86 protein-coding genes and 1 riboswitch are annotated in these 101,169 nt (G+C 71.1%); of the genes, 52 read left to right on the top strand and 34 right to left on the bottom strand.

The annotated features are described in order from the left end of the window. Positions 1–126 precede the first annotated feature (126 nt). A complete protein-coding gene (locus tag ADL01_RS03360) occupies positions 127–687 on the bottom strand; it encodes a hypothetical protein (protein WP_053740349.1) in 561 nt (186 codons plus the stop codon). A gap of 215 nt (positions 688–902) precedes the next feature. Here ADL01_RS03360 and fmt point away from each other — a divergent pair, with 215 nt between their 5' ends. Next, positions 903–1,835 (top strand): methionyl-tRNA formyltransferase, encoded by a 933-nt coding sequence (gene fmt, locus ADL01_RS03355; RefSeq protein ID WP_053740348.1) that lies wholly within the window; start codon positions 903–905, stop codon positions 1,833–1,835. A 108-nt stretch (positions 1,836–1,943) separates the two neighbouring features. Next, positions 1,944–3,362: an RsmB/NOP family class I SAM-dependent RNA methyltransferase gene (locus ADL01_RS03350; protein ID WP_053740347.1), complete on the top strand. Its 1,419-nt coding sequence runs from the start codon at positions 1,944–1,946 to the stop codon at positions 3,360–3,362. Here ADL01_RS03350 and ADL01_RS03345 read toward each other — a convergent pair. Continuing rightward, positions 3,343–5,484, bottom strand: coding sequence for an MMPL family transporter (locus ADL01_RS03345; protein ID WP_053740346.1), 2,142 nt, complete (start codon positions 5,482–5,484; stop codon positions 3,343–3,345). The two genes, ADL01_RS03350 and ADL01_RS03345, sit on opposite strands and share 20 nt — an antisense overlap. Before the next feature lie 134 nt (positions 5,485–5,618). On the opposite strand from ADL01_RS03345, the gene rpe reads away from it, so the two are divergent. After that, on the top strand, positions 5,619–6,305 hold the full coding sequence (gene rpe / locus ADL01_RS03340; RefSeq protein ID WP_053740345.1) for a ribulose-phosphate 3-epimerase: 687 nt from the start codon (positions 5,619–5,621) through the stop codon (positions 6,303–6,305). A gap of 93 nt (positions 6,306–6,398) precedes the next feature. Continuing rightward, a complete protein-coding gene (locus tag ADL01_RS03335; RefSeq protein ID WP_053740355.1) occupies positions 6,399–7,442 on the top strand; it encodes a sugar-binding transcriptional regulator in 1,044 nt (347 codons plus the stop codon). Positions 7,443–7,541: 99 nt separating this feature from the next. Here ADL01_RS03335 and ADL01_RS03330 read toward each other — a convergent pair whose 3' ends face one another. Further along, complete coding sequence (locus ADL01_RS03330; protein WP_053740344.1) at positions 7,542–9,815, bottom strand: MMPL family transporter; 2,274 nt, start codon at positions 9,813–9,815, stop codon at positions 7,542–7,544. A 174-nt stretch (positions 9,816–9,989) separates the two neighbouring features. Here ADL01_RS03330 and ADL01_RS03325 point away from each other — a divergent pair, with 174 nt between their 5' ends. The 3 genes from ADL01_RS03325 (at position 9,990) to ADL01_RS03315 (ending at position 12,513) form a co-directional block, all read left to right on the top strand. Continuing rightward, the gene (locus tag ADL01_RS03325; protein ID WP_053740343.1) at positions 9,990–10,406 is read left to right on the top strand and encodes a barstar family protein; all 417 of its coding nucleotides are present in this window, start codon (positions 9,990–9,992) and stop codon (positions 10,404–10,406) included. 204 nt (positions 10,407–10,610) lie between these two features. Next, positions 10,611–12,053 (top strand): GuaB1 family IMP dehydrogenase-related protein, encoded by a 1,443-nt coding sequence (locus ADL01_RS03320; protein ID WP_053740342.1) that lies wholly within the window; start codon positions 10,611–10,613, stop codon positions 12,051–12,053. Positions 12,054–12,060: 7 nt separating this feature from the next. Then, positions 12,061–12,513, top strand: a complete 453-nt coding sequence (locus ADL01_RS03315) for an Lrp/AsnC family transcriptional regulator (protein WP_053740341.1) — start codon at positions 12,061–12,063, stop codon at positions 12,511–12,513. Positions 12,514–12,643: 130 nt separating this feature from the next. On the opposite strand, the gene ADL01_RS03310 is transcribed toward ADL01_RS03315, so the two are convergent. Continuing rightward, positions 12,644–13,384 (bottom strand): GntR family transcriptional regulator, encoded by a 741-nt coding sequence (locus ADL01_RS03310; protein WP_053740340.1) that lies wholly within the window; start codon positions 13,382–13,384, stop codon positions 12,644–12,646. 211 nt (positions 13,385–13,595) lie between these two features. Here ADL01_RS03310 and ADL01_RS03305 point away from each other — a divergent pair, with 211 nt between their 5' ends. The 7 genes from ADL01_RS03305 (at position 13,596) to ADL01_RS03275 (ending at position 21,961) form a co-directional block, all read left to right on the top strand. Next, entirely contained in the window at positions 13,596–14,750 is a 1,155-nt protein-coding gene (locus tag ADL01_RS03305; RefSeq protein ID WP_053740339.1) for an ABC transporter substrate-binding protein, read from the top strand. Then, on the top strand, positions 14,747–15,643 hold the full coding sequence (locus tag ADL01_RS03300) for an ABC transporter permease (RefSeq protein ID WP_053740338.1): 897 nt from the start codon (positions 14,747–14,749) through the stop codon (positions 15,641–15,643). Before ADL01_RS03305 ends, ADL01_RS03300 begins: the two co-directional genes overlap by 4 nt. Beyond that, a complete protein-coding gene (locus tag ADL01_RS03295; protein WP_053740337.1) occupies positions 15,631–16,446 on the top strand; it encodes an ABC transporter permease in 816 nt (271 codons plus the stop codon). The genes ADL01_RS03300 and ADL01_RS03295 overlap by 13 nt, the downstream gene beginning before the upstream one ends. Positions 16,447–16,451: 5 nt before the next feature. Then, the gene (locus tag ADL01_RS03290) at positions 16,452–17,510 is read left to right on the top strand and encodes an ABC transporter ATP-binding protein (RefSeq protein WP_053740336.1); all 1,059 of its coding nucleotides are present in this window, start codon (positions 16,452–16,454) and stop codon (positions 17,508–17,510) included. Between the two features lie 76 nt (positions 17,511–17,586). Continuing rightward, the gene (locus ADL01_RS03285) at positions 17,587–19,065 is read left to right on the top strand and encodes an HAD-IA family hydrolase (protein ID WP_053740354.1); all 1,479 of its coding nucleotides are present in this window, start codon (positions 17,587–17,589) and stop codon (positions 19,063–19,065) included. A gap of 350 nt (positions 19,066–19,415) precedes the next feature. Next, on the top strand, positions 19,416–20,204 hold the full coding sequence (locus ADL01_RS03280; protein WP_053740335.1) for a carbon-nitrogen hydrolase family protein: 789 nt from the start codon (positions 19,416–19,418) through the stop codon (positions 20,202–20,204). A gap of 59 nt (positions 20,205–20,263) precedes the next feature. Continuing rightward, positions 20,264–21,961: a flavin monoamine oxidase family protein gene (locus tag ADL01_RS03275; protein WP_053740334.1), complete on the top strand. Its 1,698-nt coding sequence runs from the start codon at positions 20,264–20,266 to the stop codon at positions 21,959–21,961. A gap of 16 nt (positions 21,962–21,977) precedes the next feature. Here the strand turns inward: ADL01_RS03275 and ADL01_RS03270 are convergent, their stop codons facing one another. Then, positions 21,978–22,907, bottom strand: a complete 930-nt coding sequence (locus ADL01_RS03270; RefSeq protein ID WP_053740333.1) for an LLM class F420-dependent oxidoreductase — start codon at positions 22,905–22,907, stop codon at positions 21,978–21,980. Between the two features lie 88 nt (positions 22,908–22,995). Next, positions 22,996–23,670: a DUF5995 family protein gene (locus ADL01_RS03265; RefSeq protein ID WP_053740332.1), complete on the bottom strand. Its 675-nt coding sequence runs from the start codon at positions 23,668–23,670 to the stop codon at positions 22,996–22,998. Positions 23,671–23,845: 175 nt separating this feature from the next. Here ADL01_RS03265 and ADL01_RS03260 point away from each other — a divergent pair, with 175 nt between their 5' ends. Both ADL01_RS03260 and ADL01_RS03255 read left to right on the top strand, forming a co-directional pair. Further along, a complete protein-coding gene (locus ADL01_RS03260) occupies positions 23,846–25,021 on the top strand; it encodes a glycoside hydrolase family 6 protein (RefSeq protein WP_053740353.1) in 1,176 nt (391 codons plus the stop codon). A gap of 182 nt (positions 25,022–25,203) precedes the next feature. Then, positions 25,204–25,617 carry an acyl-CoA thioesterase gene (locus tag ADL01_RS03255; protein WP_053740352.1) on the top strand — a complete coding sequence of 138 codons (414 nt, stop codon included), beginning with the start codon at positions 25,204–25,206 and terminating at the stop codon, positions 25,615–25,617. Here the strand turns inward: ADL01_RS03255 and ADL01_RS03250 are convergent. Beyond that, positions 25,577–26,788: an MFS transporter gene (locus ADL01_RS03250; protein WP_053740331.1), complete on the bottom strand. Its 1,212-nt coding sequence runs from the start codon at positions 26,786–26,788 to the stop codon at positions 25,577–25,579. The genes ADL01_RS03255 and ADL01_RS03250 overlap by 41 nt on opposite strands. Before the next feature lie 149 nt (positions 26,789–26,937). On the opposite strand from ADL01_RS03250, the gene ADL01_RS03245 reads away from it, so the two are divergent. The 10 genes from ADL01_RS03245 to ADL01_RS03200 all read left to right on the top strand — a co-directional run bounded on the left by ADL01_RS03245 (position 26,938) and on the right by ADL01_RS03200 (position 36,185). Then, positions 26,938–28,128 (top strand): ROK family transcriptional regulator, encoded by a 1,191-nt coding sequence (locus tag ADL01_RS03245; protein WP_053740330.1) that lies wholly within the window; start codon positions 26,938–26,940, stop codon positions 28,126–28,128. Positions 28,129–28,300: 172 nt separating this feature from the next. Further along, a riboswitch (FMN riboswitch) is annotated at positions 28,301–28,436 on the top strand. A 147-nt stretch (positions 28,437–28,583) separates the two neighbouring features. Then, positions 28,584–29,222, top strand: coding sequence for a riboflavin synthase (locus tag ADL01_RS03240; protein WP_053740329.1), 639 nt, complete (start codon positions 28,584–28,586; stop codon positions 29,220–29,222). Beyond that, positions 29,219–29,860 carry a nicotinamide riboside transporter PnuC gene (gene pnuC / locus ADL01_RS03235; RefSeq protein WP_053740328.1) on the top strand — a complete coding sequence of 214 codons (642 nt, stop codon included), beginning with the start codon at positions 29,219–29,221 and terminating at the stop codon, positions 29,858–29,860. The genes ADL01_RS03240 and pnuC overlap by 4 nt, the downstream gene beginning before the upstream one ends. After that, positions 29,857–31,158 carry a bifunctional 3,4-dihydroxy-2-butanone-4-phosphate synthase/GTP cyclohydrolase II gene (locus ADL01_RS03230; RefSeq protein WP_053740327.1) on the top strand — a complete coding sequence of 434 codons (1,302 nt, stop codon included), beginning with the start codon at positions 29,857–29,859 and terminating at the stop codon, positions 31,156–31,158. Before pnuC ends, ADL01_RS03230 begins: the two co-directional genes overlap by 4 nt. Before the next feature lie 66 nt (positions 31,159–31,224). Then, on the top strand, positions 31,225–31,710 hold the full coding sequence (gene ribH, locus ADL01_RS03225; RefSeq protein ID WP_053740326.1) for a 6,7-dimethyl-8-ribityllumazine synthase: 486 nt from the start codon (positions 31,225–31,227) through the stop codon (positions 31,708–31,710). Positions 31,711–31,744: 34 nt separating this feature from the next. Beyond that, positions 31,745–32,017 (top strand): phosphoribosyl-ATP diphosphatase, encoded by a 273-nt coding sequence (locus tag ADL01_RS03220; RefSeq protein WP_006378313.1) that lies wholly within the window; start codon positions 31,745–31,747, stop codon positions 32,015–32,017. An 83-nt stretch (positions 32,018–32,100) separates the two neighbouring features. Further along, on the top strand, positions 32,101–32,958 hold the full coding sequence (gene hisG, locus ADL01_RS03215) for an ATP phosphoribosyltransferase (protein WP_053740325.1): 858 nt from the start codon (positions 32,101–32,103) through the stop codon (positions 32,956–32,958). A 46-nt stretch (positions 32,959–33,004) separates the two neighbouring features. Continuing rightward, positions 33,005–33,487 carry a PH domain-containing protein gene (locus ADL01_RS03210; protein ID WP_053740324.1) on the top strand — a complete coding sequence of 161 codons (483 nt, stop codon included), beginning with the start codon at positions 33,005–33,007 and terminating at the stop codon, positions 33,485–33,487. 200 nt (positions 33,488–33,687) lie between these two features. Then, positions 33,688–35,103, top strand: a complete 1,416-nt coding sequence (locus ADL01_RS03205) for a hemolysin family protein (protein ID WP_053740323.1) — start codon at positions 33,688–33,690, stop codon at positions 35,101–35,103. Continuing rightward, complete coding sequence (locus tag ADL01_RS03200; protein ID WP_053740322.1) at positions 35,100–36,185, top strand: hemolysin family protein; 1,086 nt, start codon at positions 35,100–35,102, stop codon at positions 36,183–36,185. The genes ADL01_RS03205 and ADL01_RS03200 overlap by 4 nt, the downstream gene beginning before the upstream one ends. A 58-nt stretch (positions 36,186–36,243) precedes the next feature. Here the strand turns inward: ADL01_RS03200 and ADL01_RS03195 are convergent, their stop codons facing one another. Both ADL01_RS03195 and ADL01_RS03190 read right to left on the bottom strand, forming a co-directional pair. Next, positions 36,244–38,109 carry an AAA family ATPase gene (locus ADL01_RS03195; RefSeq protein ID WP_053740321.1) on the bottom strand — a complete coding sequence of 622 codons (1,866 nt, stop codon included), beginning with the start codon at positions 38,107–38,109 and terminating at the stop codon, positions 36,244–36,246. 429 nt (positions 38,110–38,538) lie between these two features. Then, positions 38,539–39,159: a uridine kinase family protein gene (locus ADL01_RS03190; RefSeq protein ID WP_078960293.1), complete on the bottom strand. Its 621-nt coding sequence runs from the start codon at positions 39,157–39,159 to the stop codon at positions 38,539–38,541. Between the two features lie 227 nt (positions 39,160–39,386). On the opposite strand from ADL01_RS03190, the gene ADL01_RS03185 reads away from it, so the two are divergent. The 3 genes from ADL01_RS03185 (at position 39,387) to ADL01_RS03180 (ending at position 41,849) form a co-directional block, all read left to right on the top strand. After that, a complete protein-coding gene (locus tag ADL01_RS03185) occupies positions 39,387–40,751 on the top strand; it encodes a peptidase C39 family protein (protein ID WP_053740319.1) in 1,365 nt (454 codons plus the stop codon). Between the two features lie 176 nt (positions 40,752–40,927). Continuing rightward, positions 40,928–41,071, top strand: a complete 144-nt coding sequence (locus tag ADL01_RS43405; protein ID WP_107090789.1) for an SCO1431 family membrane protein — start codon at positions 40,928–40,930, stop codon at positions 41,069–41,071. Positions 41,072–41,189: 118 nt separating this feature from the next. Continuing rightward, positions 41,190–41,849, top strand: coding sequence for a TetR/AcrR family transcriptional regulator (locus ADL01_RS03180; protein WP_053740318.1), 660 nt, complete (start codon positions 41,190–41,192; stop codon positions 41,847–41,849). A gap of 53 nt (positions 41,850–41,902) precedes the next feature. Here the strand turns inward: ADL01_RS03180 and ADL01_RS03175 are convergent, their stop codons facing one another. Continuing rightward, positions 41,903–43,159, bottom strand: a complete 1,257-nt coding sequence (locus tag ADL01_RS03175; protein ID WP_053740317.1) for a glycoside hydrolase family 18 protein — start codon at positions 43,157–43,159, stop codon at positions 41,903–41,905. 322 nt (positions 43,160–43,481) lie between these two features. On the opposite strand from ADL01_RS03175, the gene ADL01_RS03170 reads away from it, so the two are divergent. Then, a complete protein-coding gene (locus ADL01_RS03170) occupies positions 43,482–44,654 on the top strand; it encodes an acyl-CoA dehydrogenase family protein (RefSeq protein ID WP_053740316.1) in 1,173 nt (390 codons plus the stop codon). Here ADL01_RS03170 and ADL01_RS45715 read toward each other — a convergent pair. Together ADL01_RS45715 and ADL01_RS03160 are read right to left on the bottom strand one after the other, a co-directional pair. Continuing rightward, on the bottom strand, positions 44,617–44,907 hold the full coding sequence (locus ADL01_RS45715; protein ID WP_234354479.1) for a hypothetical protein: 291 nt from the start codon (positions 44,905–44,907) through the stop codon (positions 44,617–44,619). The two genes, ADL01_RS03170 and ADL01_RS45715, sit on opposite strands and share 38 nt — an antisense overlap. 147 nt (positions 44,908–45,054) lie before the next feature. After that, positions 45,055–45,492: a hypothetical protein gene (locus ADL01_RS03160; protein ID WP_053740314.1), complete on the bottom strand. Its 438-nt coding sequence runs from the start codon at positions 45,490–45,492 to the stop codon at positions 45,055–45,057. A gap of 267 nt (positions 45,493–45,759) precedes the next feature. Here ADL01_RS03160 and ADL01_RS03155 point away from each other — a divergent pair, with 267 nt between their 5' ends. From ADL01_RS03155 to fxsA, 4 genes are all read left to right on the top strand, one after another. Then, the gene (locus ADL01_RS03155; RefSeq protein ID WP_053740313.1) at positions 45,760–46,200 is read left to right on the top strand and encodes an Lrp/AsnC family transcriptional regulator; all 441 of its coding nucleotides are present in this window, start codon (positions 45,760–45,762) and stop codon (positions 46,198–46,200) included. A 93-nt stretch (positions 46,201–46,293) separates the two neighbouring features. Then, positions 46,294–47,910, top strand: coding sequence for an amidohydrolase (locus ADL01_RS03150; RefSeq protein WP_053740312.1), 1,617 nt, complete (start codon positions 46,294–46,296; stop codon positions 47,908–47,910). Between the two features lie 536 nt (positions 47,911–48,446). Further along, entirely contained in the window at positions 48,447–49,241 is a 795-nt protein-coding gene (locus tag ADL01_RS03145; RefSeq protein ID WP_053740311.1) for a polyprenol monophosphomannose synthase, read from the top strand. A gap of 60 nt (positions 49,242–49,301) precedes the next feature. Continuing rightward, positions 49,302–49,853, top strand: coding sequence for an FxsA family membrane protein (fxsA, locus tag ADL01_RS03140; RefSeq protein ID WP_053740310.1), 552 nt, complete (start codon positions 49,302–49,304; stop codon positions 49,851–49,853). A 182-nt stretch (positions 49,854–50,035) separates the two neighbouring features. On the opposite strand, the gene ADL01_RS03135 is transcribed toward fxsA, so the two are convergent. From ADL01_RS03135 to ADL01_RS03120, 4 genes are all read right to left on the bottom strand, one after another. After that, positions 50,036–50,410 carry an RNA polymerase-binding protein RbpA gene (locus ADL01_RS03135; protein ID WP_003977404.1) on the bottom strand — a complete coding sequence of 125 codons (375 nt, stop codon included), beginning with the start codon at positions 50,408–50,410 and terminating at the stop codon, positions 50,036–50,038. A gap of 267 nt (positions 50,411–50,677) precedes the next feature. Further along, on the bottom strand, positions 50,678–52,036 hold the full coding sequence (locus tag ADL01_RS03130; RefSeq protein WP_053740309.1) for an MFS transporter: 1,359 nt from the start codon (positions 52,034–52,036) through the stop codon (positions 50,678–50,680). 43 nt (positions 52,037–52,079) lie between these two features. After that, positions 52,080–52,847: a glycerophosphodiester phosphodiesterase gene (locus ADL01_RS03125; RefSeq protein ID WP_053740308.1), complete on the bottom strand. Its 768-nt coding sequence runs from the start codon at positions 52,845–52,847 to the stop codon at positions 52,080–52,082. Further along, complete coding sequence (locus ADL01_RS03120; protein ID WP_053740307.1) at positions 52,844–53,497, bottom strand: YczE/YyaS/YitT family protein; 654 nt, start codon at positions 53,495–53,497, stop codon at positions 52,844–52,846. The genes ADL01_RS03125 and ADL01_RS03120 overlap by 4 nt, the downstream gene beginning before the upstream one ends. Positions 53,498–53,605: 108 nt before the next feature. Between ADL01_RS03120 and ADL01_RS03115 the strand changes: the two genes are divergently transcribed. Next, on the top strand, positions 53,606–55,105 hold the full coding sequence (locus ADL01_RS03115; RefSeq protein ID WP_053740306.1) for a PLP-dependent aminotransferase family protein: 1,500 nt from the start codon (positions 53,606–53,608) through the stop codon (positions 55,103–55,105). A gap of 3 nt (positions 55,106–55,108) precedes the next feature. Here ADL01_RS03115 and ADL01_RS03110 read toward each other — a convergent pair whose 3' ends face one another. Both ADL01_RS03110 and ADL01_RS03105 read right to left on the bottom strand, forming a co-directional pair. Next, positions 55,109–56,656 (bottom strand): ATP-binding protein, encoded by a 1,548-nt coding sequence (locus ADL01_RS03110; RefSeq protein WP_053740305.1) that lies wholly within the window; start codon positions 56,654–56,656, stop codon positions 55,109–55,111. Between the two features lie 37 nt (positions 56,657–56,693). Beyond that, positions 56,694–56,888 carry a hypothetical protein gene (locus tag ADL01_RS03105; RefSeq protein ID WP_006377407.1) on the bottom strand — a complete coding sequence of 65 codons (195 nt, stop codon included), beginning with the start codon at positions 56,886–56,888 and terminating at the stop codon, positions 56,694–56,696. Positions 56,889–57,134: 246 nt separating this feature from the next. Between ADL01_RS03105 and ADL01_RS47645 the strand changes: the two genes are divergently transcribed. The 5 genes from ADL01_RS47645 to ADL01_RS03080 all read left to right on the top strand — a co-directional run bounded on the left by ADL01_RS47645 (position 57,135) and on the right by ADL01_RS03080 (position 62,570). Next, entirely contained in the window at positions 57,135–57,527 is a 393-nt protein-coding gene (locus ADL01_RS47645) for an ankyrin repeat domain-containing protein (protein WP_053740304.1), read from the top strand. A gap of 301 nt (positions 57,528–57,828) precedes the next feature. Beyond that, entirely contained in the window at positions 57,829–59,247 is a 1,419-nt protein-coding gene (locus ADL01_RS03095) for a HEAT repeat domain-containing protein (RefSeq protein WP_053740303.1), read from the top strand. Between the two features lie 139 nt (positions 59,248–59,386). Beyond that, a complete protein-coding gene (locus tag ADL01_RS03090) occupies positions 59,387–60,517 on the top strand; it encodes a glycosyltransferase family 4 protein (RefSeq protein ID WP_053740302.1) in 1,131 nt (376 codons plus the stop codon). Next, the gene (locus ADL01_RS03085; RefSeq protein ID WP_053740301.1) at positions 60,514–61,716 is read left to right on the top strand and encodes a glycosyltransferase; all 1,203 of its coding nucleotides are present in this window, start codon (positions 60,514–60,516) and stop codon (positions 61,714–61,716) included. Before ADL01_RS03090 ends, ADL01_RS03085 begins: the two co-directional genes overlap by 4 nt. Beyond that, positions 61,713–62,570, top strand: a complete 858-nt coding sequence (locus ADL01_RS03080; RefSeq protein ID WP_053740300.1) for an SGNH/GDSL hydrolase family protein — start codon at positions 61,713–61,715, stop codon at positions 62,568–62,570. The genes ADL01_RS03085 and ADL01_RS03080 overlap by 4 nt, the downstream gene beginning before the upstream one ends. Before the next feature lie 99 nt (positions 62,571–62,669). Here ADL01_RS03080 and ADL01_RS03075 read toward each other — a convergent pair whose 3' ends face one another. The 5 genes from ADL01_RS03075 to ADL01_RS03055 are packed head-to-tail and all read right to left on the bottom strand — an operon-like array spanning position 62,670 to position 67,104. Then, positions 62,670–63,539 (bottom strand): biotin-dependent carboxyltransferase family protein, encoded by an 870-nt coding sequence (locus tag ADL01_RS03075; RefSeq protein WP_053740299.1) that lies wholly within the window; start codon positions 63,537–63,539, stop codon positions 62,670–62,672. After that, the gene (gene pxpB, locus ADL01_RS03070; protein ID WP_053740298.1) at positions 63,536–64,153 is read right to left on the bottom strand and encodes a 5-oxoprolinase subunit PxpB; all 618 of its coding nucleotides are present in this window, start codon (positions 64,151–64,153) and stop codon (positions 63,536–63,538) included. The genes ADL01_RS03075 and pxpB overlap by 4 nt, the downstream gene beginning before the upstream one ends. Positions 64,154–64,188: 35 nt before the next feature. Then, a complete protein-coding gene (locus tag ADL01_RS03065) occupies positions 64,189–64,941 on the bottom strand; it encodes a LamB/YcsF family protein (protein ID WP_053740297.1) in 753 nt (250 codons plus the stop codon). Between the two features lie 25 nt (positions 64,942–64,966). Then, positions 64,967–65,788 (bottom strand): putative hydro-lyase, encoded by an 822-nt coding sequence (locus tag ADL01_RS03060; RefSeq protein ID WP_053740296.1) that lies wholly within the window; start codon positions 65,786–65,788, stop codon positions 64,967–64,969. After that, positions 65,785–67,104: an MFS transporter gene (locus tag ADL01_RS03055; protein ID WP_053740295.1), complete on the bottom strand. Its 1,320-nt coding sequence runs from the start codon at positions 67,102–67,104 to the stop codon at positions 65,785–65,787. The genes ADL01_RS03060 and ADL01_RS03055 overlap by 4 nt, the downstream gene beginning before the upstream one ends. A 166-nt stretch (positions 67,105–67,270) precedes the next feature. On the opposite strand from ADL01_RS03055, the gene ADL01_RS03050 reads away from it, so the two are divergent. From ADL01_RS03050 to ADL01_RS03035, 4 genes are all read left to right on the top strand, one after another. Continuing rightward, positions 67,271–67,966: a GntR family transcriptional regulator gene (locus tag ADL01_RS03050; protein ID WP_053740294.1), complete on the top strand. Its 696-nt coding sequence runs from the start codon at positions 67,271–67,273 to the stop codon at positions 67,964–67,966. A gap of 123 nt (positions 67,967–68,089) precedes the next feature. Beyond that, positions 68,090–69,616 (top strand): hypothetical protein, encoded by a 1,527-nt coding sequence (locus tag ADL01_RS03045; protein WP_053740293.1) that lies wholly within the window; start codon positions 68,090–68,092, stop codon positions 69,614–69,616. Positions 69,617–69,758: 142 nt separating this feature from the next. Continuing rightward, entirely contained in the window at positions 69,759–70,643 is an 885-nt protein-coding gene (locus ADL01_RS03040) for a hypothetical protein (RefSeq protein ID WP_053740292.1), read from the top strand. A 74-nt stretch (positions 70,644–70,717) separates the two neighbouring features. Next, on the top strand, positions 70,718–75,451 hold the full coding sequence (locus tag ADL01_RS03035) for a hypothetical protein (protein WP_053740291.1): 4,734 nt from the start codon (positions 70,718–70,720) through the stop codon (positions 75,449–75,451). Positions 75,452–75,482: 31 nt separating this feature from the next. On the opposite strand, the gene ADL01_RS03030 is transcribed toward ADL01_RS03035, so the two are convergent. The 4 genes from ADL01_RS03030 to ADL01_RS03015 form a co-directional block, all read right to left on the bottom strand. Further along, complete coding sequence (locus tag ADL01_RS03030; RefSeq protein ID WP_234354478.1) at positions 75,483–77,078, bottom strand: GMC family oxidoreductase; 1,596 nt, start codon at positions 77,076–77,078, stop codon at positions 75,483–75,485. A 15-nt stretch (positions 77,079–77,093) separates the two neighbouring features. Further along, on the bottom strand, positions 77,094–78,665 hold the full coding sequence (locus tag ADL01_RS03025) for an APC family permease (RefSeq protein WP_053740290.1): 1,572 nt from the start codon (positions 78,663–78,665) through the stop codon (positions 77,094–77,096). 173 nt (positions 78,666–78,838) lie between these two features. Further along, the gene (locus tag ADL01_RS03020) at positions 78,839–80,299 is read right to left on the bottom strand and encodes an aldehyde dehydrogenase family protein (protein ID WP_053740289.1); all 1,461 of its coding nucleotides are present in this window, start codon (positions 80,297–80,299) and stop codon (positions 78,839–78,841) included. Between the two features lie 230 nt (positions 80,300–80,529). Then, complete coding sequence (locus ADL01_RS03015) at positions 80,530–81,099, bottom strand: hypothetical protein (RefSeq protein WP_053740288.1); 570 nt, start codon at positions 81,097–81,099, stop codon at positions 80,530–80,532. A gap of 420 nt (positions 81,100–81,519) precedes the next feature. On the opposite strand from ADL01_RS03015, the gene ADL01_RS03010 reads away from it, so the two are divergent. The 4 genes from ADL01_RS03010 to ADL01_RS02995 all read left to right on the top strand — a co-directional run bounded on the left by ADL01_RS03010 (position 81,520) and on the right by ADL01_RS02995 (position 86,085). Continuing rightward, positions 81,520–84,570 (top strand): nitrate- and nitrite sensing domain-containing protein, encoded by a 3,051-nt coding sequence (locus ADL01_RS03010; RefSeq protein ID WP_053740287.1) that lies wholly within the window; start codon positions 81,520–81,522, stop codon positions 84,568–84,570. Beyond that, the gene (locus ADL01_RS03005; RefSeq protein WP_053740286.1) at positions 84,567–85,007 is read left to right on the top strand and encodes a roadblock/LC7 domain-containing protein; all 441 of its coding nucleotides are present in this window, start codon (positions 84,567–84,569) and stop codon (positions 85,005–85,007) included. The genes ADL01_RS03010 and ADL01_RS03005 overlap by 4 nt, the downstream gene beginning before the upstream one ends. A 9-nt stretch (positions 85,008–85,016) precedes the next feature. Continuing rightward, entirely contained in the window at positions 85,017–85,412 is a 396-nt protein-coding gene (locus ADL01_RS03000; RefSeq protein ID WP_053740285.1) for a DUF742 domain-containing protein, read from the top strand. Positions 85,413–85,479: 67 nt separating this feature from the next. Next, on the top strand, positions 85,480–86,085 hold the full coding sequence (locus tag ADL01_RS02995; protein WP_053740284.1) for a GTP-binding protein: 606 nt from the start codon (positions 85,480–85,482) through the stop codon (positions 86,083–86,085). A 103-nt stretch (positions 86,086–86,188) separates the two neighbouring features. On the opposite strand, the gene glpK is transcribed toward ADL01_RS02995, so the two are convergent. From glpK to ADL01_RS02980, 3 genes are all read right to left on the bottom strand, one after another. Beyond that, positions 86,189–87,697, bottom strand: a complete 1,509-nt coding sequence (gene glpK, locus ADL01_RS02990) for a glycerol kinase GlpK (RefSeq protein ID WP_053740283.1) — start codon at positions 87,695–87,697, stop codon at positions 86,189–86,191. Between the two features lie 240 nt (positions 87,698–87,937). Beyond that, positions 87,938–89,128 (bottom strand): lipid-transfer protein, encoded by a 1,191-nt coding sequence (locus ADL01_RS02985; protein WP_053740282.1) that lies wholly within the window; start codon positions 89,126–89,128, stop codon positions 87,938–87,940. Next, on the bottom strand, positions 89,125–89,550 hold the full coding sequence (locus tag ADL01_RS02980) for a Zn-ribbon domain-containing OB-fold protein (protein WP_053740350.1): 426 nt from the start codon (positions 89,548–89,550) through the stop codon (positions 89,125–89,127). The genes ADL01_RS02985 and ADL01_RS02980 overlap by 4 nt, the downstream gene beginning before the upstream one ends. 250 nt (positions 89,551–89,800) lie before the next feature. Here ADL01_RS02980 and ADL01_RS02975 point away from each other — a divergent pair, with 250 nt between their 5' ends. Continuing rightward, complete coding sequence (locus tag ADL01_RS02975) at positions 89,801–90,334, top strand: NUDIX domain-containing protein (protein ID WP_053740281.1); 534 nt, start codon at positions 89,801–89,803, stop codon at positions 90,332–90,334. Between the two features lie 6 nt (positions 90,335–90,340). On the opposite strand, the gene ADL01_RS02970 is transcribed toward ADL01_RS02975, so the two are convergent. Then, on the bottom strand, positions 90,341–92,707 hold the full coding sequence (locus ADL01_RS02970) for a glycoside hydrolase family 31 protein (protein ID WP_053740280.1): 2,367 nt from the start codon (positions 92,705–92,707) through the stop codon (positions 90,341–90,343). Positions 92,708–92,889: 182 nt separating this feature from the next. On the opposite strand from ADL01_RS02970, the gene ADL01_RS02965 reads away from it, so the two are divergent. Then, entirely contained in the window at positions 92,890–94,866 is a 1,977-nt protein-coding gene (locus tag ADL01_RS02965) for an acetoacetate--CoA ligase (protein ID WP_053740279.1), read from the top strand. A 19-nt stretch (positions 94,867–94,885) separates the two neighbouring features. Here the strand turns inward: ADL01_RS02965 and ADL01_RS02960 are convergent, their stop codons facing one another. Further along, positions 94,886–96,205, bottom strand: a complete 1,320-nt coding sequence (locus ADL01_RS02960) for an aminotransferase class I/II-fold pyridoxal phosphate-dependent enzyme (protein ID WP_053740278.1) — start codon at positions 96,203–96,205, stop codon at positions 94,886–94,888. A 62-nt stretch (positions 96,206–96,267) separates the two neighbouring features. Between ADL01_RS02960 and ADL01_RS02955 the strand changes: the two genes are divergently transcribed. Continuing rightward, entirely contained in the window at positions 96,268–97,542 is a 1,275-nt protein-coding gene (locus ADL01_RS02955; protein WP_324614560.1) for an MFS transporter, read from the top strand. A gap of 22 nt (positions 97,543–97,564) precedes the next feature. After that, complete coding sequence (locus ADL01_RS02950; protein ID WP_053740276.1) at positions 97,565–98,458, top strand: hypothetical protein; 894 nt, start codon at positions 97,565–97,567, stop codon at positions 98,456–98,458. A 71-nt stretch (positions 98,459–98,529) separates the two neighbouring features. On the opposite strand, the gene ptsP is transcribed toward ADL01_RS02950, so the two are convergent. Both ptsP and ADL01_RS02940 read right to left on the bottom strand, forming a co-directional pair. After that, positions 98,530–100,200: a phosphoenolpyruvate--protein phosphotransferase gene (gene ptsP / locus ADL01_RS02945; RefSeq protein ID WP_053740275.1), complete on the bottom strand. Its 1,671-nt coding sequence runs from the start codon at positions 100,198–100,200 to the stop codon at positions 98,530–98,532. A 78-nt stretch (positions 100,201–100,278) separates the two neighbouring features. After that, entirely contained in the window at positions 100,279–100,728 is a 450-nt protein-coding gene (locus ADL01_RS02940; RefSeq protein ID WP_053740274.1) for a PTS sugar transporter subunit IIA, read from the bottom strand. Positions 100,729–101,169 lie beyond the last annotated feature (441 nt).

The following is a 101,169-nucleotide window of genomic DNA, read 5'->3' as shown; positions in this document are numbered from 1 at the left end:
CGGGTGTGGGCCGGCGCCAGGTGGTGGCCGTGTGCGCGCTGACCAGTCGGTCGTGGGGCTCCGCACGCCTCTGCCCTCCCGCGGGTGAAGCGGGAGGGCAGAGGGTGGGGGTGGGCGGTGGTTCTGTCAGCCGTTGCGGGGGCCGGGGAAAGCCGTGGGCCTCACCTCGTCGCGCAGCGTCGGGCTGCCCGCCGTCGGCTGGGTCGGCATGGAGCGGGCCGCCGGGACCGTCGGCACCGTGGGGAGGCCAGTGCCGAGGCCGCTGACGGTGCCCACGCCGACCGTGCGGGTGGTCGCGGTCTCCGTGGCGCGCTCGGCGTCGGCCGCGGCCTGGGCGGCGGCGCGACGGGCCCCGTAACGGCGGTGGGCGGCCTGGTTTGTGACCCCGAGCGCGGAGCCCACCGCGTCCCACGAGAAGCCGAGTGAGCGGTCGAAGTCCACGGCGGCGGTGACCAGGGTTTCGACGCTGTCCCGCAGTTCCTGGGCGAGGCGGACGGTCGGGGCGGGGGCCCGGCCGTAGACGACGAAGCCCGTGGAGGGGCCGGAGCGGCGCGGGCGGTAGACGTTGCCCAACTGGGCGGTGAGGGTGCGCAGTGCGTCCACCTGCCGGCGGACCCGCTCGATGTCCCGCACCAGCAAGTGCAGGCTGGCCCGAGCCTGGGCGTCGTGGGTTGCGTGGTCGGCCATGAACAAGCCTCTCGAACCGGCGTTGAAAAGGATCGGGCCGCGCGAAGTGCGGCCCTTCTGGTCAACCCTTGTGGTCAACTCTTTCTTGACCAACGCGTTTTCGCGTGAGTGGTCACGGTGCGGGGGCGTAGGGACATATGCGTACGCCCCCTGGAGGGCGGTCATAGACTGGTGCGCTGCCCGCAGAATCCCGTCCGAGAGGCCCCCGCCCACCCATGAGGCTTGTCTTCGCTGGTACCCCTGAGGTCGCCGTTCCCGCTCTGGATGCCCTGATCGGGGCGGAACGGCATGAAGTGGTCGCCGTCGTCACGCGGCCCGACGCGCCCGCCGGGCGGGGACGCAGGCTGGTCGCCAGTCCCGTGGCCCAGCGGGCCGAGGAGGCCGGGATCGAGGTGCTGAAGCCCGCCAAGCCCAGGGACGAGGAATTCCTCGCGCGTCTCAGGGAGATCGGGCCCGACTGCTGTCCCGTGGTCGCGTACGGGGCCCTGCTGCCCCGCGTCGCCCTCGACATCCCCGTCCACGGCTGGGTCAACCTGCACTTCTCGCTGCTGCCCGCCTGGCGTGGCGCCGCGCCCGTGCAGCACTCGATCATGGCGGGCGACGAGATCACCGGGGCCTCCACCTTCCTCATCGAGGAGGGCCTCGACTCCGGCCCCGTCTACGGCACGGTGACCGAGATGGTCCGGCCCAGCGACACCAGCGGCGACCTGCTGACCCGGCTCGCCTTCGCCGGCTCCGGGCTGCTGGCCGCGACCATGGACGGCATCGAGGACGGCACCCTGAAGGCCGTACCGCAGCCCGCCGACGGCATCACCCTCGCGCCGAAGATCACCGTGGAGGACGCCCACGTCGACTGGTCCGTGCCCGCACTCCGGGCCGACCGGATCGTGCGCGGGTGCACTCCCGCGCCCGGTGCCTGGACGGTGTTCCGGGGGGAGCGGCTCAAGCTCATCCACGTCACACCCGTGCCCGACCGCACCGATCTCGCGCCCGGCGTGCTCTCCGTGGGCAAGAACAACGTGTACGTCGGTACCGGGTCCCACGCCGTCGAGCTGCTGTGGGTGCAGGCGCAGGGGAAGAAGCCGATGCGGGCGGCCGACTGGGCCCGGGGCGTGCGGATCGCCGACGGCGAGGTCCTCGGGGCCTGAGCCGTTCGCATGGCCCGCACCAGTGGCGCACCGCGCTGGTTCGGGCCGGTCTGCCACGACGTACGCTGGAAACCGCACCCCCTTTCCCATATCCGGAGCACCTTTTTCGTGAGCGAGCAGCCCCGTCGGCCCCAGAAGTCCGGCAAGCCCTACCGTCGGCCCCAGAAGGACCCCGTCCGCATCCTCGCCTTCGAGGCCTTGCGGGCCGTGGACGAGCGGGACGCGTACGCCAACCTGGTGCTGCCGCCGCTCCTTCGGGCGGCCAGGGCGAAGGGCGACTTCGACGGGCGGGACGCGGCTCTCGCGACCGAGCTGGTGTACGGGACGCTGCGCAGGCAGGGGACGTACGACGCGGTCATCGGTAAGTGTGTCGACCGGCCCCTGCGCGAGGTCGATCCGCCGGTGCTCGATGTGCTGAGCCTCGGTGTGCACCAGCTGCTCGGGACGCGGATCCCCACCCACGCCGCCGTGTCCGCCTCCGTCGAGCTGGCCCGGGTCGTGCTCGGCGACGGGCGGGCCAAGTTCGTCAACGCCGTGCTGCGCAAGGTCGCCCAGCACGATCTCGACGGCTGGATCGAGCAGGTCGCGCCGCCCTACGACGAGGATCCCGAGGACCACCTCGCCGTCGTGCACTCGCACCCCCGGTGGGTCGTCTCCGCCCTGTGGGACTCCCTGGGCGGTGGCCGCGCCGGCATCGAGGAGCTGCTCGCCGCCGACAACGAGCGGCCGGAGGTCACCCTGGTCGCCCGGCCCGGACGGTCCACCACCGAGGAGCTGCTCCGCGAGGAGGCGGCCGTGCCGGGGCGCTGGTCGCCGTACGCCGTGCGGCTCGCCGAAGGCGGGGAACCCGGGGCCATCGACGCCGTACGGGACGGACGGGCGGGCGTGCAGGACGAGGGCAGCCAGCTCGTCGCGCTCGCCCTGGCCAACGCTCCGATCGAGGGGCCCGACAAGGCCTGGCTCGACGGGTGTGCCGGGCCCGGCGGCAAGGCCGCGCTGCTCGCCGCCCTGGCCGCCGAGCGGGGCGCGCTGCTGCTCGCTTCCGAGAAGCAGCCGCACCGGGCCGGGCTGGTCGCGAAGACGCTGGCCGGCAATCCGGGGCCGTATCAGGTCGTCGTCGGGGACGGGACCCGGCCGCCGTGGCGGGCCGGCAGTTTCGACCGGGTGCTGATGGACGTGCCGTGCACCGGGCTCGGGGCGCTGCGCAGGCGGCCCGAGGCACGCTGGCGGCGGCGGCCCGAGGACCTGGACGGTTTCGCGCCGCTTCAGCGCGCGCTGCTGACCACCGCGCTGGAGTCGGTCCGCGTCGGCGGGATCGTCGGCTACGCCACCTGCTCGCCGCACCTCGCGGAGACCAGGGCAGTCGTCAGCGACCTGCTCAAGCAGCACCCGAACACCGAACTCGTCGACGCCCGCCCGCTCCTTGAGGGTGTGAGCGACCTCGGCGACGGTCCCGACGTACAGCTGTGGCCGCATCTGCACGGGACCGACGCCATGTATCTGGCCCTCATCCGCCGGACCGGCTGACCTTCGCGGGGGGCTCCGGGGCCCTGGCCCCGCCGTCCTCCCGGGCCAGCCGGTGCGGCCACCAGATCTTCGGGCCCACGTCCAGGAACAGGGCCGGGACCAGCACCGACCGGACCACCAGGGTGTCCAGAACCACGCCCAGGGCCACCGCGAAGCCGATCTCGGCGAACGCCACCATGGGCAGCGTGCCCAGGGCCGCGAACGTGCCGGCCAGGACCAGGCCCGCCGAGGTGATGACCGCGCCCGTCGCCGCCAGGCCCGTCACCACACCCTTGCGGGTGCCGAGGCGGGCTGTCTCTTCGCGGATACGGGTGGTCAGGAAGATGTTGTAGTCGATTCCCAGTGCCACCAGGAACACGAAGACGAACAGCGGGAAGTCCGTCGACTCACCCGCGTAGTCGAACAGGTGGCGGAAGGCCAGGGCGCTGATGCCCAGGGCCGCCGCGAAGGACAGCACCACCGTGCCGATCAGCAGCAGCGGGGCGATCAGGGCGCGCAGCAGGGCGCTGAGGATCAGCAGGACCACTGCCAGGACCAGCGGGATGATCAGCAGGTTGTCGTGCGTCGTCGCCCGGTCCATGTCCAGCAGAGCCGCCGTACCGCCGCCCACCTGGGCGTCCGCCTCCGGCACCGCGTGCACGGCGTCCCGGACCCGGTCCACGGTCCGTTTCGCGGCCTCGCTGTCCGCGGGGGCGGTCATCGTGGCCTCGAACAGCACCCTGCCCTCGAAGGACGGCTTCGTGCCCGGCGGCAGGCCGAGGGACGTCGGCTCCACCCCGCGGGTTCCGGCGACCGCCCGGCCGACCTGCTGGGCCTGCGCCTCGTTGCTGACGATGACGAGCGGATCGCCGCTGCCCGCCGGGAAGTACCGTGCGGACACCTGCTGGCCGACGATCGAGTCCGGTTTGTCGGTGAAGGCATCGGCATTGCTCAGCCCCTCGGCGCGGAGCTGCATCAGGCCGAACGAACACGCGACCAGGGCTGCCGCCGTGACGCCCCAGACCATGCGGGGGCGGACGGCGATACCCCGGCCCACACGGGCCAGCAGGCCGTGCTCGGTCGGGTCGGCCGAGCCGTTGCGCGGGATCACCGGCCAGAAGATCCACCGGCCGCAGATCACCAGCACGGCGGGGAACAGCGTCATCATGGCCAGCAGGGCCACCGCCACCCCGATCGCCGCCACCGGGCCCAGGCCGCGCGTCGAGTTCATCTCGGCGGCCAGCAGCACCAGCATGCTGAGCACGACGGTCGCGCCGGACGCGATGACGGCCGGGCCGGCGCGGTGCAGGGCCAGCGCCATCGCCTCATGGCGGTCCTCGTGCCGGCGCAGCTCCTCCCGGTAACGGGCGACCAGGAGCAGGGCGTAGTCCGTCCCCGCTCCGAACACCAGCACGGTGAGAATGCCGGCGCTCTGGCCGTTCACCGTCAGGCCCGCGTGTCGGGCGAGGAGGTAGATCAGCGCCTGGGCGGTGAGCAGGGCCGCGACCACCCCCAGCAAGGGTGCCATCAGCAGGGTGGGGCTCCGATAGGTGAGCAGCAGCATGACGACGACCACGCCCATCGCGGCGAGCAGGAGCGTCGAGTCGATGCCCTCGAAAGCCTTCGAGAAGTCGGCGGACGTACCGCCGGGGCCCGTGATGTGCACGCTCAGCCCGGCCGCACCGGGAGCGGCGGCGCGGATAGAGTCGACGGCGGGCGCGATCCGCTGCCAGCCCTTCTCGTCCATCGTGATGGGTACGAGGATCTGCGCGGCCCGGGGGTCAAAGGCGCGGTCGTACACCGGGCCCCGGGTCTCCGCGCCCCGGATGCCGTGGTCCCGCAGCTTCCTGATCTGCGCCGCGTTCTTCGTGATCAGCGCCCGGTCCGCCGTCGTGAGGCCGCCCTCGCGCGCGTAGACGACGATCGCGGGGATCTGCTCCGGCCTGAAGTCCTCGGAGAGACGCAGCACCTGGGTGGACTCCGCGGACCCCGGCAGCCAGGACGCGGCGTCGTTGTCCTGGGCATCGGTGAGTTTCTGGGCGAAGGGTGCGGCCAGAAACAGCAACACCAGCCACAGGACCAACACCAGCCACTTGGCCCGCCGCCCACAGACCAGGTAGGCGACCCCACGGTTCCTGTTCATGCCGACCTCGCCCGGTCCCACCCAGGGGCGCGGGGACCTGCGCGAGCAACCACGATGGACCCGCAGGCCACACACCGCCCCTGCCACGACGGACCCGCCCGCACAACCCCCGGAGGGCATGGCAGTCTTGGGGTATGGCCGTGCAGATCAACCCCAGTATCCTGTCCGCGGACTTCGCCCGACTCGCCGAGGAGGCGAAGGCGGTCGAGGGCGCCGACTGGCTTCATGTCGACGTGATGGACAACCATTTCGTACCGAACCTCACCCTCGGTGTGCCGGTGGTGGAGTCCCTGGCACGGGCGACGGACACCCCGCTGGACTGTCACCTGATGATCGAGAACCCCGATCGCTGGGCGCCGCAGTACGTGGAAGCGGGTGCCGGGTCCGTCACCTTCCATGTGGAGGCCGCCGCCGCTCCGGTGCGGCTCGCCCGTGAGATCCGGGCGAAGGGCGCGCGGGCCTCCATGGCCCTCAGGCCCGCGACCCCGATCGAGCCGTACGAGGATCTGCTGCCCGAACTCGACATGTTGCTGATCATGACGGTCGAGCCCGGTTTCGGCGGCCAGGCGTTTCTCGACATCATGCTCCCCAAGATTCGCCGCACCCGCGAGTTGATCAGCAAGCACGGCCTCGAGCTGTGGCTCCAGATCGACGGAGGCGTCTCCGCGGCCACGATCGAGCGTTGCGCCGAGGCCGGCGCCGACGTCTTCGTCGCCGGATCGGCGGTCTACGACGCCGCGGACCCGGCCGAGGCGGTACGCGCGCTGCGCGCCCAGGCGGAGTCGGCGACCGCGGGCGCGAGCTGGGCGTGCGACCACTGAGCCAAGGGAACGTGAACGACGTACTTCTGGGCAGATCGAGTACGCGGGATCTGACAGGATGAACGGCGGATCCAGAATGTGAACAGCAGCGATGTGAAGAGCAGTGAGGAGATCGCCGTGTCGGGTATGTCGGCGGGCCGGTCAGCCATGCGGATGGGACCCGCTGAGCTGGTGCAGGCGGCGGCCATGGCCCGCCGCTTCTACCTCGAGGGCAAGTCCAAGATCCAGATCGCCGAGGAGTTCGGCGTCAGCCGCTTCAAGGTGGCCCGGGTCCTGGAGACCGCTCTCGAACGGGATCTGGTGCGGATCGAGATCCGTGTCCCGGCCGAACTGGATGCCGAGCGCTCGGACGCGCTGCGTGCCCGGTACGGCCTCCGGCACGCGGTCGTGGTCGAGTCCCCGGCCGAGGCACAGGAGTCGCCCGATCCCGAGAACCTCGGTGAGGTTGCCGCCGATCTGCTCGGCGAACTGGTGAACGAAGGTGACGTACTGGGCCTCGCCTGGGGCCGCTCCACCATCCACATGGCGGCCGCGCTCGATCGGCTGCCCCCCTGCACGGTGGTCCAGCTGACGGGCGTGTACGACGCCGGAACCGCCGAGCGCGGCTCCGTCGAGGCGGTCCGGCGCGCCGCCCAGGTGTCCGGCGGCGACGCCCACCCGATCTACGCCCCGATGCTGCTGCCCGACGCGGCGACCGCCGCCGCGCTGCGCAACCAGACCGGGATCGCGCGGGCCTTCGAGTACTTCGACAAGGTCACGGTCGCCTGCGTCTCGATCGGTTCCTGGGAGGCCGGCATCTCGACGGTGCACGACATGCTCAGCGACGAGGAACGCGGCCACTACGCGTCCCTCGGGGTCGCCGCCGAGATGTCCGCGCACCTCTTCGACGCGGACGGGCGCCGGGTCGGCCGGGACCTCGGGGAGCGGTGCATCACCGTCAAGACGGACCAGCTCCGCCGGGTCCCCGAGGTCGTCGCGATCGCGGGCGGGCAGCGCAAGGCGGCGGCGATCGACGCGGTGCTGCGGTCCGGGCTGGTCACCAGCCTGGTGACGGACACCTCGGCTGCGGACTATCTGCTGACGGCGGGTCCGACGCCGAAGCCGGCGCTCCACAGGGCGGACCCCGACGGGATCTGACCGGATCTGATGAGATCCGACGGGATGTGAAGGTGTTGCGGGCGATGCCCGGGTGCGCTTCAGGGCCCGGGCACCGCTCTGTTCAGCGGGCCGCCGTCCTCAGTCGTCCGCGCCGCCCTCCGCTTCCACGTGCGGCAGAATCCGGTCGAGCCAGCGGGGCGTCCACCAGGCACGAGCGCCCAGCAGCGTCATGACCGCCGGCACCAGCAGCAGTCGTACGACCGTCGCGTCGATGAGCACGCTCACGGCGAGCCCCAGGCCGAGCATCTTCACCACCACGTTGTCGCTCACGACGAACGCGGCGAAGACGCTCACCATGATGAGGGCCGCGCAGGTGATCACCCGAGCGGTGATCTCCAGGGCGTGGGCCACCGACGCCCGCGCGTCGCCCGTACGCAGCCAGGCCTCGTGGACGCGCGAGAGCAGGAAGATCTCGTAGTCCATGCTGAGCCCGAAGATGATCGCGAACATCATCATCGGCACATAGCTCTCGATGGGCACCTTGCCGTTCACCCCCAGCGCGGGCCCGCCCCAGCCCCATTGGAAGACGGCCACGACGACGCCGTACGAGGCCGCGATCGACAGGACGTTGAGCACGGCCGCCTTCAGCGCCACCAGCAGGCCCCGGAAGACCGCCAGGATGATCAGGAAGGCGAGCGCGACGACCACGCCGATGATCAGCGGGAGACGGCTCGCGACGATGTCACGGAAGTCGACCTGGGCGGCGGTCGTGCCGGTCACATAGCCGTGCGCCGCCGTCCCGGAGACGGCGTCGGGCAGGGTGTCGTCGACCAGGCGGTTCGTCAGGTCGGTGGTCGTCCCGCTCTGCGGCGCGGCCTTGGAGTAGACCGTACCGACCAGCACGTCCCCGTCCTTCGTCGCGGTGAGCGGGGTGACGGTGGCGGCGCCCGGTACGTCCGTCAGCGCCTTGGACGCCTTCGAGGCGAGCGCGGAGCGCTGGTCGGCGGGCACCTTCGTCTGGTCGATGACGACGGTCAGCGGGCCGTTGGAGCCGGGCCCGAACGACTGCGCCATGATGTCGTACGCCCGCCGGTCGGTGAACGACGTCGGATCGGCGCCGTCCCCGATGTGGCCGAGCTGGATGAACAGCACCGGGATCGCCAGCACCAGCACGACCACGATCCCGCCGGCCAGGAACCACCAGGGGCGCCGCTCGACGCGCTGCGCGTAGCGGTGCCAGGTGCCGTCTCCGTCCGAACTGGCATCCGCATCGGTATCGGAATCCGTGTCGTCGGCGCCGGCCTCGGCGACCGGGCGGCGCACCCGGTAACGGTCGATACGGCGGCCGATGAGCCCCAGCAGCGCCGGGACCAGGGTGAGGGCGCCCACGACCGCCGAGACCACTGTGACGGCGGCGGCCACGCCCAGCTTGCCGATGAAGCCGACCCCGGAGACGAACAGCCCGGCCAGCGCGACGATCACCGTGCACCCGGAGACCAGGACGGCGCGCCCACTGGTGGCGGCGGCGCGGCCGGCCGCGTCTACCGGATCGTCGCCGTCCATCAGGTTCTGCCGGTGCCGGGTGATCAGGAACAGCGCGTAGTCGATGCCCACGCCGAGGCCGATCATGGTGGCCAGGGTGGGGGAGACCGTGGCGAAGGTGAAGGCCGCCGCGAGCAGCCCGAGGCAGGCCAGTCCGCCGATCACGCTGATCAGCGCCGTCAGCAGGGGGATGCCGGCGGCGAGGACACTGCCGAAGCCGACCAGCAGGACGACGATCGCCACGGCGAACCCGATCAACTCGCTGATCCGGTCGTCCGCGGCGGGCCGGGCCAGCTCGCCCAGCGGTCCGCCGTACTCGACCTGTACCCCGGCCGACCGCAGCGGTTTCACCGAGTCGTCGACGCCGTGGAGGTAGTCGTCGCCGAGGGTGGACGGCTGGACGTCGAAGCGGACGGTGATGTAGCCGGTCTTCGCGTCGCTGGACAGCGGGCCGACGGTCTGCTTGCCGGAGGGCTGGGACCCGGGCGGCGGCAGCGGGTTCTGGACGGACAGGACGTGGGGGAGTTTCTGCAGGTCGGTGACCGTCTGGGACATCTGGGTGGACACGGAGGTCAGCGGCTTGGCCGAGTCCCGCAGGACGATCTGGCTGGCGTAACCGCCGGCTGCCGGATCGTGCTTCTTGAGGACGTCGAGGCCCTGCTGCGACTGGACTCCGGGCAGGGAGAAGTTGTCGGAGTACTCGCCGCCGAAGGACCGGTTGAGCACCTGGAGCGCGACGAGCGCGATCAGCCAGGCCACGATGACGACCACGAAGTGCCGGGCACACCACTCGCCCAGCCGGCGCAGTCGCCCACGCGGGTCCTTCCGTCCACCTGATGCTGGTGCTGGCGTTGCTGTCTGCGATGACATGCGCGGCTCCCGCCGGAGACTGGCCGATCTTCTTCATTGGCCGATCTTCCTCATTGAACGACTCGCCGATCACCGTGTCCTGTCGGGAGTCCTTCGTTGTCATGAGGCGGGCGGTGGGATCTACTACAGCGATGATCACTTCAACCCTTCGCGCATCCACCCGGCGGTACTGAGATGACCGACCACCCGCTCGCCCCCGTGTTCGCGGGCAGCACGCCCGCCGGTGTCCTGTCCTGGCCCGCCGCCCTGCCGGCCGAGCGCGCCCTCGAAGCCGCCCGCGAGGCCGGCTGGGAAGCCGCAGACCTCGACCTCACCAACGTGTCGGACAAGGCCGGGCTGATGACGGCCTGCGCCACCGCGATGCGGTTCCCGGACTACTTCGGCGCGAACTGGGACGCACTCGCGGACTGTCTCAGCGATCTGGCGGGATGGCCCGCGAGCCGTGGCCGGCTCCTCCTCGTCCGCAACTGGCAGGCGTACGCGGCGGCCCGGCCCGAGGAGTGGAACACGCTGCAGGAGATCTTCGCCGACGCCGCCGCGCACTGGCGGGAGACGGAGACGGGCCTCGCGGTGGTGATGGTGCTCGCCTGAACACCGCCACCATCGCTATCACCGCTACGGCGATCCGTCACCGTCCGGCATCGTTGTCGGAGGATTGCACGATCCGGCCGGGGATCCGTCCGGACGATCCGACCAGGCGGTTTCAGGTCACCGGCATGGGACAATGAGGTACGTGCTCTTCCCCCTGGCTGTCCTGTCCGGGGGCAACCTCTGATCGACCGGGATGTGCAGCACGTGCGTTTCCTCAACGACATCCAGCCCCCGTACGACCTGACGTACGACGACGTCTTCATGGTCCCCAGCCGTTCCTCCGTCGGCTCCCGGCAGGGCGTGGACCTCAGCTCCCCGGACGGCTCGGGTACGACGATCCCCCTGGTCGTCGCCAACATGACCGCCATCGCGGGCCGCCGGATGGCCGAGACGGTCGCGCGGCGCGGCGGGCTCGTCGTGATCCCGCAGGACATCCCGATCGAGGTCGTCACCGATGTCGTCTCCTGGGTGAAGAGCCGTCACCTCGTCCTCGACACGCCGATCGTGCTCGCACCCCACCAGACCGTCGCCGACGCCCTGGCCCTGCTGCCCAAGCGGGCGCACAACGCGGGTGTCGTCGTCGACGCCGAGCGGCGGCCGGTCGGTGTGGTCACCGACGCCGACCTGTCCGGTGTGGACCGCTTCACCCAGCTCTCCGAGGTCATGTCGAAGGACCTCCTGCTCCTCGACGCCGACATCGACCCGCGCGAGGCCTTCAACCGTCTCGACAGCGCCAACCGCCGGTACGCGCCCGCCGTCGACGCCGACGGCAAGCTCGCCGGCATCCTCACCCGCAAGGGCGCGCTGCGTGCCACGCTCTACACGCCGGCCACGGATGTGAACGGCCGGCTGCGGATCGCCGCCGCCGTGGGCATCAACGGTGATGTGGCCGGAAAGGCGCAGCAACTGCTCGACGCGGGCGTCGACACGCTCGTCATCGACACCGCGCACGGCCACCAGGAGTCGATGCTCAGCGCCATCAAGCTGGTCCGCGACCTCGACCCGCACGTCCCGATCGCCGCCGGCAACATCGTCGCCGCCGAGGGCGTCCAGGACCTGATCGAGGCAGGCGCCGACATCATCAAGGTGGGCGTCGGACCGGGCGCCATGTGCACCACGCGCATGATGACGGGCGTGGGCCGGCCGCAGTTCTCGGCGGTCCTGGAGTGCGCGGCCGAGGCGAAGAAGTACGGCAAGCACGTGTGGGCGGACGGCGGGGTACGCCACCCCCGCGACGTCGCGATGGCGCTGGCCGCCGGTGCGTCCAACGTCATGGTGGGCTCCTGGTTCGCGGGGACGTACGAGTCCCCGGGCGACCTCCAGCAGGACGCCGCCGGGCACCTCTACAAGGAGTCGTTCGGCATGGCGTCGGCGCGTGCGGTGCGCAACCGTACGTCGGAGGAGTCGGGGTACGACCGGGCCCGCAAGGCGCTGTTCGAGGAGGGCATCTCGACGTCCCGGATGTTCCTCGACCCGGCCCGTCCGGGCGTCGAGGACCTGATCGACTCGATCATCGCGGGCGTCCGCTCCTCCTGCACCTACGCGGGCGCCAACTCCCTCGAGGAGTTCGCCGAGAAGGCCATCGTCGGCATCCAGAGCGCCGCCGGGTACGCGGAGGGCAAGCCGCTCCACGCCAGCTGGAGCTGACGCGGACGTGCTGAACGATCTCGACGAACGCATCGTGCACGCCCTCGCCGAGGACGCGCGTCGTTCCTACGCGGACATCGGGCAGTTGGTCGGACTGTCCGCGCCCGCCGTGAAGCGGCGCGTGGACCGGCTGCGGGAGAGCGGGGCGATCACCGGGTTCACCGTGCGGGTGGATCCGGCGGCGCTGGGCTGGGAGACGGAGGGGTTCGTCGAGATCTACTGCCGGCGGAACACCTCGCCGGAGACGATTCGGCGGGGGCTGGAGCGGTATCAGGAGGTGGTGGCCGCGTCCACGGTGACGGGGGAGGCGGATGCGGTGGTGCAGGTTTTCGCCTCTGACATGCGGCACTTCGAGCGGGTGCTCGAGCGTATTGCCGGGGAGCCGTTTGTTGAGCGGACCAAGTCCGTGTTGGTGCTGTCGCCTTTGCTGCGGAGGTTTTCTTCGGGGTCGCCTACGTAGGGGGGCGCTGGGGTTTGGTGGCGGGTGCGGGTTCGTTGTGGCTTGTCGCGCCCACGCGGCGGAGCCGCAGACGTCACAGCCCCGCGCCCCTTGGGCCCGGCAACTCCGCAGCGCTCCTTTGGGGTTGCCGTTAGTCGGCTGGTTTTCTTGCCAGGGCGTTGTTCGCGATCGAGTTGTGGATGCTGAAGCTGACGGCGTCGCCCCGGTAGCGGTCGTCCGACCATTCGACAGGGCGGCCCTCCCGCGTAGTTGTCACTCTGCGGACCCTCAGGAGAGGGCTCGTGCGGCGGATGTCCAGGAGGTCGGCGTCCTGGGCGCCGGCCGCCACCGCGTCGATGACGTGTTCGCCGTATGCGAAGACCAACCCCGTGTCCTCGAAGAGGCGTTGGGTGACCGAGGGGCAGTCCGGTTCGATGATCTCCACGGACGGGGCGATCCAGTCGGCGTAGACCGTGCGTTCCAGAAGGACCGGGTCGCCGTCCAGGCCGCGTACCCGCAGGACGTGCAACACCCTTGTCTTCTCGCGGAGTTGGAGGCGGATCGCGTCCTCCGTCGTGGCCGGGCGGTACTCCTGGTGCACCACCTGGCCCGTGGCCTCGCGGCCCATCGCGCGGGCCCACTGGGCGAAGCTGCGCAGTTCCTCGAAGGTCTGGCTGCGGCGGCTGGCCAGCACCACCCGGCGGGCGCCCTGGCGGGAGCCGATGAGGCCCTCGGCCGTCAGGGCCGCGACGGCCTGGCGGACCGTGCCGCGGGCGACGCCGTAGTGGGCGGCGAGTTCCGTTTCCGCGGGAAGACGGCTGCCGACCGTGTACTGCTCGCGGTCGATCGCCCGGCGCAGTTCGTCGGCGATCTCCTCGTGTCGCGCCGTCATGCTTCCCCTCCGGGTTCGTCGCTGTGCACAGCGTGACCAGCCTAATCGACATCCGAGACCGGTTCACGGGCAGCGAGACTGTGCAGGAAATCGGTGGCCAGGGTTTCGCCAGTGTTCACGAGGGCGATACCACCGGAAGGCGTACTGAAGTCAACTTGTTCAGACAAGTTCTCCGCACTACCTCACCCTCGTGCGTACCCCTGGAGAGACAGTGACCCCCTCCCTGCCGAGAACCGCCGTCCGCGGCGCCGCTCTCGCCGCCGTAGCAGCCCTCGCCCTGAGCGCCTGCGGCGCCGCCCCCGAAGAGTCGACCACCGCGAACGGCAAGAGCGCCACCACCGCGACCTCCGCGGCCGATCTCGGCGGCATGGACGCGCTGGTGAAGGCGGCCAAGAAGGAAGGCAAGCTCAACGCCATAGCCCTGCCGCGGGACTGGGCGAACTACGGCGCGCTGATCGACGGCTTCAAGAAGAAGTACGGCATCCAGATCGCGGTGGAGAGCCCCGACGGCGCGAGCCAGGACGAGATCAACGCCGTCACTTCGCGCAAGGGCCAGGACCGCGCCCCGGACGTTCTCGACCTGGGCAGCTCCTTCGCGGTCAGCGCCGCACAGCAGGGGCTGCTCGCGCCGTACAAGGTGACCTCGTTCGGCGACATTCCCTCGGGCCAGAAGGACGCACAGGCCCGCTGGTACAACGACTACGGCGGCTACATCTCCATCGGCTGCGACGCCAAGCGCGTGAAGACCTGCCCGAAGACCTTCGCCGACCTGCTCAAGCCGCAGTACAAGGGCCAGGTCGCGCTCAACGGCAACCCGACCAAGTCGGGTTCGGCGTTCGCCGGAGTGTGGGCGGCCTCGCTGGCGAACGGCGGTTCGTTCGACGACATCCAGCCCGGCCTCGACTTCTTCGCCAAGCTGAGGAAGAACGGCAACTACACGCCCGTCGAGTCGACCCCGGCCACCGTGGAGAAGGGCGAGACGCCGATCAGCATCGACTGGGACTACCTCAACGCGGGATACGCCGAGGAGTTCAAGGCGAAGGGGCTCGACTGGCAGGTGGCGGTGCCCGGCGACGGCAAGTTCTCCCAGTACTACTCCCAGGCCATCAACAAGGACGCCCCGCACCCGGCGGTCGCCCGGCTGTGGCAGGAGTACCTCTACAGCGCCGAGGGCCAGAACCTCTGGCTCAAGGGCTTCGCCCGGCCGGTCCTCATGACCGCCATGGAGAAGGCCGGCACCCTCGACAAGACCGCCGCCGCCGCGCTCCCGCCGGTCGAGGGCACGCCCTCCTTCCCGACCGAGGCCCAGCAGGACAAGGCCAAGACCGGGCTGGCCGAGGGCTGGGGCAAGGCCGTCTCCGGATGACCGCCACCCTCACCCGGGTCGACGTGACGCCCGCCGCTGCCCCGAAGCGGCGGCGTCGCGCCCCCGGCTGGCTCGCCGTACTGCCGCTGCTCGCCTTCGTCGTGGTCGCCTTCGGGGTGCCCGCCCTGGCCATGCTGAACGGCGCCTTCACCGTCAAGGACCAGGCCACCGGCGCCACTTCGTACACCACGGCCAATCTGACCGGCTCCCTCCAGGGCGCGTATCTCACCGCCCTGCTCGGCAGCGTCAAGCTGTCCGCCGTGTCGGCGCTCATCGCGACCGTCCTCGGACTGCTGCTCGCCCAGGCCGTGGTCTCCTCCCGCTTCCGGGCGCTGCGCGAGGCGGTGCTCACCGCCTCCGGGGTGCTCGCCAACTTCGGCGGGGTGCCGCTGGCCTTCGCCTTCGTCGCCACCCTCGGCAACTCCGGTGTGCTGACACGGCACCTGGGTCTGACGGACAAGGGCTGGAGTCTGTACAGCTTCTGGGGCCTGGTGATCGTCTACCTCTACTTCCTGATTCCGCTGATGGTCCTCACGATCACACCCGCGCTCGACGGCCTGCGGTCCCAGTGGCGCGAGGCCGCCCTGAACAACGGTGCCACCAACGCCCAGTACTGGCGGCACGTCGCCCTGCCCGTGCTGCTGCCCTCGCTGCTCGGCGGGTTCGTGCTCCTCTTCGGCAGCGCCTTCGCCGCGTACGCCACCGCCGCAGCCATGGTGGGCAGTTCGATCCCGCTGGTCACCCTCCAGATCGCCGACGCCATCTCCGGCAACGTGCTCGTCGGCCAGGAGAACGTGGCACTCGCCCTCAGCCTCGACATGGTCCTGATCGCCGGCCTCGTCATGGCCGTGTACCTGCCCCTGCAACGGAGGAGCGCGCGATGGCTCGCCTGAACCTGTGGCGCTGGGTGGTCCTGACCGGCGCCGGGGTGTACTTCCTCGTCCCGCTCGCCGCCTCCGTGATCTTCACCGTGGATGTACCGGGCGAGGGCGTCACCTTCGCCGCGTACGGCCAGATCCTCGGCGCCGACGGCTTCCTGTCCGGCCTGGTGCTCTCCCTCGAACTGGCCGCCGCCACCATCGCCGTGGTCCTGCTGCTCATGGTGCCCGCGATGGTCGCCCTGCGGCTCGGCGCACCCCGGCTGCGGCCGGTCGTCGAGGTGATCTGCTCGCTGCCGCTGGTGGTACCGCCGATCGCGTTCGTCGCCGGGATCTCGACCGTCCTCAAGTGGGGCCCCGAACACCTCTCCCGGACGCCCCTGTTCCAGACCTTCGTCGCCATCCAGAACCCTGACTTCCCCGTCGTCCTGGTCCTCGCGTACGTCGTGATGGCGCTGCCCTTCGTCCACCGGGCGCTGGACGCGGGGCTGCGCGCGGTCGACGTCCGCACCCTGGTGGAGGCCGCCCGCAGCTGCGGCGCGAGCCCGGTACAGGCGCTGGTGACGGCCGTACTGCCCAACCTGCGCGGGGCGCTGCTCAACGCCTCCTTCCTCACTCTGGCCTTGGTGCTGGGCGAGTTCACGGTGGCCAGGCTGCTCGGCTTCCAGCCGTTCGCCGTGTGGATCTACAACATCGGTGGCTCGCAGGCCCAGCTCTCCGTCGCCGTCTCCGTGCTCAGCCTGCTCGTCACCTGGGCCCTCCTCCTCGCGCTCGCTGGGCTCGGCGGGCGTTCCCGAACCGCCGCCGCCAAGGGATGAACCACATGACGCTCGACAAGGCCGCCACCGTCGAATTCCGGGGACTGCGCCGGGAGTTCGGCCCGACCGTCGCCCTCGACGGACTTGACCTCGACGTGCGGCCGGGGGAGCTGCTCGCGCTGCTCGGCCCGTCCGGCTGCGGCAAGACCACCGCGCTGCGCATGCTCGCCGGGTTCGAACACCCCGACTCCGGTGAGGTGTTGGTCGACGGAGCGGACGTCACCCAGGTGCCGGCCCACCGCCGGGACGCCGGGATGGTCTTCCAGTCGTACAGCCTCTTCCCGCACCTCAGCGCCCTCGACAACGTGGCCTTCGGACTGCGGATGCGCAAGGTGCGTACGTCCGAACGGCGCGCCCGCGCAGCCGAGTTGCTGGAACTCGTGGGCCTCGCCGACAAGGGCGAGCGGTTTCCGCACCAGCTCTCCGGCGGCCAGCAGCAGCGCGTCGCACTGGCCCGCGCACTCGCCCTGCGTCCACGCGTACTGCTCCTGGACGAACCGCTGTCGGCGCTCGACGCCAAGGTACGGCTGACGCTCCGCGAGGAGATACGCCGGTTGCAGCAGGAACTCGGCATCACCACCCTGTTCGTGACGCACGATCAGGAGGAAGCCCTGTCCATGTCCGACCGGGTCGCCGTGATGCGGTCCGGGCGACTCGAACAGTGCGCTGCCCCCGCCGAGTTGTACGGCAGGCCCGCCACCGCGTTCGTCGCCGAGTTCGTCGGCACGATGAGCCGGATCCCGGGGCGCCTGTCCGGCGGCTCGGTCGAGGTGCTCGGGCAGCGGCTCCCGGTCGACGGCGAGGCGCCCGCTGCCACCGAGGTCGACGTGTTGGTCCGGCCCGAGGCGGTCCGGGTCGGCGCCGACGCGGCGGGTGGCGCGCGCGTCGTGGCCACGGCGTTCCTCGGCGCGGTCACCCGGATCAGCGTACGGCTGGGCGACGGCACCGAGGTGAAGGCCGACCTGCCCGCGCACGAGGCGGCCACACTGGGCGCGGGTGCCGCCGTGCGCGTGTCGCTGCCGGATCGGCCGGTGCTGGTGGCCGAGCGCGCGAACCGTTCGTGAATCCCTGAGAGAGAGAATCGTGTCCCCCCACGTCCCCAACACCCGCCACGACTCCGACACTCCCCACCCTCCCCGTATATCCCAACTCCCTCTGCAAGCAGTTCTGTTCGACATGGACGGCACGCTCGTCGACACCGAGTGGCTGTGGTGGGAGGCGGTGGAGCAGGTCGCCGGACGGCCGCTGACCGAGGCGGACCAGCCGGAGGTGCTCGGCAGGCCCGTCGAGCACACCGCCGACTGGCTGGCCACCGCCACGGGAGCGGACAGCGGACGGCTCGCCGCCGAACTGCACCAGGAGTTCGCGGCCCGCGTCCGCACCGGCATCGTGCCCCGCCCCGGCGCCCTTGAGCTGCTCGACGCGCTCGCCGAGGCCGGCGTACCCACCGCCCTGGTGACCGCCTCTCCCCGGGCCGTCGCCGACACCGTGCTCGAAGCGCTCGGCGCCTCCCGTTTCGCGGTCTCCGTCACCGCCGACGACACCGAGCACACCAAGCCCGCCCCCGATCCCTACCTCGCCGCCTGCCACGCGTTGGGCGTCGACCCGGACGCCTGCGTGGCCGTCGAGGACACCCTGACCGGCGTCACCTCGGCCGAGGCCGCGGGCTGCGCGGTCCTCGCCGTGCCGTCGCTCGCCCCGATCGAGGCGGCGCCCGGCCGGACGGTCCTGCCCAGCCTGGCCGGGGTCACCGTGGCGGGGCTCGGAGCCATGGTCACCCCTGAACTCCGGCTCCGGGTGATGAGCTGGAACCTGTGGCTGGGCGGCACGAAGGTCGACGACCACCGTGCGAAGCAGCTCAAGGTGATCGCCGAGACGGGCGCCGACGTCGTCGGCCTCCAGGAGACCGACGGCACCTCCGCCCGGGAACTGGCCGAGGCGCTCGGCTGGCACCACCACCAGGCGGGCCCGAACCTGGGCGTCATCAGCCGGTACCCGATCACCGCCCGCCTCGGTGACCCGGACGTCGGCTTCTACGGGGCGACCGGGGTACGGATCCGGCTGGACGCGGGGCCGCAGGTCGACGTCTGGAGTGCCCACCTCGACTGCGCGCCGTACGGGCCCTACGAGGTCCACTTCGACGGGCTTCCGGTCGCCGAGGTGATCGCCAAGGAGGGCGGGCGGCTGGAGCAGATGCGGGAGGTCCTGCGGCGCGTTGCGGATTCCGCCGCCGCCGCCGCCACCGCTGCCGACTCCGCGCCCGTCGTGCTCGTCGGGGACTTCAACACGCCGTCGCATCTGGACTGGCCGGGGGTGGAGTGGCCGGTGACGAAGGCTGCGGAGGAGGCCGGGCTGCGGGACTCGTACCGGCAGGCGCATCCGGATCCGGTCCGTGAGCCCGGTCATACCTGGTCGCCGGTTCATGCCGAGCACGAGGACGGGAGCGGGCGGGCGGAGCCGCAGGACCGGATCGACTTCGTGCTGTATGGGGGGAGGGGGCTGAGGGTGCTGGATTCACGCACGGTGGTGAGTGGTGGGGGGCGGATGTGGCCCTCGGTGGCGGGGAACGCCTGGCCTTCGGACCATGCGGCGGTACTGACGACGTTCGGGCTGAGCTAGTTCTTCCTCGCCCCCGCCGCCCTTACCTGTCCCATCCCTGGGGGCTGCGCCCCCCAGCCCCCCTTCGCGCTGAACGCGCTCGTCCTCAAACGCCGGAGGGGCTGAAATTCAGCCCCTCCGGCATTTGAGGAGCGGGGGTTCGGGGGCAGCGCCCCCGAGGACGGGACGGGACGGGACGGGAAGGGACGGGAAGGGGCGGCGGGGGCGAGAACAATGAATCGTCGGCCGGACCCCGGTTCACGCAACGAATCGTTCACCCGCGCGCAACGGCTCCTCCTTGTCCGGCGCGGCCACCGCCCGTACCGTCTATCTGGCTCCCACCCCCTCTTCAGCCCCCGCGAGGACCCCGCATGCGCACCGCCCTGCTCCAGAGCTCCGGCCTCCCCGGCTCGCTCGCCGGGAACCTCAAGGCGCTCGACGAGGCAGCGGACCGCGCCGCCGCCGCGGGCGCCGGGCTGCTGGTCGCGCCGGAGATGTTCCTCACGGGGTACGCGATCGGTGACGGCGTCCGCCGCCTCGCCGATCCCGCCGACGGCGCCTGCGCCGACGCGGTCGCCGAGATCGCCACCCGGCACGGCCTCGCTGTCGCCTACGGCTACCCCGAGCGGGCCGGCGACCAGGTCTTCAACTCCGCGCAGATCGTCTCGGCCGACGGCGACCGCCTCGCCAACTACCGCAAGACCCACCTCTTCGGCGACTTCGAGCGCGACCACTTCACACCGGGCGAGCAGCAGGTCGTACAGGCCGAACTGGGCGGCCTGCGGGTCGGCCTGATGATCTGTTACGACGTCGAGTTCCCGGAGAACGTCCGCGCCCACGCCCTCGCCGGCACCGACCTCCTGCTGGTCCCGACGGCGCAGATGCACCCTTTCCAGTTCGTGGCCGAATCCGTCGTACCGGTGCGGGCCTTCGAGAACCAGCTGTACGTCGCCTACGTCAACCGGGTAGGCCAGGAAGGGGAGTTCGACTTCGTCGGGCTCTCCACGCTCGCCGGACCCGACGGAGTCGCCCGCTCCCGGGCCGGCCGCGGTACGGAACTCCTCCTCGCCGATGTCGACCCCGTGCTCCTCGCCGCCTCCCGCGAGGCCAACCCGTATCTCCAGGACCGCCGTCCCGGCCTGTACGGCTCCCTCGTCTGACGCACCCCTGAGATCCGTACCCCCTTCACCTGCATCACCCCGCAAGGAGTCCGTACCCCATGACGTCCACGGTGCCCACCGCCGTCCAGCACGCCGACGCGCAGCAGCCGCCGATCACCATGTTCGGGCCGGACTTCCCCTACGCCTACGACGACTTCCTCGCCCACCCGGCCGGCCTCGGGCAGGTTCCCGCGACCGAGCACGGCACCGAGGTCGCCGTCATCGGCGGCGGGCTGTCGGGGATCGTCGCCGCGTACGAGCTGATGAAGATGGGCCTCAAGCCGGTCGTGTACGAGGCCGATCAGATCGGCGGGCGGCTGCGGACCGTCGGGTTCGACGGCTGCGACCCCGCCCTCACCGCCGAGATGGGCGCGATGCGCTTCCCGCCCTCCTCCACCGCGCTCCAGCACTACATCGACCTGGTGGACCTGGAGACCCGGCCGTTCCCCAACCCCCTTGCCCAGTGCACCCCTTCGACCGTCGTCGACCTCAAGGGCGAGTCGCACTACGCGGAGACGGTCGACGACCTGCCGCAGGTCTACCGGGATGTCGCCCAGGCCTGGAACACCTGCCTCGAAGAGGGCGCCGACTTCTCCGACATGAACCGGGCCCTGCGCGAGCGCGACGTCCCGCGCATCCGCGAGACCTGGGCCCGGCTCGTCGAGAAGCTCGACAACCAGACCTTCTACGGCTTCCTCTGCGACTCCGACGCGTTCAAGTCGTTCCGGCACCGCGAGATCTTCGGCCAGGTCGGCTTCGGGACGGGCGGCTGGGACACCGACTTCCCCAACTCGATCCTGGAGATCCTGCGGGTCGTCTACACCGAGGCCGACGACCATCACCGGGGCATCGTGGGCGGCAGCCAGCAACTGCCGCTACGGCTCTGGGAACGCGAGCCCGGCAAGATCGTCCACTGGCCGTACGGGACCTCCCTCGCCGCCCTCCACGTGAACGGCGTACCTCGCCCTGCCGTGACGCGTCTGCACCGGACGGCCGGCAACCGGATCACCGTCACCGACGCGGGCGGCGACATCCGTACGTACCCGGCGGCGGTCTTCACCGCCCAGTCCTGGATGCTGCTCTCGAAGATCGACTGCGGCGACTCGCTCTTCCCGATCGACCACTGGACCGCCATCGAGCGCACCCACTACATGGAGTCCAGCAAGCTCTTCGTGCCCGTCGACCGGCCGTTCTGGCTCGACAAGGACGAGAGCACCGGTCGGGACGTCATGTCGATGACCCTCACCGACCGTATGACGCGCGGGACTTACCTCCTCGACGACGGTCCGGACAAGCCCGCCGTCATCTGTCTCTCGTACACCTGGTGCGACGACAGCCTCAAATGGCTGCCGCTGTCCGCGAACGAGCGGATGGAGGTCATGCTGAAGTCGCTCGGCGAGATCTATCCGAAGGTCGACATCCGTCAACACGTCATCGGCAGCCCGGTCACCGTGTCCTGGGAGAACGAGCCCTACTTCATGGGGGCGTTCAAGGCCAACCTGCCCGGTCACTACCGCTACCAGCGGCGCCTGTTCACGCACTTCATGCAGGACCGGCTGCCCGCTGACAAGCGGGGCCTGTTCCTCGCAGGCGACGACATCTCCTGGACGGCGGGCTGGGCCGAGGGCGCCGTCCAGACCGCGCTGAACGCGGTCTGGGGTGTCATGCACCAGTTCGGCGGAACCACCGACCCGACCAACCCCGGCCCCGGTGACGTGTACGACGAGATCGCGCCCGTCGAACTCCCCGAGGACTAGGGTCTGTTGCGGGTGGTCAGACGCCGGCCGCCCGCGCCGCCGTGTACAACTCGGCTGCCAAGTCCTTGAGTTCGGCGGCGTCCCGCGGGGCGTCGCCGAAGTCGAGGAAGAACTCGTCGAGGCCGAGCTCGGCGTGGGCGGCGAGGTCCGTCACGATCTGGTCGATGCTGCCCTGGAAGGGCTGGCGGTCGGAGCCGTCGTAGGCCTTCGCCGTGTACGTGAGGTTCGTCCGCACCACCGTCTCGAGCGGCCTCGTGCGGCCCTTCTCGGCGGCGAGGTCCTTCACCTGCTGCCACTGTGCGGCGAGTTGCTCGACGCCCATGGCGATCGGGTGCCAGCCGTCACCGCGTTCGATCAGACGGGTCATGGACTTCTTGCTGTTGGCGGGCAGGAGGATCGGGATCGGCCGGGCGGGCTTGGGACCGACTACGGCCGACGTGATCTTCGTCAGACGGCCCTCGTACCGGACCGGGTCCGGGCCCCAGACCGCCCGGCACACGTCGAGGATCTCGTCCATGACCTGGCCGCGCTCCGCGAACGGGGCCACCCCGGCGGCGGCGTACTCGTCGAGGGCCCAGCCGGTGCCGAGGCCCGCCACCACCCGGCCGCCGCTCGCCGCGTCCAATGTGCCCAGCGTGCGGGCCAGTTGGAAGGGGCCGTGCAGCGGCGCGACCAGCACGCTGGTGCCGAGGCGGGCGCGTGAGGTGGCGGCGGCGGCCAGCGTCAGCGTCACCAGCGGCTCGGCGAGTCCGCGGTACGAGTCGGGCCAGGGGACGCCCTCCATGCCGTACAGACCCTGGGTCGCCGGCTCGGGGAACAGGGCGCGTTCCAACACCCACAGACTCTCGTAGCCGATCTCCTCGGCCGCGCGCGCCACGTCCGGCACGTCCCGCCCGATGTCGTACTGGTGTGATTGAGGAAGACTCAGCCCCAGGCGGATCGCCATGCTCGTGCTCCTTCGCAAGAGATGCTTTGGCCCCGAACGTACAACGTTCACACAGCTATGCCGGGAGCCCCGCGCGGGAGTGGCCGAATCAGTCCGGCAGCGGAGTGAGGAGCATGCGACTCGCGAAGCCGACCGCCGCGTCGAGGCGGTCGGTGAACTCCTCGGCGAGCTCGGGCAGTCGGCGCAGCGCCCACAGCGCACGGGCCGCCGACCAGGTGGCGGCCCTGGCCCGCTCCATGCTCCACGCGCCGAGCAGATGAGTGAGCGGATCGGCGATCTGGAGCAGGTCGGGGCCCGGCATCAGCTCTTCGCGGATGCGCTCCTCCAGCGAGACGAGTAGATCGCCTACGCGCTCGAACTCGTCCTCCAGATCGGCTGGTTCGCAGCCGAGCGTACGACAGGAGTCCACGACGGCCAGCGCCAGATCGTGCCCGATGTGCGCATTGATGCCCGCGAGCGCGAACTGCAGCGGCCGTACGCCCGGATGGCGCCGGAACTGCAGCAGAGGGCGCCAGCAGGCGGGCGCGTGGTCGTCCTCGGCGACCCGCAGATACAGCTCGGCGAACCGCACGTCCAGGGTGATCGCCGCCTCCGCGTCCGGGAACGCCCCGGCCTCCAGATGCCGGTCGAAAGCCTCCGTCACGGCGAGGTAGACGCGGTTGAAGACCGCCAGTCCGTCACGCGGCGGCAGTTGGGCCTCCAGCGCGCGCATCCGGGAGACGACGTGGTCGACGGGAGTGGTGAACTGTTCCAATTGCACCATGAGGGCAGGGTCCCAGTCCTAGGCTGGCGCACGTGCCGCCGGGCCGGACGCTTCCCCAGAACGGGGGAACGCGCCCGCCGTGGCAGAGGAGGGGGAACTCCACGTGTCAGGCTCGCGCGCCCAGCGCCTGGCCGCGCGCCGGGCCGAACGCAGGCGCGCCGCCCGGCGTTCCGTGATGGTCGCCGCAGCCTCGGTGGTGGTCGCCGTGGGCACCGCCACCGGACTGCTCTCCGCGCTCGACGACGGCGGCGGTAGCGGCTCGGACGAGGCCAGGCCCGCGGTGACCAGCTCACCGCTGCTCGCCCCGCTGCCGGCGAGGTCGTCGGCAACGCCCACACAGAGCGCGTCGAAGTCGCCGTCCCCGGCTCCGTCCGTCCGTACGACGACGGAGACGAGAAAGCCCAGCCGCACACCCTCGCCGTCGCTCTCTCCCTCGGCCACGAAGACGGAGCCCGAGCCGGAGTCGAGGCGGGCCCCGATCCCCGTCTCCCCGCGCCTCTACCGCAACCCCGACTCCAAGGTTCTCGACTGGGTCCGGGACCATCCCGACGATCCGCGCCGCCCTGTCATCGAGGCGGAGATCGCCGACCGTCCGGCGGCGGTCTGGTTCGCCGACTACTCGCCCTCGACGATCGCCTCCCGGGTCCGCGCGGTCACCGCCGGCGCGGCGGGCACCGGCCGGGTCCCGGTCCTCGTGCCGTACGCCGTGCCGGACCGCGACTGCGGCGGTGCCTCCCAGGGCGGCGCGCCCGACCTCGGCGCGTACGACGGCTGGATCGACGCGTTCGCGGCGGGCCTGGGCTCCGACGAGGTCATCGTCATCCTGGAACCGGACTCGGTCGCCCTGTCCGACTGCCTCTCCGCAGACCGGCGCACCGCCCGCTTCGCCTCCCTGGCCCGCGCCGGCCGCGTCCTCAAGGCCGCCAACCCCCGCGCCCGCGTGTACTACGACGCGGGCCACTCCGGCTGGAACGCCCCCGGCAAGCAGGCGGCCCTGCTCCGCCAGGCGGGCGCCGCCTCGGCCGCCTCCTCCGACGGCGTCTTCAGCAACGTCTCCAACTTCCACCGCACCGGCGACGAGGTCGCGTACGACCGACGGGTCCTCGACGCCCTCGGCGGCCCCGTGAGCCTCGGCGCCGTGATCGACACGAGCCGCAACGGCAACGGCGCCCCGGCCGACGGCGAGTGGTGCGACCCGGACGGCCGGAAACTCGGCCGGGCACCGACCACGAACACCGGCGAGGCGCGCATCGACGCCTATCTCTGGGTCAAGCTGCCGGGGGAGTCGGACGGCTGCAAGGGCGCCCCGGGCACGTTCACCCCGTCGTACGCCTACGACCTGGCGCGCTGAGCCGGCAGGGGAAGCATTCTGAGCGTCCGCTTAGGATGGGGCGCGCGGATACCTGCATCCGCCACTCATCCCGTACGCGCCCAGGAGCCCCGCCCGTGACCGTCGAAGCCGAAGCCGAAGCCGAAGTCCCAGCACCGAGATCCGTCGCCGATGTCCAGGGAAGGGACGGCTCGTACGGGCGGCTGATACCTGTCACCGTCCACTTCGACGACCTCGACTCCCTCGGCATGCTCCACAACGCCCGCTACCCGCTGCTGGTGGAGCGGGCCTGGAACGAGCTGTGGCAGGAGTACGGCCTCACCTTCGACGGCGACTGGGCGGCGGCCGGGGACTTCTGTAACGTGGTCAGGGAACTGCTCATCAGCTACGAGGCACCGGTCGACCGGCCCGGCGCCTACGCCGCGCACCTGTGGCTGGAACGCCTCGGCAACACCGGCCTCACCTACGGTTTCCGGCTCTGCTCGGCCGACGGCGAGGTGACGTACGCCCGAGGCACCCGGGTGCTGGTCCGACTCGACGCCGAAACCCTGCGGCCCACCCGGTGGAGCGACCGGTTCAGGGCCTGCGCTCGGGAACTGCTGCGCTCGGCGGACTGATCCTCGGGCGGTCCTTCTCGCCGGCGCGCAGCACCCCCGCGAACCCGGCGAGCCCGCCCGCCAGCACCGTGACCAGCCCGAACGACATCACCAGACTGGTCGCCTGGGCCAGCGTCCCGATCGCGCTCGGCGCGACCAGGCCCGAGGTGTACGTGATGGTGGCGACGCCCGCGATGGCCTGACTGGGGTTGGGGCCACTGCGACCCGCCGCCGCAAAGCACAGCGGGACGACCACGGCGATGCCCAGCCCGAGCAGGCCGAAGCCGGTCATCGCCACGGCGGGCTGCTGCGCGACCACGACGAGCACACCGCCGAGCACGGCGAGCACACCGCCCGCGCGGACCGTGCGCACCGCGCCGAAACGGTTCACGACCGCGTCCCCGACGAGCCGGGCCGCCGCCATCGTCAGCATGAAGCCGGTCGTGGAAGCCGCCGCCAGCCCGTCCGAGGTGCCCAGCTCGTCCCGCAGATACACCGCCGACCAGTCCAGGCTCGCACCCTCCGCGAACACCGCGCAGAACCCGATCGCGCCGATCAGCAGCGCTGACCTGGGCGGAAGCGCGAACCTCGGGGGCGGCTCCTCGTCCTCGGTGGGGCGCAGATCGAGCACCCAGCGGCAGGCGGCCACGCCGAGCACGGTGAGGATCCCGGCCGCGAGTACGTGATGCAGGCGCGCGTCCGACCTCAGGTGCGCGGCGAGAGTGCCGCCCGCCGCACCGACCAGGGCGCCCGCACTCCACATGCCGTGCAGCCCGGACATGATCGACTTGCCCAGCCGGTTCTCGATCTCCACGCCCAGCGCGTTCATCCCGACGTCCGCCATACCGGCCGTGGCGCCGTAGACGAACAGGGCGAGGCAGAGGGTGGGCAGATTCGGGGCCAGGGCCGGCAGGGTCAGCGCCAGGGTCCACCCCGCGATCAGACAGCGCAGCGCCGTACGGGCGCCCAGGCGGTGGCTGACGCGCCCCGCGAGGGGCATCGCGAGGGACGCGCCGAGCGCGGGGAACGCCAGCGCCAGCCCCAACTGGCCCGCGCTGACCGAGGCATGGTCCTGGATCCACGGCACCCGGGTGGCGAACGAGCCGGTGACGGCGCCGTGCACGGCGAAGACCGCCGCCAGGGCGTACCGGGCGCGCTTCACCTCGTCTTGTTCGTACAGCACGGCACTCATTGTGCGGCCCTCCCCGGATCGGCTCCTGGCAGCGCGGCGAAGCCTGCCCCGCGCGCTGCCGTAAACTATCAGGAAGCCTGCCTGATAGATAGCGGATTACCGGCCGTCCCGCGTCGGGGGCGACCCCGCCGATCTGGAAGGATCTCGCCATGCCCGCATCCCCGAGCACCGCCCGGGCCATCAACGACCGGCTCGCCCTCCGTCTGCTCCAGCAGGAGGGCCCGTTGGCGGCCGGGCAGTTGAAGCAGCTCACCGGCCTGTCCCGCCCGACGGTCGCCGACCTCGTCGAACGCCTCACCGCCGCCGGACTGATCGCGGTCGTGGGGGAGTCGGGGGAACAGCGACGGGGACCGAACGCGAAGGTGTACGGGATCGTCGCGGACCTCGCCCATCTGGCCGCCCTCGACGTCCGCACCGAAGGCGTCGGGGTCGTCGTCACCGACGTGGTGGGCGAGGTGCTGGCTGAGGCGTCCGTGCCCATCGGCGGCGACACCGGCACCGGTCCCGCCGTGGAACAGGCGGTCGCCCTCGTCGAGCGCGTCGCCAAGGAGGCCGGGGCCGAACAACTGCACACCGTCGGGATCGGCGCCCCCGGGCTGATCGACCCGGCGACCGGCGAGCTCCGCGACTCCGGCGGCCTGCCCGTGTGGCACCGCAGTCTGGTCGCCGCGCTGCAGGAACGGCTTCCCGAGGCCCGGGTGATCGTCGAGAACGAGACCAACCTCGCCGCCCTCGCCGAACAGCGCGACGGCGCCGCCCGCGACCGGGACACCTTCGTGCTGCTGTGGCTCGGCCACGGCACCGGAGCGGCCGTGGTCCTCGACGGCGCCCTGCGCCGGGGGGCCTCCGGCGGCACCGGCGAGATCGGTTTCCTGCCGGTGCCGGGGACGGGGCAGCTCCCCTCGGCCACGGACTGCGCAGGTGGCTTCCACTCCCTGGCCGCGGCGCCGGCGATCGTCCAACTGGCGGGCGCCCAGGGCTTGGTGGCCGACATCGACGCCCACGAGCCCTACGCGGCAACCCTGGTCAGGGTGGCCGTGGCCGCCCCCGACGTCCCGGCCCACGCCCGCTTCCTCGACATCCTCGCCGACCGCGTCAGCATCGGCGCCGCGTCCGTCGTCGCCGTCCTCGACCCGGGGTGCGTGGTGCTGGGCGGTGAGGTCGGCCGGGCCGGCGGTGCCGTGCTCGCCGCCCGTGTGGAGGAACGGCTCGCCCGTATGTCCCCGCTTCCGGCGGAGGTGCGCGCGAGCGCGCTGGGCGGTGGAGGGGTGCTGCGCGGTGCGTTGCTGACGGCCCGGGAGAGTGCCCAGGAGGTGCTGTTCGGGGCCTCGGCCGGGTAGGTGGAAGCGGGCCGATCGCGTGGGGGCCGGATCGCTCATGCCTCGCGTGCCGCTCGTTGGCCACTGGTCCGCCACTCGCTTTCCGGCTGTCCGTCCGGTTCCTGTGAGCCAGTCCACACAACTCACCCGCATGGAGTACGACCCGGCGTGGCACACTGGCCTGTAACAGAAGCAGCGCACTCCGGGGTCGGTGAAAGTCCGAACCGGCGGTTATAGTCCGCGACCCGTCCGCTTGTATTTCGGCGGCCGGTTGACCAGGTGGAATTCCTGGACCGACGGTTAAAGTCCGGATGGGAGGCAGTGCGCGGCGGGCGGGCATTCGTGCGCGCCGCCGTACCGCTCGGCCATGGTCCGAGCTCCGTCCGGCGTCGCTCCCGGTATTCCTGCCCGTTCACAGCTGTCGTCATCGACAGGCCCCGGAGTCCGTGCCCGAAGAGGCAGGGAGGACCCGGGAAGTGTTCACCGGAATCGTCGAAGAGCTGGGCGAAGTCACGGCCGTCGAAGAGCTGGGCGATGCCTCCCGCTTCCGGCTGCGTGGCCCCGTAGTCACCGAGGGCGCCCGCCACGGCGACTCCATCGCCGTCAACGGCGTGTGTCTCACGGTCGTCGAACACGAGGGCGACGAGTTCACCGCCGATGTCATGGCGGAGACCCTCGACCGCTCCAGCCTGGGCGTCCTCGCCGTCGGCTCCCGCGTCAACCTCGAACGCCCCATGGCCCTCGGTGCCCGCCTCGGCGGCCACATCGTGCAGGGCCACGTCGACGGCACGGGCGCGGTTCTCGAACGCAAGCCGTCCGAGAACTGGGAGATCGTCAAGGTCTCGCTCCCCGCCGACCTCACCCGCTATGTCGTCGAGAAGGGTTCCATCACCGTCGACGGCATCAGCCTCACCGTCGTCGACGCGGGCCCCGACTACTTCACCGTCAGCCTCATCCCCACCACCCTCGAACTGACCACGCTCGGCCGCAAGCAGCCCGGCGACCCGGTCAACCTCGAGGTCGACGTCATCGCCAAGTACGTCGAGCGGCTGCTCGGCCCGCAGGCGACACAGGGCACGCAGGGCACGCACGGAACCTCGGAGGCGGCGAAGTGAACTGGCTGAACACGGAGGCGTTCACGCTCCTCGACCAGCACATCCTCTGGTCGGACATGATCGGCAACATCCTCGGCCTGATCGCCCTCGCCCTCGGCTGGCGGCGCTCCATCCTGAGCTGGCCCGTGCAGTTCCTGTCCGGCCTCGTCCTCTTCGGCGCCTTCTACGGCCACCTCACCGGCAGCGCCGGCAAGCAGGTTGTCGTCATGCTCGTCGCCGGCTATGGCTGGTGGCAGTGGAACCGCAGCCGGAGCCAGGGTTCGGACGGCCACATCACCCCGCGGTTCGCCACCTGGCGCGAACGCGCGGCCATGATCGGCGCTGCCGCCGCCGGCACGGTCGCCGTGGCGCTGCTCTTCAAGGCCTACCCGACCCTGTCCTGGGACCCCTGGCCGGACGCCTACATCTTCGTCGGCACCATCGTCGCCATGTACGCCCAGGCGCGCGGCATGGTCGAGTTCTGGTTCGCGTGGCTCCTCGTCGACGTCGTCGGCGTCCCCCTCAACTTCGCCAACGGCTACGCCTTCTCCGGCTTCGTCTACGTCATCTACGGCGCGCTCGTCCTGTGGGGCATGCGCGACTGGTGGCTGCGCTCCCGCAAGGGGACACAGCCTGTCCTGGAAGGAGCGCCCGCATGACCACCACCACGGCCCCGATCCTCTACAGCACCGACAACATCGAGGACTGGTCACTCGACCCGATCGAGCGGGCCATCGCGGACATCGCGGCCGGCCGGCCGGTCGTGGTCGTCGACGACGAGGACCGGGAGAACGAGGGCGACCTCGTCATCGCCGCCGAGAAGGCGACCCCCGAGATCATCGCCTTCATGATGAGCGAGTGCCGTGGGCTGATCTGCGCCCCCATGGAGGGCGACGAGCTCGACAGGCTCCGGCTGCCCCAGATGGTCGACGACAACACCGAGTCGATGAAAACCGCGTTCACCGTGTCGGTCGACGCCTCGGCCGTTCACGGGGTAAGCACCGGTATCTCCGCCTCCGACCGTGCCATCACGCTTCAGCTCCTCGCGGGCGGCGAAGCGAGCGCCGACGACTTCGTCCGCCCCGGCCACATCTTCCCGCTGCGCGCCAAGCCGGGCGGTGTGCTGGCCCGCAACGGCCACACCGAAGCGGCCGTCGACCTCGCCCGCCTCGCGGGGCTGCGCCCGGCCGGCGCCATCGTGGAGATCGCCGGTGAGGACGGCCGTATGCTGCGCCTGCCCGAGCTGATCCCCTTCGCCCGCAAGCACGGCCTCACGATCATCTCCATCGAGGACCTGATCGCCTACCGCAGGAGCGCCGAACCCACCGTCCGGCGTGAGGCCGAGACCCGACTCCCCACCGCTTTCGGCACGTTCACGGCGTACGGCTACCGCTCCATCGTCGACGGCGTCGAGCATGTCGCCCTCGTCCACGGTGACATCGGCGCCGACGACGGCGAAGACGTCCTGGTCCGCGTCCACTCCGAGTGCCTCACCGGTGACGTCTTCCACTCCCTGCGCTGCGACTGCGGCCCCCAGCTGGAGACCTCGCTCGAACGCATCCGGGACGAGGGCAGGGGAGTGGTGGTCTACCTGCGCGGCCACGAGGGTCGCGGCATCGGACTGCTGTCCAAGCTCCGGGCGTACGAGCTCCAGGAGCAGGGCCACGACACCCTCGACGCCAACCTGGAGCTCGGCCTGCCCGCCGACGCCCGGGACTACGGCGCGGGCGCGCAGATACTCCAGGACCTCGGCGTCCGCAGCGTGCGCCTGATGACGAACAACCCCGACAAGACCGACGCGCTCGTCCGCCACGGCCTCAGGGTCACCGGCCGCGAGCCGATGCCCGTACAGGCGGGAGAGCACAACCTCACCTACCTGCGCACCAAGCGGGACCGGATGGGACACGACCTGCCCTGGCTGGACCCGGCCCCCGTGTCCCCCTGCGGCAACCAGTAGACATCGCGGAAGACGCAGTAGACGCAGCAGACATCGCAGTAAAGATCGCCAAGGAGAGACGAGAACGTGAGCGGCAAGGGTGCACCCGAACTGTCCGTACGCAACTGCGGTGACCTGCGCGTCGCCGTCATCGCGGCCCAGTGGCACGAGAAGGTGATGGACGGTCTGGTGGACGGCGCCCTGCGCGCCCTGCACGACCTGGGCATTGACGAGCCGACCCTGCTGAGGGTCCCCGGCAGCTGGGAACTCCCGGTCGTCGCCAAGGTCCTGGCCGGACGGGGCTACGACGCGATCGTCGCGCTCGGCGTCGTCATCCGGGGCGGCACGCCCCACTTCGAGTACGTGTGCCAGGGCGTCACCCAGGGCCTCACCCAGGTCTCGGTCGACACCGGAGTCCCCATCGGCATGGGCGTGCTGACCTGCGACACCGAGGAACAGGCCCTCGACCGCGCGGGTATCGAGGGCTCCAACGAGGACAAGGGGCACGAGGCGGTGACGGCGGCCGTGGCGACGGCGGCCACCCTCCGCTCAGTATCTGAACCATGGAGGTGACCACACCGGTATGTGAAATAGGGTGGGCGCCATCATGTCCAATAAGACGTTCGAGGAGCTGTTCACCGAGCTCCAGCACAAGGCCGCCACGGGCGATCCCGCCACTTCCCGCACCGCTGAGCTGGTCGGCAAGGGCGTCCACGCCATCGGCAAGAAGGTCGTGGAAGAGGCCGCCGAAGTCTGGATGGCCGCCGAGTACGAGGGAAAGGAAGCAGCCGCCGAGGAGATCTCGCAGCTGCTCTACCACGTTCAGGTGATGATGGTCGCCCGCGGAATCTCGCTGGACGACGTGTACGCCCACCTGTAAGCCCTGCCCGCCCGGCACCCACCACCGTCACCATCCACGCATCTCACGCACCTCACGCACCTCACACAAAGGAAGCCGACCTCATGCTGCGCATCGCCGTCCCCAACAAGGGTTCCCTGTCAGGCCCCGCGTCGGCGATGCTGCATGAGGCCGGCTACCAGCAGCGCCGCGAGTCCAAGGAGCTGCGGATCGTCGACCCGGAGAACGAGGTCGAGTTCTTCTACCTCCGCCCCCGCGACATCGCGATCTACGTCTCCTCCGGCCGCCTCGACATCGGCATCACCGGCCGCGACCTGCTCATCGACTCCGGCGCCAACGCGGAGGAGATCCTCCCGCTCGGCTTCGCCCGCTCCACCTTCCGCTTCGCCGGCAAGCCCGGCGCGGCAACCCGCATCGAGGACCTGGCGGGCATGACCGTCGCCACCTCGTACGAGGGCATCGTCGCCAAGCACCTCGCCGACCACGGCGTCGACGCCTCCGTCGTCCACCTCGACGGCGCTGTCGAGACCGCCATCGAACTCGGCGTCGCCGAGGTCGTCGCGGACGTGGTCGAGACCGGCACCTCACTGCGCAACGCGGGCCTCGAAGTGTTCGGCGAGCCCATCACGAAGTCCGAGGCGATCGTCATCCGCCGGGTCGGAGCCGAGGTCGAGGAGAGCGCCGAGTCGAAGGTCCAGCAGTTCCTGCGCCGACTCCAGGGCGTCCTGGTGGCCCGGACGTACGTGATGATGGACTACGACTGCCGCGTCGAGCAGCTGGAGCGGGCCGTCGCCCTGACCCCCGGTCTGGAGTCGCCGACCGTCTCGCCGCTGCACAACGAGGGCTGGGTCGCCGTCCGCGCGATGGTCCCCTCCAAGGAGGCCCAGCGGATCATGGACGATCTGTACGACCTCGGGGCGCGCGCCATCCTGACCACGGCCATCCACGCCTGCCGCCTCTGAGACACGGGAAGCGACCGACACCGTGAGCGACAGGGACCGTACACCGATGCAGGATCCGCCCACCGCACCCGTTCCGCCGGCGCTGCCCGCGCTGCCCGTCACATTCCGGCCGGGCCGTACCCGGGCCGTGCTCGCCACGGCGAGTGCCGTGATCTTCGTCGTCATCACGACGATCGCGCTGCTCCTGGAGTCGGTCAGCCCCGGGGAGCGCGTCAGCTTCGTCTTCACCGCCGCGCTGCTGTCGTCCGTGCTCCTGCTGCTGTCCCGGCCGAAGGTGGTCGCCGACGAGGCCGGAGTCACCGTCGTGAACATCGCCAGCAAGCGGCGCCTGGACTGGGCGGAGATCCTCCGGGTGAACCTCCGTCCGGGCGATCCCTGGGTGTTCCTCGACCTCAGCGACGGTACGAGTCTGCCGGCGCTCGGCATCCAGCCCGGCATCGCCAGAGCGCGCGCCATCGAGGACGCGCGCACCCTGCGGGCGCTCACCGAAGCGCGCTCCGTGGGCGACCCCGAGCAAGATCAGGGCTGACTCAGGGCGTCCACCCTGCCGCACAGGGCCCTGTCTTGATTAATCTGTTGGCGGAGGCGTTTTCACGCGCCTCCGCCACTGATGCTCTCCCCGAGCTTCAGAGGCCCCCTGCTACCCGAGGAGTGACTCCCTCCAGCGATGGACGGATCGTCCGGCAGTACCTGCGCCGCCCCCTCTCGACATATCGAGGCGGCGGCATCATGACCACCCCCTTGCTGCTCCTCGGAGCGGCATTCCTGCTGATTCTGGCCAACGGATTCTTCGTCGCCGCCGAGTTCGGCCTCGTCACGGTCGAGCGTCCCGACGCCGAGAAGGCCGCAGCCGAGGGAGACCGACGAGCTCGTACGGTCGTCGACTCCCTCAAGGAGCTGTCCTTCCAGCTCTCCGGCACCCAGCTCGGGATCACCATCACCTCCCTCGTCGTCGGCATGCTCGCCGAGCCGGCGCTCGCGGAGCTGCTGCGCGGCCCGTTCACCGCGATCGGCGTCCCGGAAGGCGCCGCGTCCGGTGTCGCCGTGGTCGTCGGCATGCTGCTGGCGGCCGCCGTGCAGATGGTGATCGGCGAACTCGTGCCCAAGAACTGGGCGGTCTCCAGGCCGTTGCAGGTCGCCCGTTTCGTGGCCGGCCCGCAGCACGCCTTCTCCCGGCTGTTCCGTCCGGTGATCGCCGGACTGAACGCCGTGGCCAACCGGCTGGTCCGCGCCCTCGGCGTGGAACCCGCCGTGGAACTGGCCTCGGCCCGTACCCCCGGCGAGCTGGTCTCCCTGGCCCGGCACTCGGCGCAGGCCGGGGCGCTGGAACAGGACACCGCTGACCTCTTCGTACGGACGCTGTCGCTGGGCGAGCTGACCGCGCAGCACATCATGACCCCGCGTGTGCGGGTCAGTTCGCTGCAGTCGTCGGCCACCGCCGAGGACGTCGTCAACCTGACCCGGGCCACCGGCCTGTCCCGCTTCCCCGTCTACCGGGAGCGGATCGACGAGATCGTCGGCATGGTCCACCTCAAGGACGCCCTCGCGGTGCCCGCGGGCGACCGGCTGCGCACACCGGCCGGCCGGATCGCCAAGCCGCCGCTGCTGGTCCCGGAGACGCTCCCCGTGCAGCCGCTCCTCGAACTGCTGCGCAGCCAGCAGCCCATCGCCGTCGTCGTCGACGAGTACGGCGGTACGGCGGGTGTGGTCACCCTGGAGGACATCGTCGAGGAACTCGTCGGCGAGGTCCATGACGAGCACGACGACGTGCTCAACGAACCGAAGGAACTCGCCGCCGCCCCGCCCGAGGACGGCCGCCCCACCTGGGACGCCGACGGCAGCTGCCGGGTCGACATCCTCCAGCGCATAGGCCTCGACGTGCCCGAGGGCCCGTACGAGACGGTCGCGGGCCTCGTCGCCGACCTGCTGGGCCGCATCCCGGTCCCCGGCGACCGGGCGGAACTGCCGGGCTGGCGCCTCTCCGTCCGCCAGGTCGGCCACTACCGGGCCGAGCGGGTACGACTGATCAGGACCCCCGACAACGCAGACAGCCCAGACAGCACGGACGAGAAAGACAGCACGGACGGCGTGTCCGGCGTGTCCGGCGCGAAGACGGCGGATCTCGCGGCGGAGGCGGCCCGATGAGCGTGCTCCAACTCCTCTTCGCCCTCCTCCTCGTGCTCGCCAACGGCTTCTTCGTGGGCGCCGAGTTCGCCCTCGTCTCCGTCCGCCGAAGCCAGATCGAACCGCTCGGCACGGCGCGGGCCCGCCAGGTGCTGTATGGCCTGGAACGGCTGCCGCAGATGATGGCCGCCGCCCAGTTCGGCATCACCGTCTGTTCGCTGACCCTGGGCGCGGTCGCCGAACCGACCGTGGCCCACCTGCTGGAACCGGTCTTCGAGGCGGCCCACCTCCCCGAGGGCATGATCCACCCGCTGGGTTACGTCATCGCGCTCGCCGTCGTGGTCTTCCTCCATCTCGTCGTCGGGGAGATGCTCCCGAAGAACCTGGCGATGGCGGCGCCCGAGAAAACGGCGCTGTGGCTGAGCCCGGGACTGGTGGCCTTCGCCCGCTTGTGCGGGCCGGTCACGGTGGGGCTGGGCGCCTGTGCGCGACTCGTCCTGAAACTCTTCCACGTCGAGCCCAAGGACGAGGTCGAGGCGGTCTTCACCAGCGAACAGCTCAACCGCCTGGTGGAGGACGCCGGCCAGGCCGGACTGCTCGACCCCGGCGAGCAGGAACGCCTGGAGGACGCGCTGGAACTGGGCTCCCGCCCGGTCACCGATGTCCTCCTGGCCCGCGAGTCCCTGGTGACGGTGGGCCCGTCGGTCACCCCGGGTCAGGTCGTCGCCCTCACCGCCCGCACCGGCTACTCCCGGTTTCCGGTGGTGGCGGACAACGGCGCCTTCATGGGCTACCTGCACGTGAAGGACGTACTGGACCTGGAGGACTCGCAGCGGGCGGTGCCGCAGCACCTCTGGCGCTCGATGACGACGCTGCGCTCCGAACTCCCGCTGGACGACGCGCTGACGGTGATGCGCCGGGCGGCGACGCACCTGGCCCAGGTGGCGGACGCTTCGGGCCGGGTGATCGGCCTGGTCGCCATGGAGGACGTACTGGAACTCCTGGTGGGCGAGGTACGGGACCCGGCCCACCGCCAGACACCCCCGGTCCCGAAGGTGACGGAGCCCAGGGCGGAGGCTCAGAAGGAGGCGCTGGCGAGCTGAGCCGGTGACCGGCGCCGGACCATGGCCGGGTGGGCGCAGCAGCCTCACCCGGCCACGCTCACCTCGCCGACGGATCCTGGGGCCCCCGCCCCGAGAGGACCTCCCCGTACGCCTGCATCAGATCCGGCAGCCGCAAAGTCGACAAGTCGTCCCGCGTCAGTGTCCCCGGGTACACCGACAGCCGCAGATCCCGGTACGCGCAGCTCTTCTCGTACAACGTCCGCAGAAACCGCCCGTTGCCCAGCTCGTCGATCCACCCCTGGTCCACCACATGCCCGGCGATCGAGCGCAGCTCGTCCAGCGCCTCCTCGTCCCACCCGTCTCCGTTCTCGGCGGCCAGCACCTCGCCGATGGAGGTGAGTTCGAGCGGACGGTACGAGGGAAAGTCGACGCGCGTCGTGAAGCGGGACGACAGCCCCGGGTTGGCGGCGAGGAGCCGGTCCATGCCCTCCGGATAGCCGGCCAGGATCACCACCAGATGGTCCCGGTTGTCCTCGGCCCGCTTCAGCAGCACCTGCAGGGCCTCGTCGCCGTACGCGTCGCCCTTGCCGTAACCGGAGTTGGAGAGCGAGTACGCCTCGTCCACGAACAGGACGCCCCCGATCGCGGAGTCGATCAGCTCGTTGGCCTTCACCGCGGTCTGGCCCAGATACTCGCCGACCAGGTCGGCCCGCTGAGCCTCGACCAGATGGTCTCCGCCGAGCAGCCCGAGGGCGTAGAACACCCGGCCGAGGATGCGTGCCACCGTGGTCTTGCCGGTTCCCGACGGGCCAGAGAAGACGAAGTGCCGCTTCGGCGGCTGGACCGGCAGTCCCTGCCCCGCACGCAGCCGCGCCATGTTCAACTGGGCGGAGAGCGCCTTCACTTGGCGCTTCACCGGTTCCAGGCCCACCATGCGCTCCAGCTCGGCCAGCGCTTCGTCCAGCAGCTCGGGATCGGTCGGGCCGGTCGGCAGCGGCTGTACCGGGAGCGCGGCCTTGTGGCGCACCGAGTCGGTCGCGGACGGCAAGGGGCCGCCGGTGGACGGGGGTTCGGGCTCCGAGAGCTTCAGATCGCGTCCCTCGCCGCCGAACAGGGGGTCGAAGCCGTCCGGGCTCTCCAGCAGCTCCTGTCCGATCCCGGAGAGGGCGATCGCCGCGAGGTCGGCCGCCTCGTCGTACCCGTCGCCCTCGGAGATCGCGGCGAGCCGCGCCGAGGTGTCCATGAACGCGGCGTCCACGCGATGCACGGCCCGGTACAGCGGGAGGGCCGCCGCCGAGCGACCCGTGCCCTCATGAGCCCGCGCCAGCCAGTACCGCAGCTCCTTGCGCTGCGGCTGCTCGCTGCGACAGCGCATCAGCGCCGCCGACAGCAACGGCTCGGCCTGCCCGTACATCTCCAGGCGCACCCGGGCCATGCCGCCGAACAGACCTGCCTCGATGCCCAGCATCGTGTCGTTGATCAACGGGTCGGTGTTGCGGACCAGTTGCTCCCAGTCCTTGACGAGATAGGCGCGGCACGCGTGCAGGAAACGGACCTGCGGGTCCGTGTCCACCGGCGGCAGACCGGCCAACGCCCGGTCCAGTTCCGGCACATGGCGGCCGTCCAGCCAGTGCGAGGCGTGCGCGAGCAGCAGATCGCGCGGGCTTTCGAGCACGGGCTGCACCCACCAGCCCAGCCAGTACCAGGAGTTGAGGGTCCTGCGATGGCGGGCGCGCTGCTCCCCGAAGCGCTCCCGGTGCCGGAACATCCGTAGCAGCGCGGTCGTCGTGTCGACGCGCAGCGCATGCAGTCCGAGCCAGCCGTCGGCCATCCCGGGATCCATCCGCACCGCGGTGCGGAACTCCTCCTCCGCCTGCGGATAGGCGCCCATCGTGTAGGCGTCCACACCTCGCAGCCAGGCGAGGTCGGCCGGGGCCTCGGGGCCCTGCGTGCCGAAGTCCATCACGTCCCCCACAAACCGTGCCCCCGATGCCTTTCCGACGGGCCGGTGCCCGTCGGCAGCTTGGTCGAACCGCTGTGCCGCGGACGGGAGTTGCAACGGTGCGCAGAGCAGCCGTCCGAGTCGCACCGAGGGCATCGTACCTGCGCCGGAGGTGCCCGCAGCAGGGTGCCGCACAGGACGTTTGACGAGGTGGGAGCAGATGGGGCGCACACAGCGCGGTCACCCAGGGTGAACAAAAAGGGCCTCGGGGCGACCGAAAATCGGGTGCGGGCAGAACGAAGCCCCCGATCACGGGGGAACAACCGGGGGCTTCGCGACTGCGGGGCGGCTTCGAACGGCCGCGCATTGAGAACGTAAGTCCTGTACGGCTCGATGGTCAAGCCGAGTTGAAGGACTCGGGCAAGTTCTGTGACGAGGTTCTTCACAAGTTCAGCACACAGCGGATGGCCCGTCACCGTGAGTGAGATTCTGGTCTGATCCAACCGTCCCGGCAGGCCCGGGCAGCACCTCGTACCCCGTGCCGCACTGCCGTACCAGCAGGTCGGCGAACGGACGCGAGGGGTCCGCGGCGAAGTGCCGCCGTTCCGCGCGGACCCACCCGGCCCAGAACTCGCTCTGTTCCGTCCCGTCCCGCGACCGGCCCCGCGCCCAGGCCTCCTCGTCGGTCAGCTCCATCCACAACAGTCGCGCCAGGTACGGCCGTATCGCCCGTCGCCCGGCCCCGACTCCCTCCACGAGCACCACGGGGGCGGTCGGCAGCGTCCGGGGCGCTCCGAAGTGCCGGGAGGTCCAGTCGTAGGGGGCGTAGGAGGCGTTCTCGCCCTGCCGCAGCGGCTCGAGCACCTGGCCGACCAGGCGTCGCGTCCACGCGAACAGTTCGTCGTGGCTGGCGATGTCGTCGAGGTGCAGTACGGGTGCCCCGTCGAGAGCGGCGGCCAGCCGCCCGGCGAACGTGGTCTTCCCGGACCCCGCGTGTCCGTCGACGGCGATCAGACGGACCGGGCCGCAGGACGGCGGCAGCCGGCGCAGGGTGCGTGCGAGCTCGTGGATGACGGTTCCCAGAGGCGATGGAATTCGGACATATTGCCGAAGGTCATTCTAGGGACCGCTGACGCGTGCCGCTGTCGCCCGGACACCAGGTCACGCCAATGGTTGAGACCAATATTCCTGGGCGCGGCGCGGCCCGAATTGCTGGCATGGGCCGGTCACCGGCGGCCATAGTTGGCGAGCATCCGTGCACCGTCCCACTCACCCAGGAGACCGGGGGTCATCCGCACATGAACAGAGTCGAGCAACCGTCCCGCAGAACCGTCCTCGCCGCGGCGGTCGCCGCCGCCGTCGCGGGCAGCGCCGGCCCGGCCACGGCAGACACCCCGGTGCCGACCGGCCGCAAGGTCGCCGCCGACCCGGCCCGCCCGGTCGACAACCGCGCGTGGTTCTCGTACGCGGACTGGTGCGCCGGCACGGCCAAGGGCGCCCGGGCCGTCGCCGGCGCGCGGCCCGGCCTGGAGATCGGCGCTCCGGCCGGCACGGTCGACTACACCGATCCGCACACCGGAACGACGGCGGCCTGGGAGTACGCGACCTGGACTTCCCCCACGCATCCGCTCACGGTGCCCTCCACCGAGGTCATCGCCTCCTGGAACGCGCGCACCCCGGCCGGGACCTGGCTCCAGGTCGAGCTGACCGGCACGTACTCCGACGGCACCGCCGCCCCCTGGTACGTGATGGGCCGCTGGGCCTCCGGCGACCAGGACATCAAGCGGACCTCCGTCGACGACCAGACCGACCACAAGAGCACGGTCTGGACCGACACCTTCGCCATCGACGACCCGGCCACGGGCCTGCGCCTGGTCTCGTACCGGCTGCGGCTGACCCTCTACCGCAAGCCCGGCACCAAGGCCACCCCCAAGGTCTGGCGGCTCGGTGCGATGGGCTCCGACGTCCCGGACCGCTTCACCGTCCCCGCCTCGGCGCCCGGCGCGGCCGGGGAACTGGCCGTCCCGCGGTACTCGCAGGAGATCCACATCGGCCAGTACCCCGAGTACGACAACGGCGGCGAGGCCTGGTGCAGCCCCACCTCCTCGCAGATGATCATCGAGTACTGGGGGCGGAAGCCCACGGCGGAGCAACTGGCCTGGGTCGACCCGGCCTTCGCCGATCCGCAGGTCTGCCACGCGGCCCGCCACACCTACGACTTCCAGTACGCCGGCTGCGGCAACTGGCCCTTCAACGCGGCCTACGCGGCGACCTACAAGGATCTCCAGGGCGTGGTCACCCGACTCGGCTCGCTCACCGACCTGGAGACGCTGATCGCGGCCGGCATCCCGGCCATAACGTCCCAGTCGTTCCTCAAGACCGAACTGACAGGTGCCGGTTACGGCACCCCCGGCCATCTGATGACCGTGATCGGCTTCACCGCTGACGGCGACGTGATCGCCAACGACCCGTTCTCGGCGACCGACGCGGCCGTGCGACGGGTCTACGCGCGGCGCGAGTTCGAGAACATCTGGCTGCGGACCAAGCGGTACAACGCCACCGGCAAGGTCGTGTCCGGCACCGGCGGCGTCTGCTATCTGTACTTCCCGGCGCGGCCGACCGCCGCCCAGTGCGCGGCCCTCGCGGCCGTGGGCGTGCGCTGAGCCGAAGAGGACGCGTGATGTGCGAGCGGCCCCCGGGAGACCGGGGGCCGTCCGCGTTCCGGGGGATGTGGTTCAGGGGGATGTGACCAACGTCTCCGGCACGAAAGCCCCGATGAATGGCAAGGTGGACACAACGGTGGGGGGAGTCCATCGCACACCGACCTCAGTGAGATGCCATGACCGCGAGCACTGCCGCAGCCCCCGCCCGCACCCGCACAGGCGGTCCCCAGGAGGACGGCCCGAAGATCTTCGAGCACGTCATGGGCTGGACGTTCGTGGTTGTGGTCGCCATGTTCGTCGTCCAGCTGGGCCTGATCTGAGCCGGTGGGATCGGCAGCGAACCGGGCGACGGCCCGTCGATCAGAGTCGAACGTCCAGGTGGCTCCGGTCTGCCATACTTCGGACGTCCCGCCCGCAGTTGGAGACCAGGGCCCCGAATTGAACAGTAGTCAACAGCCTGCCGCCGAACGTCCGAGAGTGCGCGGCACCGACCGCTCCGTAGCGCGTCGCGCCGAACTCATCGCCATCGGACGGAAGTTGTTCGCCGACAGGTCGTACGACGCACTGTCGATGGACGACATCGCACGTCAGGCGCAGGTCGCCAAGGGGCTGATCTACTACTACTTCCAGTCGAAGCGCGGCTACTACCTCGCCATCGTCGAGGACTCGGTCGCCGACCTGGTCACCTTCGCGTCCAGTGGTCTCGACCACGCCCCCGTGGACCGTGTGCACCGCACCATCGACTGCTACCTGCGCTTCGCCGAGCACAACCAGGCCGCCTACCGCACGATCGTCAGCGGCGGCGTCGGCTTCGACGCCGAGGTGCACGCCATCCGGGACGGGGTGCGCGAGGCGATCGTCGCGACCATCGCCGAAGGCGCGTACGGCAGAGAGGATGTCGCCCCGCTGGCCCGCATGGGCCTGTTCGGCTGGGTGTGCAGCGTGGAGGGCGCCACCCTCGACTGGATCGACCGCCCCGAGCTCTCCCGGGACATCATGCGCGAACTCCTCGTGAAGATGCTGGGCGGCGCCCTGCGCGCCATCGAGGAACTCGACCCGACGTATGTGACACCGGAGCCGGCCCGCCGGGACAACTGACGGCACAGGGGCGAAGGTTCATGACCTCCGCCCCAACCGCCCTGCCGATGCGCCTACTTGATCGCCCTGATCAGCTCACCGTTCTTGGTGTCGCCGCTCAGTTCCCAGAAGAACGTGCCGCCCAGTCCCTGCTGGTTCTCGTACGCCATCTTCGTGCCGATGGTCGCCGGGGTGTCGTAACTCCACCAGTCGCTCCCGCACTTGGCGTACGCCGTCCCGCCGACGGTGCCGGTCGCGGGGCACTTGGACTTCAGCACCTTGTAGTCCTCGATGCCCGCCTCGTAGGTGCCCGCGGCCGGACCGGTCGCCGTGCCGCCGGGCGCCGCCTGTGTGACGCCGGTCCAGCCGCGCCCGTAGAAGCCGATACCGAGCAGCAGCTTCGAGGCCGGTACGCCGAGCCCCCTGAGCTTCGAGATGGTCGCCGAGGTGTAGTTGCCGGCCTGCGGGATGCCGGGGTATGAGTTCAGCGCCGAGTGCGGCGCCGTCGGACCGGTCGCCGCCCACGCGCCGAAGTAGTCGTACGTCATCGGGTTGTACCAGTCGACGTACCTGGCGGCGCCCGCGTAGTCCGCCGCGTCGATCTTGCCGCCGGAGGTGGCGTCAGCGGTGATCGCCGCCGTGACCAGGTTGCCGGAGCCGAACTTCGCCCGCAGCGCCGCCATCACGTTCCTGAAGGCCGCCCTGCCGCTGGTGTCGCAGGTGTTGCCGCAGGCGTTCGGGTACTCCCAGTCGATGTCGATGCCGTCGAAGACATCGGCCCACCGGGAGTTCTCCACCAGGTCGTAGCAGGACTTGGCGAACGCGGCCGGGTTCTGCGCGGCCTCGCCGAACCCGCTCGACCAGGTCCAGCCGCCGAACGACCAGAGGACCTTGAGCTTCGGGTGCTTCTTCTTCAGCTCGCGCAGCTGGTTGAAGTTGCCCCGCAGGGGCTGGCTCGCGGTGTCGGCGACCCCGTCCACCGACTCGGCCGCCGTGTACGCGCGCCCGGTCGCCGCATCGGCGTCGCCCATCACGCACTTGCCTCCGGTGACGTTGCCGAAGGCGTAGTTGACGTGGGTCAGCCGGGCGGCCGACCCGGAGGTCTCGATGTTCTTGACGTAGTACTTGCGGTCGTAGGTGCCCCAGTCGGTGAAGTAACCGACGACCTTGGAGTCGGCGGCCTTCGGGACGGGCCGCACGGCGGCCTGTGAGGCTGTCTGGGCGGCGGTCGCGGTATGCGCGCCGGCCAGCAGCCCGGCGCCGAGAACGGCACAACAGGCGGCAGAGACAAGCGTTTTGAGGCGGACACGGGGGAGATGCGGTCGGTGCATGGGGCTGTCTCCTCGGAAGGGAGGGAAACACGGGGGAGGTGGTGCCGGGAACTGCGGGCACAGTAAGTGGACTAGACCACTACGGTCAATGGTTCGGACCAATTCACCGGCGAGCGCGGTGCCCCGGGATGTGATCGAATAAACGCTCGTTAACCGGTGACGTCATGCCGCCGATCGGGCATACTCGCAGCTCCACAGCCGTTCACCGGCCCCGTCCGTGACCCGGAAGGGCCAGCATCGGCCGTGACCAGTGAGACCGGCGGACGCCACCCGACTCAGGCGCGCGTGTGCCGTCGCGCCCGACAGGGAGGAGAGCGTCGACATGCCCGAACACGCCCCGCAGCCGGTGGACCGGCAACTGCCCACGGACGAGGCCCGGGACCTGATCTCGCTCGTCCGTGACATCGCCGAGCGTGAGATCGCCCCGAAGGCAGCCGAGGAGGAGGACGCCGGACGCTTCCCGCGCGAAGTCTTCGCCCTGCTCTCGGAGTCGGGGCTGCTGGGCCTGCCGTACTCCTCCGACTACGGCGGCGGCGACCAGCCGTACGAGGTCTATCTCCAGGTCATCGAGGAGCTCGCCGCGGCCCGCCTCACCGTCGGACTCGGCGCCAGCGTGCACACGCTGTCCTGCCACGCCCTCGCCAACTACGGCACCAAGGAACAACAGGCCGAACACCTGCCCGCGATGCTCGGCGGCGGCCTCCTCGGCGCGTACTGCCTCTCCGAACCCGCCGCCGGCTCCGACGCCGCCTCCCTGCGCACCAAAGCCGTCCGGGACGGCGACGACTGGGTGCTCACCGGCACCAAGGCCTGGATCACGCACGGCGGTATCGCCGACTTCTACACGGTCATGGCGCGCACCGGCGAGGACGGCCCGCGCGGCATCACCGCGTTCCTGGCACCCGCCGACGTGCAGGGGCTGGAGGCCGCGGCGCCGGAACGGAAGATGGGCCTCAAGGGCTCACCCACCGCGCAGATCAACTTCGACGGGGTCCGGCTGGACGGCAATCGGCGCATCGGCGAGGAGGGGCAGGGCTTCGCGATCGCACTGGCCGCACTCGACTCCGGGCGCCTCGGCATCGCGGCCTGCGCGATCGGCCTGGCCCAGGCGGCACTTGACGAGGCGGTGTCCTATGCCACCGGGCGCCGGCAGTTCGGGCGGCCGATCTCCGACTTCCAGGGGCTGCGCTTCCTCCTCGCCGACATGGCCACCCAGATCGAGGCGGGCCGCGCGCTGTATCTCGCGGCGGCCCGGCTGCGCGACGCCGGCCGGCCGTTCGCCAAGCAGGCCGCCATGGCCAAACTCCTGTGCACCGACACGGCGATGAAGGTCACCACGGACGCCGTACAGGTACTCGGCGGCTACGGCTACACCGCGGACTTCCCCGTCGAGCGCTATATGCGCGAGGCCAAGGTCCTGCAGATCGTCGAGGGCACCAACCAGATCCAGCGCATGGTCATCGCCCGTCATCTGGCGGGCCCGGAGACGCGCTGAACGGGTCGATCACGATCCCGAGCCCGACCGGCGGCGCCGCGAGCCGGACCCACTCCGGGTCGTAGCGCCCCGGCAGAGTGCGCCCACGCTCGGTCCAACTGCGCAGCAGGGCACGGTAGATGGGCGGGTCGGGCGGCGGCACCGGCGGGTTCGGCCGGCCCTGGTTGAGTGGTCTCTGCGGAACCGATTCTGTCGGGTCGCCGTCGGAGAACTGGCGCGGACGTCCCGGCGTGGCGTACATGGGGGTCGTCATGCCAGGGCAACGCGGTGACCGTCGGTCAGGTCACCGCGTGCCGGATTCGGCTCTGCGTTCGCGACGGCACACGCGCGCACCGGACCCGCACCACGGCAGCCATGCGGACCATGGTGAGGGGCGGTCGGAGTGGGCGAGCGGACGCGCTCAGGCGGCGTGGCGCCGCATGACGGGGACCCGCATCGGGCGTGAGCCCGGGCCGCCGACGTGCGAGAAGGGCTGGGTCCGCCAGTCGAGCCCCTGAGGGAGCGTCAACAGCAGGGCGGTGTGCTGCTCCTGGAGTTCCGCGGTCTCGTCGGCGGACCGGGCCTCGGCTGCCGCGCGGCCCGTACCGGCGCAGACCGTTAGCCCGAACGGGTTCCACGGTGACGCGCACAGCGCGTGCTCCGGCAGGATCTCCTCGTCCGCGAGCAGCGCGATGGGCTGCGCGCAGTCCGGGCAGATCACCCGGAACATCTCGAAGGTGTCGTAGTCGTCGAGTTCCTCGCCGTCGAACGCGTCGGGTTCGACGCCCTCCGGCTCGGGTTCGGTGACCAACTGGGGCCTCTTGGGCGCGGTGCGACCAGGGCGCTTAAGACTCTGCATGGGTTACTCCCCCTCGGGCTGGGCCGACAAGGCAACTGCGGCCTCGGCCACAGCAAGCACTTCCCGCCCGGTCTCGGCGGTAATCACGAGACCATCACGGAGCATGTTCGAGAGCTGTGGCGTTGGTCACATGCCGTCCGCAGGTGCCCGTGGCGATGCTTTTGTCCCTCGTCCGGCGCGCAGGGCATCCGGGCCACATCACGAACAGGGCATGACCTGCACCGCTCAGGTATCGGAGGAGATCAACGGCACTGTAGGTTCTCCGCCATGGAGGAGCTGGACCGACAGATCGTGCAGCTGCTCGTCAAGGACGGGCGGATGAGTTACACCGACCTGGGCAAGGCCACGGGCCTGTCCACGTCCGCAGTGCACCAGCGGGTGCGCCGGCTGGAACAGCGTGGCGTCATCCGCGGCTACGCGGCGGTCGTCGACCCGGAGGCCGTGGGGTTGCCCATGACGGCCTTCATCTCGGTGAAACCCTTCGACCCCAGCGCCCCGGACGACATCGCGGAACGCCTCCGGGACGTCCCGGAGCTCGAGGCGTGCCACAGCGTGGCGGGGGAGGAGAACTACATCCTCAAGGTCCGTGTCGCAACCCCGCACGAGCTGGAGGAACTGCTCGCCAGGGTGCGCACCCTCGCCGGTGTCTCGACCCGCACCACGGTGGTCCTGTCGACCCCGTACGAGGCGAGACCACCGAAGATCTGAGCAGCGGGCCCAACCGCCCGGCCGACGGCGTGGGGCGCCCCGGCGACCCGCCCCACGTACAGCTCAGGTGCGGGCGCGCGGGAAACTGTCCCCATGAGTGAACGCCCGGTACCCCACGACACCGTCCTTCTCCGAGGCGGCGAAGTCCACAGCCCCGCCGACCCCTTCGCGACGGCGATGCTCGTCGAGCGCGGCCATATCGCCTGGGTCGGCTCGGAGGGCGCCGCGGACGCCGTCGCGGGCGCGGCGGACGAGGTGATCGACCTCGACGGCGCCCTTGTCACGCCGGCGTTCACCGACGCACACGTGCACACCACCGCCACGGGGCTCGCGCTCACCGGCCTCGACCTGTCCGACGCCCCCTCCCTGGACGCGGCCCTCACCCGCGTACGCGCGTTCGCCGCCGCCCGTCCCGCCGACCGTGTCCTGCTCGGTCACGGCTGGGACGCCGCCCGCTGGCCGGGCGGGCGCCCGCCGACCCGCGCCGAGCTGGACGAGGCCACCGGCGGACGCGCGCTGTACCTCAGCCGTATCGACGTCCACTCGGCGGTCGTGACGACGGCACTGCTCGACCTGGTACGAGGCGACACCGGCCGCTCGGACGCCCCGCTGACCGGCGACGCCCACCACGCCGTCCGGGCCGCCGCCCTCGGCGCGGTGACTCCGGCGCAGCGCACCGAGGCCCAGCGCGCCGCCCTCGCGCGCGCCGCCTCGCTCGGTATCGGCTCCGTCCACGAGTGCGGGGGGCCGGAGATCTCCTCGGAGGACGACTTCACGGGGCTGCTCCGCCTCGCCGCCGAGGAGCCGGGCCCCCGGGTGGTCGGCTACTGGGCCGAACAGGGCGAAGAGGGCGTCGACAAGGCCCGCGCCCTGGGTGCGGCCGGCGCCGCCGGCGACCTGTTCGTCGACGGTGCCCTCGGCTCGCACACCGCCTGCCTGCACGAGCCGTACAGCGATCGGACCGGTCACAGCGGCACCGCCTACCTGGACGCCGCCGCCGTCGCCGCCCATGTGGTCGCCTGCACCGAGGCGGGCCTCCAGGCGGGCTTCCACGCCATCGGGGACGCCGCCGTGACCTCCGTGGTCGAGGGCGTGCGCGCCGCCGCCGAGAAGGTCGGCCTGGCCCGTGTCCGTGCCGCCCGGCACCGCGTCGAGCACGCCGAGATGCTCACCCCCGAGACCATCGCCGCCTTCGCCGAACTGGGCCTCACCGCCTCCGTGCAGCCCGCCTTCGACGCCCTGTGGGGCGGCGACGACGGCATGTACGCCGGGCGCCTGGGCGCCGACCGGGCCCGCTCCCTGAACCCCTTCGCCGCCCTCCTGAAGGCCGGCGTCCCGCTCGCCCTGGGATCCGACAGCCCCGTCACCCCGCTCGACCCCTGGGGCACGGTCCGCGCAGCCGCCTTCCACCGCACCCCGGAGCACCGCATCTCGGTCCGCGCGGCGTTCACGGCCCACACCCGGGGCGGCTGGCGGGCCGTCGGGCGCGACGACGCGGGCGTCCTGGTGCCGGGCGCGCCTGCGGACTACGCCCTGTGGCGCACCGACGCCCTGGTGGTCCAGGCGCCCGACGACCGGGTCGCCCGCTGGTCCACCGACCCCCGCTCCGGCACGCCGGGGCTGCCCGATCTCACTCCGGGCGCCGACCTCCCCGTCTGCCTGCGCACGGTGGTCGGCGGCCGGACGGTGTTCGTAGGGCCGGGCGAGTGATCTCCCCGGGCGGCGGGGTACGGATCGACGGCGGCACGCCGTCGCGCGACCTGCGTCTCCTCGGCGCTGACCAGGCCATTGGGAAAAGAACCGCAGGTCAAGCCGCTGTTGACAGCTGACGTCAGTCGGCCGGTAGGTTCTGCCGGGTCCACCACCGGACGCCCGACCGGGGAACCTCCGCGCAGTCGCCGCAGCGCCGCTGGGTCAGGGACCGTGTGCCGCACCGGCGCACCGTCACTGGCAGCCAGGCTCAGCGCCCGAGCCACGGCGGCGGAACGTTCCACCGGGTCGGCAAGGTGCGACCCGGGTGGGGCCCGGACGTCCAGTAGACAACGGCTCTCGGTCGACCCGCAGCCAGCGGGTCCCAGGTCGGCCCGAAGGGCACCGGGCCCCGATCCGCAGCGTCCACGGGTGGCGAAGCGGACCCCCTTACCCGCCTCTTGCCGAATCGACACCCCCGTACGAACGTGCCGAGCCGTCGGCGCAGGCTGAGGCCACTATGGTGGACTTCTCCGTACGGACTTGAAGGGGCAGCAGTGAACGACGGCGACGGGACCCTCGCGGCAGAGGCCCAGCAGCGGCGGTTCGGCCCGCTCGGCACGGCTCTGGTGATCATTCCGACCTACAACGAGGCGGAGAACATCAAGAAGATCGTCGGCCGGGTGCGCGAGGCGGTCCCCGATGCCCATGTTCTGGTGGCGGACGACAACAGCCCCGACGGCACCGGCAAGCTCGCCGACGAGCTGGCCGCCGAGGACGACCAGGTCCAGGTGCTGCACCGCAAGGGCAAGGAGGGCCTCGGCGCCGCCTACCTCGCGGGCTTCGAGTGGGGCATGGAGAACGGCTTCGGCGTCCTGATCGAGATGGACGCCGACGGCTCCCACCAGCCCGAGGAACTGCCCCGTCTGCTGACCGCCCTCAAGGGCGCCGACCTGGTCCTCGGCTCCCGCTGGGTGCCCGGCGGCCGGGTGGTCAACTGGCCCAAGTCCCGCGAGTTCATCTCGCGAGGCGGCAGCCTCTACTCACGCGTCCTGCTCGACGTCCCCCTCCGGGACGTCACCGGCGGCTACCGGGCTTTCCGTCGCGAGACCCTCGAAGGCCTGGGCCTCGACGAGGTCGCCTCCCAGGGCTACTGCTTCCAGGTCGACCTGGCCCGCCGCGCGATCAGGGCCGGCTATCACGTGGTCGAGGTGCCCATCACCTTCGTCGAGCGCGAGCACGGCGATTCCAAGATGAGCCGCGACATCCTGGTCGAGGCGCTGTGGCGGGTCACGACCTGGGGCGTGGTGGAGCGAGTGAACAAGGCCCGCGGCAGGACCATGAAGCCATAGCAGCGCCCTGTTGATCATCCTCTTATCCTGTGCTGAGCCTGGCCCAGGCACACTGGACGCATGACGACTGGCGCACCGACCCCTACGTACCCCGCCCGGCCGCGGCGTTCCCGGCTGCGCACGTTCCTGCCGCTGGGCGTCGCCGCCTGGCTGGTGCTGGAGATCTGGCTGCTGACCATGGTCGCCGGCGCGGCGAGCGGCTTCCTGGTCTTCCTGCTCCTGGTCGCCGGGTTCGTGCTCGGCTCGGTGGTCATCAAGCGGGCCGGCCGTCGAGCCTTCCGCAATCTCACCGAGACGCTGCAACAGCAGCAGAGCGACATGCCCGCGGTGGGCACGGCCCGCCCCGGTGGCAGTGAGGGCAACGGCCTGCTGATGCTCGGCGGTCTGCTGCTGATGCTGCCGGGCCTGATCTCGGACGCCGTGGGCCTGCTCCTGCTGATCCCCCCGCTGCAGAAGGCGATCAGCCGCTACGCGGAACGCACCTTCGAACGCAAACTGCGCGAGGCGACCCCCGGCACCCTGGGCGACGCCTTCCAGCAGGCGAGGATCCGCCGCCCGGACGGCAAGGTGGTCCAGGGCGAGGTCGTCAGGGATGAGGGCACCAGCAATTAGCCCGTCCGGCGTTTGAGGACGAGCCCGTGAGGGCGATGGGGGGTCTGGCGGCGCTGCCCCCAGGTACCGCAACCCGCACTCACCGCCCGGAAAACGCAAAACCGCAAGCACCGTACGCAGACCTCACGTACGGCACCCGCGGTGTCACGCGTGCGTTGTATGCCGCCCAGCCCTGTGAAGGACTACGCGGACTTGCGGCTGTCCCTCGGATGTACCGCGATGTTCATCGCTCCGGAGCGGAGTACGGCCAGTCGCTCCTCGAGGACCTCTTCGAGTTCCTCTCGGGTGCGCCGCTCCATCAGCATGTCCCAATGCGTACGCGCGGGCTTGGCCTTCTTCTCCTCAGGGCCGTCGCCGTCCACGAGAAGCGCCTGGGCCCCACAGACCTTGCACTCCCACTCCGGCGGAATTTCGGCCTCCACCGAGAAGGGCATCTCAAACCGATGCCCCTTCTCGCATGCGTACTCCACGGCCTGGCGCGGAGCCAGGTCGATGCCGCGGTCCGTCTCATAGCTGGTCACTACGAGGCGTGTGCCGCGAAGAGCTCGCTCACTCATGAATCGTGCCTCCCGGGCTTGTCGCCCACAGGACAGGTGTCGCTGTCGTCGTCATCCGGTCAACGTCCGGTCGGCGGTAAAGATTCCCGTCCCGTGTCCCGTTTCGGGTCATGCGTCGCCGTCGTAGCCGCCCCTTGTTGTACCCACCAGCGCCCGTTTTGTCACATCTGCAAGCAGATATCACCCAGCGATTCGTCATCTTTGACGCGCAGTAACGGTCCGCCTGGCAGGCCAACGGCGTACACTACCGCTCTTTGGCCACGGATGCTAAATCTTTTCGGGAACGGGATTGCCCGCGTCGCGAATCGCCCGCTCCACCGGGACCCTCGCCAGCAGCGCGAACCCGATGACGAAGAAGGCCACGAGCGAGATGATCGCGTCCCGGTAGCTTCCGGTCAGCTGGTAGGTGATCCCGAACAGAAGCGGGCCGAGCCAGCTCATGCCGCGGTCGCTCATCTCGTACGCCGAGAAGTATTCGGCCTCTTTGCCGGGCGGCACCAGATGGGAGAACAGGGACCGGGACAGAGCCTGGCTGCCGCCGAGGACCAGGCCGATCCCGGAGGCCAGGACGAAGAACCAGACGGGCGCGCCGGCCGGCAGGAAATACCCCGCCGCCAGTGTCACCGTCCACGCCACCAGCGATCCGAGAATCGTCCGCTTGGCCCCGTACGAGCGGGCCAGCCGGCCCATCCCCAGTGCGCCCGCCACCGCCAGCACCTGCACCAGCAGAATCGCCCCGATGAGGGTGGACTGGCCGAGCCCGAGCTCCTCCGAGCCGTACACCGACGCCTGGGAGATCACGGTCTGGATGCCGTCGTTGTAGACGAGGTAGGCGAGCAGGAAGGCGAGAGTGAGCGGATGGCGGCGCATGTCGCGGACCGTCGCCGCGAGCTGCCTGAGGCCCGGGGAGGTGGCCTCCCGCACGCCCTCCTCGGCGGTGGCCCGGCGGTCGCGGAGCCTGCGCAGCGGTACGAGGGTGAAGGCGCCCCACCACAGGCCCGCCGAGGAAAGACAGATGCGGACGGCCATGCCCTCCGAGAGGCCGAAGGAGTCGTGGGCCGTGTACAGCACCAGATTGGCGACGAGGACCAGGGAGCCCGCCGCGTAACCGAACGCCCAGCCGCGCGAGGAGACCGCGTCGCGCTCCTCGACCGTGGCGATGTGGGGGAGATAGGAGTTGTAGAGCATCATCGACACGGACTGGGCCGCGTTCGCGACGACCAGCAGCAGCCCGCCGAGCAGATAGCGGTCGCCGTCCAGGAAGAACATGCCCGTCGTCGCGGCGGCGCCCACGTAGGCGGCGGTTGCCAGGAGGTGCTTCTTGCGGCCGGTGCGGTCGGCGGCGGCGCCCACCAGGGGCATGACCAGCACGGCCACGATGACCGACAAGGACACCGAGTACGCGAAGAACGAACCGGCGCGGACCGGTATGCCCAGCGGATGCACGTACCCGTCCGGGTCGGCCGCCGCCTTGGCGACCGACGTCAGATAGGGGCCCAAGAACACGCTGAGCACGCTCGTCGAGTAGACGGAGCAGGCCCAGTCGTAGAAGTACCAGCCGCGCTGCTCGCGGCGGCGCCCGGCGGTCTCGTCGGCCGTCTCGCCGCGCACGGTGTCGGTGCCCACGCGTGCCCCTCGCTTTCCCCGTGGAGGTGGTGCGCGCGGGGAGTCAGGACCAGGTGCCCCGGTCCTGCAGAACCTTGCGCAACGTGTCGATGTGATCGGTCATGATGCCATCGACTCCCAGGTCCAGAAGCCGGTGCATCCGGTCGGGATCGTTGACCGTCCACACATGCACGTGCAGCCCGCGCGCGTGGGCGGCGCGCAGGAAGCTCCGGTCGACCACGGGGATGCCCGACTGGGACTCCGGAACCTGTGCGGCGACCGCGGATCCGCGTACCCCCGCCGGCAGGCCCCATGAGCGCAGCCGCAGGGCGAGGATGCCCCGGGCGCCGTACGAGGTCGCCAGCCGCGGGCCGGCCAGCCGCTGGGCGCGCACCACCCGTCCCTCGTCGAAGGAACCGACACAGACCCGGTCCCAGCAGTCGTTGCGCTCGATCAGGTCCAGCACCGGGAGCAGTGCGGAGTCGGACTTGAGTTCGATGTTCCAGCGCGCCTCGGGGAGGGCCTCGAGCAGGTCCTCAAACAGGGGCACCGGCTCGCTGCCCCGCACGCGCGCTTGCCGCACGTCGGACCACGGGAGGTCCGCGATCCGGCCGCTGGCGTCCGTCACCCGGTCCAGCGTCGAGTCGTGGAAGGTGACGAGTTTTCCGTCCGCCGTGCACTGCACGTCGGCCTCCATGTAGCGGTAGCCCGCGTCGGAGGCCTGCTGGAACTGGAGCATCGTGTTCTCGAGCCCGGTCGCGGCTCCGCCCCGGTGGGCGAAGGGGATCGGGCCGGGATGGTCGAGGTAGGGATGACGTATCCGCGTGGTCACGGTCGCAGTATGGCTTCTTCCGGTTGACCGGTGGCAACGGCCGTGCTGCCGTCCGATGCCGCCGGGGCGGCGAACACCCGAAGGAACAGCTGGGCCAGTGGTCCGATGGCCACCGCGTACAGCACCGTGCCGATCCCCACCGTGCCGCCCAGGGCGAAGCCCGTCGCGACCACCGCCAGCTCGATCGCGGTACGGACGAGCCGGATCGAGCGGCCGGTGCGCCGGTGCAGGCCCGTCATCAGGCCGTCGCGCGGGCCCGGGCCGAAGCTCGCCGCGATGTACAGGCCGGTGGCCACGCCGTTGAGGACGATGCCCGCCACCAGGAGCGCGACGCGGGCCGTGAGGCCGTGTGTGCCGGGGACCAGGGCGAGCGTGCCGTCCATGGCGAGACCGACGACGAAGACGTTCGAGACCGTGCCGAGACCCGGGCGCTGGCGCAGCGGGATCCACAGAAGCAGCACGGCGGCGCCCACGAAGATCGACACGACGCCGATCGTCAGGCCGGTCAGTTCGGCCAGCCCCTGGTGCAGCACGTTCCAGGGCTCCAGGCCGAGGCCCGACTCGACGAGCAGGGCCGAGCTGGCGCCGTACAGGGCGAGACCGGTGTAGAGCTGGACCAACCGTCTGCCGAGACGATCCGGCGCTGACAACGAACTCACGAGCTGCCCCCTGTGGTGGTAGTGGCCTGGCACATGACACCCTGTGGCTCGGGATCGGATCGCATCCATGGCCAATTCGGGGAAGGTGGACTGATCTGCATGGTGCAGTGGACTTCGGCGGTGGGTACCGCGCAGCTCGCCCGGCTGCTCACCTCCCAGCAGGACCGCCCCGCGGGGCCCGGCACCCGCCGCCCGCCCGCCTACCGTTCACTCGCCGACGGCATTCGGCTGCTGGTGCTGGAGGGCAGGGTGCCGGTCGCCGCCCGGCTGCCCGCCGAACGCGAACTTGCCCTCTCCCTCTCCGTCAGCCGCACCACGGTCGCCGCCGCCTACGAGGCATTGCGCGCCGAAGGCTTCCTGGAGTCCCGGCGCGGCGCGGGCAGCTGGACCGCCGTACCCGCGGGTAACCCACTTCCCGCGCGCGGGCTCGAACCCCTGCCCCCCGAGGCCCTCGGCTCGGTGATCGACCTCGGTACGGCGGCCCTGCCCGCGCCCGAGCCGTGGCTCACCCGTGCCGTCCAGGGCGCCCTGGAGGAACTGCCCCCGTACGCGCACACGCACGGCGACTACCCGGCCGGTCTGCCCGCGCTGCGCGCGATGATCGCCGAGCGGTACACCGCGCGCGGGATCCCCACCATGCCCGAACAGATCATGGTGACCACCGGCGCCATGGGCGCCATCGACGCGATCTGTCATCTGTTCGCCGGCCGGGGCGAGCGCATCGCCGTGGAGTCGCCCTCGTACGCCAACATCCTGCAGCTCATGCGGGAGGCGGGCGCCCGGCTCGTGCCCGTCGCGATGGCCGAGGGGCTCGCCGGCTGGGACCTGGACCGCTGGCGCCAGGTGCTGCGTGAGGCCGCGCCCCGGATCGCGTACGTCGTCGCCGACTTCCACAACCCCACCGGCGCGCTCGCCGACGAGGACCAGCGCAGGCAACTCGTGGACGCGGCCCGGTCGGCGGGCACGGTGCTCGTCGCCGACGAGACGATGACCGAACTGTGGCTGGAGCCGGAGGTCGAGATGCCCCGCCCGGTGTGCGGTTTCGACCCCGCCGGGTCGACGGTCATCACCGTGGGTTCGGCCAGCAAGGCCTTCTGGGCGGGGATGCGCATCGGCTGGGTGCGGGCGGCTCCCGACGTGATCCGCAGCCTCGTCGCCGCGCGCGCCTACGCGGACCTCGGCACGCCCGTACTCGAACAACTGGCGATCAACTGGTTGCTGAGCACGGGTGGCTGGGAAGAGGCGGTCGCGATGCGGCGGGAACAGGCCCGGGACAACCGGGACGCGCTGGTCGCGGCGGTACGACGGGAGCTGCCGGACTGGGAGTTCACGGTGCCCAGGGGCGGGCTCACGCTGTGGGTCCGTACGGGTGGGCTGTCGGGTTCACGGCTCGCCGAGGTGGGGGAACGGGTGGGGGTGCGGGTGCCGTCGGGGCCGCGGTTCGGGGTCGACGGCGCGTTCGAGGGGTATGTGCGGTTGCCGTTCACGGTCGGGGGAGCGGTGGCCGACGAGGCGGCCGCCCGGTTGGCCGCCGCCGCGCGGATCGTGGCGAGCGGGGGGTCGGGGGGCGCCGAGTCCCCCCGTACGTTCGTGGCCTGATCGTCAGGCCACCGGTTCCTGTTCCTGCTTCACCAGTACCTGGGCCGACCTCGGCGGCAGCAACTCCAGAACCGCCTGGCGCTGCGCGTCGCTCGTCGCGTCGTCGTGGGGGTCCGGGGTGGCCGGGACCTGGAGGCGGAGGACCGGGCCGGTGCCCAGCCGGGCGTAGCCGCGGCCCGGGGGCATGAGCGGCACCGGTGTCGTGTGCGGCGGCGCGCCCAGGACCGCTTCCAGCTGGGTGCGGGAAGCGGGCCCGAGGACGACACGCGCGCGTGTGTGCTGCCGTACGGCGTCGCTCAGGGTGTCCGCGCTGTCGAACTGTTCCGCGATCACGACCGTGACGTTCGCCGCCCGGCCGTGCCGCAGGGGGACCTGGAGCGCGGACTGGGGGTCGGGGCGGCCGTCGGCGGCGGCCAGGTGGGCGAGGGCGCCGGGGCGGTCGAGGAGGAGCCAGAGCGGGCGTCGGGTGTCGTCGGGGAGCGGCTGACCGGCCTGGCGGGCCCGGTTGGCCGCGATCAGCCGCCGTTCCGTTTCGTGGGCGGCCCATTCGAGGCTCGCCAGGGCTCCGGCCGGGGCGCACTCGATGGCCAGTACGCCGTCCCGGCCGGTCAGGCACGCGTACTCGCCGGTGCCGTTGCCGTCGACGATCACGACATCGCCGTACTGGAGGGCCTGGAGGGCGATCGAGCGCAGGAGTGTCGTGGTGCCGGTGCCGGGCTCGCCCATCACCAGGAGGTGCGGTTCGGTGGAGCGGGGGCCGGTGCGCCAGACGACCGGCGGGACGTCGCGCCGCTCCTCGCCATGGCTGAGGGGGAGCGTGCGCTGTACCTCGGTGGGGTCGGTGAAGCCGAGCACCGTCTCGCCGGGGGACGTGACGAAGCGCTGCGCGGCGATGTCGGTCGGGAGGGGCGGCAGGACGGTGACCGAGAGCTCGTTGCCCTCCTCGTCCCACGCGAAGTGGTACTCCCGGCCACGGCCCGACTTGGCGTGCAGCAGCTGCTCGATCCGTGCGCGGGAGGCGGCCTCGCCGTCGGTGAAGTACGCCGGGTAGCGCACCGTCAGGTGCGAGACGCGGCCGGTGCCGTCGAACTCGTATGCGGGAAAGGTCTTCTCCCAGTCGCCGCCGTGGGCGTAGAGGGGGTCGGGGTCGTCGGGGCTCGCGAAATAGGGCACCAGTGCCTCGTACAGGGACTTGAGGCGTTCGGTCTGGGTCTCGTCGGGGCCTTCCGGCTCCGCCGGGGCGCGGTCCCGGCCGTGCCAGGCCGCTGCCGCCATCACCGAGATGACGGCGAGCAGCGGGCCGTACGGCACGAGGGCCACGACCAGGATCATCGAGGCCACCATGAACAGCAGTGGCCCGCGGTTGTCCTTGGGCGTGTCCGCCCATCTGCGCCGCCCGGCCGAGGCCAGTCGGCGCAGACCCCGGCTGATCGTGATCAGCGGGTGGAGGACGTCGGTGGCGCTGTCGGCCGCGGTCCGGGCCAGATCCCGGCTCCGGGCGATCTGTGCGCTGCCGTTGCTCAGGATGCGGGGGAGGGGGCGCCGGGCCACTGCTGTCTCCTGGGGTGTGCGTGCGGGCGGGAGGACGTCAGAACTTGATTCCGCCTAGGAGGCTCGCCAGGCTCTCGCCGCCGGCCTTGATGCTCGGCGCGATGGCGGTGCTCGCGAGGTAGAAGCCGAACAGCGCGGCGACGAAGGCGTGCGACCCCTTGAGGCCGTCCTTCTTGAAGAAGAGGAAGACGATGATGCCGAGCAGAACGACGCCTGACATGGAGAGGATCATGAGGATCTCCTGGTGTGGTGGGGACAGTCACCGTGAGTTCTTCCAGGATCACCGCATGTATCTATACGATAAAAGGTGCAATCGGGTGTATTTCGGCATATTTCACTCGGTCGGCGGAGTTGTTTGGTGTCATTCGTTGCCGTTCGGGCGTGCTGATCTTTGCCGCGGAGACGTCGGGTCATGTGCCCGCCGAGCCAGTACGCTGACGATTCACCCGTACGGTTGTAACGAGAGGTGGTCCGGCCGATGAGCGAAGCCCCCGACCCCGAGGTCGTGGAGCTGGCGACCAAGATCTTCGATCTGGCCCGGCAGGGGCAGACCGAGGCGCTCGTGGAGTACGTGGACGCGGGCGTGCCGGCCGACCTCACCAACGACCGCGGCGACTCCCTGGTGATGCTCGCCGCCTACCACGGCCACGCCGACGCGGTCCGGGCGCTTCTCGCGCGCGGTGCCGACGGGGACCGGGTCAACGACCGGGGCCAGACCCCGCTCGCCGGGGCGGTTTTCAAGGGTGCGCAGGACGTCATCCAGGCTCTCCTGGAGGGCGGAGCCAACCCGGCCGAGGGCATGCCCTCGGCCGTCGACACCGCCAGGATGTTCGGCAAGACGGAACTGCTGGAGCTGTTCGGCGCGCACTGAGCCGTACACACTGACCAGCTACGACACGGAAAACGGGGGAGGCGGAACGGGGCCGCCGGAAATACGGTCGCGGCAGCTTGAACAGCCGGGTCATCATGACGTCGTGATTCACGGACGCCATGGCCGGGCAGAAGTTGCCGCACCGCGCGGGCCGTGAGGCGGTCCGCGTGGGCCCACCTACGAGAGGCAGAGGAAGATGGTCTACAGCAAGCAGGAAACGGCGGGCGCTCCGACGTGTTGTCACGCGGCCAGGTAAAGCAAGATCCCGGTTGCGTCGACGCTTGATGTGAGGCTGTTTCCCATGTTCGATCCGGTCATAGCGCCCAGCGGTACGCTGCTCGGCCTGCTCCAGAGGGGCCGCGGCGACGGCACGCTGCACGCGCTCACCGCACCGCGGGCCGACGCGCTCGCGGCGCTGAACCACTGCGTGCTCCACGACCCCCGCCACGACTGGCAGGTGGAGAACCGCTCCCTTTACTACGCCCGTCTCTATCTCGACCTCCACGGCGAGCTCGACGCGATCGAGGCCCATCTCTTCGACGCCGAGGACATCCTCGACACCGACGAGTCACGCACCGGGCTCGCCCTCGCGGTCCTCGGCCACCTCGCCTCCTACGGCAGGCGGGACGCGCTCGAACTGCTGCGCAGGTACGCCGCCACCGGCACCGGCTGGGCCTGGGCACTGGACGAACTGGCGCTCAGGGACGACGACGCCGGGCTGCGCGCCCTCGCCGCCCCGGTGCTGGCACGCTTCGCCCCCGACGCGGAGGGTGAGGCCGAACTCGCCGCCGTCGTGCGCGACGCCTTCGAGCCCCGGCCCTGGCGGCTGTGGGCCGACGATCCGCGCGAATCGATCTCCACGCGCGTGCGTGCCGCCCAGGAGACCGGCTGCTTCGACCGCTGGCAACGCCAGATGCGGCCGTCCGGGCCCCGCCCGGGCTGGAGTGTGCGGGCCGTCTTCGAGTGGGCCCAGCAGGGCATCGACCGCGGCGCCGTGCTTCATGTGCCCGCCGCTCGTTGCCTGACGGCTGTGGCGGGCCCGGAGGACCGGCCCGAGATCGTGGAGGCGGCCCGCAATGGTGGCGACGGCGCCCGATGTACGGCTCTGCGCTATCTCGCGGACGGCAACGATCCCGATGCCCTCGAGCTGATCGAGGGCGCGGTCGCCGACGGCTCGACGGCCGTCGTGGAGGCCGCCGTCGACGCATTCGAACGTATGCGCAGTATCGCCGCTGTGGACCGCGCGCGCGGGTGGGTCCACCGGCCCGACCCGCTGGGCGCCGCCGCCGGCCGGATGCTCGCCTGCCTGGGCGGCACCCGGGACAGAGACCTCGTCCTCGGCGCGATCAGGGAGGCCGTACGGGGCGAAGGACCCGACGCACCGACCCTGTGGACTCTCGTGGACGGCGCGGGGCGGCTCGGCATCGTCTGCGCGGCCCCCGTACTGCGCCACATCTACCGCGAGACCGCCTCGTCCCATCTGCGCGGCCGGGCCGCCCGGGCCCTCGCCGCCACCGACCCCTCCTTCGCCGCGGGCTTCGCTGTCGAATGCCTGTGGGACTGCGAGGAGACCACCAGAGAGGTAGCCGCCCGGCACGCCGAGACCGGCGACGCCAGGGTCGTCGACCAACTGCGCAGACTCGCCGCCGACCCGGCCGAGGAAGCCGAAGTCCAGACAGCCGTACGAAGCCGGATCGGGCCCGACAGCACCGCTGTATGAACGGGGGATGACCCGGGGATCATGAGCGTGTGGACGCGCGCCGACCTGCGAGGGGGCGGTGCGCAACGCTCATGGGACGTTTCCCGGCCGGACAGATCGACGTTGACGAGGGCACGTCCAGTACGGCGACAACACCCTTATGCGTGTCGTCATCGTGACCGAATCCTTTCCCCCCGATGTGAACGGCGTGGCCCACTGCGCGCTCCAGACCGCCCGGCACCTCGTCGATCGCGGTCACGTTCCCCTCGTCGTCGCCCCGGCCACCGCCGCCGGGAACGGGAACGGGCCCGACGCCTCGGCGCCGTGCCCCGTCATCCGTGTCCCCTCCCTACCGCTCCCCGGCTACCCCCAGGTCCGCGTCGCCCTCCCCAGCCGACGCGTCGCCGCCGCGATCACCGAGCACCGCGCGGACCTCGTCCACCTGGCCAGTCCCTTCATCCTCGGCGTACGCGGCATGGCCGCCGCCGCCCGGCTCGGTATCCCCGCCGTGGCCGTCTACCAGACCGACCTGGCCGGCTACGCCCGCACATACGTCCACGCGGGCGAGGCGGCCGCCTGGCGCCGCATCCGCTCCGTCCACGCCGCCGCCGACCTCACCCTCGCGCCGTCCAGCGCGGCCCTGCACGACCTGGAGTCGCACGGCGTGCCCCGGGTGAAGCTGTGGCAGCGCGGCGTGGACACCGCGCGCTTCCGCCCCGAACTCCGGGACGAGGCCATACGCCGCGAGCTCGCCCCGAACGGTGAGGTGATCGTCGGCTACGTCGGCCGGCTCGCCCCCGAGAAGCAGGTCGAACTCCTCGCCGGGGTCTGCGGCCTGGACGGCGTACGGGTCGTCGTCGTGGGCGACGGACCCAGCGAGCCGGGACTGCGCGAGCAGCTGCCGGGAGCGGTCTTCCTGGGCCGCCGTACAGGTGACGAACTCGCCCGGATCTTCGCCTCGCTGGACGTCTTCGCGCACACCGGCCCGTTCGAGACCTTCTGCCAGACCGTGCAGGAGGCCATGGCGAGCGGCGTGCCCGTCGTCGCGCCGGCCGCGGGCGGACCGCTGGACCTGGTGGCCCACGGGCGCACCGGCCTGCTCGTCCCGCCGCGCGACGCGGCCGCCGTCCGGGACGCGGTGTGGTCCCTGGCCGGCGACCCGGGCCTGCGGGCCGTGTACGGCGCCGCCTCCCGGGCCATGGTCGAGGGCCGCACCTGGGCGGCGGTCGGCGACCAGCTCGTCGGGCACTACGCCGACATCCTCACCGCGCGGACGGTGGTGGCCGCATGACCGGCGAGGCCACCGGCCGCACGAGCGGACCGTTGCGCATCGTCCGGCTGGCGAACTTCGTCGCCCCCTCCTCGGGCGGCCTGCGCACCGCGCTGCGCGAACTCGGCACCGGATACCGCGCGGCCGGACACGAGCCCGTCCTGGTCGTGCCCGGTGACCGGGCGAGCGACCGTGACACCGAACAGGGGCGGGTGATCACCCTGCCCGGCCCGCTGCTCCCCGGCACCGGCGGCTACCGCGTCCTCACCGACAAGCGGCGCGTCGCCGCCCTTCTGGAGGACCTCGCGCCGGACCGCCTGGAGGTGTCCGACCGGACGACGCTGCGCTGGACCGGCAGGTGGGCGCGCCGGGCACGCGTCCCCGCGGTGATGGTCTCCCACGAGACAGCCGACGGCGTCCTGCGCACCTGGGGCCTGTCGGAGAACCTCTCCCGGCGCGCCGCCGACGCCCTCAACGTCCGTACGGCACACACCTACGCGCGCGTGGTGTGCACCACCGAGTTCGCCGAGCGGGAGTTCGTGCGGATCGGCGCGCGCAATGTCGTACGGGCCCCGCTGGGCGTCGACCTGGTGCGGCGGCACCCCTCGCTGCGGGACCCGGCGTTGCGCGCCGGGCACGCGCGCGAGGACGAGGTGCTCCTCGTGATGTGCTCCCGGCTGTCCGTAGAGAAGCGACCCGGCACGGCCCTGGACGCCCTGGAGGCGCTGCTGCGGCGCGGACAGCGGGCGCGACTGGTGGTCGCCGGTGACGGGCCGCTGCGGGCCCGGATGGAGCAGCGGGCGCGCGACCGGGGGCTGCCGGCCGTCTTCCTCGGGCACGTCGCCGACCGGGCACTGCTCGGCGGGCTCCAGGCGTCCGCCGACGTGTGCCTCGCACCCGGGCCCGCGGAAACGTTCGGTCTCGCCGCGCTGGAGGCGATGGCCTGCGGGACACCCGTGGTCGTCAGCGCGTCCTCCGCGCTGCCCGAGGTGATCGGGTCGGCCGGGGCCGTCGCGGCCGACGACGGCGGGGCCTTCGCGGACGCCATACGCCTGCTGCTGGAGCGGCCCGAGCGTGAGCGCCGGGAGAACGCACGCGCGCGTGCGGAGTGCTTCGGGTGGCCCGCCGCGGTGGAGGCGTTCCTCGCGGCCCACGACGCGGCGGTGCTGTCCGCCGACGACTCGCCCGCGCGGCCCGTCGTACCGGAGGGTGTCGGATGAGACCGCTGCGGTTCGTGGCGCTCGGCGACTCGCTGACCGAGGGCGTGGGCGATCCCGTGGACGGTAGATGGCGCGGCTGGGCCGCGCTGCTCGCCGGTGGGTTCGGCGACGCGCCGGTGGAGTTCGTCAACCTCGCGGTCAGCGGGGCACAGACGCGCGAGGTGCTGGAACGGCAGACGCCCGCCGGCCTCGCCCTGGAACCCGACGTCGTGTCGGTCGTCATCGGGGTGAACGACACCCTGCGCCGCACCTTCGACATCCACGCGGTGGCCGCCCGGCTGGACGAGGTGTACGCGGCCTTCACCGAGCGGGGCGCCCTCCTGCTCACGGCCTGCCTGCCCGACCCCGGGGCGATGCTGGGACTGCCCGGCGTCCTGGCGAACCCGCTGGCCCGGCGGCAGCGGGCGGTCAACACAGTCGTCCACGCGCTGTCCGAGCGGTACGGGGCCGTGCATCTGCACGCCGCCGAGGGCGAGTGGCTCAGCGAACGCGAGATGTGGAGCGCGGACCGGCTGCATCCAGGCGAGCGGGGGCACCGACAGCTCGCGGTCCGCTTCCACGCGCTCCTCGCGGAGTCGGGCGTCGTCGGCGGGCCGGGTCCGTCGGCCGCACCGGACCATCCCGCGCCCACCCGGTCGGCCAGCCTGCGCTGGCTGGCCACCGCGGGCACGGGCTGGGTGGCGCGGCGGTGCACCGACCTGCTGCCGCAGCTCCTCAGACTCGCCGCCCAGGAGATCCGCCACCGCGCGCGGGGCACCAGCGCCCGCCTCGACCTCGGGGCGTCCCACGCCGTGGCGGCCGCCCTGGCCGCCCTGTCGGTGGCGGAGCACCGGGCCGGGCCGGACGTGGCGTAGGCCTGCCCGGCGGACCGTGTCGGAAGGCCGCTACGGCGCCGGCCGGGCACGGGCGAGCGCGGGCTCGGCGCGTCCGGCCGCCGGACCGGCTCGGCGGGCTCAGTGGCGGCGTACGGAAACGAAACGGACCGGTGTGCCCGGCGTCGCCTGGGCGGCGGCGCGCAGATCCGGGGTGCGTACGACCGCGATCACCGGATAGCCACCGGTGGTCGGATGGTCGGCGAGGAAGACCACCGGCCTGCCGTCCGGGGGCACCTGGACCGCGCCCAGGACCATGCCCTCACTGGGGAGTTCGCCGGAGAAGGCCCGCTCCAGGGAAGGGCCTTCCGTGCGCAGCCCGATCCGGTTGCTCGCGGAGGAGACCCGGTACGCGGACGTGGTGAAGACCCGAAGAGCGGCCGGCGTGAACCAGTCGTCGCGTGGACCCATGGTCACCCGGAGCACGAGTCCGGCAGGGGGCGCCGGTTGCGGGACGACGTCCACGCGTGCGTGCCCGCCGATCACGTTCCCCAGGGGCAGCACCGCGCCGTCCGCCAGCGGCGGCGGCCCCAGACCGGACAGCAGGTCGGTGGAGCGGCTGCCGAGCACCCGCTCGACGGCGACTCCGCCGGAGACGGCCACATAAGCGCGTACGCCGGACACGGCCGTCCCGATGTCCAGCAGCGCACCGGCGGGCACCCACACCGCCGCGCCCCAGGCCACCGGGCGGCCGTCGACCGTGACGGGACAGGGGGCGCCCCCGACCGCGACGGTGACCGGGCAACGGGGGCGCAGGGTGCAGCCGTCGAGAGTGGTCTCCAGGACGGCCGCCTTGGCCGGGTTGCCGACCAGCCGGTTGACGAGCGCGGCCGTCGGCGCGTCCAGGGCACCGGACAGAGGCACCCCGAGATGGGCGTACCCGGGACGCCCCAGGTCCTGCACAGTGGTCAGCGCCCCCGCCCGTACGACGAGGAGCGCGCGATCCGTCATCGGCGGCCCACCGGGACGAAACGGACCCGGGTGCCCGGCGCGAGCAGCGCGGCCGGCACGCGCGCGTGGTCCCACAGGACCGCGTCCGTCGTACCGATCAGCTGCCAGCCGCCCGGCGAGGAACGCGGGTACACGCCCGTGTACGGGCCCGCCAGCCCCACCGCACCGGCCGGGACGGACGTCCGCGGGGTGGCCCGGCGCGGTACGTGGTAGCGCTCCGGGAGACCGGTGAGGTAGCCGAAGCCGGGTGCGAAACCGCAGAAGGCGACCCGGAACTCGGTGTCCGCGTGAATGCGCGCCACGTCGTGTTCGGACACGCCCCACAGCGCGGCCACGTCGGCGAGGTCCGGGCCGTCGTAGCGCACCCGGAGTTCGATGATCTCCTGGGTCTCCGGGAGCGCCGGGGGCACGTCGGAGGCGGTCAGTTCGGACGCCAGCCGGACGGGGTCGGCGAGGCCGTCCAGCAGGACCGTACGGGCCGCCGGGACGATCTCCCGAACGGCCAGGGTGCCCTCCGCGCGGCGGCGCAGCAGTTCCGCGTGCAGGGCCTGGGCCTGCTCGCCGGAGGGCAGCTCGACCAGCAGTGCGTCGTCGCCGACAGGCAATGCCCTCAAACCGCTCGTTCCGCTCGTCGTCCCGCTCGGTCCCCTCATACGAAGGCCTCCACGCCGACGCCCGACGCCTCCAGGGCCGCACGGACCCGGCGGGCCAGGTCCACCGCGCCGGGCGTGTCGCCGTGGACACACAGGGAGCGGGCGCGGATCGCGAGGGGCGCCCCGGAGCGCGACGCGACCACGCCGGTCCGGGCGAGGGTCACGGAGCGGGCCACGACAGCGTCGGGGTCGGTCACCAGCGCCCCGTCCTGGCCGCGCGGCACGAGCGTTCCCTCCTCGGTGTACGCGCGGTCCGCGAACGCCTCGGGGACGGCCGGCAGACCCGCCGCCCCGGCCAGCTCCAGCAGGCGCGAACCGGGCAGCCCGAGCACCGCCAGCCCTTTGCCGGCCAGCAGCACGCCGTCGATCACCGCCCCCGCCTGCTCCGCGTCGTGCACGGCGCGGTTGTAGAGCGCGCCGTGCGGCTTGACGTACGACACGCGCGTGCCCGCCGCGCGCGCGAAGACCTCCAGGGCGCCGATCTGGTAGGCCACCTCGGCCGTCAGTTCGTCGGGCGGCACGTCCATCGCGCGCCGCCCGAAGCCCGCGAGGTCGCGGTAGGAGACCTGGGCACCGATCCGCACGCCGCGTGCGGCGGCCAGGTCGCACACCCGCCGCATGGTGGGCGCGTCTCCGGCGTGGAAGCCGCAGGCCACGTTGGCGCTGGTGACGACGGTCAGCAGTCGTTCGTCGTCGGTCAGCCGCCAACGGCCGAAGCCCTCGCCGAGGTCGGCGTTCAGGTCGATCATCTTCCGGACTCCTGTCACGCTCCGGTCAGGCGACGCGGTACTGCTCGTCGCGGGTGTCGGTGAGGAACATCTGCCCCGGCGCGTGTGTGATGGCGAAGGGCGGACGGGACGCCGTGACCGCGGCCTGCGGGGTCACTCCACAGGCCCAGAACACCGGGATGTCGTCCGGCGCGAGGTCCACCGGATCGCCGAAGTCGGGCCGGCCGAGATCATCGATGCCCAGCCCCGACGGATCGCCGCAGTGTACGGGGCTGCCGTGCACCGCCGGGAGCAGGCTGCTCTCCCGGATGGCGGCCGCCAGATGCTGCGGCGGTACCGGGCGCATCGACACCACCATGGGGCCGTGCAGCCGCCCGGCGGGACGGCACTGACGGTCGGTCACGTACATCGGGACGTTGCGGCCCTGCTCGATGTGCCGGATCGGAACGCCCGCCTCGGCGAGCGCCCACTCGAAGGTGAAGCTGCACCCGATGAGGAACGTCACCAGGTCGTCGCGCCAGTGGGCGAGCACGTCCGTGGGCTCCTCCACCAGCTCGCCGTCCCGCCAGACCCGGTAGCGCGGCAGGTCGGTGCGCAGGTCCGCGCCCTCGGCGAGGACGGTGGTCCACGAACCGGCGTCCGTGACGTCCAGGACCGGGCAGGGCTTCGGGTTGCGCTGACAGAACAGCAGCATGTCGTACGCCCAGTCGGCGGGCACCGAGATCAGGTTGGCCTGGGTGTGGCCGGCCGCGACGCCCGCCGTGGGCCCCGTCAGGCCTGCGCGGAACCGGGCTCGCGCGGATTTCGGGCTCCACGCGTGCGCGTTCTCGTCGACGAGGGTCAGGGAGCGGTCTTCCGTGCGGTTCACTGAAGTTCCTTTCCGCGAGTCTCCGGCAGCCCGAGCAGGGCCAGTGCGGCGATGCCGTATCCGATGGCGCCGAATACCAGCGCACCGCCCACGCCCCAACTGTCGGCGAGGAAACCGACCGTGGTGGGGAAGACGGCGCCGACGGCCCGGCCCGTGTTGTAGGTGAAGCCCTGTCCCGTGCCGCGTACGGCGGTCGGGTACAGCTCGCTCAGATAGGAGCCGAAGCCGCTGAAGATCGCCGACATGCAGAACCCGAGCGGGAAACCGAGCGCCAGGAGAAGGTTGTTGGAGCCGTCGGGGATGTTCGCGTACGCGAGGACGCAGAGCGCCGAGAGGACCGCGAACAGCCAGATGTTGCGCTTGCGGCCGATCCGGTCGGTGAGGTATCCGCCGGTCAGATAGCCGATGAAGGCGCCGGAGATCAGAAACGTGAGGTAGGAACCGGTGCCGACGACCGACAGTCCTCGCTCCGTCTTCAGGTAGGTCGGCACCCAAGTCGCGAGGGTGTAGTAGCCGCCCTGGACACCGGTGGACAGCAGGGACGCGAAGAGCGTGGTGCGCAGCAGGCCGGGGGCCTCGGGCGTACCGGGCCTGAAGATCTCCGCGATCGACCCCTTCCTGGGGTTCGTCTCGCGCTCGGCGACCGCCCGGGGCGCGTCGTGCACCGAGCGGCGCACCCAGATGACCAGCAGCGCGGGCAGGGCGCCGGTCCAGAACATCACGCGCCAGGCCAGATCGTCGTCGACGAACGAGAAGACCGTGGTGTAGACGATCACGGCCAGTCCCCAGCCCACCGCCCAGGAACTCTGGATCGCGCCGAGTGTGCGGCCGCGGTGCTTCGGGCTCGCGTACTCGGCCACCAGGATCGCGCCGACGGCCCACTCACCCCCGAAACCGAGGCCCTGAAGAGCGCGGAACACCAGCAGCGTCTCGTAGTTGGGCGCGAAGCCGCAGGCGACGGTGAAGACGGCGTACGTGATCACGGTGATCATCAGCGCCCTGACCCGGCCGATCCGGTCCGCGAGCACGCCCGCTCCGGCGCCGCCGATCGCGGAGACAACCAGGGTGACCGTGGTGAACAGACCGGTCTGGCCACTGTCCAGGCCGAAGTACGCGGACAGCGCCACCATGCTCAACGGCAGTGTGAAGTAGTCGTACGAGTCCAGGGCGTAGCCGCCGAACGCGCCGCCGAATGCGCGGCGGCCTCGCGGGCCCAGCGCCCGCAGCCAGGCGAACGCGCCTTCGTCGACGGCGGGCTCACCCGCACCGGGGCGGGTTTCGGTGGGCAGAGCCGGTGGCGGAGGGGTCGTGCTCATGTGCACCTCGCAGGTGAGGGACGGAGGGTGCTTCAGGGATGAGCGGTGCGGAAGAGACCGGTACCGCGTGGATCCAGCGGCGCCTGTCAAGCAAGGTAGAGGATCGTTGAACGATCCTTCAATACCTGTGTTGTTTCGTTCTCGTATCTGCGATTGAATTCCGGGCATGGCAGAGCAGCTGACGGGACTGGCCGACGACCGCGCCCTCCTCGGGCGCACCAGTACCGCCGAGCGGGTGTCGGACATCCTCAGGAGCCGTATCGCCGACGGGTACTTCCCGCCAGGGACCCGGCTCTCCGAGGACAGCATCGGCGGAGCCCTCGGCGTCTCCCGCAACACGTTGCGCGAGGCGTTCCGGCTGCTCACGCACGAACGCCTGCTGATCCACGAACTCAACAGAGGCGTCTTCGTACGAGTCCTCACGGTCGAGGACGTCGAGGACATCTACCGCACCCGCGCCCTCGTCGAGTGCGCCGTCGTCCGAGGCCTCGGCGAGCCGCCGTACGCCCTGGAGGACCTCTCGGCGGCCGTCGAGGAGGGGCAGCGAGCGGCGCGCGAGGGTGACTGGAAAGGGCTGGGTACGGCCAACATCCACTTCCACAGCCGACTCGTCGCACTGGCCGGCAGCGCCCGCACCGACGAGCTGATGCGCAGCGTCTTCGCCGAACTGCGCCTCGCCTTCCACGTCGTGGACGACCCGCGACGCCTGCACGAGCCCTACCTCGCACGCAACGAGCAGATACTGCGAGCCCTCCGGACGGGCGACCGGGAGCTTGCCGAGGGGCTGCTTTCGGTCTATCTCGACGACTCCCTCAAGCGGGTCGTGGAGGTCTACGGGCGGCGGGTCGGCGAGGACGGGTAAGCCGGTACGGGGTTTTGGACCTGCGGCGTTCCAGCAGGCGTGAACGGCACGGTGGCGGGGTGACGGCGGGCCGCTTCTGAGTCGTTTGGGTCGTTGTCAGACCGAGGACCTAGTCTGTGCAGCGTGACTTCGCCTGCATCGACGGACAGCGTTCCGCCCCAGCTCAGCGCGGGGCCGCGCCCCGCTCCGGGCCCGGCCGCCGACGAAGGACTGGCGCGCCGCCTACGCGCGCTCGCCTGCACCGCCCCGCTCCACGACCTGGACGCGCGCAAGGCGAATCTCGCGGGCGAGTACTCGGTGTACGGCATGGCGGAGGTGGCCCTCTCGGCCATCGACCTGGTCACCCTGAACATGGACTTCGACACCGGCGCCGACCATGACCAGATCGTCGCCCGCCTCGTCCCGCGCATCGCTGCCCAAGCCCCCCAGCGGCCCGCCACCGAGCACGAGCGTGTCGCCCGCTGGGTCCTGGAGAACCTGATCAACGTCGGCAGCGTCGACCGAGGCTTCCGGGCCGTGTACGGCACGTTCACCCAGGACGGCACGTATGTGCGCCGCGACTACGACTTCAAGCTGATCGAGGAGGTCCCGGGATACGGCGGCAGCGTCTACCTCCGTACGACGGACGAAGCGGTCAACGTACTCGTCGGCGCCCTCGACACCGATGTCACCAGCGCCCAGATCGCCGCCGAGGTCAAGCTGGAGGTGCTGATCAGCCGGGGCAGGCTGGCCGACGCCCAGCTCGCCGCCGAGCAGGCCCGCTACCGGACCGTGCAGTACTCGGAGACCCTGCGCAGGGCCCTGGACGCGACCCGGCGCAACGTGCGCGCGGTGGACTGGCTCCAGACCGTCCCCGACATGATCGCCGAGGCGCTCGACCATGTCGCCGACCGTTACCGCCATGAGAACGCGATCCTGACCAACATCCGCAAGGCCCGCGACGAGTCCGAGGACCCGGAGCAGAAGCGGCGCGCCGCCGAACTCGTCGACATCGTGAAGGACTGCATCCGGCGGCACACGCTGCTCCAGTCCCGCCTGCTGGAGGCGGGCCCGCTGTTCCGCGCCGAGCAGGACCGGCAGGCCTTCGCGACGCCGATGACGTCCTCGGGAATCGACCTGTACGGCCATCTGGTCGCCCCTCTGCTGCCGTTGCCCCTGGAGGCGGCGGTGCGGGTCACGGACGCGTTCTTCGCGCGCGGGACGGGACTTCGTACGCCGGTGTCGGTCCGCGTGGGCGACCTCGTGGACATCCTCCTGACGCCGCCGGTGGAGCGGGAGCACCTCGGCGCGGAGATGCCGGAGCCGGATCTGATCGCCACGCCGGACGACAGCCGGTTCAGCGAGGAGCAGCTGGCGGCGGCGATGGAGTTGCTGGATCTGCCCGCGGACGCGCCTCGGCGGTTGTCGGGGTTGCTGGCCGAGGCGCGCCTCCAGGACACGGAACTTCCCTACCTGGTGGCCCTGTTGGCCGTGCACGCGGCCAGTCCGCCGGTCGGGACGGCCTATCGGCAGGGCGAGGAGAAGTTGTTGTTCGCTGTCGATGACGGGATGGAGCTGGATGATCCGGAGTTCGGAGGCGCGGATCTGATCGTGGGGGTGGCGTTGCTGGACACGGTGGGGATGGCTGCGGGCAGGTCGGAGGCGGCGTGATGGGGCTGAGGTTGTCGCCTGGCTGCGGGCCCGTTGTGGCTGTTCGCGCCCACGCGGCGGAGCCGCACATGTCACAGCCCCGCGCCCCTGTAGGGGCGCCTGCCCGCCCGTCCGATTATCAGAACCCCGAGGAGTCTCAGCCGTGAACGAGCAGGTCGACTGGAGTGAGCCGGAAGCTGTTGCCGCGCCGGCGGCCGCTGCCGTGATTACTCCTGGCGATGCCGCTGACGCCGCCCGGCTGGTGGCCTTCGGGCTGCAGCCCAGGCTTCAGCCCGCCCGGGACCAGGAGTACGCCGAGCTGCTGCGGCGGTATCGCGAGGACCCGGCGTTCGCCCGGCTCGCCGACGCCGTGGCCGCCGGGCTGGGGCTGATCGTGCTGGAGGTGTCCCCGCGCGCGGGGATGGCCGTCACCGCCGCCGAGGACTCCGTCTTCGCCGTGCGGATGGGCGACTACGCCCGTCGTACGTCCGCCGACGGCTCGGACCGCTTTCTGCACGGGCTCGCCCATCTCGCCGTCGCCGCCATGGCGTTTCCGAGACCCGAGGATCTCGCCGACGACGGCTACATCGGGCGCGTCACCGTCAACGGGGTCGAGGCCTTCGTACGGCAGGCCTGCCGACGGCTGGAGGAGCGGGCAGAGGCAGAGGGCGAGAACACCGACCCGGTCACCGACGCCCCGGGACTCGAGGCCGCCTGGCGGATCTGGATGCGGCGCAGCGCGACGGGAGCCACCAAGGACGCGAGGAGACCGGCCGGTTCGACAACCGGCATCGTCGGCAAGGCCGTGGTCTTCCTCACCGACTCCGGCTTCCTTCAGCGCACGGGTGACGACAACGGCGGTACGTATCGGACGACGGCCCGTTACCAGCTCCAGGTGCGGGACATGGCCGGAAACGCCGCCATGGCCGAGCTGCTGGAGCTGGGTGTCGTGCCGGTCACCGACGGGACACCGACTCTGCTGCCCGCCGAGGACACCGACGACCTCGAGCTGGTGGCCGACGCCGGGCTGCCGTTCCACCACTCCTGACCGCTGCCGGCTCCCTTCCCCCCAGCCTGACCCTCCCTTACCCGACTACTCCCTTACGACTACGAGAGTCCGCCATGTACGAGCTGTCCCGGGTCCGCCTCTACTCCATCGGTCCTGCCGGTGCGCGCTATGCCGACACTGTGCTTGACCTGCGGGGTGTCGGCAAGCCGGTGCCCGACCCCGCGCCCACCCAGGCGGAGTTCTTCGAGGACGAGCCCGTAGGACCGCCGCGCCGGCCCGCTCCCGCGGGCGTGCTCTTCCTGGAGAACGGTGGCGGCAAGTCCGTACTCCTCAAGCTGATCTTCTCCGTGATGCTGCCCGGGCACCGCAACACGCTCGGTGGCGCCAGTTCCGGTGTGCTGCGCAAGTTCCTGCTCGCCGACGACTGCGGGCATGTGGCCCTGGAGTGGCAGCACACGCTCACCGGTGAGCTGGTGGTGGTCGGAAAGGCGAGCGAGTGGCGGGGACGGCAGGTCTCCAACGATCCGCGGAAGTTCGCCGAGGCCTGGTACTCGTTCCGGCCCGGCCCCGGGCTGAGCCTCGACAACCTTCCCGTCGCCGAGTCCACCGCCGTACGGCCGCCGGTGGAGGGCGTCTCCGGTGCCCGAGGACGGCGCCGGACGATGAAGGGCTTCCGGGACGCGATCACTGAGGCGGGCAAGGTGTACCCGCACCTCGAAGTGCACTGGGAGGAGATCCACGACCGCTGGAACGAGCATCTGGGGGAGCTGGGTCTCGACCCCGAACTCTTCCGCTACCAGCGGGAGATGAACGCCGACGAGGGTGAGGCCGCCGGCCTCTTCGCGGTCAAGAAGGACTCCGACTTCACCGACCTGCTGCTGCGCGCGGTCACCGACACCCGGGACACCGACGGACTCGCCGACCTGGTCGGCGGGTTCGGCAACAAGCTGGGGCGACGGTCCGAACTGATCGCCGAACGGGACTTCACCGCCGGATCCGTGGACCTGCTCGGCCGGATCGTCGAGGCCACGGAAACGCGTTCCCGCGCGCGGGACGTCCACGCGGGTGCGGAACGGCGGACGCGCACGCTCGCCCGGCGGCTGTCCGCGCGGGGCGTCCAGGAACGCGTCCGGGCCGGCGACCTCGCCCAGCGGGTCACCGCCGCGGCGTACACCGTCACCCATTCCGAGGGCGCGCGGGAACGCAGCGCGCTGATCGCCGCCGAACTCGCCTTCCAGCACGCTTCCCTGGCTCTCGCGGCAGCGGAGAAGACGGCGGCCGCGCAGAAGCGCGAACTCGCCGACGCGCGCACCATGCACTCCGCCTGGCAGGCCGCCGAGGTCGTCCTGCGCCATCGCGCCGCCGCCGACCGCTCCGCGCGCGTGGCCGTCGCGATCCGCGAGGCCGAGCGGGACGCGGCCCCGGCGCTCGCCGCCCGCGCCAAGGCCGCTGTCGACCTCGTACGGGCACTGCAGTCGGCGGCGGACGGCGCGGAGGCGCTCGCCAACGAGGAGGAGGAGCGGTCCGCCGTCCTCCAGGAAGTCGGTGAGGCCGCCCACCGGGACTCCACCGCCGCCGCCACCGAGGCACAGCGCGCCCGCAGCGAGGTCGGGCACCTGCGGCAGCGGCTCAGCGAGGTCGAACAGGAGACCGCCGAGGCGGTGCGCGCGGGCTGGCTCGACGACAGCGCTCCCGACGCGGATCCGGCGCGGGCCGCGCTCGCCGCCAGCGACGCCGAGAAGACAGCCGTAGAGGCCTGGGACACCGCCCGTGATGCGTCCCGGCGGGCTTCCGAGCACGCGCGTGAGGCGGCGTCCGCCGAGTCCCGCGCGGAGCTGACGGCGGCCCGCGCGGCGGACGCCGCCACCGCGGCCGAGCGCGCGTACGACGCCGAGCGGCGCACCGCCGAAGCCCTCGCGGCCGAGGAACGGCTCGCCGAGCTGCTGAGCCTGCCGTCCACCGGCGGAGCGCGGCAGCGAGCCCGGACCGCGCTGCCGCACCAGCAGGGCGCGAGCGAGGGCGACAGCAGCGCCGGCGAGACGACTGACGGGTCCGGCGGGGCCACGGCCCGTTCCGCCGGGAAGGGCGCGTCCCGGGCACTCGCCGAGGGCCCCCTGACCCCCGAGGAACTGGACCGCTTCGCCGACGAACTCCGCGAACTGCTCGACGACGGTGTCACCTCCGCCGAGCGGCAGCTCTTCGAACTGCGGACCGCCGCGGCCGACGACGCCCGGATCCTCGGGGCGCTCGGTGACGGTGGGCTACTGCCGCCCGGCCCCGATGTGCTGGCCACCGTCGAGTTCCTCGGCGAGCACGGCATCCCCGCGCTGCCCGGCTGGCGCTATCTCGCCCAGGCCGTCGACCCCACCGACCACGCGCGCGTACTGGCCGCCCGCCCCGAACTCGTCGACGGCGTCATCATCACCGACCCGGGCACACACGCGCGTGCCCGCGACGCCCTCTGTGACGCGGCCCTGCTGCCCCGGTCGGCCGTGGCGGTCGGTACGGCAGCCGCCCTGCTCGCCCCCACTCCGGCGCCCGGACCGGGCGACGGCGACGTGTTCCTCGTACCGCCGAACCCGGCCATGCACGACGAGCACGCCGCCGACGAGGAGCGGCAGGCGCTGCGGGCCCGGGCGGGCGAGCGGGAAGAGGAGATCCGCACGCTCGCGGCGCGGCTCGGAAAGGACCGGGAGCTGGCCGCACGGCTCGCCTCCTGGCGTACGGGCTGTCCGGCCGGACGGCTCGTGGAGCTGGCCCAGGCCGCGCACGACGCGCGTGCCTTCGCCGAGGAGACCGAGGCCGAGCTGGCCGAGGCACGGACCGTGCGGGCCGAGGCCGACGAGGTGGCGAGCGAGGCGTCCCGCCTGCGGGACGAACGGCAGGAGGCCGCCCAGCGGGCCCGCCGCGCCGCCGACGCCCTAGCCGGACTGGCCTACCGGTTGCGCGAACGCGCCGGCTGGCAGGTCAAGGTGCGTGAACTCGCCGACGAGGCCGTCGAGTCGGAGGCCCGCGCCCAGGTCTGCCTGGAGCGAGCCCGGTCCGCCGACGAGGACCGGCGCGCCGCCCAGCGCGCCGCCGATGACGCGCGCCGCACGGCCCGCGCCCTGCGCGCCGAGCGCGCGGAGATCGCGGGCGCCCCGGACGACGTACCGGACGCCGACGAGGACGCCGCGAAATCGTCGCTGCCCGCCCTCCGCGAGGCCTACCGGGCCGCCTCCCAGCTCTACGAGAAGGTCGGCGTCGGAGCCGACCTGAGGGCGGAGCAGGCGCGGTCCGAGAGCGAGGAGAGCGCCGGCCGCGCCGAGCTGGACCGGCTGAGCAACAAGGTACGCACGCGCGCGGAGCAGCTGCTGCAGTCACCCGAAGGCTCGGATGGGCCCTCCCGGCAGGCCGCCTCCGCGCGGGCCGAGGAACTCGTTCAGCTCCTGGAGACCCGCGTCTCCACGGCGAGCGAGCAGCTCGGACGGCTGCGCGGCGCGGCCGAGCGGCACGCGCCCGAGGGCGGCGAGGCGCACGCCGAGCTCGCCGAGGAACTCGTCCCCCGCGACGCCGAGCAGGCCCAGGTCCTGCTGCGCACCGCCACCGCCGAACTCGCGTCCCGCAGCGAGGCGTTGGCCCAGGCCAGGGACGCGCACGCCGAACTCCTCGGCGCTCACCGGGCGGCGGAGGACGCGGCCTCCGGGTTCGACGAGATCGCCGCCATGCTCCGCGACCTGCTGCGTGAGCAGGCCGTGGACGAAGCGATCGAAGCCCCCGAGCCCTACCCCGGAAACCCGGAAGAGGCACGGCAGTCGGCCGCCGAGGCCCGCCGCTCCCTGCGCGGCTGCGCCGCCGACCTGTCCGCGGCCGAAGGCGCGGTGCGCGAGGCGAGCGACATCCTCGTACGGCATGCCAACTCCACGCGGTACGAGGCGGTGCGCACCCCCGCTCGCCAGCAGATCCGCGAACTGCCCGCGTCCGCGCTGCCCGAGCACGCGCAGAAGTGGGCGGACGCCTTCGCTCCCCGACTCCGGGTCCTGACCGACGAGTTGGCGCAGCTGGAGCGGAACCGGGACTCGATCGTGGACCGGCTGCGGGGGCTGGTGGAGTCGGCGCTGGCCACCCTGCGGTCCGCGCAGCGGCTGTCCCGGCTGCCCGAAGGGCTCGGCGAGTGGTCCGGGCAGGAGTTCCTGCGCATCCGGTTCGAGGAGCCCGACCAGGCGACACTCACCGAGCGGCTCGGCGAGGTCATCGACGAGGCGACCCGCGCCGCCGTGAAGAAGAACTCCGACCTGCGCCGGGACGGCATGTCCCTGCTCCTGAGGGGAGTCGGCGCCGCCCTCCAGCCCAAGGGCATCGCCGTCGAGATCCTCAAGCCCGACGCCGTACTGCGCGCCGAGCGCGTACCGGTCGGACAGATGGGCGACGTGTTCTCGGGCGGTCAGCTGCTCACCGCGGCCATCGCCCTGTACTGCACGATGGCCGCGCTGCGCAGCAACGACCGGGGCCGCGACAAGCACCGCCACGCCGGCACGCTGTTCCTCGACAACCCCATCGGGCGAGCCAACGCGACCTACCTGCTCGAACTCCAGCGAGCCGTGTCCGACGCGCTCGGCGTCCAACTCCTGTACACCACAGGCCTGTTCGACACGACCGCGCTCGCCGAGTTCCCCCTCGTCATCCGCCTTCGCAACGACGCCGACCTCCGCGCGGGGCTGAAGTACATCAGCGTGGAGGAACACCTCCGGCCGGGGCTGCCGCAGCAGGCCCCGGCCGGGGAGGGGGACGCCGTGCACAGCGAGATCACGGCGACGCGAATGTTCAAGCGTCCGGCGCCGGCGACTCCCTCACAAACGACTCCCTGAAAGGGGCAGTTCCCCACTTACCGGCAGCCCCCTACGCGTCCTGCTTCAAAAGGTCCGCACACTTCTCCCCGATCATCATCGTCGTGATGCACGGATTCACCGTCACCAGATCCGGCATCACCGACCCGTCGGCCACCCGCACCCCTTCGACACCCTTCACCCGCAGCCGCGCGTCCAGGGGCGCCGAAGTGTCGTCGTCCGCGCCCATCTTCACCGTGCAGGCCGGGTGGTAGACGGTGTTGTGGGTCTTCTGGATGTACTCCAGCAGCTCGTCGTCCGTCCGGACGTCCGGCCCAGGGGCCAGTTCCGCCCCCGCCCAGCCGCTCAGCGCGGGCTGGGCGGCTATCCGGCGGGCCAGCTTCAGGCCGTACGTCATCACGCGGGCGTCGTGCTCGTGCGTGAAGTACCGCGGATCGACCATCGGCTTGTCCCGGTAGTCGCGGGTGCGCAGCCGCACCGTGCCACGGGACCTCGCCCGGGTCACGTTGGGGGTGAGGCAGAACGCGTTCTCCGAGGTCGGATAGCCCCAGCGCGCCGTGTTCAGGTCGAACGGCACCGAGCCGTAGTGGAACATCAGGTCTGGCCGGTCCAGGCCCGGTTCGGTGTCGTAGAAGATGCCCGCTTCCCACCACTGACTGGACGTCGTGGGCATCGGCTGTAGGGCGTCCCACATGATGACGCCCTCGGGGTGGTCCTGCAGGTTCTCGCCCACGCCCGCCGAGTCCACGACCACCTCGACGCCGACCTCGCGCAACTGCTCGGCCGGTCCGATACCGGACAGCATCAGCAGCTTCGGGGTGTCGATCGCACCGCACGACACGATGACCTCGCGGCGCGCCCGTACGGTCCTCGTGTGGACGAGATCGGGGTCCAGGTACTCGGCGCCCACGCAGCGGCGCCCCTCCAGCACGAGCTGTTTCGCCCGCACCCCCGTCCGTACCTCCAGGTTGGGCCGCCGGCCCATGACCGGGTGGAGATAGGCGACGGAGGACGACTGGCGAATGTTGTTCTCGTCGGAGTTGATCTGGAACCAGTTGGCCCCGCGCAGCACGGTCTCGCCGGTGTTGAAGGGGGTGGTCGGGATGCCCGCCTGCGCGCACGCCTCCAGCAGGGCGGCGCCGCACGGGTCCTCGCTCTTCACCGTACGGAGCTTGACCGGGCCGGTGCGGCCGTGGTGGTCGCCGGGGGCGTCGTTGGTCTCAAGACGCCGGTAGAGCGGGAAGAGGTCCGCCGCGCTCCAGCCCGCGCAGCCCTTGGCCGCCCAGTCGTCGAGATCCTCGGCCGGGGCCCAGAAAGCGATGCAGGAGTTGTGGGACGAGCAGCCACCGAGCACCTTCGCGCGGGCGTGCCGCATGAAGCTGTTGCCGCTGGACTGCGGTTCGACCGGGTAGTCCCAGTCGTAGCCGGACTCCAACAGGCCCATCCAGCGCTCCAGTTTGAGGACATCGTCGTCGCCGACGTCGCTCGGGCCCGCCTCCAGCACACACACCGTGACGCCGGGGTCCTCCGAGAGTCTTGCCGCCACCACGTTGCCCGCGGTGCCACCGCCCACCACCACATAGTCGAACTCGTCGGTGTCCACGGGTGGTCGGCCCATGAGCGAGGGGCTCGTGATCGGCTGGTCCATGGGGGTTGACCTCCTTCAGTCGGCCGCTGGGGCGGCGAGGGGAGCGGCCGGAGCGGCCGGGGTCTCCTCGAGACGGTGTCCGGCGAGCACACCCGTCCGGTGCCGCTGGACGAACCAGTAGTAGGCGAAGCCGCCACCCGCGATGACCGCGACGAAGAGCACGGCGCCCCACCGGAGGTACCAGTGGAAGGGGGCGGTGGCGTTGTAGACGGAGGCGCGCGGCCAGATCAGGTTGGTCGTCATGGCGGCGCCCCAGACCACGGCCCCGATGTTGACGAGCAGGCCCCACCGGCCCAGCGAGAACTTGCCGTCGCCGGCCGGTTGCCACCTGCCGCGCAGCCGTGCGACCAGCATGGGTCCGGTGACGCCCAGATAGGCGAGGTAGATCATGATGATGCCGATACTGGTCACGACGGTGAAGATCTGCGGCTGACGGATGTTGACCAGCAGGATTGCCAGCGACAGGACTCCGACGATCACGGCGGGCAGCACCGGTGTCTGGAAGCGCGGGCTGACCTTCGCGAGCAGCGAGGACGCGGGCAGGTTGTTGTCGCGGGCCATCGCGAACGCCAGCCGGATCGCCGCCGTGTGGACGGCGAGCGCGCAGACGGTGACCGCGATCAGCACGCACCACAGCATCGCCTTGCCGGCCGTCGGCCCGAGCACGTCGAGCACGACGTACTGCAGGCCGTCCGTGGACAGCTGTTCGCCCTTCAGGCTGGAGACGCTCATCAGCGCGAGGAGAAGGATCAGGCCGCCGAGGACGAAGGAGGCGACGATCGCCCGGATGATGGCGCGCGGCGCGTTCCGTGACGGGTTCACGGACTCCTCGCCGAGCGAGGCGGCGGTGTCGAAGCCGTACATGACGTACGCGGATGCCAGTGAGGCCACCAGGAACGCGCCGAGGTAACCGGTGCCGTGGCCCGTGCCCGTACCGTTCGTCTCCATGACCACCTGCGGACCGCGCGTGATGTGCACGGCGAACAGGACGATCAGCACGACCGTGGCGATGAGCTCGAGGAAGACACCCGCCGTGTTGATCGTGGCCATCAGCTTGACGCCGAAGGCGTTCACCACCGTGGTGAAAAGGATCAACACCGCTGCCAGGATCACCGCGTTGGTCGCCACGTCGTACGTGCCGGTGCCGTCCCCGACGATCTGGAACACGTCGGAGATCTGCGGCAGCGTGAGCTGGTAGGCGAGTGCCACCGCCGAGATCGACACGATCGAGGCGATCAGCATCATCCAGCCCGCCAGCCAGCCCAGGTGCGGATTGCCGATCTTCTTGGACCAGTTGTAGACGGAGCCCGCCACGGGATAGCGGGCGGCCAGCTCCGCGAAGCAGAGCGCGACCATGAACTGTCCGGCGAACACCATCGGCCACGACCACCAGTAGGCGGGACCGCCACTGCCGTAGCCGAAGTAGAACAGCTGAAAGGTGCCGGTCAGGATCGAGATGTAGCTGATCCCGGCAGCGAAGGTGTGGAAGTTGCCGAGGGTGCGTTTGAGTTCGGGCTTGTAACCGAATTCGGCGAGTTCGGCGTCGTCCGTGGGTTCTGGGCCTGTTGACTGTCGGGTCGATGCCATGAGCGGACTCCTGGTGAGCCGGGGAGGGGGGAGGGAGCGGCTCGGTGCGGGCGCCGGAATCAATGGGGGCGCACATTCAAGACGTGCACAAGGGAGGTGACGCCGAGGGAGATGACGCCAAGGGAGATGACGTCACGGAAGATGACGTACAAGGGGCTCGGCGTACGAGGGGGCTACGAGAACCAGCCCTGCGGCGCGGGATCGGTGTTCCGCCAGATGTGCTTCGCCTCGCGGTACTCGGCGAGTCCCGAGGGCCCGAGCTCGCGTCCGAAACCGGACTGCTTGTAGCCGCCCCACTCCGCCTGGGGGACGTACGGGTGGTAGTCGTTGATCCACACCGTGCCGATCCGCAACCGGGCCGCCACCCGCTGTGCCTTGGCCTCGTCGGAGGTGAAGACGCCCCCGGCGAGCCCGTACACGGTGTCGTTGGCGAGCCGGACCGCCTCCGCCTCGTCCGTGAACCGCTCCACGGTGAGCACCGGACCGAACGACTCCTCCTGTACGACGCTCATCCGGGCGTCGCACTCGTCGAGCACCGTCGGCGGGTAGTAGAAGCCGTCGTCGAGCCCCTCGGGACGAGCACCGCCGCAGCGCAGCACCGCACCCTCGGCCAGGCCCTGGGCGACATACGCCTCGACCTTCGCGCGATGTGCCTCGGAGATCAGCGGGCCCGTCTGCGCGTGTTCGTCGAACGGGCCGCCGAGCCGGATCAGTTGGGCCCGCCGGACGACCTCGTCGACGAACCTGTCGTGCAGTGAATCCTCCACCAGCAGCCGGGCCCCGGCCGAACAGACCTGCCCGGAGTGCAGGAACACGGCGGTGAGCGCCATGTCGACGGCCGTGTCGAAGTCGGCGTCGGCGAACACGATGTTGGGGTTCTTGCCGCCGAGTTCGAGCGCGACCTTCTTCACGGTGCCGGCCGCGGCCGCCATGAGACGGCGGCCGGTGTGGAGTCCGCCGGTGAAGGAGAGGAGGTCGACGTCCGGATGGTCGGCGAGCGGCGCGCCCGCCTCCGGGCCGGCGCCGAGGACGAGGTTGGCCACGCCCGGGGGCAACCCGGCCTCCTCCAGAAGCCGCATGAGGTGGATCGCGGTGTGCGGGGTCAGCTCGCTCGGCTTGAGGACGAAGCTGTTCCCGGCCGCGAGCGCCGGGGCGACCTTCCAAGCCGTCTGGAGCAGGGGATAGTTCCACGGAGTGATCAGCGCGCAGACGCCGACCGGCTCGTACACGACCCGGCTGTCCACGCTCGGCGAGCCCGTGTCGATGACCCGGCCGGACTCGCCGACCACGAGCCGGCCGAAGTAACGGAAGCAGTTGACGATGTCGTCGATGTCGTAGGCGCTCTCCACCAGTCGCTTTCCGGTGTCGAGGGACTCCGCGCGGGCCAGCTCGTCCTTGTCGCGGACCATGAGGTCGGCGACGCGCGACAGCAGGTCACCGCGCTCGCCGGCCGGCGTACCCGGCCACGGGCCCTCGTCGAAGGCCCCCCGGGCGGCGGCGATGGCCTCCACCGTGTCCTTGGCACTCGCCTCGTCGACGATCCCGACCAGGGACCCGTCGGCGGGACAGCGGATCTCACGGGTGCGCTCGTCGAGTGCGCGTCTCCAGGCCCCGCCGATGAAGAGTTCGGGCATGTTCTCGTCCTCCTGGTCAGCGCCGTACCGAAGACGCCCTTGCGGCTGAGCGCCTCCCCGACCGTCGGCGGATCATGCCGAATGTGATCTTCGACACGGTTGATGGAAGACTTGGACGCGTCCGGCGTGAGGAAGCGCCTCGTCGGCGATTCCCACCTCCGGCACCAGCGCACCACGCTTCCGGTGCGCCCGCGATGCCGTCACAGGCCGGGCCGGCCCGTCAAAGGCCCTCAGAGATGCGACAGCCGCCCGGAACCGCCGCCCTGCCTGCGTATCCGCTCCTGAGTCCGGGCCGTTGCCCGGGCCTGGCGTCGTGCCTTGCGGCGCTCACGGCGCAAGGCCCGTGCCGTGCTGCTCGGCGTCGACACCACGCCGTTGCGCTGGTTCCAGACCTGGCGTGTCACCCACACGTCGAGCGCGGCCCAGGTGGCCACCACCGTGCTGGCCACGCTGCTGAGCAGCGTCGGGAATGCCAGCCAGGAACCGGCCACCGCCGACAGGAAGGCCACCATGGCCTGAATCAGCGTCACGGCGATGACGATCACCGCGCGAACGGCCGCCGTGCGCACCGGATCCGGCAGCCGACGCCGACGCGCTGTTTCCTCCACCCACAGCTGCCGGTAAGGGGACTGCGCCTCTGGGCTCACCGGTGCCCGGAGTTGCTCCGCCGGAGCCGTGGACGGTTCGATCCCGCCGGCGTCCATGTCCCGGCCAGTACTGACGTTCTTGACGTCCCCCTGCGTCACCAGGGGCGCCACGACGCCGTTCCCCAGAACCTCGCGTCGTTCCGCCGTGCCCATCACGTGTCACTCCCCACCGCCCAGCAGACCGTCCGTCCCGATGTCGGTGACACCGGCTCCCCAGTGGCTGCCCGGCTAACGCTGTTTTACGCGGCCTGGACGCGGGATACGGATCCTGTCGAGGGCTCCGCCGCCCACTCCCTATGTACAAAGACGAAAAGCGTGTCTCGATGATTCCCATGAAACGACAAAATCCAGCCAAACGGCCAAGTTGGGCGACGATCGTCGTCCCACGGTCGACGCCGGATTCGAGGAGACAATCTCCCGCAATGATCGGAAAACTCGCCATGTCTCGCCGGGAAGACCGAAGTTCGGCCCCCGGACGTGCCTTCGAGTTATCAGTGCGTCAGTAGTAGGCTCACGCAGATTATTGACGCACATGTGTACCCCCGCGCAGACGGGGGCGAGCTGGGGGAGGCCATGCGCTTTCGCGGGAAGTCCATCCGCCGGAAGATCGTGGCACTGCTTCTCGTGCCGCTGGTGTCCCTGACCGCGATCTGGGGCTTCGCCACGGTTCTGACGGGGCGTGAGGCCGCCGAGCTGTTCAACGTGTCGTCGATCGTGGAGAAGGTCAGCTACCCCACCGAGGACGCGGTGCGCGTGCTTCAGCAGGAGCGCCGCCAGACCCTCGTCTATCTCGCCGACCCCCGTGCCTCCGACGCGCTGGCAGCCCTGCGGCGCAGCCGTACCGCCACCGATGACGTCATCGGCAAGATCCGCGCCAACGCCGACAAGTCCGATGTGCGCAACTCGATCAGCGACAGTGACAGCGAGCGTCTCACCGCCGTCCTGGAGGCGTTCGACGGCATCGACCCACTGCGCCGCAGCGTCGAGGAAGGCACTGTCACCCGGTCCCAGGCCCTCGATCTCTACAACCGACTGGTCGACCCCTGTTACACCCTGCTCGCCAACCTGCACGTCATCGACAACCTGGAGATGGACAAGCAGGCCCGCGCCCTCGTCAACATCGCCCGCGCCCGCGAACTGCTCTCCCGAGAGGACGCCCTGCTCGGCTCTTCCCTGGTCGTCGGCAAGGTCTCGCGCGACGAATCCCGCGACATCTCCGACCTCGTGGCACAACGCGCCGTCATGTACGACGTCAGCCTGCCCCTGCTCCCGCTGGCGGACCGCGCACGCTACGAACGGTTCTGGAAGAACGCCGCGACCGCTCCGCTCCGCGTGGCCGAACAGTCCGCCATCGGCGCCGAGTCGGGCCACCCCCGAGGCGTCACGGCGAAGAGCTGGGACACCACCGCCGGCGACGTCCTCGACGAACTCCGCAAACTCAACGACGAGTCGGCCGACCGTTACCAGGACCGCGTCCGCCCGGTCGTCATGGGCGTCATCGTCAAGGTCGTCTTCGCCGGCGTCCTCGGACTGGCCGCCCTGCTGTTCTCGCTCGTCATGTCCGTGCGCATCGGCCGCACCCTCATCCGTGACCTGCGTCAACTGCGCCTGGAGGCACACGAGGCGTCCGGTGTGCGGCTGCCCAGTGTGATGCGCCGTCTGTCGGCCGGCGAGCAGGTCGACGTGGAGACCGAGGTCCCGCGCCTGGAGTACGACAAGAACGAGATCGGCGAGGTCGGCCAGGCCCTCAACACCCTGCAACGCGCCGCCGTCGAGGCCGCCGTCAAACAGGCCGAGCTCCGCGCCGGCGTCTCGGAGGTCTTCGTCAACCTCGCCCGGCGCAGCCAGGTTCTGCTGCACAAGCAGCTCACTCTGCTGGACACCATGGAACGCCGGACCGAGGACACCGACGAACTCGCCGATCTGTTCCGCCTCGATCACCTCACCACGCGCATGCGCCGGCACGCCGAAGGCCTGGTGATCCTCTCCGGAGCCGCCCCCTCCCGGCAGTGGCGCAAGCCCGTCCAGCTGATGGACGTCGTACGCGCCGCTGTCGCCGAGGTCGAGGACTACGAGCGCATCGAGGTCCGCAGGTTGCCCCGGATGGCCGTCACCGGCCCGGCCGTCGCCGACCTCACCCACCTCGTCGCCGAACTCCTCGAGAACGCCACGGTGTTCTCGCCTCCGCACACGGCCATCCAGGTGCTGGGCGAACGTGTCGCCAACGGGTTCACCCTGGAGATTCACGACCGGGGCCTGGGCATGGCGGCCGAAGCGCTTCTCGACGCCAACCTGCGGCTCGCCGAGACACCCGAGTTCGAGCTGTCCGACACCGACCGGCTCGGCCTGTTCGTCGTCAGCCGGCTCGCCCAGCGGCAGAACGTCCGTGTCTCCCTCCAGCCGTCCCCGTACGGCGGCACCACCGCGGTCGTCTTCGTCCCCGACGCACTCCTCACGGACGACGTCCCGGACACCAACGGCATCGGCTTCCGCCTCGACCGCGCCCAACCCTCCAAAGAGGGCGAGTTCGAGAGCGGCCGCAGGGCCGCCCTCTCGCAGGCGCCCGTGCGTCTCCCCGGCCTGTCCCCCTCGCTCATCGACGGTCCGGTCGAGCTGGAGGCGCCGGTCGACCTGGATGTTCTGAGCGACCTTCCCGGCTCGTTCGGCGACGAGGGCGGCGAATCCGGCGTACTCAACCGGCCGCGCCGCTCGTTCCCCGGTGCGACCGGGGACACGGGCGACGCGAACGACTTTCCCGGCGCGGAGCACCAGCAGCCCACCGGAGGCTGGGGCGCACCCGACCTCGACGGTGCGGCTGGTCTGCCGGGCGACCCCGTGGCACCGCCGCGCCGCCGGACTCCCAAGCTCGTCAGCTCCCACGGCCGTCCGGTCACGCAGCAGCCGCCCCGGCGTAACCCGTCGTCGACGGAAGAGCAGCCGGTGGAGGGCGCGGGCTCGACGGGCCCGGCCCCGCTGGCCCCGCTCCCCGCCCGTCGCCGGGGCGAGACAGCGATCGGTCGGGGAACCGACCCGGGCGACGGACGAGGCGACCGCGCGGAGCCCCCGGTGCGGGGGTGGGACCGCCGTGGCGAGACCATCGGCCGGGGCACTGGTGACCGTACGGATCCAGCGGGCTCCAGAAGCTTCACCGACCGTACGGAACCATCCGCGCCGCGCTTCGGCGACCGAGCCGCCAACCACCGTTCCGACGCGCCCGCTCGGGGCGCCGCCGGGCGAGCGGAGACCCGCCGCGGCACGCTCGGTGACCTGGCACCCGACGGCCCGGCCCTCCCGCGGCGCGACCGGCGCGGCGGATCCGGCGGGACTGCCGCGGGCCTCGGCGCGGCGGCCGACCCCGGGGCGTCCGGCGCAGTGGGACTGCCCCGACGCGTACGGCAGGCCAACCTGGCCCCGCAGCTGCGGGACGGCCCGGAGCGGCACGCCGAACGGATGAAGCCCCGGACGCGAAGCGGGGCCGACCTCTCCGACCGCGACGCCGACGAGGTTCGCAGCCGCATGGCCTCGCTGCAGCGTGGCTGGCAGCGCGGTCGTGAGGAGAACGCAGTGGGCGACAGCGCCCAGGACGGCACAGCACAAGGAACGGACAAGGGGGACGGTCGATGACCGCACCGAAGGCGATCGGCCAGACCGCGAGCGACAAGGCGACGGGTGAGCTCAACTGGCTCCTCGACGACCTTGTCGACCGGGTCGCCAGCATCCGCAGAGCGCTCGTGCTCTCCGGCGACGGACTGCCCACCGGGGTCTCCAAGGACCTCAGCCGGGAGGACAGCGAGCACCTGGCCGCCGTCGCCTCCGGTTTCCACAGCCTCGCCAAGGGTGTGGGACGCCACTTCGACGCGGGCGGTGTCCGCCAGACGGTCGTCGAACTCGACGAGGCCTTTCTGTTCGTGACGGCCGCCGGGGACGGCAGCTGTCTGGCCGTCCTCTCGGACGCCGACTCGGACGTGGGCCAGGTCGCCTATGAGATGACCCTTCTGGTGAAGCGTGTCGGTGCACACCTGGCGGCTGCTCCGCGCACCGATCTGCCCGCGGGCGGGTAGTTGAATGACATGAGCGGAGACGGTCAGCCCAGAAGCCACTGGTTCGACGACGAGGCCGGACCGGTCGTCCGCCCGTACGCCATGACGCGAGGCCGCACCAGCCATGCGGCCCAGCACCGCCTGGACCTGATCGCGGTGGTCCTCACGGAGGCGCACGCGGACGACCCGGAAGCTGACCACACGCTGTCTCCCGAACACGTGGACATCGTCGAACTCTGTCGTGGCACCCCCCAGTCGGTCGCCGAACTCGCCGCCGAACTCGATCTCCCCATCGGCGTGGTGCGGGTCCTCATCGGGGACCTCGTGGATGAGGAACTGGTCCATGTGACGCGTCCCGTACCGCCTGCCGAGCTGGTGGACGAGAACATTCTGCGCGACGTGATCAACGGCCTCCGGGCGCTCTGAACAACCCTCCGGCGGCGGGGGCCACGGCCTACCGCCGACCGACCCGAACAAGCAGGAGAAGAGACCGATGATCTTCGGGCGTTCTGAGCGCGGCAAGCCCCCGGTCGAGCCCGTCACGCTCAAGATCCTCGTGGCCGGCGGATTCGGCGTGGGCAAGACGACGCTTGTCGGCGCGGTCAGCGAGATCAAGCCGCTGCGCACCGAGGAGCTGCTCACCGAGGCGGGCCGCCCGGTCGACGACACCACAGGGGTGGAGGGCAAGAACACCACCACGGTGGCCATGGACTTCGGCCGCATCACCCTCCGCGAGGATCTCGTGCTGTACCTCTTCGGGACTCCCGGACAGGACCGCTTCTGGTTCCTGTGGGACGAGCTCGCCACCGGCGCGCTGGGCGCGGTCGTCCTCGCCGACACCCGTCGCCTGGAGGACAGCTTCGCCGCGGTCGACTACTTCGAGCGGCGTTCCATACCCTTCCTGGTCGGTGTCAACTGCTTCGACGGAGCGGATCGTTACCCCTCGCAGTCCGTCCGCGCGGCGCTCGACCTCGATCCCAACGTGCCGCTCGTACTGTGCGACGCGCGAGACCGGGAGTCGGTCAAGGACGTTCTCATCGGAGTCGTCCAGCACGCGATGGCGTACGCGACCGACCGCCGCGCCGCCGTCACCACCTGACCGTCCCCCGCCACGGACGCGCACGACCCGTACCCCCGCCGACCGGGGTACGGGCCGCGGTCCCATGGCACGCGCGCGTGGACGTGACCTTCGAACAAGGACCCTAGAGCCTGTCGTCCTCCCAGCCGAAGCTCTTCTCCACGGCCTTGCGCCAGTTGTGGTACTCGCGGTCACGGACCGACGACTCCATGGCGGGCGTCCACTCGACGTCCTTCTGCCAGTGCGCTTTCAGCTCGTCGAGGTCGTTCCACACCCCGGTGGCGAGCCCGGCCGCGTACGCCGCTCCCAGGCAGGTCGTCTCGGCGACCTTCGGACGGATGACCGATACCCCGAGGACGTCTGCCTGGTGCTGCATCAGCAGGTTGTTCTTCGTCATGCCGCCGTCCACCTTCAGGGTCGTGATGCGCACCCCGGAGTCCTGGAACATGGCGTCCACGACCTCCCGCGTCTGCCAGCTCGTCGCCTCCAGCACCGCCCGCGCCAGATGCCCCTTGGTGACGTACCGCGTGAGCCCGGTGACCACCCCGCGCGCGTCGGAGCGCCAGTAGGGCGCGAACAGGCCGGAGAACGCGGGCACGATGTACGCCCCGCCGTTGTCGTCGACGCTCGCCGCGAGCGTCTCGATCTCGTCGGCGCTGCGGATGATGCCGAGCTGGTCGCGGAACCACTGCACCAGGGCGCCGGTGATCGCGATGGACCCTTCGAGGCAGTAGACGGGAGCTTCGCCGCCGATCTTGTAGCCCATCGTGGTCAGCAGGCCGTTCTTCGAGGGAACGGGCCGGCCACCGGTGTTGAGCAGCAGGAAACTGCCGGTGCCGTACGTGTTCTTGGCCGTCCCCACGTCGTAGCAGGCCTGGCCGAACACCGCGGCCTGCTGGTCGCCCAGCGCGGAGGCCACGGGGACGCCCGAGAGCAGGCCCACGGCGGTGCCGTACACCTCGGACGAGGACCTGATCTCGGGGAGGATCTTCTCAGGGACGTTCATCGCGGACAGGATGGACGTGTCCCACTGGAGGGTCTCCAGGTCCATCAGCATGGTGCGGCCGGCGTTGGTCACGTCGGTGACATGGCGCCCGCCGTCCGTACCGCCCGTCAGATTCCAGATCAGCCAGGAGTCGATGGTCCCGAAGGCGATCTCCCCGCGCTCGGCGCGGGCACGCAGCCCCGGTACGTTGTCCAGCAGCCAGGCCGCCTTGGGGCCGGAGAAGTAGCTGGCCAGCGGCAGTCCCGTGCGCTCACGGAAACGGTCCTGCCCGTCGGCGCCGCCGAGTTCGTCGCAGAGCGCCGCCGTACGCGTGTCCTGCCAGACGATCGCGTTGTGGACCGGCTTGCCCGTGGCCCGGTCCCACAGGACCGTCGTCTCGCGCTGGTTGGTGATACCGAGCGCGCTGAGCTGGTCGGCGCGCAGCCCGGCCCTGGCGAGCGCGCCCGCCACCACCGCCTTCACCTTCGACCAGATCTCGGTGGCGTCGTGTTCCACCCACCCGGGCTTGGGGAAGATCTGCCGGTGCTCGCGCTGGTCGACGGCGACGATCGCGCCGTCCTGGTCGAAGACGATGCAGCGGGTGGACGTGGTGCCCTGGTCGATCGCGGCGACGAACTTGTCCGTCATGACGTCCCCTTCGTGGGAAGCTCCGGAAGTCTGCGGCCCCGGCACGCGCGCGTGCGCGTCAGAGGGCCGCGTTGAAGACGATCCCCGCCGACGCGCCGCCGAGCAGCGGCCCGACCACCGGGATCCACGCGTCACTCCGCCGACCTTGCGGAGTGCGTTCCCATGGCTACTTCAACTGAGGGCGGAGTGTTCTCCGACGTTCTGGGGGCGTCAAGGACGCTGACGACAATGACCGTTGCCTCACCGCACCGCGATCACTGACGAACCGTGCCCGAACAGGCCCTGGTTGGCCGTGACACCCACGCGCGCGCCCGCGACCTGTCGGTCACCGGCGTCACCCCGCAGTTGCCAGGTCAGTTCGCACACCTGGGCAATGGCCTGCGCGGGCACGGCCTCCCCGAACGAGGCGAGGCCGCCACTGGTGTTGACGGGTATTCGGCCGCCCAGGGCCGTCGTGCCCTCCCGCAGCAGCTTCGCCGCCTCGCCCTCGCCGCACAGGCCCAGATCCTCGTACCACTGCAGCTCCAGCGCCGTGGACAGGTCGTAGACCTCGGCCAGGGAGAGGTCCTCGGGGCCGATGCCCGCCTCCTCGTAGGCCCCGCGCACGATCGACGCCCGGAAGGTCCCGTCCGCCGGCTCCACCGTCGCCGCCGAGTCCGTGGCGATGTCCGGCAGGTCCAGCACGGTGGTGGGGTATCGCGGCGTCGTCGTGGACACGGCCCGGATCCGCACCGGCTGAGCCACCCCGTGCCGACGCGCGAACTCCATGCCGGTCAGCACCAACGCGGCGCCGCCGTCCGAGGTGGCGCAGATGTCGAGCAGCCGGAGCGGATCTGCGACCACCGGGGACGCGGCGACCTCGTCGGCGGTGACCCGTCTGCGGTAGCGCGCGTTGGGGTTGAGCGCCCCCAGGGTGGCGTTCTTCACCTTGACCTGTGCGAAGTCCTCCAGGGTGTCGCCGTGGACGGCCATGCGCCGCCGCGCGTACAGCCCGAAGTACGTCGGGTTCGTCGCCCCCAGGACCCGGAACCGCAGCCAGTCCGGGTCGTCGGACCGGTCTCCGCCGGCCGGCCGGAAGAAACCCTTCGGGGCCGAGTCCGCACCCACGACGAGTACCACCTCCGCGAGCCCGGCGAGGATCTGCGCGCGTGCCGCCGCGATGGCCTGTGCCCCGGACGCGCACGCCGCGTACACGCTGGTCACCCGGGCGCCCTGCCAGCCCAGCGCCTTGGCGAACGTCGCCCCCGCCACGTACCCGGGGTAGCCACCGCGCACGGTGTCCGCGCCGACCACCGAATCGACGTCCCGCCACTCGACCCCCGCGTCGGCGAGCGCCGCGCGCGCGGCTGCCGAGCCGTACTCGACGAAGCCGCGCCCCCACTTGCCCCACGGGTGCATGCCCACGCCGAGCACCGCCACCTCTGCGGTCATCTCCCCACCCCCGTCGGCCGCCAGTGCCAGGTCGTCCAGGTCGTCTCCGCGTCCTCGTTGAGCACGCCAGGCACGACCTCCACCTCCATACCCACCGTCAGATCGGCGACGGTGACCCCGGGAACCGTCTGTCCCAGCACCACCATGCGCTCGGACTCCAGCTCCACTGCGATCAACGCGTACGGTTCCCACGGAAGTTCCGGATCGGTCACATAGGGTGACGGAGGCCGGTACTGGCTGTCCGTGTACGACCAGACGCGTCCGCGCCGGGACAGCGGCACCTCGTCCAACTCGCCGCCCCGACATCCCGGGTTGCGGCAGTGGACGTCCTCGCGGGGGAAGAAGACCGAGGCACAGGCCGAACAACGGGTACCGAGGAGCCGGAAACCGTCCCCGTCCTCCGTGAACCATCCGGCGACCACCGGCGTGCGGATACGGGCCACATCCCCTCCACAGAGCTGGATCTGACGGAACGTCAGAAGTGTGGCACGGTCACCCTGGAATTGGGCAGCCGTCGCACTGAACCAAGTACGCCTTCTGTGCGTCGTCGTATCGGTAGGGGCGGCCGGGGCCCACGGGGGTGGGTCCGGCCGCCCCTACCTGCCCGCACGGTGATGCTCCGAGGAGCCCCCCGGAAGAGCGCCGTCCGCATGATCGGATACAGTCCGCCGCGTGTCCGTAATTGAACTGTCAACCGACAACTCCGCGCCCGGCTCCCACTGTTCGAGCTGCGGAGCGCCCTACGGAGAGGGCGTTTCCGGCTGGCCCCGTACGTGCCCCGCCTGCGGCACCGTGGCCTACCGCAACCCGCTGCCCGTCGCGGTGGCACTCCAGCCCGTGTACGACACCAAGGGCGCCGCCCTGGTCGTCATCACCCGAACCATCGCCCCCGCGCGCGGAGGCATCGCCCTGCCCGGCGGGTACGTCGACCACCGCGAGGACTGGCGACAGGCCCTTGTCCGTGAGCTCAGGGAGGAGACGGGCATCGAGGCCGCGAGCCGCGACGTCCGGGTCGTCGACGCGATGAGCTCACCCGACGGGCACCTGCTGCTCTTCGGAGCCCTGCCGGAACGCCCCGCCGACCAACTGCCCCAGTCCGCAGCCACCGACGAGACAACCGGCTGGCATCTCCTGCGCAGGCCGGAGGAGCTCGCCTTCCCGCTGCACACGGTGGCCGCCCGCGCCTGGTTCGAGGGCCGTTACTGAGCCCCCTCAGCGCCCGTCGAGCCCGCGTACCCGCACGGGGTGGGGCGGCTCGCTCACGCCGTCGTCCCCGTCCCGCTCGACGACCACCCGAGTCCCCTCCCAGCGCGTGACGTACCGCTCGATCTCCGGTTCCTGCCATCCGTCACCCGCGTCCGGCACCACCAGCCCGCCCCCGGTACGTCCGAGGGCGGGCGCCCACGCCTCCAGCTCCAGGCAGCCGTCCTCGCCCCGCACGGGCACGACGGCGCCCGCGCGCGCGAGAACCGGGATCCGCGACAAAGGGGCGTCGACCAGCACCTGGCAGGGCCCCTCGTACGCCTGCCCCGTCGCCGTGTCGTACCAGCGCCCGCGCGGCAGCCGCACCGCCCGCCGGTCCACACCCGGATCGAGCACGGGCGCCACCAGAAGACAGTCACCCAGCAGAAAGGCGTCCTCGCAGTCCCGCAGCGCCCGGTCCTCCGGCGCCCCCCACCACAAGGGCCGCACATAAGGCGCCCCCGTGCGCCGCGCCAGATGCGCCAGCGTCATGAAGTACGGCAACAGGCGCCGGCGTTCGACGAGCACCCCGCGCGCGTGCGCGAGAACGTCCGCACCGAACTCCCAGGGCTCCCCGCCGCCCCCGGCCCGCGCCCGCGCGTGCGTGCGGAACAGCGGCAGATACGCGCCCAGTTGGAGCCACCGCAAATACAGCTCAGGTGACGGGTTCCCCTCAAAGCCGCCCACCTCAGGGCCCGAATAGGGCACCCCGCACAACCCGAGGCTCACGACCAGCGACAGCGACGCCCGCAGCCCCGGCCAGCCCGTCGCCATGCCCCCGGACCAGGCCCCTCCGTAGCGCTGCATACCGGCCCACCCGGAGCGGGAGAATATGAACGGCCGCTCTTCCGGCGCCAGTTCGCGCAGAGCCTCGTAAGCCGATCTGGCCATGCACAGCGCGTACACGTTGTGCGCCTCACGATGGTCGCCGCCCTGCCCCTCCAGCGCGTGCCGGGCCGAACGAGGCAGGGTCGACTCCCCGAAAGCGGTGAAGGACGTGGCCTCGTCCATGTCGTGCCAGAACCCCGCGAAACCCTGCCCGAGCCGCTCCTCGTACATCCGACCCCACCAGGCACGCACGCGCCCGTGCGTGAAGTCGGGGTGAACCGATTCCCCGCGCCCTGCGACGCCTCGTACCACCCGCCCCGACGCATCCCGTACGAACGCGTCCTCGGCGCTCCCGCTGTCGTACACGGCGCTGCCCGGCTCCGCCATGACCGCCGGGCCGACGACCGACACCAGCCGGATCCCGTCGCGCCCCAGGTCCTCGGCGAGAGACGGCAGCTTGGGATACCGCTCCTGGTCGACGGTGAACACCTGCCGGCCGTCGAAGTGGTCGATGCCGAGATGTACGGCGTCGAGCGGCAGATCGTGCTCCTGATAGCCGGCGACGACCCGCCGAACCTCCTGCTCGCCGCCGAACCCCCGGCGCGCGTGATGGTGACCCAGGGCCCACGCGGGCGGCAGCGCGGGCGCACCCGTGAGCGTGGCCCAGGTGTGCAGCACGCGCGCGGGGGTGCCCAGCATCATCCAGCAGCGCAGCGGCCCGCCGTCCATCCGCAGCTCGCTCGTGCCGGCCCGGTCATGCCCGGAACCCCCTCCCTCCTCACCCTCCCGCAGGGTCACCGTGCCGTCCCAGGAGGTGTCCTGGAACACCAGATGGGTCGCCGCGTCGGCCACCACCAGCTGCACCGGCATGGTGATGGACAGCGGATCGTCACCGGGACCGAAGGCGCGACCGGGATCCGTGTTCCACAGGCGGTACGTCCCCGCGCGCAGCCGCACTCCCGAGGCGCGCCCGCCGAGCCCGAAGAACCTCGCGTCCGCGGCCACCTCGGAGCGCTGCGTCCAGCGGCTCGCCCCGCCGCCCACGGGCTCCCACCAACGCGGCGGCAGCTCCCGTCGTACGCTCACCCCTCCGGGGGTGAGCACCTCCACCGCGCCGTGCCGCGAGACCACGACGGTCACCCGCTCGGCCACGACCCGCCAGCCACCGTCCTTGTCCGGCTCCAGCGAGGCGCGAGGATCCGGCTCCGGACGGCCGACCAGCGCGTACGACGGTTCGGGACCGGCCCCGTCCCAGCCCCAGAAGACCGCCCCGTTGGCAGCGACGGTGATCCGCAGCTCGGACCTCGCGAACCGTACGACACCGCCACCGGGCCCCGGCTCGACGTGCCGCACGGCCCCGGGCACCCGCGCTCGCTCGGAGCCCCGAGGGGGCAGCCCGGCGGCATCGGCACGCCTCCTGCGCCATGCGGCCCGCGCGGTACGCAAACCCTGGGCCGCCCCCGCCGAGCCGACCGCCTTCACCGAACGCACCAGGTCACGACCGTTCATGCTGTTCAGCCTGCCACTGACTTCACCCTATGTGTGTACCGTTCAGCTGCCGTTCACCCTGGTAGGGACCACATCTTCATCTCCACGACACGACCCCCGGCGCGCCGCACCCTGGTGCCGTAGTCGATCAGATGGCATGGTCCGTCTCAGCCGTGTCACGCGCACAGTCCGGGAGTCGCCGCATGTCCACCACGAACCCCACGCCTCTCTGGCAGCCCGACCCGGAACGCGTCGCCCGGGCCCGGATCACCATGTTCCAGGCGTGGGCGGCCGAACAGCACGGCGCCCCCGCCGACGGCGGCTACGCGGCGCTGCACCGCTGGTCCGTGGACCAGCTGGACACTTTCTGGCAGGCCGTCACCGAGTGGTTCGACGTGCGCTTTTCGACGCCCTACGCGCGTGTGCTCGGCAAGAGCACGATGCCCGGGGCGGAGTGGTTCCCCGGGGCGACGCTCAACTACGCCGAGCACGCCCTGCGCGCCGCGGACACCCGCGCGGACGAACCGGCCCTCCTGCACGTCGACGAGACCCATGAACCCCGCCCGGTGACCTGGTCCGAGCTGCGCCGCCAGGTCGGCTCCCTCGCCGCACAGCTGCGCGCCCTCGGAGTACGCCCGGGGGACCGCGTGAGCGGCTATCTCCCGAACGTTCCGCAAGCAGTGGTCGCCCTGCTCGCCACGGCCGCCGTGGGCGGCGTATGGACGTCCTGCGCCCCCGACTTCGGCGCCCGCAGCGTCCTCGACCGCTTCCAGCAGGTCGAACCGGTCGTGCTGTTCACCGTCGACGGCTACCGCTACGGCGGCAAGGAGCACGACCGCCGTGACACGGTCTCCGAACTCCGCCGCGAACTGCCCACCCTGCGAGCCGTCGTCCACATCCCGCTGCTGGGCACCGAGCCCCCCGAAGGCGCCCTGGAATGGTCCGCCCTCACCTCCGCGGACGTGGCCCCCGTCTACGAACAGGTCGCCTTCGACCACCCCCTGTGGGTGCTCTACTCCTCGGGCACGACCGGCCTCCCCAAAGCCATCGTCCAGTCCCAGGGCGGCATCCTCGTCGAGCACCTCAAACAACTCGGCCTGCACTGCGACCTGGGGCCGGAGGATCGTTTCTTCTGGTACACGTCCACTGGCTGGATGATGTGGAACTTCCTCGTCTCCGGCCTCCTGACGGGCACCACGATCGTCCTCTACGACGGCAGCCCCGGCTACCCCGACACGGGAGCCCAGTGGCGGATCGCCGAACGCACGGGGGCGACCCTTTTCGGCACCTCGGCCGCTTACGTCATGGCCTGCCGCAAGGCGGACGTCCACCCGGCCCGGGACTTCGACCTGTCCAAGGTGCAGTGCGTCGCGACGACCGGATCGCCGCTGCCGCCCGACGGATTCCGCTGGCTGCACGACGAGTTCGCCGAGAGCGGAGCCGCCCTGTGGATCGCCTCGGTCAGCGGTGGCACGGACGTGTGCTCCTGCTTCGCAGGAGCCGTACCGACCCTCCCGGTGCACATCGGCGAACTCCAGGCGCCCGGGCTGGGCACCGACCTCCAGTCCTGGGACCCGAGCGGAAACCCCCTCGTGGACGAGGTCGGCGAACTCGTGGTCACCACCCCGATGCCGTCCATGCCCATCCACTTCTGGAACGACCCTGACGGCAGCCGCTACCACGACAGCTACTTCGACACCTATCCCGGAGTGTGGCGCCACGGCGACTGGATCACCCTCACCTCGCGTGGCTCCGTGATCATCCACGGCCGCTCCGACTCCACGCTCAACCGGCAGGGCGTACGCATGGGGTCGGCCGACATCTACGAGGCCGTCGAACGGCTCCCAGAGATCAAGGAATCCCTGGTCATCGGCGTCGAAGAACCCGACGGCGGTTACTGGATGCCGCTTTTCGTCCACCTCGCGCCCGGAGCCGTCCTCGACGAGGCCCTCCTGAACCGCATCAAAAAGACCATCCGCGAGCAGCTCTCCCCGCGCCACGTCCCCGACGAGGTCATCGAGGTCCCCGGAATTCCGCACACCCTCACCGGCAAACGCATCGAGGTCCCGGTCAAGCGCCTCCTCCAGGGCAGCCCCTTGGACAAGGCCGTCAACCCCGGCTCCATCGACAACCTCGACCTGCTGCACTTCTACGAGGAGCTGGCCCGCACACGCGCGTGACCGGCCCCCGGAAACGGCGTCAACCCCCGTAGGTGGCCTCGGACTCGACCAGCACGGCGGCGAAGTCCGAGGCCAGCCGCGCCGCGTCGGCAGGCTGCAGATCAGCCACCGCGATCCGTACGGCAGGTCCGGACGCAAGCCGGAACCGCGCCCCGGCGGCCACCCACCAGCCGTACGACCGCAGCCCGTTGACCACGGCCGACTCGTCGGGCACGGGCACCCAGACGTTCATCCCGCTCGCCCCGTGGGCCGGGATCACGTGCCGGTCCAACTCCCGCAAGAGCGTGTTCCGCCGCAGTGAGTATGTTTCCCGCGCACTCGCCACCAACGCGCGCGTGCCGTCGTCCGTCATCAGGCCGTACACGGTCTCCTGGAGCAGATGACTGACCCAGCCGGATGTCAGGAGCATCCGTCCGTCGTGCCGGGCCAGAGTGGTCGGATCACAGGCCGCTGCGGCCCACCGAAGGTCGGTCCCCAGGAACTTGCTCACCGTGCGGACGTGCACCCATCGGGCCAGTCCGGCCGAGGTCAGCGTGTGCAGGGAGGCGTCCGCGACGGCGGACGCGTGATCGTTCTCCACCACGAGCACATCCGGCTCCTCCCGGAGCACCGGGACAAGCGCGTCCCGGCGCTCCGCAGAGAAGCACCCGCCGCGCGGATTCTGCCCGCGCGGACTGCACACGACGGCCCGCACACCCGCCCGCAGCGCTCCTCGCAGCGCTTCCGGGATCAGCCCCTCGTCGTCCACGGCGACGGGGTGGTTGCGCAGACCCAACGCGGACACCAGATCCAGCAGATGGTGATATCCGGGATCCTCCATGGCCACGGCGTCGCCGGGTCGCAGCTCCACCGACAGCAGCCGCCCGATGAGATCCAGCGCTCCGTGGGCGAAGGTCACGTGCTCCGTCGGCACCCCGTCGGACCCGAGCCAATCCCGGACGAGGTGTTCCAGCCGCGTCAGCCGGGGCGTCGCGCGATGCGAACGGGCGCCCGGAGAGAGGCGTGAGGGCGGCACCAGCCGGGGGAGCAGTGCGGGATCCGGGTGTCCGCCGGCCAAGTCGCGCAGTCCGTCCGGGACTTTGGGAGGCCGCCGCGAGGCCACCGCCGGAGCAGCCGCGACGACAGTCCCGCCCCGGCCGCGAGTGACCACGATCCCGCGCTGCCGCAACTCCTTGTAAGCCGTCGCGACAGTCCCCGGACTCACCCCCAGCTCATCGGCGAGCCGACGCACGGGAGGCAACCCGGCCCCCGGCCCCAACGCCCCCTCGGACACACCACGTTCGACGGACGCGCCAATTTCCCTGGCCGTCGTTCCACTGATCCCATATTGTGTTGCCACGTTGCTGATTATGTATCAGTACATAAGTCAGGGCAAGGCATGAATCGAAGCAAGGGGGAAACGTGAAACCACTGCGCCGCGTGGCTGCCTGGACCGACCGCGTACCAGGAAGTTCCGACGGCCGCAGAATGCTCCTGGTCACCCTCGTCGACCGCGTCGGCAGCGGCCTGTGGGCCTCCGTCTCCGTCCTGTACTTCACCTACGTCTCCGGGCTCTCTGTCACGGAGGTCGGCACTCTCGTCGCCGCCGCAGGAGCCATTGGCATCGCCGGGGCACCGATAGGCGGCCGCCTCGCCGACCGCTTTCCCCTGACCCGCGTCCTGATCGCCGTCCAAGTGACGCGCGCCCTGGCCTCGTTCACCCTGCTGACGACCGACCACTATGCGGTGCTTCTCGCGTGTACGGCCGTCGGCGGCTTCGGCGACCGCGCGTCGAGCGTCATCACCAAGCTCTACGCCACCCGCGTCGCCGGACCGGACCGCGTCCGGTACCAGGCGATCAACCGGACGGCTGCCAACGCGGGCTGGGCCCTGGGCGGCCTCGCCGCCGCCGCAGCCCTGGCCCTCGGCACGACCACGGCCTACCAGTGGCTTCTCGTCGGCGACGCGCTCTCGTTCGTGGCCACGGCGATCCTCACCCTCGGCTGTGCGGAGCCCCCTTCGGCTTCCCGCACGGTGACCACGTCGTCCGCTCCCGCAGCCACGACCAGCACGGCGAATCCCTGGCGCGACCGCACCTACCTCGCCTACGTCGCGACCGAGGCGGTCCTCTTCCTCGACGACGCCGTCTTCAAAGTCGGCCTGCCCCTCTGGATCGCCCACACCGGCAACGCGCCGACCGGTCTCGCACCCCTGCTGATGGTCCTCAACAACGTGATGGTGGTGGCACTCCAGGTCCCCCTGGCCCGTCTCGGCGCCACCACCAAGGCCGCTCGCGCGCTTCTGCTCCCGCTCTCAGCGGTCTTCGTCCTGGGCGGCATCACTATGGCCCTCTCGGCAACAGGCACGGCAGCCTCCGCGACACTGTTCCTCACCGTCTCCGCCGCCGCCTTCACCATGGCCGAGATGCTCCACGCCACCGTCTCCTGGGAGCTCTCCGTCGCCCTGGCCTCCGACACCGCACCGGGGGCCTATCTCGGGGTCCACGGACTCGCGCAAGCCGTCCAGCGCAGCATCGGACCACTGGCTGTCACGGCGGCCATCGCCACTGGACCCATCGGCTGGACCGGCTTCGGTCTCGGCATTGCTGTGACCTGCGTGATCCAGCACCGCCTCGTCCGCGACCGGCTGACTCGACGGCCATTGTCAGTGGTGCCGGTTACTGTGAGTGAGCATTGATCGACTGCGCACAGGGGGAACCATGGCCAACACCGGACACCCGACCATGCGGCGCGTTCTCCGCCGCGAAATCGCGGGCACCATCGGCCTGCTCACCGACGAACACGACTTCCGAACGATGAGGCGCTACCGCACCTTCGGTTTCGACAACCACACGGAATACCTGCGCGAGGTGGAAGCTCTCCTGAAGAGCCTCGCCGCCCAGGGCAACCACACGACCGTCGCACTCTTCGACCCCGAGGAGTACGCCGAATTCTGCACCGACACCGGCCTCGACCCGGACGCCCCGACCAGCCGCACCCGCTTCACAGCGGAACTCGCCACCACCGGCCCCACCATCGCGTACGACGGCCAGCCGCTCGCCGAACTCGTCCCACACCTCGTCGACGAAGCCGTCCGACAGGCCACCTGGGAGTACGCGGCCACCCTCCTGGCCCGCATCGGTGCCTGCGCATCGTGCGGGGAGGACATCGGACACGCGGCTTTCACCCGTGCCTCGAACCTCCTCATCCGCATCCTCGACACCGCCCCGCAGGGAAACAAGCACCTCGTCTGCAGTGTCACGACACCAGCCGAAACCCTCGTCGCCGTCCTCCACGCGGACGACGACAGGGAGGGCGCCCAGGAGCTCGACGAAGCCGAAGCCCTCGAATTCACCACGGTCCTGGCTCTCGGCATCGCCACCCAGAGCCCCGGCGGACTCGTCATGCGCACCACCGCCCCCGGCACCTCCGACCACATCTACGGCTGGCGCCTACGCGAAAACGGCGTAGAACCTCTGACCGCCGGCGAGGTCTTCGACGCCTACTGCACCGACGCCGACTCGGGCGACCTCATCTCTCCCGAGCCGGACGTCGACTACTGCGCACCCCCCGACCTCGGAGAAGCGGACCCCATGGCGGGCCACGCCCACTGAACGAACAAAGAAAAGAACGGGGGGCGCCCCACGCGAAGTGGAACGCCCCCCCGTCAACCAACGGCCTGCGACTACTCGCCCGACAGGACACCCTGAGCAGCGTCGCGTGCCTCTTCGGCGCTGTCCGCGGCCCGGGCCGCGGCGGCAGCCCGCTCGCACTGCGCCAGCGTGTACTTGGCCAGCGACGCCCGCACATAAGGAATCGAAGCCGCACCCATGGAAAGAGAGGTGACGCCCAGACCGATCAACACACACGCGAGCAACGGGTCCGACGCCGCCTCACCACAGACACCACAGCTCTTGCCCTCCGCACGCGCCGCCTCGGCGGACAGCGCGACCAGGTCGAGCAGCGCGGGCTGCCACGGATCCTGCAAACGAGAAACCGCGCCCACCTGACGGTCGGCGGCGAAGGTGTACTGCGCGAGGTCGTTGGTTCCCAAGGACAGGAACTCGACCTCCCGCAGAATCGACCGTGCCCGCAGGGCGGCCGACGGGATCTCCACCATGGCACCGAACTTCGCCCGCAGCCCGGCCGCACGGCAGGCGTCGGCGAACGCCTTGGCGTCGACCCGGTCCGCGACCATCGGAGCCATGACCTCGAGATGGACAGGCAGCCCTTCCGCGGCTTTCGCGAGGGCCGTCAACTGCGTACGCAGCACATCGGGGTGGTCAAGCAGGGTCCGAAGACCGCGCACGCCCAGAGCCGGATTCGGCTCGTCGGCGGGAGTCAGGAAGTCCAGCGGTTTGTCCGCACCCGCGTCGAGCACCCGAACGACAACGCGCCCCTCGGGAAAGGCCTCGAGGACCTGCCGGTACGCCTCGACCTGCTTCGCCTCGGACGGCGCGTTCTTGCTGTCGTCCAGGAAGAGGAACTCGGTACGGAAGAGACCGACCCCTTCGGCCCCGGCCGCGACGGCAGCCGGTACGTCCGCGGGCCCACCGACGTTCGCCAGCAACGGCACCTTGTGACCGTCGGAGGTGGCTCCCGGACCGGTCGAAGCCGCCAGCGCCGCCTTGCGCTGCGCCGCAGCCGCCTGCAACTGCGCTTTCTTCTCAGTACTGGGTTCCACGAAGATCTCGCCCGTGCTGCCGTCCACCGCGATCACGGTGCCCTCGGCAAGCTCACCCGCACCGGGCAACGCCACTACGGCGGGGACACCGAGGGCCCTGGCCAGGATCGCGCTGTGGCTGGTCGGCCCACCCTCCTCGGTGACGAAGCCGAGAACCAGGGTCGGGTCCAACAGCGCGGTGTCGGCGGGCGCCAGGTCACGAGCAATAAGGACATACGGCTCGTCGCTGTCGGGGACCCCGGGCATGGGCACCCCGAGCAACCGCGCGACGATACGATTCCGCACGTCGTCGAGGTCGGCCACACGGCCGGCGAGGTACTCGCCAGCACCTGCCAGCAAGGCCCGATACGCGGCAAACGCGTCGTACACAGCGCGCTCGGCCGTACTGCCGACCGCGATACGCCGGTCCACGTCCGCCATCAGTTCGGGGTCCTGGGCCATCATGGCCTGGGCCTCGAGCACCGCCTGCGCCTCGCCGCCGGCCAGATTGCCGCGCGCTATCAGGTCCGCGGCCACAGCGTCCACGGCCTGGCGGGCGCGCCCCTGTTCGCGCTCCGCATCCGCCGCCGGAATCTGCTTGGCAGGCGGTTCGAGTACTGCCGTTCCCATGTGCCGAACCTCGCCGATCGCCACACCGTGGCTCACGCCGACGCCTCGCAGGGTTGTCTCCATCTCACCCGTCTCCGATAGTGCGGCGGGTCCCTCCGCCGCGATGGTTTGCGTGCTTGCCGTCATGGATGGGCGCTGACGTCACTGCCACCCGAAGAGGCTGTCGCCAGCCTTCACGGCACCGTCCTCAATAAGATCGGAGAGGGAGTCGGACGTTGCCTCGAGCGCCACGATCGGGCACACCGGGGACTTGCCGGCAGCTTCTACGGCGGCCGGGTCCCAGCGCACCACGCTCTGGCCCCGCGTCACCGTGTCGCCCTTGTTGACGAGCAGCTCGAAGCCTTCGCCATTGAGCTGCACGGTGTCGATACCCAGGTGGGTGAGTACACCGTGGCCTTCGTCATCAACGACGACGAAGGCGTGCGGGTGGAGCGAGACGATGACTCCGGACACGGGGGCGACGGCCTCAGAGGGCTCGCGTACGGGGTCGATCGCGGTGCCGGGGCCGACCATGGCCCCAGAGAAGACCGGGTCCGGCACGGCGGCCAGTCCGATGGCGCGTCCTGCAAGAGGGGACGTCACGATGGTCAAGGGAAGCCTCCCGGGGATGGAGATTCATACGGGCCGTCGCTGCCTGTCCCGGACGGCACACTGTTGAGCAGCGTATGTCATATGAAGTGCCGGTTCCGTGTGAGAGACGGCGGTTGGCGTCCCGGAGCACCCAGGCAATCGATTTGCACCCGCTCCGAGCGTCCGTGTACAGTCGACCTCCTGCTTGAGGCCGAGTGACGCGAACCAAGCGTCCTCAACCTGGCAGCACCCAACTTGTCAGATCCTATCCAGGATCCTGTTTTGCATGCCTGCTGAACAGTGGTCAGGGAGACAGGAAAACACTGATAAAGTCGGAGTCGCCGGAAAGGGAAACGCGAAAGTGGAAACCTGGAAAGCACCGAGGAAATCGGATCGCGAAGCGGTCTGATAGAGTCGGAAACGCAAGACAGCAAGACAAGAGCAAGACAGAAGAAAAGTAAG

Origin of the sequence: Streptomyces sp. NRRL WC-3618 (genome assembly GCF_001280005.1) — a bacterium.
Taxonomy (GTDB): domain Bacteria; phylum Actinomycetota; class Actinomycetes; order Streptomycetales; family Streptomycetaceae; genus Streptomyces.
The sequence above is the reverse complement of the archived record's forward strand: the minus strand, read 5'-3'. Positions and strand labels throughout refer to the sequence as shown.

Coding starts and splice junctions, on each gene's coding strand:
- ADL01_RS02970 (WP_053740280.1), bottom strand. CDS start 92,707: ATGAACGGTCGTGACCTGGTGCGTTCGGTGAAGGCGGTCGGCTCGGCG.
- ADL01_RS03050 (WP_053740294.1), top strand. CDS start 67,271: ATGGCAGAGCAGCTGACGGGACTGGCCGACGACCGCGCCCTCCTCGGG.
- ADL01_RS03080 (WP_053740300.1), top strand. CDS start 61,713: ATGAGACCGCTGCGGTTCGTGGCGCTCGGCGACTCGCTGACCGAGGGC.
- ADL01_RS03300 (WP_053740338.1), top strand. CDS start 14,747: ATGACCGCCACCCTCACCCGGGTCGACGTGACGCCCGCCGCTGCCCCG.
- ADL01_RS03015 (WP_053740288.1), bottom strand. CDS start 81,099: ATGGGCACGGCGGAACGACGCGAGGTTCTGGGGAACGGCGTCGTGGCG.
- ADL01_RS03020 (WP_053740289.1), bottom strand. CDS start 80,299: ATGCCCGAACTCTTCATCGGCGGGGCCTGGAGACGCGCACTCGACGAG.
- glpK (WP_053740283.1), bottom strand. CDS start 87,697: ATGACGGACAAGTTCGTCGCCGCGATCGACCAGGGCACCACGTCCACC.
- ADL01_RS03000 (WP_053740285.1), top strand. CDS start 85,017: ATGAGCGGAGACGGTCAGCCCAGAAGCCACTGGTTCGACGACGAGGCC.
- ADL01_RS03065 (WP_053740297.1), bottom strand. CDS start 64,941: ATGATCGACCTGAACGCCGACCTCGGCGAGGGCTTCGGCCGTTGGCGG.
- ADL01_RS02995 (WP_053740284.1), top strand. CDS start 85,480: ATGATCTTCGGGCGTTCTGAGCGCGGCAAGCCCCCGGTCGAGCCCGTC.
- ADL01_RS03150 (WP_053740312.1), top strand. CDS start 46,294: ATGAGTGAACGCCCGGTACCCCACGACACCGTCCTTCTCCGAGGCGGC.
- ptsP (WP_053740275.1), bottom strand. CDS start 100,200: ATGGAGACAACCCTGCGAGGCGTCGGCGTGAGCCACGGTGTGGCGATC.
- ADL01_RS02950 (WP_053740276.1), top strand. CDS start 97,565: ATGGCCAACACCGGACACCCGACCATGCGGCGCGTTCTCCGCCGCGAA.
- ADL01_RS03210 (WP_053740324.1), top strand. CDS start 33,005: ATGCAGGATCCGCCCACCGCACCCGTTCCGCCGGCGCTGCCCGCGCTG.
- ADL01_RS03105 (WP_006377407.1), bottom strand. CDS start 56,888: ATGATCCTCTCCATGTCAGGCGTCGTTCTGCTCGGCATCATCGTCTTC.
- ADL01_RS03175 (WP_053740317.1), bottom strand. CDS start 43,159: ATGCACCGACCGCATCTCCCCCGTGTCCGCCTCAAAACGCTTGTCTCT.
- ADL01_RS03160 (WP_053740314.1), bottom strand. CDS start 45,492: ATGCAGAGTCTTAAGCGCCCTGGTCGCACCGCGCCCAAGAGGCCCCAG.
- ADL01_RS03030 (WP_234354478.1), bottom strand. CDS start 77,078: ATGGACCAGCCGATCACGAGCCCCTCGCTCATGGGCCGACCACCCGTG.
- ADL01_RS47645 (WP_053740304.1), top strand. CDS start 57,135: ATGAGCGAAGCCCCCGACCCCGAGGTCGTGGAGCTGGCGACCAAGATC.
- ADL01_RS03185 (WP_053740319.1), top strand. CDS start 39,387: ATGAACAGAGTCGAGCAACCGTCCCGCAGAACCGTCCTCGCCGCGGCG.
- ADL01_RS03200 (WP_053740322.1), top strand. CDS start 35,100: ATGAGCGTGCTCCAACTCCTCTTCGCCCTCCTCCTCGTGCTCGCCAAC.
- ADL01_RS03075 (WP_053740299.1), bottom strand. CDS start 63,539: ATGACGGATCGCGCGCTCCTCGTCGTACGGGCGGGGGCGCTGACCACT.
- ADL01_RS03325 (WP_053740343.1), top strand. CDS start 9,990: ATGACCGACCACCCGCTCGCCCCCGTGTTCGCGGGCAGCACGCCCGCC.
- ADL01_RS03290 (WP_053740336.1), top strand. CDS start 16,452: ATGACGCTCGACAAGGCCGCCACCGTCGAATTCCGGGGACTGCGCCGG.
- ADL01_RS03090 (WP_053740302.1), top strand. CDS start 59,387: ATGCGTGTCGTCATCGTGACCGAATCCTTTCCCCCCGATGTGAACGGC.
- ADL01_RS03195 (WP_053740321.1), bottom strand. CDS start 38,109: ATGGACTTCGGCACGCAGGGCCCCGAGGCCCCGGCCGACCTCGCCTGG.
- hisG (WP_053740325.1), top strand. CDS start 32,101: ATGCTGCGCATCGCCGTCCCCAACAAGGGTTCCCTGTCAGGCCCCGCG.
- ADL01_RS03295 (WP_053740337.1), top strand. CDS start 15,631: ATGGCTCGCCTGAACCTGTGGCGCTGGGTGGTCCTGACCGGCGCCGGG.
- ADL01_RS03025 (WP_053740290.1), bottom strand. CDS start 78,665: ATGGCATCGACCCGACAGTCAACAGGCCCAGAACCCACGGACGACGCC.
- ADL01_RS03250 (WP_053740331.1), bottom strand. CDS start 26,788: ATGAGTGCCGTGCTGTACGAACAAGACGAGGTGAAGCGCGCCCGGTAC.
- ADL01_RS03095 (WP_053740303.1), top strand. CDS start 57,829: ATGTTCGATCCGGTCATAGCGCCCAGCGGTACGCTGCTCGGCCTGCTC.
- fxsA (WP_053740310.1), top strand. CDS start 49,302: ATGACGACTGGCGCACCGACCCCTACGTACCCCGCCCGGCCGCGGCGT.
- ADL01_RS03005 (WP_053740286.1), top strand. CDS start 84,567: ATGACCGCACCGAAGGCGATCGGCCAGACCGCGAGCGACAAGGCGACG.
- ADL01_RS03035 (WP_053740291.1), top strand. CDS start 70,718: ATGTACGAGCTGTCCCGGGTCCGCCTCTACTCCATCGGTCCTGCCGGT.
- ADL01_RS45715 (WP_234354479.1), bottom strand. CDS start 44,907: ATGACGACCCCCATGTACGCCACGCCGGGACGTCCGCGCCAGTTCTCC.
- ADL01_RS03330 (WP_053740344.1), bottom strand. CDS start 9,815: ATGTCATCGCAGACAGCAACGCCAGCACCAGCATCAGGTGGACGGAAG.
- ADL01_RS03245 (WP_053740330.1), top strand. CDS start 26,938: ATGCCCGCATCCCCGAGCACCGCCCGGGCCATCAACGACCGGCTCGCC.
- fmt (WP_053740348.1), top strand. CDS start 903: ATGAGGCTTGTCTTCGCTGGTACCCCTGAGGTCGCCGTTCCCGCTCTG.
- ADL01_RS03265 (WP_053740332.1), bottom strand. CDS start 23,670: ATGGTGCAATTGGAACAGTTCACCACTCCCGTCGACCACGTCGTCTCC.
- rpe (WP_053740345.1), top strand. CDS start 5,619: ATGGCCGTGCAGATCAACCCCAGTATCCTGTCCGCGGACTTCGCCCGA.
- ADL01_RS03170 (WP_053740316.1), top strand. CDS start 43,482: ATGCCCGAACACGCCCCGCAGCCGGTGGACCGGCAACTGCCCACGGAC.
- ADL01_RS02985 (WP_053740282.1), bottom strand. CDS start 89,128: ATGACCGCAGAGGTGGCGGTGCTCGGCGTGGGCATGCACCCGTGGGGC.
- ADL01_RS03310 (WP_053740340.1), bottom strand. CDS start 13,384: ATGACGGCGCGACACGAGGAGATCGCCGACGAACTGCGCCGGGCGATC.
- ADL01_RS03345 (WP_053740346.1), bottom strand. CDS start 5,484: ATGAACAGGAACCGTGGGGTCGCCTACCTGGTCTGTGGGCGGCGGGCC.
- ADL01_RS03010 (WP_053740287.1), top strand. CDS start 81,520: ATGCGCTTTCGCGGGAAGTCCATCCGCCGGAAGATCGTGGCACTGCTT.
- ADL01_RS03360 (WP_053740349.1), bottom strand. CDS start 687: ATGGCCGACCACGCAACCCACGACGCCCAGGCTCGGGCCAGCCTGCAC.
- ADL01_RS03135 (WP_003977404.1), bottom strand. CDS start 50,410: ATGAGTGAGCGAGCTCTTCGCGGCACACGCCTCGTAGTGACCAGCTAT.
- ADL01_RS03230 (WP_053740327.1), top strand. CDS start 29,857: ATGACCACCACCACGGCCCCGATCCTCTACAGCACCGACAACATCGAG.
- ADL01_RS03220 (WP_006378313.1), top strand. CDS start 31,745: ATGTCCAATAAGACGTTCGAGGAGCTGTTCACCGAGCTCCAGCACAAG.
- ADL01_RS03085 (WP_053740301.1), top strand. CDS start 60,514: ATGACCGGCGAGGCCACCGGCCGCACGAGCGGACCGTTGCGCATCGTC.
- ADL01_RS03155 (WP_053740313.1), top strand. CDS start 45,760: ATGGAGGAGCTGGACCGACAGATCGTGCAGCTGCTCGTCAAGGACGGG.
- ADL01_RS03270 (WP_053740333.1), bottom strand. CDS start 22,907: ATGGCGATCCGCCTGGGGCTGAGTCTTCCTCAATCACACCAGTACGAC.
- ADL01_RS03055 (WP_053740295.1), bottom strand. CDS start 67,104: ATGAGCACGACCCCTCCGCCACCGGCTCTGCCCACCGAAACCCGCCCC.
- ADL01_RS03280 (WP_053740335.1), top strand. CDS start 19,416: ATGCGCACCGCCCTGCTCCAGAGCTCCGGCCTCCCCGGCTCGCTCGCC.
- ADL01_RS43405 (WP_107090789.1), top strand. CDS start 40,928: ATGACCGCGAGCACTGCCGCAGCCCCCGCCCGCACCCGCACAGGCGGT.
- ADL01_RS03205 (WP_053740323.1), top strand. CDS start 33,688: ATGACCACCCCCTTGCTGCTCCTCGGAGCGGCATTCCTGCTGATTCTG.
- ADL01_RS03275 (WP_053740334.1), top strand. CDS start 20,264: ATGACGTCCACGGTGCCCACCGCCGTCCAGCACGCCGACGCGCAGCAG.
- ADL01_RS03115 (WP_053740306.1), top strand. CDS start 53,606: ATGGTGCAGTGGACTTCGGCGGTGGGTACCGCGCAGCTCGCCCGGCTG.
- ADL01_RS03260 (WP_053740353.1), top strand. CDS start 23,846: ATGGTCGCCGCAGCCTCGGTGGTGGTCGCCGTGGGCACCGCCACCGGA.
- ADL01_RS02965 (WP_053740279.1), top strand. CDS start 92,890: ATGTCCACCACGAACCCCACGCCTCTCTGGCAGCCCGACCCGGAACGC.